This window comes from Enteractinococcus coprophilus, assembly GCF_006716305.1.
Classification (GTDB): Bacteria; Actinomycetota; Actinomycetes; order Actinomycetales; family Micrococcaceae; genus Yaniella; species Yaniella coprophila.
Genome location: NZ_VFOU01000001.1, coordinates 865,073 through 977,729, shown reverse-complemented (window position 1 = coordinate 977,729; position 112,657 = coordinate 865,073). Strand labels below are relative to the sequence as shown.

The following is a 112,657-nucleotide window of genomic DNA, read 5'->3' as shown; positions in this document are numbered from 1 at the left end:
ACCACACCCAGCGGACGGGGTTTGACCATGGCCTTGCCGGGGCGCAGACCGTATGGGATGGAGCGGGGCTGGGGTTCCATCCAGTCGGTCAGGTGCAACATGGCATACGAGATTTCGTCTTTGACGGGAACAAATTCGGTTTGGTCGGTCTGGGCCGCTGATTTGCCAATGTCCTGCCACAGGGCGTCCTGAATGTCCTCGGTATAGTCTTCGAAAACTTCGCGTAGGCCTTTGAGCTGATCCATGCGGAAAGAGCGCGAATGGGTGGCCCGGGTTGCGGCGAAGGCTTTCAGCTCGACTATCCGGGCGGATAACGTGTCGTGGGAGCCAGTGGTCATGTCTCTAACCGTACGATATTTCAAAGCTGAGCTATTAGTGCCATGCGGAAGGGCTCGAGTAGACTTCGCAACATGGCTGCAGCTTCGCGACGCACAAAATTCTGGGTTTGGGGTATTGTGGTGGCACTTTTTGCCGGTGCGGCATGGTTTGCTATCTCGACACTGCGTGCCAGTTTCCAACCCCTGGGCGTCATCACAGACCCCTTCCCCACCGAGACACAGCGGCCAGACGGCTCGGATGCCCCACGCGGGCCGGTGAACTTTCTCGTCTTCGGGGAGGCAGCCGGCGAGCACCAAACTCTGTCGGTGTTCCATCTGGCCGATGGGCGACGTCGGGTAGATATCGTCAATTTTCCCCGCGATTTCACGGCGGTCACGGATATTCAGGACATTGCCGGCACGGTCGGTGAGGTCGAAGCGTTTACGGGTGCGCGCATGGAGCATGTCATGCGGTGGGATTTGGAGTTTCTCACGCAGTTGGAAACCGCTCCGGGTGCGGCCGCCGCGGTATTGACTGACCCGACGGCGCTCAGTGCCGACGACGTCTGGCAGTCGGTCTTACAGGAAACACTGAAAGTGCAGGACGCCGGGCAGCTCAAGACCTTGGCTTCAACGTTGACGTCGTACGTGGATGCCGATGCGCAACTGGATACGGGCCGGATTACCGATTTGGCAAAATCACTGCGCCACGTCTCCCCTGATAATGTGACCTCGTGTGTGCTGCCGGAAGACCTCACCGACCAGCAGCAAAGGACACTGCGTCGCTATTTTGCCACCGGTGTACCTCGGCAGTGCGCCGAATTGTTCTAGGCGGCACCTGCGTGCGCGACAGCCCCGCCACGCCCAAGTGATCGAGCGCTGGCTATTCGGGCAGGGTCAGTAAGTGTTCAATCATCTTGGCGACGCCGTCGTCATCACAGGCCGGAGCAACCACGTCGGCTTGGACAAATAACGCCGGGTTGCCGGATTCCACGGCATAGCCGGTGCCGGCCCAACGCAGCATTTGTTCGTCGTTGCGTTGATCTCCGAAGGCAACGACGTCATTGGCGTGTACGCCAAGGCTGGCGGCATAGTCGGCCAGGGTCGAAGCCTTGTGGATGTCGCCACGGGAGATTTCTAACAGCGCGACCCCGGGCACCGAGTGGGTGACTTGGACGAGCGAACCAAAGTGCGAGCGCACGGCCAGGAGCAGCTCGTCGGGGTCGTGGCCGTTGACCTTGACCATCAGTTTGACGACTTTGGGGTGTTCGGCCAGCCGATCGGTGATCCGGTTTACTTCAATCCAGCGAGATGAGCGCACCGCCACGGTATCGGTCGGTTCTTTGGTGGCGGCCGCCGCCAGGTCGACTTTGCGGGCTGCTGCCCGGGAGGAAGCAGCGATGAATTCGGGTTCCATGATTAACCCGGTCAGCGTTTCGGCACCAAAGATCGCACCCGAAAACAGGCTGCGCAGTTCATTGGTCACATCGGCCACCAGATTGTGGTCCATCGGGTGGGCTTCTAACACCCTGTCGGTGTTCATGTCGTAAATAATCGCGCCGTTGGACACGATGGCCGGCCCCATGGACCCCAGCACGGGGGTCAGCGCCGTCATCCAGCGCATCGGCCGCCCGGTGACAAACGCGACATGAATTCCGGCGTCGATCGCGGCGGCAAAGGCGTCCAGGGTGCGCGGCGAAACGTAGCCGGTGTGGGTTTCGGAGTACGGGATGATGGTCCCGTCCAAGTCGGTGGCAATCAGTTGTGGCCGCACCAGCGGGTGGCCGACGTCGTCGCGCTCCACATCGGCACCGTGGGGCGCCAAAAACTCTGGCATGCAGGGTTCCTTTCCTTATTCCTGAATGGTAGCGCGAATTGGTGCTGCAGGCGGGGTAAATTGGTAAAGTCTTGCTGGCAACGAATACCGCGCATAGAGGAGCCTGCCGTGGCAGCATCATTCCGTAAACGCTTCGGCCTGACCTGGGACATCCACGGTGATGGCAAAACGATTACCCCAGGCCAAGTCGTCAAGCCTGATGAACGGATGGCAGCCCCGCAGACCATCGGCATTGGCCTACAACACGTCATGGCGATGTTTGGGGCAACCGTGCTAGTGCCGGCGCTAACCGGTTTCCCTCCGACGGCGGCACTGTTCTTCTCGGGGATCGGTACCCTGCTGTTTCTGGTGATCACCCAGGGCAAAGTGCCCAGCTACCTCGGCTCCTCGTTCGCGTTCATTGCCCCGCTCACCGCGGCAACGTCGATGCATTCCATGGCCGCAGCCTCCGGTGGGATCCTCGTCACCGGCGTGGCACTGGTCATCATCGGGTTCATCGTCCACCGGGCGGGGACCGGTTGGATTCACGCGGTCATGCCACCGGCCGTGATGGGTACGATTCTCGCGCTGATCGGGCTGAACCTGGCCGGGGCCACCACCGACGGGATGCAAGAAGTACCACTTACTACCTTTGGGACGACGGCGGCCGTGATCATCGCCGCGGTGCTCTTCCGAGGCTTCCTTGGAAGGTTGTCCATTTTGATTGGGATCATCGTCGGCTATCTGCTGGCCCTGGCCCAGGATGAGATTGACTTTCAACCGGTGGCCGACGCCGCCTGGATCGGGCTGCCGGCCTTCCACACGCCCGAGTTCCGCCTCGACGTAATGTTTTTATTCCTGCCGGTCGTGTTCGTACTAGTCGCTGAAAACATCGGCCATGTGCGAACCGTGGGCCTGATGACCCGCACGGATCTTGACCCGCACAACGGCCGAGCCATTATTGCCGACGGCGTCGCCACCATGCTCTCGGGTGCCGGCGGTGGTGTTGGGACGACGACCTATGCCGAGAACATTGGGGTTATGGCCTCATCGCGCATTTATTCAACCGCCGCCTACTGGGTCGCCGGCATTGTCGCGATGTGCCTGGCATTCTTCCCGAAATTTGGTGCACTGATTGCCACCATTCCGATGGGCGTTGCCGCCGGAGCCGGCATCATTCTCTACGGGATGATCGGGATCATGGGTGCCCGCATCTGGGTCAATAACAAGGTCGATTTCTCTAACACCATCAACCTCATGGCCGCCGGGGCCGGCCTGATTATCGCCATCGCCGATCCGGTCATTGAAGTCGGTGGCATGCAGTTCGGCGGCATCGCTCTGGGAACCATTGCGGTGCTGGGGATCTATCACATCATGTGGGCCATCGCTCGCTGGCGCGATACCGAACCGATCGACCGCCAAGACGATGAACCAGCACCCATCGAGCCCGGCCGCCTGGCCTGAGGCAGTCATGACGTCTCAAGCCCAGCAACCCCACATCGATTTTGATCATACGTCGTTCGCCGTCCACGACGCATTGGCCAGCGCACGCCAGCTTCGCCAGGACTTTGGGGCGACACCCATCACCGGTGAATCCCTGGACGCATTCCGATACCTCATGATGTACATCGGATCAGAAGCCCACGGGACGAAAGTTGAATTGATCGAGCCGACCGGAGACGGTTTCCTAAGTCACTACCTGGATAAACGTGGCGAGAGTCCGCATCATCTCACCTTTTCCGTGCAAAATCTTCGCGACGTCGTTGTTGCCGTACGCGAGCATGGCTTCGGCGTCGTCGATGAGCACTACGACCACCCCGCATGGCAGGAAGCGTTTATCCGCCCTGATGCCACACATCGAACCATTATCCAACTGGCCAGTTCCGATCGTCAGTATCTATCAGCGCAGCAGTTACTCACCAGCTATGAGCGTGATGTGCAAGCTATGCCGCATATTCACGGGGCGAGAAACCATGACTGGTGGACGAACATCTGGGAGACTCAGCCGGGCCACACACAGCACATCGGGCCGACGGTATTGAAGTCAGCGGACCTGGAAAAGTCGCACACCCTATTCGGGACTATTTTGCAGGGCCAACCGCGCGAGAGCCAGCGCGGAATGATCTACGCGTGGTCAAGCGGTGCCATCGAGGTCGTGCCAAGTGATAGGCCGGGGATCGTTGGCATCAAAACCAGCGACTCCTCTGGTGAGTTCATCACTCTTGGTCTTACGACGCCGGGCTTGGACAGAGCATAAGTCTCAGCGCTGGCTATCTGCTGGAACGCGGTCGACGGCCCTTGGTCACGCCAATAAAATCTTGAATCATGTCGGAGTCGGCAGCTCTGCGCCAGGCAAGGCCAACTTCCCAGCCGGGGTGGATGTTTGTCGGCAACACGAGGACGTCTTTTTGCCCAAACATGCGCGCCACCGATGCCGGTAGCAGTGTGTAACCGGAACCGGTAGCGACCAGTTGAATGGCCATCCGCTCCCCCGCAGCCACTTCTTCGGGCGCATCCAGCGGATCATCGACTGGCTCGGAGGCGTAGTCGGCCGGGTTCCAGAAGGTTTCGCCTTCCAGATCCTCGGGACCGACGTCACCGTCCTCGTCGGTCCAAGCGGCCAGTAGGTGGTCTTTGGACACCATGATGACCGGGTGCTCTTCGTAGAGCCGCACCAGGTGGATGTCGTCTGGATCCAGACCGTCAGCTGCAACGAGTTCCTGCCAGGTTTGATCGGCTCGCCAACGCAGATAGCCCAGCTGCGGCAGATAACGCGGCGGGTCATGCGGCTGTAAAAATAAGGTCTGAGACTGTTCGTCTTGGGTCACCAGTGTGACGTCGGAGCCGCGCGCTTTGAAGCGGTGGACCCATTTGGAGGGCGTGGCGCCCGGGATAGTGGAAAGAAACAGTGTTTCGACGGCCTGATCGGTCATGGTGTTCACTTTAACGCAAAAACGCCGCCCGGCGATCCGAAACGGATCACCGGGCAGCGCTGAAAGCTAGGGTTTACTCTTCGTCTTTGGTGAAGGAAACGTCCAGGGTGATGCGGACCTTGTCGGACACCAGGAAACCACCGGCTTCAAGAGCAGCGTTCCAGGTCAAGCCGAATTCTTCACGAGAGATTTCGGTTTCGGCTTCGAAGCCTGCGCGGGTTGCACCGAATGCGTCGACGGTCTGGCCACCGAATTCGCCTTTGAATTCAACTTCTTTGGTGACACCGCGAAGGGTCAAGTTGCCGTGCAGTTTGAAGTCTTCACCGTCAAAGTCGGTGACTTTCAGCGATTCGAATTTCAGGACCGGGTGGTTTTCGGCGTCAAAGAAATCGGCAGAGCGCAGGTGCTCGTCGCGGCCTTCGTTGCGGGTGTTGACCGATGCGGTCTGGACTTCAGCGTTGATGACCGAGCCGTTGAGGTTTTCGGTGAACTCAGCGCTACCGGAGAAGTCTTCGAATGTACCGCGAACGCGGGAGATTCCGGCGTGACGAACACTGAACATGGCTTCCGAGTGCGAGGCGTCGAGTGTCCATTTACCTGGGGTCAAAGTAGTCATAAAGTATTCCTCCAAAAAGTTTGGGTTGTGGTCTTGACACAAGCTCTGGTGAAGACCGGCTGTTGCATAGAACGTCTTCCACGAGAAAAGTATTCCAGATTTGAAATACCTTGTCCAACACACCGCCCCACCTGGGCGTCAAACGGGTGGGCTTGTGACGCAAAAAGCCTCAAGTTTCCGCAGAAACTCAAGGGTCTTGGTACGTTAACATTTATGACGATCAACCAACTCTCGGATTCCACACAGGACTACTTGAAGGCCATCTGGCTGGCTGGTGAGTGGTCCGATGAACCGATCACGGCCACCAGTATTGCCCAACGGGTTGGCGTCACTTTATCGACAACCTCGGATGCGTTGCGGCGACTGCGCGAGGCCGGATTGATCGACCATGCACCCTATAGCGCGATCACGCTGACCGACATCGGTCGAGCTCACGCGCTGGATATGGTCCGCCGTCACCGGTTGATCGAAACGTTTTTAGTCCAAGCACTTGGCTATACCTGGGATCAGGTGCACGACGAAGCCGAGGTGTTAGAGCATGCCGTGTCGGATTTTATGATCGACAAGATTGATGAGTACTTGGGCTTTCCGCAGCGGGATCCCCACGGCGATCCAATTCCGTTAGCCGATGGCAGCATGCAGGAATTAACGGCCATCTCCCTGACCAAACTGGGCATGGGTGTGCCGGCGGTGGTCGAACGCATTGCCGATGACGATCCCGCGCTGCTGCAGTACTTTGCCTTCCACGGCGTCGCGCACGGCACCGTGGTGGAACTGACGGCGGGTGCGCCGTTTTCTGACACGGTGACCCTGGTGGCACCTGATGCTCAACTCACGCTGGGACCGGCCGCAGTCGATGCGGTGTGGGTGACCCCGGTGTCGACGTCGTCATAGGCTGATAAGTCAGCACGAGACTACTGGGCGGCACGCGCGTAGGCATTGGCTGCGTCCACAACCTGGTGGTTGTACTCAATGCTTTGGTTATAGGCGTGCACGGCGCGGATCCAATTGGTTTGCTCGGTCAGATCCCCGCCCCTGGCGCACAGTAGGGCAGCAGCACTCAGTGTGGCGTCGTCAATGTGTTGCGGGTCGGCAATCCCATCGCCGTTACCATCGCGCCCGTAGATGGCCCAGGTTTGCGGGATGAATTGCATCGGCCCGACGGCCCGATCCCAGGTGGTGTCGCCGTCGAGTTCGCCGTTGTCACTATCGGGGATGCCTTTGAACTGCTCGCCGTCCAGCGCCGGACCGGTAATGGCCGGGACGGCCACGCCGTCGTCGTTCAGGTGCGAGCCGTAGATGGTGCCGTGGCGGGTTTCGACATACCCGATCGCCGCCAGGGTGTTCCAGCCGATGTTGCAGTTGGGGTGCTCATGTTGGATCGTCAGAGCCGCGGCAGTGTACGCCGACAGGGCGCGCTCCGAGATGCCGGTGGCCGCGGCGGTGTCCTGGATCCAGACCGGGTCTAGGCGCAGGCCGGTGACAACCTCGGCGGGGAGCTGGGGTGCTTCGGCGACCGTGGCATCGCGCAGTGGGTTACCGGTCAGCACCGAGCTGCGGGGCAGCAGTTCGGTGCGCAGGATGGTGGAGGCCGCGAGCACCGGGGTGGCGGCAAGCAACCCCAGCGCGCAACACAGCACCACCGCCCAGGTCAGGGCACGACCGCGGCGCGGTGAGTTATTCACAGATCACAGTTGGCCAGCCCGAGTAGGCCCAGCGCCAGGATTCTTTGATCGGTGAACCATCCGGTGGGGTCTTGGTGCGGTGGACGTCGACGGTGAAACCTTCCCGACCGCCGCGTTCGGCAACACATTGCGAGTCGGAATTGCGGATGGTCGGAGATGCCGTGTGGTTATACGGTTCCGATGTGGTCGTGGAGACGTCGTAGTAGTCCGAGCCCCACAGCCGGGTATGGACCTGATTGTTGGCTAACCACATTTCCACAATGACGGGTGCATCGGTGTCATTTTTCCACCGGACGTTGATCTGGCCTTCCCAGTAGGTGGATTCGCGGCCCTGCGGGTAGCGGTCGAACCAGCGCGAGTGCGGTTTGTGTTCGACGATTTCCATGCCGCCCAAAAAGCCGGCGTTATAGGCCATGGTCGCAATCTGGGATAGCCCGCCGCCGATCGCGTTGGTGGTGACCCCGGATTCGACTACGCCTGAGGAGTGGTAGCCGTTGGCCGCGGTGATCGGGCCCAGGATGGCATCCAGGTTGAACTCTTCACCGGGCATCACCACGGTTCCATTGACCCGGTCAGCACCGATCCGCAGGTTCGCGGTGCGTGGCCCGTCATTGGGCGGGTAGGGGGTCGCATATTCGGCCTCGATGTGGTTGACGTCCCAGGCTTCGGCGTCTTCGGTGGTGACTTCCGGTTTGACCTCGTGTAAGTCCACGGTGATGGACCGGGTCTGCTCCCCGGCCAGGTCAGCCAGGATTTCATCCACGACTTGTTCATCGTCCACGCCGCGGCCGGTGGAACCAGGAACGACTTCCGGACGACCAGAACCCGCGCTCCCGGCCAAGCGCACGGTCGCGTCCTGGTTTGTGGATTCAAAGTCCGCATTATTTTCGGCCAGGGAGTCGGTCAGTGCTTCGCCGTCGAGTATCAACACCGGGCGCACACCTTGCGTATCCTCGGACTCGGTGGCCTCAGACGTCTCGGCCTCCTGAGATGTCTCTTGTCCGTCGGTGGCCGCGGTTTCCTCAGCGGCACCTTCCACCCGGACTTCGGCTGCTGCACCCAGTTGGGCCGGGGTCAGCTCGGTGGTGGCGTCAGCAGCGGTCACCGTGTAATTGTCCTCAACCAGCGGCTGAGCGGTGTCGGCAACGAATTGTTCCCACTGTTCGCCCGAGATCGCAGGATCTTCGACTTCACCGGGCGCGGTCAGTTCGGTTTCCTCGCCCAACCATTCGGCGGCCACCAGCTCGGCCAGCGCTTCGTCGTCCACGGTGAACCCGTCAACCGGCTCGGTATAGTCCAGTTCCGCACCCTCGTAGACCACCGATCCTTCAGTCGGGTCAAAGGTCAGCTGCTCGGCCAGCCCGGCTATCGTCTCCGAGGAGGTTTCCTCGTCCACCGATTTGCTGGCGGGCACATGAGCTTCCCCAAACAGGCGGGCCCACAGTTCCACCGGGTTGAACGTCAGAGCTGTCAGATCATCCAGAGTTGCCTCGACATCGTAGCTATATCCGGATTCGGCGGGAATCAGAGTGGCTTCGTGGTCTTGGACGACGACGGAAATCTCGCGCTGTGCGCGTTCGGCAAAGGCCTCTTCCAACCTGGGAGCAGCATCTTCGGCCGACAGCCCAGACACATCGACTCCTTCTACCGTCAGGGTGGCTGGTAGGGCATCTTGGGTCGCAAATGCGGCGGCCACGTAACCGCCACCAAGCAACACGATCAGAACCACCAGGACCCACGGCCACCGGCGTTTTTTCTTGCGGGCCGTATCTGCTGGCTCGTTGGGACCGGCGGCCGATCCGCCCGCGGCAGCCACCGCGATCGGCGGCATCGTCTCGGTCTGGTCTGGCTGCTGGGTCGCCTCGATGCTGCTTGGCGAATCATAGAACACCGTGGTGTGCGGGACCGCCTCAGCCTGTGCGTCGTCCTCGGATGCATCCGCTGACACGATGTCCGGCGAATCGGCATCTGCGGCCGAACGCTCATCTCCGGACTCTTCCGAAGCAGCGTCGTCGGCAATCTGGTCACCAGATTTCAACGCCGCGATTTGTTGCAGCATGCGGGTTTCGGGATCGACCTCTTCGGTCACAGTCTCGGCTGGCTGAGCGTCCTCGACAGGTTCATCAGCGCCCTCATCCGGTGCAGCGTCCTGGGAAGCTTGTGCATCGGACGCGACGTCGTCAAGGGGCGCGTTGGCGCTCTCGGTGCCCTCGTCGGAAATTTCCGGCAGCGCCCGAGTCTCATCGGTGGTGGTTCGATGGTGTGTGGTGGTCTCGTCACCGCTGTGGTCCGATGGGTCGAGATGCTGTGGTTTATTATCGTCAGCCATATGTTCTACTCATACAATACGGCGGCGGAGTTCACCTCGCGACGCCCCCAAATATATGCAACTGTTATCCGCACGGTTGCGACTCAAAATCTATCCTAAAGTGTGTGACTACTTACAGTATGACGCGTTATTGTGCTCGGCTAGACTTTGGATGCGGTGTCAGCGTCGAAGGTTTCCATCCCACCAGGTTCGCTGCGACACCGTAAAGAAATACAACTCAGGCACGCCTTGATGACCCTCAAAGGACCCCCGCAGCATGACGCAATCCCCTCAGGATCCGGTCGACCTGACCGATCCGGCCATTTCCCCGCACCGACTCCAAGAACTCGCCCAGACCCACCCCGAGGCCTGGGACGATATTTTGGCCCACCCAAATGTGTATCCAGGGTTGGCCGGTTGGATTCGGGATCGTCAAGCAGAACAGGCCGCTCCGGCGGGGGTCACCCAGACGGTTGAACCTGCTGCTTCCAACGATGATGCGACCAAGGTTTTTGCAGCCGTGGAAACTGACGAGGCGGATACCTCAACGCTAGACCCCACCGACGGCGAGGCTGACGGCCCGGAACCGGATCCGGTCAATGATGAGGCCGAAGCAGACCCCGGTGTGACCGAGCCGGGCCACACCGACGACGCGGCCGCTATGGAAGAACCTCGCCAAGCCGAGCACCCGTGGGCAATGCCAGAGCCCACTGGTCCAACCCATGCAGATGAAGCGGCGTCCGCCGAAACGGCGACCCCCGAGCAGTCGCAGGATGCCGCCCAGCAGAGCGCTGCCTCTGAGCAGGCCCAATACGGTGAACCGCTCTGGGGGTGGCCCGGAACCGGCTCGTCGACGGCGTCCCAATCGCAGCAGCAATCCCCGCCGCCCTCGACCGGCTACGGCCAACCACCGTACGGCTACCCACACCAGCCACAGCAACCGCCTTATGGTTACGGCCAACCGACTGGACCGCAACAGCCCTATGGGCAAGCGTTCCAACCGCGTGCACGGCAGCGCACTCCGATCGATCTGAATAGCGCGAAAACTTGGGGCCTGTTCATCACCGGTGGGGCAGCCTTTATGACGCTGTTCGGTTTCTTTTTTGGTCCCAGCGTCGGCGGCATGGCTCGGGCAATGACCTCGCACGTGGCCTCGGGCGGCTGGCTGATCCTCCTACTGTTTTTGGCTACCGTAACCCTGTCGATTCTGCAGTTACTGAAGCCCTCAGCCTGGATGCGCTATTTCTTGATTGCGGTGAGCTTCGGAGCCGCCTTCACCATGATCGGCCGCACTACGGCCGTCCTGGGATTCTTCACCCTGCAACACACCAGTTTTTCCGTGATTTGGATGTTGTTCATGTCGCTGGTGCTGCTGGCCGGGATCATGATCTACACCGCGCCGAAAACCTCCGATGCAAATGATCAGAGCCAGGGGCCGAGCACTCCCCCGGCTCAGCACGCGCCACAGCAATTCGGGTACCAGCAGCCCCCGATGCAGCAGCCACCCTACGGCCAATATCCCGGTACCCCACCCTACGGCGGCTACGGTCAGCAAACAGGCGGCTACCCGTCGGGACCGCAGCAGTAAACGTCAAAGCACAACAAAATGCGCCAGCCAGGTGGAGAATGTATCCATCCTTGGCTGGCGCATTTCGCGTTTAGTGTTTAGCGGCTCGTCGGCCCGTCGGTGCTACGACGACGGTTGCCACCACGACGTCCGGACGATGCGCGTTGACCCGAAGGCTTCTGGTCGCCATGGGAACGGCCACGACGATTCCGCGAACGCTGGCCGGCCCCGCCTCGACCGTGGTCCTCACGGTCAGCTGTACGACGCGGTCGTTGATTGCGTTGCGGCTGTGGAGCCGGGGTCACAAGATCCAACTGACGTTCGAGATCGACAGCGTCCAAGAACTGGCGTGGACCTGGCACTAATTCGTCGAGCAGTTCTCGCGTCGCCCCGTCTTCGTGCAGCGTTGGCGAAATCTTTGCTGCCCGCATCAGTTTGCGAACCTCACCGGTGAGATCCGGCAGGCTCAGCGTGATGACTGTGCCGGCTTGGCCGGCGCGGGCTGTTCGACCTGAACGGTGCAGATACGCCTTATGCTCGGCTGGCGGATCCGCATGAACAACCAGTGACACATCGTCGACGTGAATCCCGCGGGCCGCGATATCGGTGGCCACCAAGGTGCCGGCGGTGCCTTCGTGGAAGGCCTGCAGATTACGGGTGCGAGCATTCTGGGACAGGTTGCCGTGGAGTTCCAGAGCGCTCACGCCGCGTTGCCGAAGCTGCTTTGCGGTGCGTTTGGCACCGTGTTTGGTGCGGGTAAACACAATGGTTCGGCCCTCGGCGGCACACAGGTTGGCCAGGGTGCGAAGCCGGTCATCGGAATCCACGGTGATGACATGGTGATCCATTTTGGCGACCGGCGAGGCCGCCGAATCGGCCTCATGGACGACCGGATTTTTCAGGTAGCGCTTCACGAGGCCATTGACGGCCGCATCGAGGGTCGCGGAGAACAGCATCTTTTGGGCTGTGGCGGGCACCTGATCGAGGATGCGTCGCACCAGAGGTAAGAAGCCCATGTCAGCCATGTGGTCAGCCTCGTCGATGACGAGCACTTCGATCTCTGACAGGTCGGCGTGGCCTTGACCGATCAGATCGAGCAGACGCCCCGGGCAAGCAACCAGCACGTCGACGCCGCGGCGCAGGGCCCTAACCTGGGGGTTCTGTCCGACGCCGCCAAACACGGTGGCGGATTTCAGGCCGGTTGCGGCACCGAGCGGTTCAAACGTCTCGGCAAGTTGCAGCGCCAGTTCCCTGGTGGGCGCCAAGACGAGCGACCGTGGGTGGCGACTCGTTGCGGTGCGACCGTTATTCAATCGGGCCGTGGTCGGCAGCATGAAGGCAATGGATTTGCCCGATCCGGTACGACCGCGACCTAACACGTCGCGCCCGGCCAGCGAGTCTGGCAGGGTTGCGGCTTGGATCGGGGTGGGCGAGGTAATGCTTTGTGCTGCGAGTGCGTCGACCAATTTGCTCGGCACACCGAGTTCGGTGAATCCGTTGGCTGAGCTATTGGTTGCAGAAGAAGGCATGGTGGATGGACCGCCAGTTGTGGCGGCGTATTGAAGAGATGTCAAAAAATGAATCCGTCCGGGTAAATGGAAGACCCGGCCCTGGCACAGGCGGAGCGGCTATACAAAGGCCACTCAACGCGGTACTGGCCGGCACCGGAAAAGAGGTTTACTGTCCGGCTGGCTGTTGGCAGTCTACGCTATCGAACCCCAAATCAGCGATTCGAGGCCCGCACGATAAGCTTTCAGCCACTAGATCCAGCCGATGCCCAGGCCTACACCACTAGCGATGACGCCGCCGACTGCGCCGATGATCACCACCGCCCAGGCGGGGAGTTTGGCATACACAAGTAGCACAAAACAGCCAACCGCGATGATCAAAGGGGCGATCCCGGTGATGCCGGAGGTAATGACCGGATGGACCAGCGCAGCAGCCAGAATGCCGACGACGGCGGCATTTGCCCCTGTCACGCCAGCACGGGCCAGCGAGTTCTGTTGGAGTTGACCCCAAAACGGCAGGACCGCCAGCAGCAGTAACATACCGGGCAGGAAAATCGCGATCAGTGCGACCGCAGCACTGATCCAGGCAGTCGGCCCCGTGCCCATCTCGAACCCTAGGTAGGCTGCAAACGTAAAGAGTGGACCGGGCACAGCTTGAGCTGCGCCATAACCAGCCAAGAACTGGTCCTGAGTCAGTGCTTCCGCCACCGCAGGCTCCCCTTGTAACAGTGGCAGCACGACGTGTCCGCCCCCGAACACGAGGGCCCCGGCACGATAAAACGCATCGGTCAAGCTCACCCACGAGTTTTGCATCACCGCAGCGATGATGGGCAACCCGATCATGAGTGCCGCAAATAGCGCAGCACAGATGACGCCAACACGTTTGGAAACCACTACGGTCAAGGGTGTCGCGCTGGAACCGAGGATATTTCGACACCACACCACCCCGGCCGCGAGACCGAATATGATGGCTGCGATTTGCCCCAAGTTTCCCGGCAAGAACAGGGCGAGCCCTACGGCAACCAGCCCGATGAGCACCCTTCGGACATCCGGGGTGAGAGCTTTGGCCATACCCCATACGGCATGCGCGACGACAGCAACCGCGACGGCCTTCAAGCCGATCATCAGGCCCTGACCAACCACGCCGTGTAAATTTACCGCACCGATGGCAAAAAAGACCAGCAACAGTGCAGATGGCAAGGTGAATGCCATCCAGGCGGCCAGGCCACCCCAATATCCGCCGCGCAGCAGTCCCAGGGCGAAACCGACCTGACTCGATGCGGGACCAGGCAGAAACTGACACAAGGCGACCAGCTGGCCGTAGTGCTGTTCAGTAAGCCATTTGCGACGCCTGACGAGTTCATCGCGAAAATACCCGAGATGCGCTACCGGCCCACCAAAAGAGGTGACGCCAAGTTTGAGGAATGTGCGAAAAACTTCTACCGGGCGTGAACTGGCCAACGGGGTCCTTAGAACAAGTGCGGAATCGGAACTTTCAGACACCACCACCGTAGCAATTTCACCCAGAGAACAATGAAATTTGCCGCGAGCCACTCGTAATGTCATACTCAACTGAACGCTTTGTTCAAATTTGAACTACATGAGTTTTTGATCCTAGGAGATATCCGTGCTGAAAATCGCGATCGTTACCGGTTCCACCCGTCCAGGCCGCATCAACCGTGGCGTCGCTGACTGGCTGCTTGACTACGCTCAGCAGCGCGGCGACGCGGCATACGAAGTAGTCGATATTGCCGAGTACAACCTGCCCGTCCTCGACGAAGTCGCGCCAGGCCAGAACACCAAGGCACACTCTCAAGCGTGGTCTGCCAAGATGGCTGAGTTCGATGGCTACGTGTTTGTCACCGGTGAATATAACCACTCCGTTACCCCGGCTTTGGCTAACGCTTTGACCTACCTGAACACCGAAGTAAATAACAAAGCCGCCGGGATCGTCGGTTACGGCTCGGCCTTCGGCGTCCGCGCCGTTGAACACCTGCGCGGCATCCTGTCGGAATTGCAGATCGCCCACGTACAGAAACAGGGCATGTTCTCCTTATTCACCGACTTCGAAAACTTCTCGGCCTTCAAACCAACCGAACTGCAGGCAGCCTCGGTTGAACCAATGTTTGACCAACTCATCAGCTGGGCTGGGGCAATGCAGTCCGTTCGCGCCGACAGCGTAGCTGTCAACGCATAGCCTTCCAGCGGGTCAGTGACGCCACGTCATGCACAACTGCACCGCTTGATCCACGCATATTGTCAGGTGGGCTCGCTCAGCATTGGGCGGGCCCACCGACGTTTTACCCGAGAATGTCCCTGCGTGCCAGACCGTAGATCGTCAGCGCAATGAACACAGCACACAGGCCCCACAACAACGCCAGGCCTGCCCAGTCAAAACCTTGAGCTAACGGGCTATTACCGTAGGCCCAGTGGTAGGGCGAGAGGTCGTAGAGCCATTGCAAGTCATCGTTTGTGCTGCCGACGGCGTCGAAAAGATAACCAAGCACGGCAACACCGGCACCGGCTGCAATAGCCCACAGCCTGCGCCCACTGAGAGCGCCCACGGCTAACGCTGCAGTACCGGAGAGTAATCCCAAACTCGCCCACGCGATCGTCACCGCCAGCAGATTGGCCGCAGACAGGTCGAGTTCGGATGGGTCATTCAATGCCCAAATCATTAAGTAGACCACCAGTGCCAGCATCAGGAGCTTTGCCAGCAGCGCCGCCAGGCTTTCGGTAGCGTATTGCACACGCCCCACCGCGTGCGCCAGGGTGAGCTCCAACCGACCCGTTTCTTCGGTCCCAGCGATGAAGGCTGCACCCCAGGCGGTGGCAGCAATCGCGATGAGCACATAGCCCAGGAGCCCAAAGAAGGTGGCCTGGGTATAGCCTGCGCCGGTGACAACATCCTCATAACCAAGCACCTCAACCAGTTCGGTTGGTAGGTTATTGATCAATTCGGTCATCTGATCGGAGGCTATTGATGGGTAGAGCGGTAGATATAGTCCCAGGACCGCCGCAATGCCGATGATCCAGCCGAACATGCCGCGCCAGCCATCAAACACGAGTCGAAGAAAAACCCGACCAACAGTAGTTGGTCCGGCTGTCTGGGGGTTTGCGTGCGTCATCGGTCCTACTTCGTTCGGGCGTACAGATCGATGATGGACTCTTCTAGGTCCGGCTCTTCCACGGTCAGATCACGAATTTGGAAGGTTGCCAGCGCTTTGACTACCGGATCCATATCGCCGCGGATTGTTGCGGTCAGTCGGTGGATGCGGTCGTCTGGCGTGGGGTGGATATGCACATCTTCCAGTTGCTCCAAGGCTTGCATGCGTGTGTGCAGAGTGAGCGCATCGGTGTCGGCTATGACCGCGCCGAGTCGGGCCACGCTGGTGAGGCGCAGTGAGGCGACATCGCCGTGTGCGACCAGTCGCCCCTGGGCCAGCACTGCGACGTCGTCGGCGGCATGTTGAATCTCGCTCAAAATATGTGAACTGAGCACGATGGTTTGGCCCACGCTGGAAGCTTCGCGCACCATGGCCAAGAATTCGCGTTGCATCAACGGATCCAGACCACTCGTCGGCTCGTCTAAGATCAACAGCTCGGGTTCATGCATGAAAGCCTGGATGAGCCCAAGTTTTTGTCTATTACCCTTGGATAGATCGCGCACCGGACGCGTCATATCGAGCTCTAACCGCTCGGCGAGCTGGTCGATTTTGTGTTCGGCCACGACTCCGCTCAGCTGGGCTATGTGCTGCAAAAACATTCGCCCAGAAACCCGATCGGTCAGGTTCACATCGCCGGGCAGATAGCCGATGCGTCGGCGCATCGCCGCTCCCGCTCGGCGTGGGGTCTCCCCCAGCACGGATAATTCGCCTGCGGTGGGCCGGATGATGTCGACGAGCATGCGCAAGACAGTGGTTTTACCAGCCCCGTTGGGTCCAATGAGACCAAATACCGACCCGCGTTGCACCTGCAAGCCAATATTTTGGACCGCTACGTGTCGGCCGTAGCGTTTCGTAAGGGCGCGGGTTTCAACAACTGTGACCATCGGAATTCCCTTTCAGTCACCTCAGTGTTGTATCACTGAGATTACCGCAGACGTCTTGTTAACGGCAGGGAGTTCGATGAGAAATCATGAGTCCGTGAAAGCGTACTGTTCGGTGGCAACCGGCTGGCGTCTGGTTCGAATCAGATTGACTGCCATCGAGATAAAGATGACAAAGCCCACGTAGCCCAACAGTGGGTACACGGTGCCGACTAGCTTGGTGAACCCGATGAAACCAAAACCAAAGGCGGCAATACCAATGATGATAGCGGCAATTCGGAAGCTGCGGGTTTCAACGGTGAAAAAGCGTGCAGTGAATGTGTAGAGCGTGGGCACTGCGGTATTGAAGATCATGGCTAACAGCACCACTGCCATGGCCGCCCCGATCCACGGGTGGAGCTCCGTGGCGATGACCAGCATCGGCATATCGGTGCCCACCAGGTCATCAACATTCAAATACAACGCCAGGTTGATCAACAGCGCAATGAAGCCCAGCAGAATCCCGCCGAGGACAACGCCGCGTTTAGCAGCCTGATAATTGCGCTCGGTGGCCCCAATAATCGCCAGGATACTTACCGTGATGGCGACGTTAAAGGACACATGCAAAAAGGCCGACAGCAGCCAGTGTGGCGAGGCAAGCTCCTCTTGCGTTGCAGCTACCGCTTCCAAATCAACTCCGCTGGTGTCCGCTGTGAGGGCTGCATACACCGCAAGGACGATGATCAACCCGAACGCCAGCGGCGTGAGGATGCTGATAACGTTCAGCACGCGGCGCAAGCTGAGCAACAACGCCAGAATCACCAGCAGCGTCATGAGGGCATACCCGGCAACCGGTGGAATCCCGAATTGCTGCTGGAACAGCGAACCGGAGCCGGCGATCATGATGACGCCAACGCCGAAGAGAAAAAACGCCAGCAGAATGTCGACGACGACGCCCAGATATTTGCCGCAAATATGGTAAATGACGCTCTTATGCGACCAGGCTTTGACCCGTTTACCCAGCACGACTAAGTAGTAGCCAAGCACCGGATAGAGAATCATCGTCACCAGGGTGCCGATGATGCCCCACCAGCCGTAGCCGGTGAAAAACTGCAGGATCTCCTGGCCGGATGCATACCCGGCCCCAGTAATGGTGCCGACGTACACTCCGGCAATGCGTAGCGTATCTTTCATATGACGCCCTTGTCACAGATTTGTGGTGGTAGTTACAAGATTCCAACCCTAGCGTCTAATCGCCACCGGGATCCGTACATTATGCAGGACATGTATGCATCATGGCGATCGCGGGTTGTGCACAAAGCTTTTCGTGCCCGCCACTGACTTGGCCATTTCTCCCCTCACTCAGACTTCTTCCCCGAAGGCTCACGCTCACCCCGTGCCGAGACCATTAAGCTTTGAGTGGTTTCGGATGAAGAAATTAGGGCAAGCTGATCATCTTTTCCGAGCACGGATTGACCTAATAGACCACTGTTGAACCTTTGTTAGTCGCATACGCCCTAGTGTTCGGTTCTTAATAAATGTTCTCTCAAGCGAAGTGCACTTATCAACAAATACGACAGAAGTAGCTAAGATCGCAGGCATATGTGAGCTATAACACAGGAGTGCATATGTCTACCGATATATCCGAACGGCTGTCCAGCCTCGCGACCAAGATTATCCAGCAACGGGATTCAATCGAAACTGAAGAAGCCACGAAAAACGCCTTCGTTATGCCGTTCATTTCACTGGTTCTAGGCTATGACGTTTTCAATCCCAACGAAGTGGTCCCAGAATTCACCGCAGATGTGGGGATTAAGAAAGGCGAAAAAATTGACTACGCCATCGTAAAAGACGGTGACGTACAAATTTTGATCGAGTGCAAACATATTGGGGCGCCCCTTGACATCAAGCATGCGTCGCAGCTGTTCCGCTATTTCGCCGTGGCGCACGCTCGTATTGCTGTACTAACAAATGGTGATGAATACCAGTTCTTCACCGACCTAGAAGCACCCAACAAGATGGATGAAAAACCGTTCTTAGAAATTAAGATTTCTGATCTCGACACGGTTCTCATCCCGGAGCTTCGCAAGCTGACAAAAGATGCTTTCGACTTGGACTCCATTATCAGCGCCGCCGAAGAATTAAAGTATGTAGGCCAATTAAAACGAGTTCTAGCCGCACAGTTCGCAACTCCCGACGCCGAGTGGATCCGATTCCTCACCGGACGCGTTTATGAGGGCCCCATAACCCAACGAGTACGCGAACAATTCTCCGTTTTAGTAGAAAAAGCGGGGAAACAATTCCTGAACGACCGCGTCAACGACCGGCTGAAAGCTGCGCTGGGCGGGCAAGCCCCTCAGAGCGACGATCAGTCAGTCTCCTCGCCAGAAGCTAGCGAACATGCTGCCGAGGCAGCAGTTGAAAATATGGATGACGCAGCGGAGGACAACGGTATCGTCACTACGTTAGAAGAAGTCGAAGGATTTCAGATTGTGCGCGCTATTACATGCAGCGAGGTAGCCCCTCAGCGGATCGTTCAACGCGATACTAAAAGCTATTTTGGTGTCTTACTTGACGATAACAATCGTCGCCCCATTGCTAGACTGCGCTTTAATACGTCTCAGAAATACATCGGTTTATTCGACGAAGATAAAAACGAGACACGGTATCCCATCGACACGCTCGATGAGATCTATAACTACGCAGACCAGTTACGAGCCACAGTGCACTACTACGATTAGCACTCAAGAAAGTGTGGGCAGCCGTTAAGGTTTCGTTGATCTGGGATTTAAGCCTGCATTTGCTCCGATGAAAATCCGGCGTCCGACCTCTGGTTTGGCGCGCTAATTGGAGACTTGCGGACAACTCAAACTGGAGCCTTTTATAGTGAAAGAACATTCGGGCCTGGCCCCGTTGTAGCTGTCAAACTTTCGTCATCAGAATCTTCTGCCCCCTGCATTTTCTGTCACCCAGCAATTAAGCTGAATTCATGGAATCACTTACTGTCCAATTGGCTGAAAAAATCACGAACATCGGTGTCAGAAATTCCTACGGAACGCCTATTGAGGTGGACGGTGCCACGATCATTCCGGTCGCGCTCGTCAGCTTCGGTTTCGGTGGCGGAGAAGGAGACACTACCAATGCTGAAAATGCTGGCGATAGCGGAAGCGGCGGCGGGGGTGGCGGAATGTCCGTACCCGTTGGCGCCTATGTCACTCGCAACGGCGCCACTCGATTTGAACCCAACCCAATCGCTCTACTGGCCGTCTGTGTTCCGTTGGTTACTGCCACCGGTTTGGTTGCGGCACGCATGGTGAAGGCACTCAAAAGATAAGCAACTATGGGACGATGCGGTGACCAATCCAGCCATTGTCCTTCCGGGCAAATTGCCAGCGTTGGTGTGGGTCGGCACTGAGGTCTAACCGCTCCAGGTGCCGCAGTTCAAGCCTGATCCAGGCGAACCGTTGATACGCAGTCGACGGGTCGGCCGGAAGATTCTTTGGGTCTTCAAGCGGTTCGCCCGGCACTACCTGTGAAACGTATTGTTGCCGACTATGCGGCGCCAGCCGCTGCCAGGCGTGCCATCGCTCCGCGTCATCCTCGATGACAGTCGCGACTCCTTCAAGGCGCAATTGCACGGAACTTTCCCGGTCATAACACGTTGCTGCGATTCTTGGATTCGCGCGAATTTCAACGACTTTCTCGGACTGGGCATGCGTGGCAAAACCTATGCAGTCCGGCGAGCGCGAAAAGTCACGCAGGATCACAAACCGAGCTCTCGGACCACCATCCCGACCGATAGTCGCGACATTCATGAGCGTGAAACCATTGCCCGGTGAGGTTGCCGCATCGCTCAGGGCGTGCCGGATGGTTTCAAGGAGATCTGCTGCATCCGCCATCGTGTTCACCTAGAATTTCGAACGCGCTGAGTTCATCAGTCTGCCATTAGAACCAGGCTTCTGCCAGCAGCTCGTATGAGCGGTCACGAACAGCTGGGTCATAAGCGTAAGTCACCGTGATGAGCTCATCAGCACCAGTCCGTTCAACGAAGTCGTCCAATTGTGTCTTCACTGTCTGCGGTGAACCCACAGCTTTGATGCGCAGCATCGAATGCTCTGGTGCACCCAGGCCGGTGATCTGGTGTGGCTCCACGGGCGGTTGCAGCAATCGGCGCTGCCCGGTCTGAATATCCTGGAACATTTGCTGGACCACAGTAAACTCGCGTTCAGCTTCAGCATCGGTTTCAGCGACCATCACATTGATGCCTGCCATAACATATGGTTGCTCAATCTGGGCGGTTGGTGCTTCAGTGGTGAACGCTTCCCGGTACACCTGGATGGCTTGTTCCACCTGATCAGGCGCAAAATGCGATGCCACGGAAAAGGGTAGCCCAAGCTGTCCGGCGATCGACGCACCGTTTACGGTCGAGCCCAACACCCAGATGGGAACATTCATGTCGGCAGAAACCGCCGATACGATCGGCACGCTATGCGCGGTGCCAGTCTCGCTAAACCAACCCTGCAGGTCATAAATATGTTGGGCAAATGCTTGAGGTTCGGCAGATGATCTACTTAGGGCCTGTGCGGTCATCATATCGGTGCCAGGCGCTCTCCCTAGCCCAAGATCTATACGCTCGCCGTGCATATTGGCTAACGTGCCGTATTGTTCTGCGACCATCAGAGGTGCATGGTTTGGCAGCATGACACCACCGGAACCGACCCGAATAGTTTCTGTGACGTTTGCAGCCTGGGAAATCAATAGTGCAGTGGAACTCGCGGCGAGATTTGGCGTGTTGTGGTGTTCGGCAAACCACAGGCGCCGATAGCCAAGGTCGTCTGCGAGTGTAGCCGAAGCCATCGAAGCAGCAATCGCATCGCGTGCAGTGGAGCCTTCGGAAATAGAGACAAGATCGAGAATGCTCAGCGGTACAGACAACGTCGATGGTGTCCTTTCGATAGTCTTTGGTGGCCTTACGGCGGCAGAATTGTTGTCTGCAGCCTAGCTGGCGAGTTAGTCCTCCCCAAAGCACCTGGGACTTATCCTGTCATCTCCTGGATCTTGGAACCTAGCTCAGCAGTAACCCGACCGCACAGGCTGCAAGCCCTGCGACGAGAAATACCGCCCGAGCCACAGCAGTACAATCGACTTCTTTGGTTCGGTTCGCCCTCCCTATCGCTGAGAAGAAGAATCCTGCTGGCATCACAATGGCGGAGATCAACACACCGGTCTGGCTGAGCCATCACCAACCGCCAACCAACGATGACGCTTCGGTCAGCATGAGAGGCAGCATTTGTCACAGCGTTGCGCTGAGCATCCTCGCTCATTTAGGATGCTTCACGATGAAGCTGTTTGACCTCAGTCACCCCATTCGGTCTGGCATGCCGGTCTATCCGGGCGACCCTCAGGTGCGGTTCGAATCGGCGCTAACCACCGCTGATAACGGTGTAGAAGTCACCGAGCTTCATCTGGGCACGCACACCGGCACACACTTGGACGCCCCGTCACACGCTGCGCCCGGAGGTCAGACCGTTGATCAATTAGATTTCACGCTCCTCCAAGGGCCCGCAGTAATCCTGCAACTTGCCACCGCAGCAACAGCCGAGCAACTCGTCAGGCTCGAAGATCTCGCGCATATTCCGGATCAGCTGCCGAGCATCGTATGCCTTGCGACCGGTTGGGATCAGCACTTTCATTCCCCGTTGCGCGAGCGTCACCCATATATAGAGGTAGACCTTGCCGAACTCTTCTGGCAGCGTGGCGCCCGCACCTTGGGTGTCGATACGTTGAGTCCCGATCCAACCGTTCACCATGACAGCACCTTCGAAGTGCACCAGTTCTGGCTGAGTCGCGGTGGCATCATCGTCGAGAACCTCCGGAACCTTACCGCCCTTCCCGATCGGGTGCAGATGAGTATGCTGCCACTGCCCTTGGAAGGCCTTGATGGGTCTCCAGTCCGCGCAGTCGCCTGGACACCCTGACCGCAGTGCCTTAACCTCAGGGCGCGAGAGTGCCTTTCACCCCGTTGAGTGCCAGGTCACATGGTGGGATAATGGCTCTATGGCGTCAGTTTCGGGCAATGCTGCGCAGGGGCACGACTCACCAGCGGTCACAATCCGCGACCTTTTTATTCGACGTGGTCGCACGGTGGTCTTTGATGGGCTCAGTCTGCAGATTCCTCGCGGCCAGATCACCGGGCTGCTCGGTCCATCAGGTTGTGGCAAAACCACACTGATGCGTGCCGTCGTTGGAGTGCAAAAAATTCACGGCGGCACCGTCGAGGTCCTCGGCGAACCGGCCGGTGCGCGTGCACTACGCAGTCTCGTCGCCTACGACACCCAGACGGCATCCGTATATGACGATCTCACCGTGCGACAAAATCTGAACTACTTCGCCCGCATCGTTGGCGCCGACCGCGAGGCAACCGAGCGGGTGGCACACGAGGTGGGTATGACATCAAACCTACGTAGTTTAGTGGCGAATCTTAGTGGCGGGCAACGCAGCCGAGTATCCCTTGCAGTGGCCCTGCTTGGTGACCCCGAACTCATCGTCCTTGATGAGCCAACAGTCGGTCTCGATCCGACACTGCGGCAAGAACTCTGGATGCTGTTTCGTAGTCTTGCACAGCGCGGCATCACGGTTTTGGTTACCAGTCACGTCATGGACGAAGCTCTGCACTGTGATCGACTGCTGTTGATGCGCGAAGGAAAAATCATCGCCGACACGACCCCGACCGGCCTGCTGAAGGACACCGGCACCACCAACCCCGATGCTGCATTTCTTGAGCTCATTGCACGCTCCGAACAACGCTTGGAACCAGGTCATGGCAAACATGCCGCGCAGCAGGAGTCATCATGAGTCCGAATCGCACCCTGGCAACCACCGCACGCGTCCTCAAGCAGCTCAGTCACGATCCCCGCTCCATCGTGCTCCTTCTCGTTGCACCCAGCCTGTTGGTCGGGCTCTTCGCCTGGCTCTTTGATACCCAACCCGGAGTCTTCGATCGCTATGGCGGCCCACTGCTGGCCTTATTTCCCTTTATTTTAATGTTTGTGATCACCTCCATCACGACACTGCGGGAACGTCGCTCGGGCACGCTCGAGCGGCTCATGTCGACGACGATGAACAAACCCGACTTCATCATCGGTTACGGTGTAGCCTTCGGGTTCATGGCCACCCTGCAGGCGGTCGTTACCGTGACCTTCGCGGTGGTCCTGTGCGGACTGTCCGTCGAGGGACCAGTGTGGCAGCTCGGCTTGGTCGCTGTCGTCGATGCCATCCTCGGCACCGCCCTGGGACTGTTCGCCAGTGCGTTTGCCCGCACCGAGTTTCAAGCGGTGCAATTTATGCCGCTGTTCGTCTTTCCGCAAATCATCCTGGGCGGCCTGTTCATGCCGCGTGAAGATATGCCAGATGCACTCGAGACAATTTCTGACTGGCTACCGCTGAGCTATGCGATCGATGCGATCAATGCTGTGACCGCTGGCGATAGTGGCGCTGACCTGTTCATACCGCTCGGCGTGGTTGGGGCGTTTGCGCTCGCCGCCCTGGTACTAGCATCGCTTACTCTGCGACGCAAAACGCCCTGATTCACCCAAGTGCCCTACAAAGGCCAGTGTAAAGAGAAAACAAAACAACCCCTGACCGGATTTCTCCATGTCAGAGGTTGTTTGTGTGCTGTGCGCGAGGGGGGACTTGAACCCCCACGTCCGTGAAGACACTGGCACCTGAAGCCAGCGCGTCTACCAATTCCGCCACTCGCGCGAGTGACTTGTTTTTACAGCATCGGCTGTAAGCACGATCTATAGTATAAACACAAGAACCCTGCAAATGCTAATCGACATTCCCCCTGTACCCACATTTCAGGGTTGACTATGCGCTTCGTGTATTGCGCGGTGTGATATGAGAAAATGTAACTGCATGTGACAAATACTCGGCCCCAAACTACTGTGGGATATTTACTGCCGAGTTGCAACGAACACGTTGGAAGGAGTGCCGAGTGGGCATCTTAGATGGTCTAGAGAACCTTCTGGAACGCAGCGTGCGGAAAATCTTCTCGGCCGGCGGTTCCAAGCGCATTAAACCGGTAGAAGTCACCAATGCGATGCGCACCGAAATGGACCATCGCGCCGTCACCATCTCTCAAGAACGCACCCTAGTGCCCAACGTGTACTCCATTGCCTTTTCAGAAGAAGACTTCCCACAGGTCCAACAATGGGGCCGGGCGTTAGCCGAAGAACTCTGCGATGAAGCAATCCGGCACGCCTCGGTTCAAGGGTATTCTCTCTCGGGCCCCGTGCGTGTGACCTTTGTAGCTGATGAGGCGGTCGATCGCGGCGACATGGAGATCACCTCAAGCTCCGAGGCTGCAGAAGATCTCGAGCCTGGTCAGCCCATTACCTACACACCGAATAAACAGGTCAGCTCTCCGGTAGTCCAGCCGCCTGCCGAAATGACCGACCCAGGCGCGCAGGTAGATCGCACCAGTTGGCGACCCGTCGTCGAAATTGAGGGGACCCGCTATGCTATCAACTCGGCGGCAGCCATCATCGGTCGCTCCGCGGATGCCGATATCACGGTGGGTGATCCGGGAATGTCGCGCCGACACTTGGAAATTCGGGTCGCAGGCGATCGCGTGAGTGCTGTAGATCTGGGGTCAACCAATGGGTTTTATGTCAACGGGCAGAAAGCGGGAAACTCGGTAGATTTGCACCACGGTGATATTATTACCGCCGGTCGGACAACCATCACTTTCCGACTCGCCCCAGATACGACGACCCAGCCCCGGAGGTAGCCCGTGAGCGAATTGGCGATAACTGCGCTGCGATTTGGGCTGCTCGCCCTCCTGTGGATTTTTGTGTTCTCTGTGATCACCTCCCAGGGCCGTTCCCTACAGATTGCCCGCCCGGCACGCCTGACCCGCAAGAAAAAAGACGAAACCGCGTCATCGGTCAGCACCGATACTCCCCCACCGCCCACGCGAGCACTGGCCACCCAATTGGCCATTACCGAAGGCCCGCTCGCCGGACGCACGATTCAATTGGGCGGCCAACCCCTGTTGATCGGCCGAGCCCAAGACGCGGGACTTGTACTGGAAGATGATTATGCTTCCGGGCGGCACGCCAGACTCTTCCCGCAGGGCAGTCGCTGGTTCTTAGAAGACCTCGGTTCCACCAACGGCACCTTTGTCCAAGGTAACCAGCTCACCCGCACCATGGCCATTGATCCGGGTGTGCCAGTGCGCATTGGGAAAACCGTGATGGAGCTGAAGGCATAACCATGGCCCTGCAGCTGAACTTCGCCGCGCGCTCTGACGTGGGACGAGTGCGCTCCAAAAACGACGACTCTGCCTATGTGGGCCGCTACCTTGCAGTAGTGGCTGACGGCATGGGCGGGCACGTCGGTGGCGATGTCGCTTCAGCTTCAGTGGTCCTAGACCTGGCTCCCTTGGATCGAAATGATCACCCCGATCCTGACACCATCCTGCCTGATGAAATCCAGTCGGCCAACCTGATCCTCAACGACCTGGTGCACGACAACCCGAAACTCGCCGGGATGGGCACCACGTGCACCGCCGTGCTAGTCGATGATGACGTCCTCCACATGGCCCATATCGGCGATTCGCGCGCCTACCGGATCAAAGACGCCGTCTTCGAACAGCTCTCGGCCGATCACACCTTTGTGCAGCGCCTGATTGATGAAGGCCGCCTCAGCCCCGAGGACGCCGAATCCCATCCGCACAAAAATGTCCTGATGCGCGTGCTGGGCGACGTCGATGCTTCCCCCGAACTAGACGTCACCTCATTTGAAACCGCACCCGGGGAACGCTGGCTGCTGTGCTCTGACGGTCTCAATGCTGTTGTCGACGATGCGACCATTGAGCGCCTATTGCGCGCCGACAAGGCATTAGATGACATTTGCCGTGACCTGGTTGAGGAAACCCTGGCGCGTGGTGCACCCGATAATGTCACGATCGTGGTCTTTGAGACCGTGGCAGCCGAGGTCACCGTCGATGACAACCCCAAAACTGATGAGCTGACTGAATCTGCGCTGCAGGTTTCCAACGCAACCGAGGGCGAGAAAGTTTCCGCCGCGCTCCTGCGCGCCGATCTCGGATCACGCCCGCACCTGCTCGTGGGGGCCGCAGCCCTGGCCACTGACACCGACCAGATCCCAATCGTGACGCGCTCGTCGTCCCAAAAGCGTGCCGCAGCCCTGCTACACGGGGCCTCCGAAGCCGACGCAACCCAGCAACCAACAGAACTCGAGGACGATGCGGTCCCATCCGAGCGGCGCTCTTGGCCGTTGCTGACCATGCTCGGAGTCTTTTTGATTTTATTTGCGACGTCGTTAGCTGTGGGTTTCCTGTGGATTCGCGGCCAATACTATGTGGGAACAACCGATGATCACGTCGCAATCTTCCAGGGTGTTCCGCAATCATTTGGGCCGCTTGAACTGTCTTCGGTTGAAGAGTCGACCGAGATTCCGTTGTCTCGGCTACCGGGATACAGCCGTCAGCGTATTGAAGCCGGGCTACCTGCCCAGGACCTGAACCATGCCCGAGAAATCTTGGTAGATTTGGAAGCTGCGCTGATCCCCGAGGCCCCGCCGGTCTCACCATCCGATCAGCCCGATGATTCCATCCCCTTGGCCGCCAACGGCGTCACCGCATCCGCCTCAATAGCCGGAGCCACCGCCGGCGCAACAGGAGGCAACCCCTAAATGACAAACACGATCGACTCCGTCGAGACCGAGCAGCCGGTCAAAAAACCCCTGCGCATCACCGAAATATTGTTAATGGTGATGGCCGTGGTCATCGGCTCGGGCGCCTACATGCTCTCCGGTCTCGGCATGGATCAGACGCTGGACGCGCAGTACTGGATCCAGCTGGGGGTCATGTTTGCCCTGGCGATTGCCTTCCACATTGTGCTGCGCTTGCGCGCACCCTTTGCCGACCAGTACATCATGCCGTTGGCGTTAACACTCAACGGGCTGGGCCTGGCCATGATCCACCGGCTCGATCTGGTGCCGCCGGGCACCAACTTGGCCAATAACCAACTGTTATGGACCGCCCTGTCGATCATCATTTCGATGGCGATCGTCTGGTTCATCATCGACTACCGGCACATGCGCCGGTTTACCTACGTGTGGTTGCTGGCCTCAGCGATCCTACTGATCTTGCCGTTTCTGCCCTTCATCGGCGTCGAAATCTATGGTGCCCGGATTTGGGTCAACCTGGGCATCGGCTCCTTCCAGCCGGGTGAAGTCGCCAAACTGACCCTGGCCATTTTCTTTGCTTCCTACCTCAGCGCCAACCGTGACCTGATTCTGCTGGCCGGGCGAAAGCTCGGTCCGCTGGCGTTCCCGCGCGTCCAAGACCTCGGCCCGCTGGTCGTCGCTTGGCTGGTCGCCATGGGGGTGCTGGTCTTCCAGCGCGACCTTGGTTCAGCCGTGTTGTTCTTCGGCCTATTCATGGCCATGATTTACCTGGCAACCTCCCGGCTGTCGTGGATCATCTTAGGTCTAGTCGCCGTGGGCGCCGGGGGCGTCATCGCGGTTAACCTATTCCCCCACGTTGAAGCCCGCATTGACGGGTGGCTCAATGCCTTCGACATGGACATGATCTATGCCGAACATGGCTCTCACCAGGTCGTCCAGGGCCTCTTCGGCCTGGCTTCCGGCGGGCTGTTTGGATCCGGGCTAGGTGAAGGCCGCCCGGATCTGGTGTTCGCGGCCAACTCGGATATGATCATTGCCTCGTTCGGCGAAGAACTCGGACTCGTCGGTCTGGCCGCCATCCTGCTGATCTTTTTCATCCTGGTCACTCGCATCATGCGTATCGGCCTGTCAGCCCGCGATGCCTTCGGTAAACTACTGGCCGCCGGGCTGGGCTGTGCCATGGCTATCCAGATGTTCGTCGTTGTCGGTGGTGTCTTGCGTGTCATCCCACTGACCGGCCTGACGACGCCGTTTATGGCCGCCGGCGGGTCCTCCCTGTTAGCAAACTGGATGATTATCGGACTCGTGTTATTAATTTCGCATACTGCCAACCGACCGATGCTCGCTGGCCCCATGGTGAATGCTTCCGGGGCCGGTGGTGGTGCCGCGGTGCCGGGACAACCCCTAGAGGCGGGTGAGCGCTAGTGAATGAATCCATCCGCTACGCCTGGTACGCCGTCGTCGCCGCGTTCTTAGTACTCATTGGCGCTGCCAGCTACATCCAAGTCGTTGCCGCCGATGATCTGCGCACCCACGAGGCCAACTCTCGTGAGCTGTATAAGCAATTCGGTGGCCCACGCGGTCCGATCCTGGTCGGGGGCGAACCGATCGTCGAATCCGTGCCCAGTGATTCCTCAAGCTTTGACTACCAGCGGGTCTATCACGACCCGGAGCTATATTCCGGAATCACCGGCTTCTACTCGTTGGCCTACGGCCAAACCGGGCTGGAACAACGCCTCAACGGTTGGCTGTCGGGTACCGCCGACGACCTATTTATCGAACGCATCCGCCAGACCTTCACCGGGGCGGATAATCCTGGGGCATCGGTCGAGTTGACGATCGACCCGGAAGCCCAACGCGTGGCGTATTCGGCGTTGCCCGAAGGGATGAAGGCCTCTGTGGTGGTGTCGGAACCAGCTACCGGACGGATTTTGGCGATGGCCTCGCGTCCGAACTATGACACCAACCTGCTGGCCGTGCACTCTACGACACAGGCATCCGAAAATATGGAGAAAATCACGGGCAAGGGTGTCTCGCCGTATCAGAACCCACCGACATATAACATTCCGCAACCGGGTTCAACATTCAAACTTATCGATGCAATCGCGATGTTGGAATCCGGAGAATACTCGCCAACCGGCCAGGTCTCAGTGCCCAACGAGTTACCCCTACCGCAGACGAATAATACGATCTCTAACTTCCGCGGGGGTATCTGTGATCGACGCGGTTCTGCTGAACTGAGCTGGATTTTCGCCCAGTCTTGTAACACACCGTTCTCGCAGGCCGCGATGGATCTGGGTCAGGATGCCATCCGTGATGTTGCCGAACGGTTTGGCTTCAACGACAGTTCGATCACCATCCCGCTGTCAGTCAACGCTTCGCACTTCCCGACAGAAGAGATCCCCCAGGCCACCCTGGCACAGTCGGTGCTCGGACAGGTCGACGTCCGCGCTTCTGCCCTGCAAATGAACATGGTCGCTGCTGGCATCGCCAATGATGGCACGGTCATGCACCCGCAGATGGTCGACACGGTGCGCGGACCGGATCTCAACGTCTTAGAGGAACCCCAGCCGGAAGTGTATTCGGAAGCGATCACGCCTGAAATTGCTGACCAGATGACCGAGATGATGCTCGAGGTGGTCCAGTCGGGCACCGCGATGCCGGCCCGGTCATCCATTCCGATTGCGGCCAAGACCGGTACCGCAGATATCGGCACCACCGGCAAGGTGAACTCATGGATCACCGGCTTTGCTCCGGCGGATGATCCCCAGGTGGCCGTAACCCTGGTGTATGAAGAAACGGATTACTCGGTGGGCAGCCAGCTCACCGCGAAGAACCTGAAGAAAATTGTGGAGGCGGTGGTCGAACAGTGAGACCAATATCGGGAATGACGCTGGGTGGCCGATACGAGCTGACTGATCGGATTGCCATCGGCGGCATGGGTGAAGTGTGGAAGGCACGCGACACCGTCCTAGGTCGGATCATCGCCATTAAGATCTTAAAGGAAGAATACACGGGGGATCCTAACTTCCTGCGCCGCTTCCGGGCCGAAGCTCAGCACACCGCCCTGCTGAACCATCCGGGTGTGGCCAATGTCTTTGACTACGGTGAAGAAGAAGGCTCCGGCTATTTGGTCATGGAGCTGGTCCCCGGTGATCCACTCAGCGCCATTCTGGACCGCGAAAAGGTCCTCTCTCCCGATCGCACCCTGTCGATCATTGCCCAGACGGCCCGTGCGCTATCCGCCGCACACGCACAAGGTCTCGTCCACCGCGACGTGAAACCCGGCAACCTGATTATCGACGCGAAAAACCGCGTCAAAGTTACCGACTTCGGGATTGCCCGCCTCGCCGACCAGGTTCCGCTAACCGCCACCGGCCAGGTCATGGGAACCGCGCAGTACCTTGCCCCAGAACAGGCCACCGGCCAGCAGGCCACCGGCGCCTCCGACATCTACTCGCTAGGTATTATCGGCTACGAATGTCTCGCGGGGCACCGACCCTTCACCGGTGAATCCCAGATCGCGATTGCTCTGGCCCAGGTCAACGACGATCCGCCGTCCCTGCCGGATTCGATTCCGGAACCGGTCCGTGCCTTGATCATGTCGATGCTGTCCAAGGAGGCCGAAGATCGTCCGGCCGACGCCGACAAACTGGCCACCGCCGCCGAAGCACTGCGCCGCCAAGATACCCAAGCCGCCGTGAACGCAGTGCCGGGCATGCTACCGTTTATCACCGCCGGTGATTTCGATTCGGATGCGACCCAGCTCATCAGCACCCAGCAGTTCAATAGCGCTCACGACCCCGACGCAACCCAGGTCATGTCGGATGTACCAGCCGAAAGCGTCTCGGATGCCACCACTGCCCTGCCGGTGACACCACATGATGGCATGGCGCTGTCCGCTCAGTCCGACGGGTTGGGCTCCAGCGCGCTCCCGGAAGAGGGCGCCGCCGAATTCGAAGAATACGCTGACCAAGACAAAAAGAAACGCAGTCCGTGGTTCTGGCCCGTCATCGCCGTCGTCATTCTCGCAGCCCTCACCGGAATCGGCCTGTGGGTTGCTTCGTTGGGATCCGATGAGGAACCCCAGCCGGAGCCGACGGAAACTGTTGCGACCGTTGCCATCGACGCCGACGACTACGTAGGTCGCGATATTGATGAGGTCGAAGAAGAACTCGAAGAGCTTGGCTTTACGGTCAACCGTGTGGAGCGCGACGACGAAGAGCCCGCCGGCACCGTGTTGGCCCTGAACCCGACCGGTGAGGTCGAAGAAGGCTCCGAGATTCGCGTGAGCTACTCCAATGGTGAGGGTAGCGCGCCGGAGCCAGCTCCAGAACCCACGCAGCAAGAGCCCCAGCAGCCGGCTCCACAGCCGGAGCCGACACAGCAGCAACCACAGCAACCTGCACCGCAGCCGACCCGCCAACAACCCACACAGCAACCACAACAGCCGCAGCCAGTTACTACGCCACCGGATACCGGAACCGATCAGACCGATCCTGGAAATGGCGACAACACTGACGGCACTGATGATCAAACAGATGAGACAGACACCGGTGGTAATCCAGACGGCACCGGAGATAATGCCCAGAATCCTGGAGGCAACAACGGCGCGCAGCTCAACAATAGGCCTCCGGAACAGTCCAATAACACAAACCCATGAAACGAAAACTCACATGAAACTCCAACACCACCTCCACTGGGCAGCACATCCGCCCGTGACGAGCACGCCGCGGCATAACGCCCGCTAAGGAAAACCGTGTCCCAACAACGCATTATCAATGGTCGTTATGAAGTCGGCGAGCTCATCGGCCGCGGCGGCATGGCCGATGTTTACATCGGTCACGACACCCGCCTGGGCCGGACCGTCGCTATCAAAATGATGCGCCCGGACCTCGCACGCGACCCGCAGTTCCAAACCAGGTTCCGCCGCGAGGCACACTCCTCGGCCGCGCTGAACCACCCGAACATTGTCGCCGTCTTTGATACCGGCGAAGAGGAGCTGCCACCCAACGGTGAACACGCCGGGCTGTCCCTGCCCTACATGGTCATGGAGTACGTCGACGGCGACACCCTGCGCGCCCTGCTGCGCAAAGGCGACGTGACGATTGACCAAGCCGTTGAATGGACCGAAGGTATCCTGGGGGCGGTTGCGTACTCGCACGAAAACCACATTGTCCACCGCGACATCAAACCCGGCAACGTTATGGTCGATGAAACCGGCGCCATCAAGGTCATGGACTTCGGTATCGCCCGAGCCCTCTCCGACTCCTCTGCGACCATGACCCAGACCCAAGCCGTGGTTGGCACCGCCCAGTACCTATCCCCCGAGCAGGCCCGAGGGGAAACCGTCGACTCCCGCTCCGACCTCTACTCAGTTGGGTGTGTTTTGTTCGAGCTCCTGACTGGTCGCCCACCGTTCGTTGGTGACTCCCCCGTGGCCGTTGCCTACCAGCACGTCCGGGAAGAACCGCCGTCGCCCACCAGCCTGAACCCGGATATCACGCCGGCGCTGACATCGGTGTTGACCAAGGCGCTAGCAAAAGATACTGAAGCACGGTTCCAGTCCGGCAAAGAATTCCTCACCGCGTTGCGCTCGGCCCACTACGACGGTATTGGCGTCACCGAAGATGATTCCACCACGGTCATCCCACCGGCCGTAATCCCCGCTGAGGCCGATCCGACCCAGGCGATGTCCTCGATCTCAGCGCAGGACGACTCGATCTTCACCCCGCGTGAAGAGCTCCCCGAGTCCTATGAGATGACCGGCCACATGGACGCCGTCAACGGCCAACGCCCGCGGAAGAAACGCCGCGGCTGGCTGATCGCCCTGCTGGTCATTTTGTTGTTGGGCGGTGGCGCAGCTGCCGGCTGGTACTTCTGGAATGAGGCCGAACAGCGCCGGATCGAAGAAAACCAGGTCGATGTGCCAGATGTTTCCGGCATGCCAGAAACCGAGGCGCAGAACGCCCTGACGACCGCCGGGCTGCGCCCAATCCTAGAATACGACCATAGCGACGACGTCGAGCGCGACCGCGCTATCGGCACCTCGCCGGCTGCCGGGACCGTCATGCAGCGCTACGACGAGATCACCCTGAACATTTCGTTGGGCCCCGACGAAGTCGAGATCCCTGACTCGCTTCGCGGCGCCTCAGAAGCTACCGTGCGCGATACGCTCGAGGAACTTGGGCTCACCGTCTCGGACGTGACCTATGTGAACTCGGCGACGATCCCGCGCGACCGTCTCGTCGACACCAACCCGGCCCTCGGCTCGACCGTAGCCTACGGTTCGACTGTTGCGCTGAAGATCTCCTCCGGCGAGGTCGAAGTTCCCGACGTCCGCGGGATGTCGGAACAGGAAGCCCGCAACATTCTCGAGGGTAATGACCTAGGTCTGAGGGTCACAATAGCTCCCGAGCCTATCGAGACCGACGAATATCGTGAAAACCACGTGGCTCAGCAGTCATTGGAAGGTGGAAAATCAGTAGCTCAAGGCAGCGAAATCTCCCTTACGCTTGCTGTGCCAGTCCCCGAACCAGAACCGGAGCCAGAAGAGTCCTCTCCCTCACCAAGCAGCGATGAAAGTGAAGAAGAGTCTGATTCTCCATCACCGGAAGCGGATGAGGACGGCGAGAACAGCGAAGCCGGAGGCCGTCCAGACTGGGTACCCGGTGATGACCGCGGTCGCGATCGTGACTGGAACCGAGGTCGCGGTTGGGGCAGTGACTAGCCAGTTCTAGACCAACTGAAAAAATCGCCTGCAGTTCCCAAGCTGCAGGCGATTTTTCTTATTCTTTCTCCGCTACCGAAGAAGGCGGGGATGGCGTCTACCCTGCGAGCAGCTCGCGGACCATCGGAATGACTTTGGTACCGTACAGCTGGATCGAGTGCATCATCAGTTCATGCGGCAGGCGACCGTTGCCATACTTCATACCGAAACGGGTCGCGCCCAACGTCTGCACCGTATTGGCGATCTTCCGGGCCACAGTCTCAGGCGACCCCAAGTGCAGCGCACCGTGACGCACTTCTTGCGCAAATTGCTCGGGCGTTGGGGCAGGCCAGCCACGTTCAGCGCCGAGGGCCGCGGTCACGTGATGCCAGTATGGATAGTACTGCTCCATGGCGTCCTCGTCCGTCTCGGCGACATAGCCATGGGAGTGCACGGCGATGCGGCGCGGGTCAAAGCCGTTTTGTTCAATCTGTTTATGGAACAGGTTGGCCAGTGGAGCAAAGCGCTGGGGTGCACCCCCGATGATGGCGAGTTCTAAGCCCATCCCGTATTTGGCAGCACGGACGACGGACTGTGGTGAACCACCCACGGCAACCCAAGTGGGCAGACCGTGTTCATGGGCGGTGGTGGGGAAGATCGAAAAGTTCTCCAGGGCAGCACGGGTGCTCCCGGACCAGGTGACGGGTTCTTCGCGCCGGATTTTGTCGAAGAGTTCGAGTTTTTCTTCGAATAGGATTTCGTAGTCTTGCAGGTCGTAACCGAATAGCGGAAACGATTCGATAAACGAACCCCGCCCCAGCGAGACTTCGGCGCGCCCGGAGGTAATGCCGTCGAGGGTCGCGAAGCGCTGATGGACGCGAACCGGGTCGTCGGAAGACAACACGGTCACAGCAGAGATGAGTTTGATGCGTTCGGTTTGCGCACCAATGCCGGTCAGGACGACGTCGGGTGCCGAGACTGAGTAGTCGGGACGGTGGTGCTCACCGACACCAATGACGTCCACACCGACCTGGTCGGCCAACACCCCCTCGGCCACGACATTGCGCAGCACCTCGGGATGACTCAGCACGCGGGTCCCCTCGAGGTCTTGGGTGATGTCTCCAAACGTGTGGAGCCCAAATTCGACGACGCCGTCATCTAACGAGGTGGCAAGGTGATTGGATGGATTAGGTGTTGGCACAGAATGAGTCATAACAGCTGCAACCTCGCCGAGCCCAAAAACATTCCTTCAAATCTGAAAGACCTGCTGTGAGACTTATTCGACGTCCAGCGTGGCATCAGAGAAGAAACCGAATTCTGCGATCCACGGGTAGACGAACTCCATGAGCACGACCACGACTCCGGCCACTAGGGCGAGCACGAGGAGCCAGCGGAGCCAGGTGGGTCCCGGCAGGAAGTGGAAGAACCAGGCGTACATTTTAGGCCTCCTCGTTCGGGTCGTAACTGCTGACGGCGTCGTGATGTTCTAGGATGCCCATCGCGGCTTGCGGCGCAGGCTCTAGGTCGGCTGCGTAGACGGCGTCGGCGATCTCATCCGGCGGCCCATCGGCCAGCGGGATGAAGTCGACCTGCTCGGCGTGAGTGATCATGCGTTCCAGCACGGTGTAGGGCGGGTGGCAAGTAGTCAAGGTCAACCACTGACCATCGGCCGGGCCACCCGGATCCAGCGGGTTAGGATCCAAGACTTCCACGGCCGAAGGGTCGACGATGTGGACCTGGCGGGTTTCATAAACCCACCAGCCGTTGGCGGTTTGCAGATACATGCGGTCGCCCTCTTGCAATGTATCCATATCCCACAACACCGCGCCGTAGGTTTGGCGGTGGCCGGCCAGCCCGAGATTGCCCTCTTCACCCGGTGCCGAGGAGCTGTCATAGCGGCCGAGGACAGCCGAGTCGATCTCGTCTCCGGTACCGTCCAGGACCGGGACCGAGTAATCGGGACCAAAGCGTGGCACATACAACAGGCCCCAAGCCTCCCCCGGTATGCCCGGGACGGCGGGGTCTGCTCCGTTGCCGTCAAAACCGGTGTAGTGTTCCGAAAACGATTCGGTCATCGTGTCGCGATGGGCCTGGGCTTCGCGGTTGGCTCCGAGGTTGGTCCAGTAGAGCTCCCAGACCACGAACAACAAGACGAAGACACCAGCGGTTATCAACAGCTCGCCCAGGACTCCTAGGAAGGTTAAGCGCGGTGGTCGTTTGCGACGCTTTCGAGGGGTGGAGTGTTGGCGCGCTGCTCGGCGCGTGAGCGGTTGTACACCGGCATCTGACATTCGGCAGATCCTTCAAGTCAAGATACACTGCGGCACGTGTTGGGGACACGTAGAATACTGTCGTTAGTATACGCTCCCCTTTGAACAGGATTCCCATTGGCATCATCGAAGAAGCCCCGTAAGCCTCGCAACCAGCATTCTGAATTGGACGCCGCGCTCATGGCGGTTGACAATCAGCCGGAGCCACTACCAACTTGGTATAAGGCCATCATGTTTGGTCTGTTGATCCTTGGCTTGGTGTGGATCATGGTGTTCTACCTCGCCCCCGGCGGTCAGTGGCCAATCCCGGGTATTGGTGGTTGGAATATCGTGATCGGCTTCGGGCTGGCGATGATTGGGTTCGTTATGATGACCCGTTGGCGGTAAGTTTCCCACACCTATCCCCAAGTTACACACATGTGATTCTCCACATTGTGAATAAACCTGTGGATAACTACCGGGGGTCATTAAACATGCGAGAGTTATCCACAATTTGTGTGGATAACCTGTGGAGACCGTGTGGGAAAACTGTGGTTAACTCAGCAGTTGTCCACAAACTCTAGCGACCGAGCAGGGTCTGCGTGTCGATTAACAGCGAACCAATGAAGGTCAGCGCCACAAGGGCTACTGCGACAACTCCCAGTCCCAGCCATGTGAGACGGTTGGTGCGTTTGCGAAGTTCGGGCGTTGCCCCGGTCTCGAGCTTTTTGTCTGCGAGGACCACCGGCGTGGAGGCCGCGAGGCCGGTGAGGAATCCACCGAGATGGCCCTGCCATGAGATGCCTGCCCCAATAAACGAAAACGCGAAGTTGATGAGGATCAAAATCGTGATGCTGCGGGTGTCAGCCCCCAGCCGTCGTCCGATCATCCACAGGGCAGCGAAGAGTCCGTAGACGGCACCCGAAGCACCCACCACAGCAGAGTTTGGTTCGGCTAAGAATAAGACCGCGACTGCTCCACCGATTGCTGACAGCACGTAGATGGCGACAAACTTGGCGGCGCCCAGAAACTGTTCAATCTGGCGACCGATCAGCCACAGCACCGCCATATTCAACACCAGGTGTAAAGGTGAGCCCATCGAATGCACTAGCGCCGAGGTCAGCATGCGCCAGGGTTGGAAGAGTTGTTGGCCGGTCACCTGGGAGAATTCCACGGCGGCGACTGAAGTATGCAGCGGTGAATATAACAAGAGGTTGGAGACATCCGGGAAGCCCGGGATGAGTTGGCCTGCCCACTGCAGTCCGTACACCAGGGCAGTCAGCCCAATGATGATGTAGGTGGCCAACGGGATCGCATTGCCCCGCCGGTCGGTAAAGCGTGGAGCGCGTTGCTCTCGAGGAATTGAGCGTTGGTGTTCTTTCACGCAGTCAACGCACAGCACGCCGACTGGCGAGGGGCGCTGGCAGTCCGTGCACACCGGACGATTGCAGCGTTGACATCGGATATATGTCACCCGGTCCGGGTGTCTGGGACAGACCGGCTGTTCTGCCGAGGAGTCGTGGTAGGCACCATAGGTCGGACCGGATGACATAGACGAGATAGTCCTTAGAGTTCAGTAATTTCGATGGTCTCGATGATCACATCGTTGACCGGACGATCTTGTGGACCGGTTGGGACGTTGTTCAGGTCGTCGACAATCTTCTGGGAGTCGGCGTCGGTGACTTCACCGAAAATGGTGTGGCGGTTCTGCAGCCACGGGGTGGCAACCGAGGTGATGAAGAACTGGGAACCGTTGGTTCCTGGGCCGGCGTTTGCCATGGCCAGTTTATAGGGTTCGTTGAAGTCTAGTTCTGGGTGGAATTCATCTTCGAACTGGTAGCCCGGTCCGCCGATGCCGCGACCCAGTGGGTCACCGCCCTGAATCATGAAGTCTGAGATGATGCGGTGGAAAATGGTGTCGTCGTACAGTGGGACACCGGACTTCGCCTCACCGGTAGCCGGGTCGGTCCAATCTTTGGTGCCGTTGGCCAGGCCAACGAAGTTTTCCACGGTCTTCGGGGCGTGGTTGCCGAAGAGTTCGACGACGACGTCGCCGCGGTTGGTTTTGATGACAGCTTTATGTGTAGCAATACTCATGAGCGCTATTCTTCCATCAACTGACTGGTTCACCCAGTCTTGAGTCAACGCGAGTTGAAAATGCTACGCGCCCAGCCTAAAGAAATGCCGAATATCGCGGCCAGATCGTGGCAACCGAGGGCGCGAGGGCGTAACCTAGGGGTAGTCAATCCCTATTATGGAGGTAATTTATGTTGGGACGTTCTAAGTCCAAAGCACCAACGCTGGGAGATACCGTGTCTGGCGCCGCAGAGCACGTCCGCGAATGGGCAGAACACATGTGGCAAGATTCCGCTGATCGCGCCGCACCGGTCGTTGACGCTGCTTCACGAAAGTTTGCCGACGCCGCGCATAAAGTCGGCGACGCTGCATCAAACTTCCAACACAAAGTCCAAGATGACTATATTCCCTCTGCTGCCGGGCAGCTGGCACCAGTTGCCGCCGGGAGCGCAAAAGCCATCAAGGCTGCTGAACTGCCAGCGTTCGTCACTGATGCCATCACTCGTGTCACCGGTGACAAGAAGTCCAGTCGCAAACTGCTCAAGGCCGCCGAGCAGTGGGCAAAAGAAGCTGAAAAGCAGCTGAAGAAGCAGTCCAAGAAAAAGAAGCAGAAGAAATCCGGTCGCGGTCTCTTGGTTCTTGGTATCACTGTCGCCGCTGCGGGTGCTACGTACGCCGTTTGGCGTCTCTCCCAGCCGGTCGAAGATCCTTGGACCAACCCAACGCCTCAGCCACTGAGCAATAACTAGCGCATAAAAAATCCTGGTTTGTGCCACGGGGCACAAACCAGGATTTTTCTTGTCAAAATTAGTCTTCGTCTTCTTCCACCACAGCGGCACCGCCGGTGCGCACCCACTCGTCGACTTCGGAAGCCTTGAACTTCCATAAACGGCCGATCTTGTGTGCTGGCATGGAGCGGTCATTGATCCACCCGTAAATCGTGTGCTTCGTAACACCAAGGTGTTCGGCAATGTCGTCGGCAGACATCCAGGCCTCAATCATCGTGGCTCCTCAATTTCAAGCGTGTACGGTCTTATCGTTATCCTAACTCAGCAAGCCCTTAGAGCCTAGACTTTTCCACATACGCGAACCCGTCACAACGGGAGAATTCGCTAACTTGTTCAGTTGAACACCAAAGAACAAGCACTAACACGATATACCTCACATAAGTTCGGCCAAGTTGCTCCGCCGGACACTAGATGTCTGGATATGACCAGCCTAAATCATGTCATCACTAGGGCTACCGTGCGGAATATCATAAGGCCAGGGCTTGCCTGTGAAAGATTCCGACGTGACTCCAATGTCAGTTATGGGTGGCCGGTTGGTAGTCGACCGGACACCATAATACCGCTGAGCTCTTGAGCGCTGGCCCTAGCGAATTTCCACGTGGTCGTAGCAACGAGATTGTTGGACAGCAGAAAACAACAGCGGACTTTGTCAAAGAATCTGGCCGCAAATCCCCAGTCGCTGCCAAACGTATCGAGTGGCAAGGCGGGTGTCCTAAGCTGAAAGTATGCCATATACCACTTTGCTGCAGCAGACCGCCCTACTGTTCGAAGGCGGCGGCATGCGAGCCTCCTATACCTCTGGGATGGTCGTCGCGCTGTTAGAAGAGGACATTCACGCACCTTTCGTGGCGGGCATTTCAGCTGGGGCGTCCAACACCGCGAACTATCTATCCCTCGACGCTCCGCGAGCCCGCGCGTCTTTTACGGATTTCGCCGCCGACCCGGACTTTGGCGACTGGCGGACTTTCCTGCGCGGTAAGGGCCTTTTTCACGCTGAGTATATTTATGAACGCGCTGGCCTGCCTGGCATGCCCCTGGCATATGACTGGAATGCGTTCCAACAGAACCCTGCGGATTTTCGGATCGGTGGTTTTGATATCCACTCCGGTGCCACTGTGTGGTGGGGTCGTAATGACGCGCCCGAGTTACCCGATCTGATGCGGCGCGTCCGTGCGTCGTCGACCATGCCCATTGTGATGCCGCCGGTCAACATTGACGGGCGAACCTATGTCGACGGCGCTCTCGGCACCGACGGCGGAGTACCAATCAGCGTGGCCCAGGGCTTAGGGTATGACCGTTTCCTCGTCGTGCTGACGCGGGAACGTGAATATCGCAAAGAGCCGGAAAAGTTCCCAACATTTTATCGCACCTACTTCCGCAAATATCCGGCTGTCGCCGATGCGCTACTCACTCGCTGGTGGCGATACAACCAAACCCGAGAGAAACTCTTTGAACTTGAGGCCGAAGGCAACGCCTACCTGTTCGTTCCCGAAGTTATGCCGGTGGCCAACGGCGAGCGCAATGTCGCCAAACTCAACGCGGCCCACCGGTGCGGCCTGGAGCAAGCCCGCCGTGAGATGCCGGCGATCAAGGAGTTTTTGGGGCTTTAGTCCGCGGTGGCTTCGTCGCCGGGGTCCCGGGATTCGCGATCTGATGTGACATCCGAAAAGATATGGATGATGTGGCGCAGACTTGCCAGCATCGACCCGTAAACAGGCCATTGGATATGTGGTAATTCATCAGCCCGTGACATGGTGGTCACCAAATCATCAAGGCGCTCGTGTTGGGCTGCGACGTCGCCGTCGGGATCGGCAATGGCCTCCCCTAGCTCGCACGTGATGCGCACCCAGCCTTCGCGGAATTGTTCATCCCAGGAATTGATCGCCCAGGTGGCTTCGCGCATTGTGCGGGTCAAATTGCGTAGATGCGAGATGCCCTCATCGATGTGGCTGAGCACCTGATCGTAGTCGATGTCGTGGTCTTTGTCGTAAAACTTGCGACGCAGCAAGCGCCGCGGGTTCTCCCGCCGGGACTCCCGGGCCAGCTTGACCATCCTCCACGCCGAGTTCAACTCATCGCTCATCGACTCGGTTTCTTCCATCCAGGCATCCGCCCGCTCCATGCCCCAGGTCTCCGAAAATTCTTCGGCCATGTCAACCAAGACCGCACCCATACGCCGGTTAATACTGTCGACGTAACGGGCGGCCTGCCGGTCACGCAGCGGTGGTAGCACGAGCATATTGACCACAATGCCGACACTCACACCCAGCACCAGCTCGATAAACCGGTCGGCAAACATTGGGTCATCGGACGTGAAAATAAAAATTGCGGTTGTGGCAATGGCCACGCCTTCGTCTCGAATCCACGATAGCCGGGCGCCCATGAGCCCAATGAACAGCGCCAGAGCGAATGTCCAGATGTTCACCCCGAGGAAGTGCATAATTACAAATGCCAGCCCCATCCCAACCGCGGTGGAGATCGCGGTTTGTGCACCGCGTGACAGCGAGCGGTGCACGGTCGCGTGCACGGTCAGCAACGCTGTCCACGGGGCCATGAAGGCGACGTCGGTGCCCAACACACCGACGGAAAGGGCCCACGCACTGGTCGCGGCGATGACTGCCTTGACGGCCAACAGCAAATCGCCGGTGGTTTCGGGGTCTTTGAGCAGACGGAGGATCCGGGTGCCCAGGGATTCAGGCCGGTCCTCTAGGTGATCGGCGGTGGCCTCGTCGGTGGATGACTGATCACGCGGATCGGATGACATGACACGGTCCTTTCCTTGACACCGCTAGCGGCAAGATCTGCCACAACTGTAGTCAAAGTGAACCTGCTACTGTAGCCCAAATCTAGTCTGCTGACAGTAGCTGATTGATCCCGGTAATCACGGACAAGACCGCACCGACCATGGCTAGCACAACGACGATGCCGAACACTACCCGGTCGTTGACTTTGCCCAGGGCGCGTTGACCAGCCCACATACCTACGGCGATGCCCACGGCGGCTACTAACCACATCCACCAGGTCAGCTCGGGCAGGGTCGAGCCCATAAACCAAGAGCGTCCGGTCAGGGTGGCGGAGGCTGTCATCACCCAGATGGGTTGCAACGTGGCCGCAAAGGAGGCCACCGGCCAGCGAGACAATACCCCAAAAATTGTGACGGCCGGCCCGCCGATACCGGCCAGGACACTGCCGGCCCCGGCGCCTACTCCGGTGAGCATCTGCGCCCCTCGGTTCGTGATTGGCTCCCCGGAGCCACGCATGAGAAGAGCCACGCTGAGCCCGATGATCACTAAGATCCCGACCAGCAGGTAAATCATGGCACCGTCAATATGGGTGCCCAACCAGGCAGCTGGCACCACTGATAACGCTGCGGGAATACCGATCCAGGCGACTCTGGACCAATCAATGTCCCGCCACATGCTCGGCAGCATAAAGAGCGAGGCAATCACCGCAAGTGCTGTAATGAGCATAATGCCCTGGTGTGTTCCGAGGGCTACGACCGCAAATGGAGCGGTAAGCATGGCAAAGCCCAGCCCGGTGAGCCGCTGCAGAGCGGTAGCGACAAAACTGAGCAGCAAAATGCCAAGAATCACGGTGCGGAAGCTTCCTTGTCAAAACGATAGTGTCGATAAGACTAAAGCACTCCCTACGCACTTGGTGCTAGATAACGCCTGCGAGTAGCGCACTCACCACAGCTGTCCGGCATACGGCCGCGACCACAGCACCAGGGTCACGGTGACGGCTTTGAACCAGGCTTGATTCATGGCCTCCACATCGTCGTCGGCGGTTGCGCCTTCTTCCAGGAACGGGCGGATGGAAAGCGTTACGGGAACCACCAGCGCCAACATATCGGCCATCGGCACGTGCGTGGCCGGGGAATCGACGCCGTCGGTCTGGTTCTTTTTGGTCGTGTGGTGCCGCAGCGCGATTTCTTCCTGATAGGCCAACCAGCGGTCATCAAAGTGCCGCTCACACACATCGAGCACCCATTGTTCAAAACGGCCACGAACCCGCGCCAGATAGTTGGCATCCGGTTCGCCGTCGGGGCCGTGAAAAACTGCAACCAGGTGCGGGGTCGAGCCGATGAAGTCGTACCAGATATCCAGGATCTCAGCTACGCGCGGGGCCAGGATTTCACCTGCCCGACGCAGCGCGGGCACGTCTTCTTCAGCCCACATGACATCGGTCAACAGCTCATCGAGCCGTTGGCGGCTCACGGGAGAAGGTGGCAGCTCTTGGTCGTAGGTGTAGCCGGCGGGATTTGTACTCGTAGTCATCTCAGCCTCCGAAGTCGCAAGATGTGGCGTGACGCACACACCTACCCCCAGGCTAACGAATCTCCTGGCACATGCAACCGGCACTCACAGCGCCAGGACCGTTACTGAGCGCCTGGTTCGCCCGTGGCGGCGAAGGCGTCAAAGAATTTGATGACGGCTGTGCGCTCGTCTGCAGACAGGCTTCCGATCGCATGAAACCGCAATGCATGGTTGTGCCCTACCGACTGCCGCGCAATTGCTTGGGTTTCTTCGGTGACTTGCAGTGCCGTACTGCGACGGTCTTGCGGGTGCGGCAGGCGCTCCACGTGATTGCCGGCCACCAGTCGGTCTACCATTTTTGAGACCGAGGCGGTCGTAATCCCTAGGTGACGTGCGACGTCGCTGGGGGTCGCAAGTGTCCCGTTACGCTGCATGGCAATCATGTACCGCACCGCGCGCATGTCATTCTCGCCCAGTTGCATGTACTGGCGCGACGCGTCGTTGAGTTTACGCTCGACCGTGCGCCACCTGCGCATCGCTTCCATGACCTCAACAATCTGGTCGAGGTCTTCAACCGTGTAATCATCCCGGGAGATGAGCTCTTGGGTCGGGTCCATAACACGCGGGTCCAGCATGGAAAGCTCTCGTGAGCTTCGACCATTAGACGTCGCGGGGGTCTTACGAGTATTGTTAGCCAAGGAAACTATTAGCCGTTCTAACTAAATTATTCAGTCGCTTCGATCGGACAGGGGTGTTCTGTACTGTGCCTTCCATACTACAGTGCACCCCAGCCGCTGACATCCGACCAACCATGTTCACAAGGGGACCCAATGTCTGAGACCAGCCAACACGAACCCATCGACAACCTGCATTCCGAGAACGATCCTGTGCCGTTTGCTTCACCGGCCTCGAACACCGAGGCAGCGTATGTGACCACCCCACAAGATTATGACGCGATCCTGTTAACCGGCTTTGGCGGACCGGAAGGCCAAGAAGACGTCATCCCTTTTCTTCGCAATGTGACCGCCGGGCGCGGCATTCCGGATGAACGGTTAGAAGAAGTCGCTACCCACTACCGGCATTTTGGTGGGGTCAGCCCAATTAATGAACACAACAAACAGCTCCGCGCCTCGATCGAAGCCCAATTACGCGACCGCGGTATCGACCTGCCGGTCTACTGGGGCAACCGCAACTGGGCGCCATATCTAGAAGACACCGTTCAGCAGGCTGCAGATAATGGGCATACTCGCTTGTTGGCCATTGCCACCAGTGCGTATTCTTCGTATTCGAGCTGTCGCCAGTATCGCGAGGATTTCGCCCGCGCCCTGATCGATACCGGCTTGGCCGGCAAAGTCACCATCGATAAGGTCCGACAGTTCTTCGATCACCCCGGGTTTGTCACACCGTTTCGCGAGGGCGTCGAGGCAGCACTTCGTGACTTCTCGGCCCAGGGCTTGGCCCCCGAGGAAGTGCGCGTGTTATTTGCAACGCACTCCATCCCGATGACCGATGCAGCCCGCTCCGGTCCGGAAGAGCTCACCCTGGGTGAAGGCGGAGCGTATGCTGCACAGCACCGTGCGGTGGGCGGAGTCATTATGGAGCAGTTGCGCGCAGCCGTTCCTGCATGGGGCGAGACCCAGTGGGAACTGGTATATCAATCCCGTTCCGGCCCGGCCTCCCAGCCGTGGTTGGAACCGGATGTGTGCGATCGGATCGCTGAGCTGCCCGCCGAGGGCATCAAAGCCGTGGCGATTGTGCCGCTGGGCTTTTTGAGCGATCATATGGAAGTGCTGTGGGATCTCGATGAAGAAGCGATCGAAGCCGCCGAAGATGCTGGCCTACTAGCCACACGGACCCAAACCCCGGGGGTTCATCCTGAGTTTGTAACCGGCCTAGTAGATCTTATCCAGGAACGCGTCGCCGCGGTTCCGGCTGGAGATCGATCTGCGATGACGGATCTTGGTCCGTGGTTTGACGTGTGCCGACCGGGCTGTTGTGAAAACGTGCGCCGCGGATTTAGCCCTGCAGCTGCCGGATTGGTGCCTTAAGCATGCGTCTATGGTCGCTGCATCCCTCGTTATTGGATCGGCAGGGTTTGGTCGCGTGCTGGCGCGAGGCCCTGTTAGCTCAGGCTGTGCTCTTGGGACGCACGCGCGGATATACCGCGCACCCGCAACTGGAGCGGTTCAAATCCCATCCGCAGCCGGAGCTAGCGATCGGCGCATACTTAGCGGGGCTGCACGCCGAAGCCGTGGACCGAGGCTATCGTTTCGATGCCACGCGAATCGTTCACAGTCCTGCTGATACAGATCCGGCCGTCATCCCAGTGACCTTCGGTCAGCTGGGATTTGAACTATCTCATCTGCGAGCCAAGCTCTTTCAGCGCTCGCCAGAGTTCCTGGCCGAGCGTGCAGAAATCCTCGAGGCCACCGAACAGCTCATCCCGGTGCACCCGTTATTTGTACCTGTAGCGGGCACGATCGAATCGTGGGAACGCCCCGGAACACGAACCTCTCCGTGATGAAAAAGGGCAGCGGCGTTACCCCGCCGCTATGACGGGGTAACGCCGCTGTCTTCTCGGCCGCCGTGTACGACGACGTGCCGAAGTAGCACCGCGAACTTAGGGCGATGGCCCTGGCGGAAGTCGTTCTAGAGATGCATCATCGTTGGCATGATTGCCATCGGGTGGTTTCGGGTCGTGTGCTCGTTGGGGTTCTGCACCTGGGATAAGCGGCCCAGCCTTGTTCGTATATCTGTGACCCGTGGGGGTGATGACGTGGAGAGTTGAAGCATCACCTTCGTGGCGCCACCCCCGGTTTTCTTTCGTTTGATTACACGCTGCGCACAGTCCAGAAGCATTCTTCCAGTTCGATGCGCCCACGTCTCGATGCGGGACGATATGATCCGTATCAACGATAGGTGCTTCACAAAATGGGGTACGACACGAGTTGTCTCGAAGCAACACCATCTTGCGGACACCACCGGGAAATCTTCTGGCTTGCGATTCTAAACCGAGGATCTGCTGAGCCTGCGGGTCAGTGAACACGCGCCGGAGGTAAACGCTCAGGTCTGCATCTGCCAACCACCCTCGAGCGACCGGAGCGGGAATGGGGCCGTGACCGACGAGCCACGCCGGGTCAGCTCCCTGAGCCAGCAGAGTCTCCGGAGTCATCGCCAACAAGATTTCGACCTTCACCGCTGGGGCATCGGATTGCCCGGCAATCCGTTGGAGCAGCTCATCGAACATCAGCTGGTCTCGAGTTCGTTTCTTGCCGTCTTTGTCTTGGGTCTTGCCTTTGGCGACTTGGGTTTTAGCCCACTGCCGCAAACTTTGTTCGGCCGCGACAACATCGGCGGTCGGGCCAATCGCAATGAGCTTGGATAGGCCATCACCTGCTGGTTGAGTGGTCACCCTGCGGTGGTCTTTGGCCTTGGCGAATCGATCCGCCGCGGCGCGCGGATTCAAGCGCTGTGCATGTGCTCGAGCCTCATTGGCTAATTCTCGTGGACCAGCGGTCCCATAACGATCTTTCATTGCGGCATCGACTTTGCGCCGCTGTAAGGCTGACAGCTCTGAAGTCTCCTTGGCAACAGCCTGAGCGTGCTCTGCTCGGATGTGCCCGTCAGCCAGTGCGGCTGACGTGTGGCGCATATCTGCGGACAGCGTGTCAGCCAATTCGAGGTGTTGTTTTCCACGCGCCGGTGACACGGACCGGGCCAGTGCGACTTCCCCACCGAGGCCCTTGCCTCGGTGAGCTTTTGGGATGTTGCCGCGGGTTTCGCGTGTTAGGCGCAGTGTTTTCAGTGCGGTAGTGTCCCATAGTTGGACGGATTCCAGCCGCCCGATGAGCCGTTCGGTTTTCCGGATCCGATCGATCGCAGCACTCTCGGTTTGGACCTGCTCAAGTCGAGTTATCTGCCGGTCGATCTCGTCGAGGACTGGGTCGTCTGCGGTGGTTGAAGTCGTCGTCATGCCACCACCCTAAAATGCTGCGACGCCGTCTAGAATTCGCTCGAGACGCTTTGTGGAAAAGGGCCACGAGAGCAAGGGTCGTCCACAAAGCGCGACGGCGGCGCAACACCCAGGTCGATTAGTTTGTTACATACAGCGTCAGCCCGCGGACTTTGTAGCCTTCAATCAGGTCGTCCCAGTTCACGGTCGGTTCACGCATTTTCGTAACCGGCAGTGCCAGTAGCCGGTGCAGCAGGGCGTCAGTTTCGCGCAGCGCCAGGGGTTGTCCCGGGCAGCCGTGAGCACCAAAACCGAAACTCAGCCCGACGTCGTGCACTCCCTGAGCGCGGTCACGTGCGGGGCACAGCGCGAGGGGGCCATCAGGGAACGCATCCGGGTCCGCGTTGGTCTGCCGGATATCCAGATCCACCAGGTCACCGGGTTGCAGGGCATATTCGGTACCGCGATCAACGACGGTGACGTCTGCGGTGACGCGGCGGTAAAGATGCCCCACGGGTGGCTCTAGTCGGATGATCTCCGACAAGATGGCCAGTCGCTCGTCTTCTTCGGCGGCGAGGTAGCGTTGCCGAAGAGCGTCGTCGTCGAGTAAATGCCAGCAGGCCATGGCGATGAATTCGCGGGTCGTGACCATCCCGGCGGTCCCGTAGGTCACGCACTCGACCAGGATGTCAGCCAGATTGTAGTTCTGTTCAATCAGGTGACTGATGACGTCTTCGCGCGGGCGTTTGGTCCGCGAGCGCACGGCGGGCAGGACATCGAAGACGAATAACCCGAACACCGGGCCCAACCCGTTGGCTGCGGCTGCCATCCACTGCCGGTTGGTGCGACCAAGCCGAGGTTTAGAACGGTCCAAGGGTGGTTGGCGGAAGAACTTTTCTAGACGCCGGGCCAGGGCTGGGACCTTGGCGTGCGTGAGACCCACGATGGAGGCGGTGACTTCGACCGTATAGTACAGCGCGACGTCGTCGATGGTGATAGTCCCGGTGCGTTGGGCTTGGGTGATGATTTTGTCGACGACGGTGGTCATCAGGTCGGTGTAGCATTCGGCGACAACTTTGGGTGCGAAGAAACGGGCGACCTTGCGGCGTTGGTCGTCGTGCTGGGGGCCATCAGAGATCAGGATCGGGTGGTTGCGGAAGACTTTGCGCGGGATGTATTCGGCGGTGAACCCGGCCTGGATGGTTTCGTGGCGGGCCAGCAGCACGTCCTTGGCGGCCGTCAGCGAGCCGATGCGCCACATGGTACCGCGTTTAGTCACGCGTCCTTCGGGCTCATCGCCGGGTTTGATCGCCTTGCGCGCGCTGTGGTCTCCCCCGATGGGGCACGATTGGTTCATCGGGCACCTTTCGGCAGCGCGACGTTACGGATCGCCCGACCGAGTGTACTGCGGCGCAACAGTCCGCGCCGCGGGGGCGAGTGCAGGTCGTGCCCGGTGACATGCCAGCCTTCCAGGAGCTCATTGGCGGCCAAAAATCCGGTGGTGGCTGCGCGTTCCATCAGCGCAACGGGCAGGGGCGCCCGGATCCAGTCGCCGGCCAGCTTCAGCCCGGGCACACCGGTGTCGACTGCGGGGTGGTCCTGCCACGGCGAGACATCGGCCAGGCCGCAGTCATCTTCTAACAGGTATTCCTCGGCCACAATCTCCATGCCTTGGGTTTCGGGGAACACCTGGACCATATCGGCCAATAGGGCCGCGCGAATCGCTTGGCCGCGTGCAGAGTCGGGGTCGGCGGGGTCGTCGACGGCGTAGGCGTGCAGCTCCAGTACCGAGCCACCGTAGGTTTGTGTCCACCCTGCGGCGGTGGCCTCGAAGCGTTCAAGCACCGAAATATTATCTAACAATTGGTACCCGCTGGTGCCCAAAAATGCTGGCCGATCCGCGCGAACCGTCTCGGACATCCACAACCGGATCACCGCAAACGCCGGGGCATTGCGACGACGCGCGGCCCGGGCCTGCAGGTCAACCAGCTGCGGGGTGTCGCCGTCCAAGCCTGCAATCAGCTTGCGGCTGGCGCGGGGGTCGGCGGCCAGCACGACGGCGTCATAGCTGGTCTCGGATGCGGTAGTCGTCACCCGCCACCCGGGTGCGGTCTGCTGCAGTGCGTCAACTTGGGTGCCCAAGTGAATCGTGGCACCCCGCTCGTGCAGGTAGTCACCCAGCGGATCCCACAGGCTGGTGTTGAAGTCATCGACCGGCACATCAAAGAGTAACCCTTCTGCCGAGCCGGTGAAATACGTGTGGAACATCGTGACCAGCTCGCGGGCGGCAAAGTCGTGCGGGTCGGCAAAAAATGACCGGGCAAAGACTTCGAGGGCCAGGTGGCGGGCGCCGTCAGGAAAGCGTAGCCGGTCCAGAAATGCGGCAGCAGATTCGCCGTCGTACCGACTCAGACTCTCGGGGAATTGTAGGTCGATGAGTTCGAAGGCGCTAGGCAAATTGACCTCGGCCAGGCCAGTGATCGGGAACGTGGGGCTGCCCAGCACGAACGCGGCGAGGTTCAGCGGTGGCGTGCGCGGAATGTGTTCGAAGGAATCGGTCAGGCCGGTGTCGGTTTGCAGCGGGTAATCGGCCACGGGCTGCAGCCGATCGAGCGCCGGATCGGTACGGCGCAGCAGGGCGCGCAGGTTGTAGTACTGCCGGAAGAATGCGTGGAACCCGCGGCTCATGTTGCGCCCGTCGTCCAGCGGCCAGGAGCGTACGCGCCCGCCCAGCTGAGGTGCGGACTCGTAAAGGGTGACTTCGACGCCGCGTTCGGCCAAGGCCGTGGCCGCGGCGAGCCCGGCAATCCCGCCACCGATCACGGCCACCGAGCGGGCAGACTCAACGCGATCATGGCCGCGGTGAGCGGGGATGCGTTCGGCATGTGGGTCGCGCGGCGCATTCGGTGCCGCGTGATTTCGGAAACGGCTCATTGGCTTCGTCCTTGGTTCAGGGCAACATAGGTGTGCAGGACTTTCCGGTGCCATCCGCGTGCCGAGGTGACCGTGGCGCGTTCAAAACCTGCCCGCGCCAGGCGTGTCAGAACCGTTCGGGTCGCATCGTTGCGCATCACGGAGCGCCAGAGATACGTAAACAGACTGGCTTGTGCGCCGGTCGCCGCGGCCAGTGGAATGATGATCCCAAAGCACACCAGCGTCCATTTGGTCTGAGCCCATTGCGATTCGACCACCGAATAATCTTGCAGCACCAATGGGGTGCCGGGTTTCATGAGTGCCCGGATGCTTTCTAGAGCCACGGTGCGCTCGGCCTCAGGTACGTTGCGCAACAGGTACGCGGCAAAGACCCCGTCAGGTGCTGTGGCGAGTTCCGGTGCCGGGTTCTCCGGCAGCTGTTCGACGCGATCCAGCACAAAGGCGGTCCCGTCGGGCCAAGGTTTCGCGCGGGCGGCCGCCAGCATCCCGGCTGAGGCATCGACTCCCACAATCCGGGCGTTCGGCAAAGTTTTCAACAGGGCTTGGGTGCTCAGTCCGGTCCCGCACCCCAGGTCCCAGATGACCGGACGTCGGCCGGGCGGAACATCCAGCAGTTCGGCGAGTTTGCGCGTCGCGCTGCGCAGCTCGCGACGGTATCCGGGGTTGAGTTTCGTCAGCAGATCGTAACGGCGTGCGGACGTGGTGAATGCTTCAGCCAGTAACATCGACGGCGACCTCCTGAATCCTGCGAGCCCGCCGGTTCTTCAGCGCTTGCCACACCATGATCGTGAGCGTGAGCATCGCCCAGCCAAAGCCGAAGTCTTCTATTGGGATATCCCACGGGAAGCGGATGCCCAGCATCATATCCGGGTTGTAGATGACAATCGGGTTCGACAGTTTCGTCAGCCACCCGTCCACCAGAATTTGGAAGCTCAAACAGATCCCTAAGGCAATCCAGTAGGCGAGTTTACGGAAAACGCCACTGCGCACCACAAACAGTTCCAGTACGACGACGGCGATCATGCCCAGTACGGTCAGCACGGTATATTCAGGCAGCATCGGTATGGCTCCCTTCGCGGCGTTTGCGCTTGAAGAAGTTCAACACCGTGGCCACACCTTCGTAGCTGAGTAGCGCGCACAACGGGATGACGATGAAGAACACGATTTCTTCTAACGGGATGATGCCCAGTTGGATACCGGTGATGAACTCTGGGTTATACGTCCAGTGGTTGCGCGCGATGCCCAGCAGGTCCCAGGCACCGAAGGCGACGACCACCACGAGGATCGTGGGCAGCATCAGCGGTAGACGGCGATACACTCGCGCCCGCAACAAAAATTCCAGAGGCAACGTGATTGCCACGCAGGCAGCCATGAGTATGAGGTACTCGTATTGAGCCAAGAACGGTGGTCCTTTCTTATTGGGTGTGCGCTACCGGCGTTGTGCTGGGCTGCAGCGGGGTGGGCAGCGGGGCGGTCGTGGTGTCGTCACGCAGTCGTTTGACGATGTTTTCTGCCGAGATCAAACACATCGGCAGCCCCACACCCGGCACCGTGGTTGCGCCGGCAAAATACAGTCCGGCCAGCTGTTTGGAGGCATTCGATCCACGGAAAAATGCGGACTGCTCCAGCGTGTGGGCAAGCCCCAGCGCGTTGCCCTGCCAGGCATTGAACATGTCTTGGAAATCGCCGGTTGCCATCGTATGTTTCACGACGACGCGTTCGGCCAGGTCGGGCACGCCGATGCGTTGGGCAATCATTTCCAACGCCTGGTCGACGATCGCAGTGGTCTCTGGGTCTTCGCTGTGGTTCAGGCTGCCCAGAATCCCGTTATGCATCGGCGGCACCGGTACCAACACGAAAAGGTTTTCATACCCTTCAGGGGCCACACTCGGATCCGTTGCCGAGGCACGACTGACATATAAGGACTTCGAGAACGCGCTGCGCTCCGGACGGTCGGACGGCGGAAACACGGCGGCAAAATCTGGATCCCAGTCGGCGCTGAAAAATAACGAGTGGTGGGCCAATTCTGGCAGTTGCCCCTCGATTCCCAAATAGACCAGCACACAGCTCATCCCGGGGTTGGCACGCTGCCAGTACTTCGGGCGTGCCGAGCGGCCATCCCACACCAATTGGGTTTCGGTGTGATGTCGGTCAGCACAGGAGATGACAACATCGGCCAGCAATCGATGCTCACCGCTCACATTGCGATATGTCACACCCGCAACCCGGCGTCGTCGTTGGGAGCCGGTGTGGTGAATACGCTCCACCTCGGTCTCAGTGTGAATCTGGACCCCGGCGTCCACCGCCAAACGGTGCAGCGAGTCTACGAATGTCCCGAACCCACCCATCGGGTAGGCCACACCTTCGACCAGGGTGGTGTAGTTCATGATGCCGTAAAACGCCGGAGTAATGTTCGGTGCCGAGGATAAAAACACCGCCGCGTAGGTCAGCAGTTGTCGCAGGCGCACATCGTTGAACTGGGTGGCCACATCCGCTTCAATGGTTTGGGTGAGCTTTTGGGCCAAACGTTTCAACCGGCGCATGATCTCTGGGCTGGCAAGACCACGCAGTTCGGTGAAGTTCGTGTAGAGGAACTGTTGGATGGCCAGACCATAGTCGGTACCCATTTCGGCCAAATAGTTTTCAACAGCCTGCCCAGCCCCGGGTTCGAACTGTTCAAATAAGGCCATAATATTGTCCACCCCGGTTGTGACATCCAGCGGCGGGAAGCCTTCGGTAAACATTCGAAAGGCCGGGTCGTTCAGTGGCACCAGGTCGAGTTCGTCGTCAACGGTCGTGCCCATGAGTTCGTAGAAGTGTTCAAACGCGCCGGGCATGAGCCACCAGGAGGGTCCCATGTCCCAGCGGAAACCTTGATCTTCTAAGACGCCGGCCCGACCGCCGATCCGGGGTTCTTTTTCCAAGACGGTGACGTCGTAGCCATCACGAGCTAATAGTCCTGCGGTGGCCAGGCCTGCGACGCCTGCCCCGATCACAATGGCGCTGGGCATGGGGTGGTCATGTGTGGTCATGAATTATTTCTTCTTGAGCAACGTTGTGGACACGGTTTGGGCGGCAATGGCCAGTTTGCGAGTATTGTTGACCCGCACCCGGCTAGACATCAACTCACATGCTGGGCGTTTATCGAGGGTCTCGGTGAGTTCACGAAAGAGCCGGTGAGCCATTTCTACGCCGATGCGGGCGCGGGGATCAAGTTTTCGTATCCCGGGTTTTGCCGCGTCCAGGTCGGCGCGAATATCGCCCACCAGCTGGCGTTTCTGGTCTTCGCCTAAATCCTGCGGGTCGACCCCCGGAAAGTAGGATCGCCCCAGATACTCGTAGTCGGTGGCGAGATCGCGTAAGAAATTCACCTTCTGAAAGGCCGCACCGAGCCGCCGGGCTGAGGTCACTAACAGCTCGTCGTCGCTTGCATCCGTGCCGGGCATATTGCGAAACACGGCCAGACACATTAGCCCCACGACTTCGGCTGACCCATAGATATAGTCCTCCAGACTGGTCGCGGTGTGCTCATGACGGTAGAGATCAGCGCGCATGGACCGAAAGAACGGTCGGGTCAACTCGGTGGTGATCCCGTGTTTTCGTGCCGTGACGGCAAACGCGTGGACCACCAGATTAGTGCTGTATCCGGTGGTCATCGCCGCCTCGGTTTGGGTTTCTAAGCGGTCTAATTCCTCGGCGGTGGCGTGCAAATCCAGGCCGGCTTCTTGTGCAACGCCGTCGACAATTTCATCGGCCAGGCGCACCAGCGCATACAGGTTGCCAATGTCGCGTTTGGCTGCCTTCCCCAAAAACCGGCAGGCGAGTCCAAAAGACGTCGAGTAGTGGCTGATGATTTTGCCGGAGCTGGAGACTGCTGCGGTGGTATAACGGTGCAGTGCGGTGGGGTGTTTCATTAGTGGTTCCTCTGCAGCAGATCATGAATGAGGTGCCGGAAGGTGGTGCGCACTTCTGCCCGAACCGGTAGCCCGGCCAGCTGCTCGCGGGCTTGTTCGCAGCATTCATCGGCTAGTTGCCGCGCCTGGGTTTCGATGTCGTGGGTGACAAACAGCGCGCGCATGGCATCGTTACTCACCGTGCCGTCGCGCCAGCCCTGAACTACGGGGGCTGCGGTGTCGATGCTCTCGGTGAGTGCAATCAGCACGGTCATTTTGCCTTCGCGTAAATCCGAGTCATTGGGTTTACCGGTTTGTGCTGCATCACCAAAGGTGCCCAGTACGTCGTCGATGATTTGATAAGAACTGCCTAACAGGTTGGCAAAGCGACTCAGTTGGGCGACGACGTCGTTGCTCGCCCCGGCTAACAGGGCGCCTGCGACCAGGGGTGCTTCAAAAGAGTAGGCTGCGGTTTTCAGGCGGTGCATACCCAACACGTCATCCAGGCTCGCCGATTTCAGGTGGGCGGAAAACAGCACATCGTCTAATTCACCGGCTGCCGAATGCTGAATCGCAGTGTGAAACACCTCCACGATGCGTTCGCCGGCTGCCAGTTGATTGCATGCGTTCGCCAGTACCTGGATTGCTGTGGCGATCAGCGCATCTCCGGCCAATAAGGCTGCGGCATGGCCGATGTGTTCAGCAGCAGCCTGAGCCTTTCCCTGGGCCAAAGCCGCATCACGATAATGCGCCGATACCGTGGGCTGACCCCGGCGAATGAAATCCTGATCGATGATGTCGTCGTGAATAACCAGTGCGGTATGCAGCAACTCGAAGGCGCACCCGACCTCGATGCAGCGCGCATCCGCGTCGGTACTGACCACCTGATAACCCAGCTTCACTAACATCGGCCTGGTCCGTTTGCCGCCCCGCATGGCTCCGGCGACACGACGCCACAGTTCCGCCATATTCGGAGTGGCAGCCTCTTGGATTTGGGCATCCAGCAGTTGGGTGAGGCGTTGATCGATCGCCGCCGCAAATATTTTATCGGATTCGGCTTCCGGGGTCAGTTGGGCCTGGATGCTCATGGCTCCTCCTGATCAAATAGTAGATGGCGACGGCGAACGAAAACCAGAGGCCATAGGCCGCAAACCAGTACCCGCAGTGACTGACATTACTAGCCTGGCTAACTATACTAGCAGTTGACCACAGGATGACACCCCACAGATTGGACAGCCCCCATGGAGCAGAAAGCAAACTCTAGGTTCATGCCGATACTCACGGTGCTCGCCGTGGTGGTTGCCATCGGGCTATCGTTCATCGGCAGCGGCGCAGTGGGTGGCACCCCCATCAACGAAGCTGCCGACGGCGCGCTCTCCGCCGATGCCACACCCTTTGCGCCCGCCGGTCCTGCTTTTAGTATCTGGAGTGTCATCTACGCCGGGCTCTTCGGATACGCGATCTATCAGCTCCTGCCTGCCCAACGCGCCGGCTCTCGCCATGCCGCACGCCATGCTCAACTGCGCCCCTGGGCCGCACTATCGGCATTGCTCAACGCGGCCTGGATCGGAGTTGTGCAGGCAGATAGCGTCGGCGGCAGTGTGTTGGTGATCGTTGTCCTGTTGCTGGTGTTGATTCGGATTCTGATGATTCTGCGCAAAACCCGCACGCACACGAAAACCGATGCCTTGCTCACCGACGGCACCTTCGGGCTTTACCTGGGCTGGGTCGCTGTCGCAACGACGGCGAATATCGCCGCTTGGGTGTCCACCTTTGGGGTCGACAAATTCACCGGCTGGGAATGGGCTGCGGTGGCTATTATCGCCGTCGTAATGCTCATCGGGCTGGGCCTGGCCGTGTATTCACGCGGACGCATCGCCCCCGCGCTGGCCATTTCCTGGGGTGTGACGTGGCTGGCGATTGCTCGGATGGAAGGCCAGTACGAATCCCCCATCATCGTCTGGGCGGCATTCATTGCCGCGGCCGTCGTCCTGGTGGCGACCGTCATCATTCGCCTGACGACCGAGCGGAAATCTGCTCGGACCTCTTGGTAAAGCCATGACATCTGTCATGGTCAATTCATGATGCATGGCTGTTCCGCTGCGGGGATCGGTGCGGAAGACTTAAGGCATGAATATTTCAGCTCCTCCCCCAGCCATTGCCATCGATGCGGTGACCAAACGCTTTGGCGACCTGACGGCTGTCAAAAATGTCAGCCTGACGATCCACCAGGGCGAAGTTGTTGCCCTGCTTGGCCCGAACGGGGCCGGCAAGACCACCCTGTTAGACATGGTGCTCGGGTTCAGCGAACCGAATCGAGGCGCCATCCGAGTTTTCGATAGGGCGCCGAAACGTGCGGCGAGTGAGGGCGATATCGGAGCCGTCTTGCAAGATGGCGGTCTTCTCGACGACCTCACCGTGGGCGAGACTATCAAGATGATCGCTGCCTGCCACCACCGCCACCTGCCCATCCATGAGGTCATGCAACGTGCCGACGTCACGGGTTTCGCGACCCGCAAGGTCAAGAAATGTTCGGGAGGCCAGAAGCAACGCCTACGGTTCGCACTAGCGCTCCTCACCAATCCACACCTGCTGATCCTCGATGAACCAACCGCAGGTCTAGATGCCACCGCGCGCAAAGACTTCTGGGCAACAATGCACGCTGAGGCCAAGCGCGGTCGCACCATCGTCTTTGCTACGCATTATCTACGTGAGGCGGATGACTACGCCGACCGGGTCGTGCTCATGCGTCAAGGACAAGTTATCGCCGATGGCAGCGTGGATGACATGACCGCTGATTTGCAGCGCACCCTGACTGCCCAGTGGATCAGCGACGTCGACCCTGTGGCTTGGGCTGTCAGCGTAGGTGTATCCCGCGATCAGATCACATACGACCACCAGCTGCAACGCCTGCAGATCACGACCCCAGATACTGATCGCATCGCCGGACACCTGTTGTCGGCAGGACTCATCAGACAGCTGACCATTGTCCAACCCGGTGTCGAAGAAGCGTTCTTTACAATGACGCAAGATTCCCAGGAGGTTACGCCATGACGACAGCAACTACTACCCCCAGAAAGTCACAGGCAGAAATCCTATTGCGATTCGTAGGCTGGGAATTCTGGCGCAACTTCCGCATGCTCGATGCCACGTTTTTTGTGCTCGTCTTACCGGCGGCTATGTATCTGATGTTCGGTGTGGCCATGGATCAAGGAGAGATGCCCGCGGGCCTTGGGAATGTCTCGGCCTATGTCATGACTTCAATGGCCGTCTACGGTGCAGTCATCGCCACGACCGCGATGTCCGGTTCGGCAGCAGTAGAGCGATCCATGGGCTGGGGGCGACAATTGAATATGACCGGTCTGGCCGATGCCTACTACATCCTGGGCAAGATGCTCATGGCCCTGTTGATGGCGGTCAGCCCGGTGCTTATCGTCTACCTCGTCGGAGCCTTTACCGGAGCGCAATTCGATTCCTTCTTCCATTGGATCTCCTCGGCGGCCCTATGCGTCGCCGTTGGCATCCCGTTCTCGCTCTACGGGCTGGCCTTCGCCCTGCTCTTCCGTTCCGAAACAGCCGTCAGTGCCGCCTCCGGGTTCTTGGTCATCTTTGGTTTCTTCGGCAATCTATTCATCCCGCTGGGTGGCGTAATGTTAGACATCGCTAGGTTCACGCCCCTGTACGGGCCAGCGATGTTAGCTCGCTGGCCTCAAACCGAGGGGATCCTCATCCCGATGCAAGCAGGAGCGGAAGTACAGTTTGAATCCATGTGGGTATTATTAGCCAATATCGGCGGTTGGACGGCGATCTTCGCCATGATGTGCGTACTTGGTGCTCGACGGAGAACAACCCGATAATCACCATGAACGTTGCCTCAAGAATCCTCCCCACCGGTCAACCCGGGCACCTACCGGAACCACCGGAAACACCACCAGAGCGCAGGGCCATCATTTTCACCGCCGGCATTTGGCTGGTGTTTTTGGTGTGGACGGTATTCGGATTCCTCGAATCCACTGCACCGGTCCTTGTCCAAATTGCAGGCTGGTCGGCACTGGTTGCTTTCCCGATCGTGTATCTGTCGAGTTTTCTGCATCCCGAACCGCTAACCGGGGTCTCCCGCCACGTCAACACCCTGTTATATTCCGTTGTGTTGATCGGACTGGGTGTCATCATGGCCCAAGTAACTCCGACGGCGATTATCAATATCGTGCCGTATTTGATGGCCACCTGGATTTTCAACCACCGATTAGTTACCGGCATCATCGCTGTGGTGGTCTTTTTCTTTGCCGCGGTGGCCGTGGTTGCATTGGCCAATTTCGCTGACTATCCCAATTGGTTCCTCGCCTCGGTCGGCTCTCCGGCCATCATCATGGTGTTCGTTCGCATCAGCATCGAGCTTGGTGCACGCCAGCAACAACACTCTGAACGATTAGCTTTAGCCACCCAGCGCGAAGATCTGGCCTCAACCGTGCACGACGTCCTGGGCCATTCCCTGACCACCATCACCGTGAAAGTCCAGCTCGCCCAACGGTTACTCGACACTAACCTGGAGGCCGCAAAAGCCGAACTCGCCGACATCGAGTCCCTAGCCCGCAGATCACTCTCCGAAGTCCGATCCGCAGTCACCGACCTCCAACATCCTGATTTAGCGGAACAACTGAACCAGGCGGAAAAAGCACTTACTGCAGCTGGTTTGACTTTCAACCGCCCCGAGGCTCTCCCCCGACTCACCCTCGTGCAACAACAGGTCTTCGCTTGGGTTATCCGCGAGGCGGTGACCAACGTGATCCGTCATGCCCAAGCCGCCATGTGCACCATCACGGTCACCCCATCCCAGGCGCATATGATCCTGCGTATTGACGACGACGGCGTTGGGATCGCCGAACAGAACCCGACCAATCATCACGGCCTAGCCGGGCTGCTGCGCCGTGTTCGCGCTGCGGGCGGTAGCCTGGAGCTGAGTCGTTTGAGTCCCGGAACTCGTGTTGAGGTGACGTTATGACCATCCGCATCCTGCTGGCCGATGATCAGCATCTGATTCGCGCGGGGTTAGCCGCACTGCTGAATCTCGAAGACGATCTCGACGTCGTACACCAACTCCCCGACTGCACCGGGGTTCTTGAGGCAATCCGCGAGCACGCCATTGATGTGGCGGTCTTAGATATCGAAATGCCGGACGTCGACGGGATTACCGCTACCGGTCAGCTCACCGAAGCCTTTGGCGACGACGTTGCGGTGCTCATTCTGACGACGTTCGGCCGTGCCGGATATTTACAGCGGGCCATGGCGGCTGGGGCTTGCGGGTTCATGGTCAAAGACGCCCCGGCCGAACAGCTCGCTGAGGCTATTCGCACGGTGCACGCAGGTGGTCGCGCAGTGGATCCGGTATTGGCCGCCGAAGCACTGAGCGCTGGATCAAATCCGCTGACCGACCGCGAGCGCGATGTGTTGCGCGAAGCCCTCGATGGTGCCTCGGTCAAACACATTGCAGCCCGACTCCATCTTTCAGCCGGGACGGTGCGCAATCACCTATCATCGGCAATTGGTAAGACGCAGACGTCGAATCGGGCCGAGGCCGCGCGGATGGCGCAGCAAAACGGCTGGCTCTAACGTTTCGTTAAGCTTTCTTACGCAGGTGGAAGATTCCCCAGGACAGCAGGCCGCAGTTGCGTCACGAACCTCAAGCGTCAGATTCGACAGCAAGATTTACGATGTTATGGTGAAGAAGCGCCAACATGTCTCTCCCGAGCGCGCGGTGCCAAGCGTCGGGATCAAGCTGTAAAGGGAGGTGTCCTTCACGATGGACGACGGTTTATGTTCTAGTACCGTGCTGGACGCCACCCATTTTGCTCACCTAGTTGTCGCGTCACGTGAGTAATCAGGATGCGGTCCGTTGAGACCGCCACCCATGTGTAGTGCTCCAGCAATCCATATTTCGGGAATCTTCCCGCGACGCGTTAACGAAAGTGATTGTTGTGGCTATTACCCAATCCCAAGACATCCAGGAGCTCATCAGCTCGATCACGGACGCCCTCCATAAAGAGCATCTCACGACGGTCGCCCGGCAGATCAACCTGCTGAAACCGGCCCAACTTCTCAAAATATTTGAACGGCTCAGCCACCAGCGCAGAGCCATCGTCTACCGGTTGTTGGATAAGGACCTGGCGCTGCGTGTTTTCGAAGGACTTTCACCAGTTTTACAAAGTGACCTGGTGCATGCCCTTCAAGAACACGACACCACGGACCTTTTTAACGAGCTCGCTCCGGACGATCGCGTCTGGTTGCTCGACGAACTTCCCGCTACGGTAGCGTCACGTTTGTTGCGCGGTCTTGATGACGACGAGCGCGAAGAAACATCTACTTTATTGGGCTATCCGGCAGATTCTATTGGCCGCCGGATGAGTCCGCAGTTTGTGACATTGCGACCTTGGCATACCGCGGCTGAAGGACTCGATCGAGTTCAACGACGTTTAGACACCGTAGAAAGTGTCTACTATCTGCCCGTGATCGATTCGGGTCGGCGAGTTGTGGGCGCCGTGAGTTTGCGACAACTTTTGGGCGCCGACGACGCCCAACTCGTGGAAACCTTGATGGAGCCAACCATGACAGCAGAGGTTTCCGAAGACGAAGAGGTGGTGGCCCGACGCACCGCACGGCGTGGGCAGTTTGCAGTATCAATTGTGGACCATGAGGAACGCCTGGTTGGGGTTTTCACCCTTGACGATGCCGTGCGGATTCTCGAGTTTGAAGAATCCGAAGATGTGTCCCGCCAAGGTGGTGTTGAACCACTTCGTCGACCGTATCTGTCCACTCCGGTCTCGCGCCTTGTCCGTAGCCGTTTTACCTGGCTTTTGGTCTTGGCTATCGGTGCCACCCTGACCGTGCAAGTCATGGCGGTATTTGAAGAGACGCTCGAGGCAGTCAGCGTGTTGGCATTATTTGTGCCGTTACTCATTGGCATTGGCGGCAATACCGGCAACCAGGCGGCCACCACAGTGACTCGTGCGCTGGCCTTGGATGATATTCAGCCTCGCGATATTCTCCGAGTATTCACCCGCGAATTACGCACCGGGTTCATGCTGGGGGTCGCGTTGGGAGCACTCGGGTTTTTGATTGCGTGGGCTTTCTTCGCGCTAAATGTCGGTGTGGTCATTGGGCTCACGCTGTTGGCGATCTGCACCGTAGCTGCCTGTGTCGGTGGTGTCATGCCCACGATTGCTAGCGCAATTAGAGTCGACCCCGCAGTGTTTTCCAACCCTTTTATCTCGACATTCGTGGATGCAACGGGCCTCATCATTTACTTTGTGATTGCCCGCGCGATTCTGCAAATCTAATCGCTGTCTACCGCATAAATCGGGTGGACACTTTCCATAAAACATCGAGAACAGTTGCTATCACCGTGATCCGGGCGCAAAGCATTCATAAACTTGCCGTCATCTTGTTACTTATCAGCATCGGAAGTCAGCCGGCGAGAGTCCTTGTCACCAACAACAGCTAACACCACAAACTGGGTTGCCATCAAAGCACCCAGCACACCGAACATGCCCAGCGTGGCCCCAGCAAGGACATCATGAGGATAGTGATGTCCCGCTATGACACGAGCAATCCCTTCAACCATGGCCAGCGGGTAGACCAGATACGCTAACCTCGGCACCGCGAAGGCCAGCCCCGCTGCCAAACCAAAAGCGATCACCGTGTGATTCGAAGGGTACGAGAAATTACCGATTAGCGGACACTCAGTTGCCACTTCTATGTGGTGGCAAGGCCTGATTCGTTCGTACCTGTTCTTCAGCAACAGGTTCATCATGTACATCACCACTGCGAAGGTACCGCCGACGCTCATCTGTCCCAAGAGGAAACGATTTTTGACTGCCCAAGCACGCACCATGACGCCCACAAAGAGGATCATCAGGACCAACATGATGATTGTGGACGCCAAGACCCCGGTCGGCGTCAGCTCGTCAGTGACAACCCAAAGAAAGGTGTTCATGCTCCAGGCCGGTGTTTCGTGGAGCAATGTGATGACTATCCCAGCCACGATCCACATGACCAGTGCCCAAAATAGCTTCGACAGATGGCTCACAGTGTCTCACATTCTGATAAATCCTAGTGAAACCGCTCAACCTTACCCTGTTAACACGTGGCGCGATGTTCCATTTCCATCTCTTCGGCGCTGAGGACGCTTTCGAGTTAGTTCTGACTGGCCCATCATGACGCTGCCGTCGCCACCCTTATCTGCCAGGGTTGGATGTACTCAGCGGCCTAGAAGAGCGCACCGCCGCCGGTAGCTCCGGGGGCCTTGCCGGCATAGACTCCCCAAGTCATGTGTTCAGGTGCTTGATGCTGCCAGAACTAGAGCAGCCGATAATCCCCGGCTTTGGCAATCGCAGCTTCCAGGTCGGCCCGGTCGATCGGTTCGGTGGTCTTGTGTTTAAGGATCATCCGAGTGTCTTTGCCCTCTTCCACCTCGAACGAGATACCGCCAACCCGTGGTACCTGATACACCTGACCTTTGATGATTCGAGTTGCCTCATTCGATAAGGTGCCTTCAAGGACATAGATGGTGCTGGCAATCATTGATCCTCCCGGTGTTAGATCCGTCCGTTGAAGGCTTGCATGGCTGAATCTTCGCGGGTTCCACCGCGTCCGTCGCCAATATGTGCATAGTCTTCAACCCACTGGATTTTGCGGACCCATTTAACCATCTTGTACCCGTGGTTGGATTCCACCCGTAGCCGAAGGGGTGCGCCCAGATGGTCTTCTAGCGGCTCGCCGTTGCGTTCATAGGCCAGAATCGTGCCCTCTTCGTAGATATCGGCCAACGGTATGACGGCGTAGAACGGTTCACGCGGCCGGTTGTCGTACATCACCTGTGCCAGGCCGTGCGATTCGATCATCACATACTTCGCGTTATCCGGTCGCGGACCTAACAGCTCCAATACATCTTGAAGTCGTACACCGGCCCATTTCGACGTCGCCGTCCAACCTTGCATACACGAATGCGTGGCAATGTATTCGTGTTTTGGCATGGCTTTGAGGTCTTGCAGGCTCAGCTGGAGGGTTTTGTCGTCCAGTTCTCCGCCAATCTCTAAACGCCAATCGGCCCAGGTGTTTTCCCGGTGTGCCAGCCATTCGGGTGATTCATCTTCGGTGGGTGGCAGCCCGTTGGTCCAGTGGAATTCCGAGATGTCTTTCTCGGTTAGCCCATTACGTGTTGCCAGGCGCGGGCGCATCCGGTTCAAAAAGATTTTACGAGCCGGTTCGGTGACGGCGACCAGGAAACGTTGTGTGCGCGGGCGGTTCGCCAAACTCCAGTAACTCAGCCCAATCAGTAACCCAATGACGACGACGATCGTGCCCAATGCCACGGTGAATGCTTGAGCATGATATTCCGGCTCGTTGGCTTCCACGCCCAGCATCATGCGCGGCAGGTTGTATTCCGGGTGCACTAAAAACACCAGGCCCACATGCATCACCATGAAGACTACGAAGGCTGCATGGCAGATGAAATGTATCGAGCGTGAACCCTGGGGCCCGCCAAAGAGTTTTACATACCAGCCATACCTCGCCCGGATGGCCGGTGCCATGGCCAATCCGGTGGCAATCATCAAGGGTGCCAGGATAAACACCACGCCGGTGTAGGTCAGCATCTGTAGGGCATCGTAGGGTTGGAAATGCTCGATTGAGGGCACGCCGAAGCCGGCGTAAATTTTCATGGATTCCCAGGCCTGTGGGAACACATCCCACGACGTTGGAATAATCCGGCTCCACAGCCCGGTGGCAAACAGCATGATCACATAGACCAGGCCGTTGAGCACCCAGAAGATGACACCCAGGCCGTGCCAGTGCCGGCCCAGGCCAATATTTTCTTTACCAGGCAGTGCCAGCAGCGGCGACATGGAGCGTTCATCCATTAACGAGGTGTAGACGCCCTCTTCTTGCGGAAGTTTGCGGCGGGTGAAGCGTAACCATTCGGTGCCGGGCTTGCAGTCGTTTCGCCACCATAGTCTGGGCAGCGAGGCTAAGATTTCCCATCCGCTGCGGATGAGTATGCCCAGCAGAACAAAATTCAGTAGGTGTGTGGCGCGTAGCCAGAACGGAAAATCAGCTTCCACAACGGGATCCTTCCGGGGCTCGTTTGGGTCGTCAGGCCCTGTTAACGCAGCGTAGCAATCCCCCAGTCAGCCGACAATAGACGAGCTTGCTTGGGCGATGACGTAGGCATGCGGGCTTATAAGGCTTTGGTGTTGGGCGATGACCTCTAAACCGGCTGCCGCCAGGGCTTGGGTTATATCAGCAAGCGGCCAGCGGTAGGCGGTTGCCACCGGGTGGTCAAAGGGCTCCAGTCGCGCCCCGGTAAAGAAGGACAACAGCAGCGTGCCGTCATCTGTCAGGGCGTTGCGTAGGGTCGCTACAGACGACTGGAGTTCTTCGGGGCCCATGTGGATGACCGAATACCAGGCCAGTATGCCTGCCCAGCGCTGTGAGGCGCCGGTCAGATCAGCAATCGAGCCGACCCAAAAGCGCGCTGCGGGGTGTGTCTGGCGGGCCAGCGTGACCAGGCGTTGCGCTGGTTCCAGCCCGGTCACGTCATAGCCCAAGTGAGTCAGATGCCCGGTCCAGCGCCCGGTACCGGCACCCACATCCAGGATCGAGCCGTGCACGGTTTTGGCCCACGGTTCGATGATCAATCGGTCGGGGTCATCCGGGGAGACCGTTGTGCCCAGGATGTCCTCGACCGGCATGCTGGGCGATCCGTAAGCGTCTGCGATATCGTCCATGGACAACCCACCTCTCTGTGCTCAGGTATTGCTTAGGGTTCGATGACGACTTTGCCGGCAGCGTGGCCGTCTTCTACGGTCGCAATGGCCTGGTGGGCCTCGTCCAGGCTGAAGCGTTGGACAACATGAGGATCCACCAGGCCGTATTCGGCGACTTCGGTGATTTTTTCCAGCCCTTCCTTGGTGCGCTGCACGCCGGCACCGCCAAGTTGTTGCGCGGTGTCGGGGTCGGCGGTGGAAATGATCAATGCGGGGTCTTTAGCCACGGGAGCGATGTCGCGCAGTGGCTGGCCGCCGACCAGATCAATCACCAGGTCGGCGCCGTCGGGAGCTATCTCACGGACCCGCTCGGCCACATCAGCACCGGATTCCACAAAGGTCGCACCGGTAGCTTCCACCAACTGTTGCTTGGCTGCACTGGCCACACCGATCACGTTGAACTGGTGCACCTTACCAATTTGGGCGGCCATCAGGCCCACTCCTCCACCAGCGCCGAGGATGACCATGGTTTGTCCAGGTTCTAATTCGATCTGATGGGTGACGTCATAAGCCGTGGCTCCTGCTACGGGCAGCGTGGCTGCAACGGCAAAGCTGAGCTCCTCGGGTTTTGCGACCGTCTGCTTAGCATTGAGCACGGTATGTTGGGCAAACGTGCCGTGGCCCTTTGCGGCTTGCCCGAGGACAGCATCACCGACCGTAAATCCTTCGACATCGTCACCGACGGCGACCACAATCCCGGAGGCTTCCCGCCCCATGGGTGCGGGCAGTTTCCAGTGATCACCCATCTGGCCGGCGCGGATTTTCCAGTCCGCCGGGTTCACGCCCGCGGCTTTGACTTCAATAGCAACCTGCGACGGCCCCGGTGCGGGCAGTTCGCGATCAAGCAGTTGCTGTGTATCGGGGCCGCCAAATGCGGTGAATACCAGTGTTTTGGTCATGATGTGTCCTCTGTGATGCGACGTTATGCTTGGGCCTGCGGTGGGGTGTCTTCCCCAGATGCTTCGGCTGCGTCGGCTTCTTCTTTGGTTGCATATTCGGCGTCGGCGGCATGCTCCGGTGGAGCATAAATGGTGTACAGCACCAGCGGTTCATCGCCGGTATTGCGGAAGTTGTGCTGCGCGCCAGCCGGCACCGCGCACTGGTCTCCAGCCTCAATGGGGTGGGTTTCGCCGTTCAGATCGGCTTCACCGGTGCCCGAAATGAAAGTCAAAATCTGATCGGTGTGCTCGTGGACTTCGTCACCGATCTCGCCGCCGACGGGAACGGTCATGATCACGATCTGAGCGTGGTCACCGGTCCAGAGAGTTTTGCGGAAGTGCGGATTTTCTTTAGCGATATCGGCGATCGTGAAATGTTCGATGTTGCCTTCGATGGAAAAATGTTTCTGAGTCATAACTCCTCCTTGAGTCGTTGAATGTGGACTTAGGCCTTGACCTCTTGATGCTGTTGGGCTTGTGCCGCTGGGCTGCGCTCGGTCTTGGACATGGCGGTTGCGTATTTGTCGTTGCGCATCAGGCGCATCGCATTGAGAATCACAACCAGCACGGAGCCTTCGTGGACTAACATGCCCACCGACATCGTGACCCCTCCGGCAAACACTCCGATCAGCAGTGCCACCACGGTGGCCAGGGCGATGAAAATGTTCTGGCGCATCACGGATACGGTGCGCTTGGCGAGGCTGACCGATTCGGGCAGCTTCATGAGGTTGTCCCCCATCAGCGCGATGTCGGCAGTTTCAACCGCCACGGCTGAGCCAGCGGCTCCCATGGCCACACCAATATCTGCGGTGGCTAGGGCCGGGGCGTCGTTGACGCCGTCACCCACCATGGCAACCGTGTGACCGTCGCGCTGCATCGCAGCGACCGCGTCGAGTTTGTCTTCGGGGAGCAGCGATGCGTGGATTTCATCGATGCCAGTGGCTTTGCCAATGGCTTCGGCGACCAGTCGGGTATCACCGGTGAGCATCACGACTTTTTCCACGCCGGCATCATGCAGGCTGGCGACCATGTTCGCGGCATCAGCACGGATCTGGTCGGCGACGCCGATAACGCCGATAACGTTGTCGTCAACGGCCACAATCATCGGGGTCTTACCTTGGGCAGCAAGGTTCTTGGCCGTTGCGTCGGCTCCGGCCGTGTCGGTGACCCCGTATTGCTCAAGCAGCGGGGCGTTACCGATCAGCACACGTTGGTTACCCACGGCGGTAGCAATGCCCTTACCGGCCACGGGGGTGACCTTGCCGGGTAGCCCAGTCGGCCCAACACCCCGTTCCCGTGCGGAATCCAAGATGGGTCGAGCCAGCGGGTGTTCGGATCCGGCTTCGGCGGCTGCGGCCCAGCGCAACACCTCGCTGTCAGTCATGGTGTCATCGAGCACAACAACGTCGGTCAGCTCCGGACGACCCTCGGTCAGGGTGCCGGTCTTATCGACGGCCACAGCAGAAATCTTGGCTGAGGTTTCCAAGTATTCGCCACCTTTAATCAGGATTCCGTTGCGAGCGGCTCGCCCAATCCCGGCCACGATGGCCACGGGAATGGAAATAACCAGCGCTCCTGGGCACCCGATGACTAGCAAGGTCAGCGCCAAGACGACGTCTTGGGTGATCAATCCGGCCAGCAGGGCCAGAATGAACACCGCAGGGGTATACCAGGTCGAAAACCGGTCGATAAAGGCCTGGGTGCGGGCTTTGGCATCTTGGGCTTCTTCAACACGGTGAATAATCCGCGCCAAGGTCGTATCGGCACCCACTCCGGTGGCCAGTACTTGGAGGAATCCGCTGCGCGAGATGGTCCCGGCGAACACGGAGTCACCCTTGGTCTTTTCCACCGGCATTGATTCACCGGTAATGGAGGCTTCATCTAATCCCGCGTTGCCGGCGACGACTTGGCCGTCGACAGGGACTTTCGCCCCGTTTTTGACTAACACGATCTCGCCCATCCGTACCTGGTGGGCTGGGATTTCGTGTTGTTCACCATCGCGCATGACGACGGCGCTGTCTGGGGCAACCGCTACCAACTCAGCCAGCGCGGAGCGGGTCTTATTCATCGTGGCCGCTTCCAGTGCGTGACCCACAGAGAATAAGAAGGTAACGGCGGCAGCTTCCCAGAAGTTACCAATGATCACCGCTCCGATCGCCGCAACTGAAACCAGGAGGTCAATACTGATCATCTTGGTACTCAAGGCTCGGATTGCGCTGAGCACAATGCCGTAGCCGGCCACCACGGCAGCGGCCAGCATCAGCAAATTGGCGAGCGTAAAGGCATGACCGGAGCCGTGGGCGTGTTCACCGGCATCGACCCACCACTGTGGGGTCAGGGTCGTGTTCCAGGTGCCACCTGCGAGGTGCTCCACGGCAAAGGATGCCACGATGAGCACGCCCGATATCACGGGGACAGCCCAGTTGCCGTACCACCATTTTCGTATCCAGTTCATTGTGGATCCCTCCTCGGCCGGTTCTAAAATGCGGAGGGGCTGGCTGTGTAGCCGGCCTTGGCCACAGCGTCCACAAGATCGTCAACCGAAGCTTTGGACTCGTCGTGGTCAACTTCGATTCGTGCCGTGGCGAAGTGCACCTTCACCGCATCGACGCCATCGAGACGGCCCACGCGCTTTTCAATCTTTTTGACACAGGATGGGCACGAAAAGCCTTCGGCGCGTAAGATTGTGTGGGTCATAGTCTTGTCAGTCATGGTGTGCTCCTCACGTTGAAAACGGTCGAGATAAATCCCTGATCTTTTCAGGTTCAGTTTTCACCGTACCGATGTACACCGCATCCTGCCTTGACGTTGGTCAAGTGCGTCCAGAGTCTACGAAACATCACGTCGGTGCAGCACACTCTTGCTGATACCTCCAGACGCCGCAAGGATTCACTTGCGAACCCTTAAACACCTCAAGTAGAAAATTGGAATTACCCGATCCGTCTCGGAACCGTTGAGAAACCCACGCTATTTTCGTCGCAGGTCAGCATCTGCTGAAGTCGGGTGCTACTTGGCGGCGAGGTTGTCGTTAATGCGTTCTAAGTCCGGATCGATCTCGCCGGTGAAATTATCAGGCAGTAATTGTGCGGTATACGTGCCCGCGACTGATTCTGATTGAACCCAGACCCCGCGTACAGCGAAGTCCTCTGAGGATGCGCAGCTTGATGTTACGGCCCAGTCATTCGGGGAATTTGCTGGTGGTTCGACATCGAGCAGCACACACCAATTGTCGTCGCGATCACGAGCTGCGAACACACTGAAACCTTCGCCCTCGCCCACATAGGTCATGTTTTCCAGCTCGATATGATCAGATTCTGCCACGTGAACCTGGACGTCCTTCTGGACCTGTTCATCATTCATGATCGATAATTTTGGCTCTTCACCGCCCGAACACCCGACCAGAAACAGCCCGATAAAAGCCATAGTCGATAAGAACCGTTGTTTCTTCATGTGCCCAAGTCTGAGTTGTGTCTCGCGAGGAAACAAGGCACCATCGAGGCTTGGGTCCTGAAACCGCAAAACGAATCTGCAAGTCACAACTGACAATCGACCCGCTTGCAGAATCACCAAGGACCACACGAGATGGTCTTGAAGGTTGCCACGATCCATGTCACGGTGGACAGACTCTACGTCTCGACTCGCACACCTCGAGGAAGGAACGGCCACGACCCATGAACACGACTCCTCGGACATCTCCCAAGCACATCCTGTGGTGGGGCATTGGACTCCTCATCTTAGGCGTGCTCTCACAGGTGCTCTCCACCAGTTTGAGTATCCAAGCGTCAATGGTGTCTGACCCGATAGGGAATCCTTTTTACTACTGGGTGTTCTCTCCAGTGTTAATAATTATTCAGAACGCAGCGTTTCCCTTAGGAGCTGCGTTCATCGGGGCCTCAGTTGTGATCCGATACCTCCAGCAATCCCAACCGACCCTGAGTCAGCAGCCAGAACAACGGTGAAAGGGGCCGGTGATGGCACATTGCTTGATTCGTAGACGCTTCGCCCTCGTCATGGGAGCAGGGCTCCTGCTCACGGCCTGTTCGCAATCAACCGTCAGTCAAAGCCAGGCAATTTTAGACGGCGACCACTCGGTCTCACCTTGCGTGAACTAGTCGCGTATGGATCTTCAAACACCTCAGAAACCATGGCCACCACTCGAAAACAAGCGATGGGCCCAAATCGGTGCAAGTATATGCTTCGCGGTCAGCGCGCTATGCATCCTGGTGTATTTTGTAACGTCACCCACGCAAGGGTGGGGGCCGTCGATCCTTCTGATCTATGGCCCGTTACTGCTCAGCGTCTCGGGCATCATCTTCGGCATCATCGTCCAACGCTGGTATCCCATTGTGCTCAACGCTCTACCACCGTTGGTGTTTCCTGCGATCATCTTCTTTGGAACACTCATACTTGGTCCATAAGGGTTTCCTCACACTCCCCAACTTTCAAATCCAACTCATATTCTTAAAGACCCCGCTAATCTCAGTTCGCGCTTATCTCTTGAGATCCGCTCAATAATGCCACCGCGGAAGGCCTGTGGCGACTATACTTTCCGCATGCCCATCTCTGCTCGCACTGCTTCTTCATCGCTTCGAATACTGTTCAAAGGTATCGTCGGTGCAGTGCTGGCCATCGTGCTGTTAGCCGGTTGTGTGACCAATGAGGAACAAGGCAACCCTGAAGGGTGGCAGGAAATCGTCCCGGCTGAGAATCCCGAGCTTGCCGCACTGGTGCCCGAAGACATTGCGGCCAAAGGGTACCTCAGCATGGGCACCAACCCGCCCTTTGCGCCGTTCGAGTTCAAAAATTCGCAGGGCGACATTATCGGCCTGGAAATCGATCTGGCACGCGCATTGGCCGGTGTACTGGGGCTCGAGCTGCGCACGGTAGAACAGGATTTCGCAATGATCCTGCCCGCAGTCTCCGCCGGGACCCTGGATTTTGGTGGGTCGGGATTCACAGACACCGAAGAGCGGCGTAAAAACTATGATTTCGTCAACACCCTGAACGCCGGTGTCCGCTGGGCCCAACGGGCCGACCGCGAGGATACCATCGATCCGGATCATGCCTGCGGCCTGACGGTCGCCGTGCAACGCACTACGGTTTCAGAAACTGACGACGTGCGCCCTAAATCGGAAGAGTGCGTTGCGGCCGGCAAACCGGCCATCGAGGTGCTGTCTTACGATACCTCCGATACTGCCGCCACCGCACTAGTGCTGGGTCGCGCCGATGCATTCTCGGCCGACTCTCCGGTGTTGTCCTGGGCGGTGGAACGCTCCGATGGCCGCATGGTTGAAGTCGGCGAAATGTTCCAGGCCGCACCTTATGGTTTTGCGGTACCAAAAGACTCCGAGCTGGGAGACGCCCTGGCTGCCGCCATGGAGCAGCTCATTGCCGATGGCACGTATGAAGAACTGCTCGCCCAGTGGAACATCACCGAGGGCTTATTAGATCACGCACAAATTAATGGCCAACCGTTAGTCGAGGGCTAAGAAAGAACCGCTATGTCTCAGAATCCTCCGTCCGTACACGAACCGGGTCAGCCCATCAAGGCTCATCCGGTCCGCCACCCCGGCCGCTGGATTGCCGCCGCCGTGGTGGTCGCTCTGGCCACGCTGTTTGTGCTCAGTGCTGTCAGTAATGAAAACTATGGCTGGGATGTCTACCGGCAGTACCTGTTCGATACTCGCATTGCCACAGCAGCACTACACACGCTGGCGTTGACCGTGTTATCGATGCTGATCGGTGTGATCCTGGGTGCCGTCCTGGCGATCATGCGCATGTCGCCCAACCCGGTGTTGCGCGCCGTGGCGTGGGTCTACCTGTGGATTTTCCGCGGCACACCGGTGTATGTGCAATTGGTGTTCTGGGGGCTGATGGGGTCGCTCTACCAGACACTGGACCTGGGCTTTACCGAAGTTGATTTGCAAGGGCTGTTGAGCAATATGTTCTTGCTGGCGGTGATTGGCCTGGCGTTGAACGAGGCCGCCTATATGGCCGAGATTGTGCGCACGGGGATTCAAGCGGTCCCGGTTGGCCAACTGGAGGCCTCCCAGGCGTTGGGGATGAGTTGGTGGTTGACCATGCGCCGCACGGTACTCCCACAGGCGATGAAGATCATTATCCCGCCAACCGGCAACGAAGTGATCTCGATGCTCAAGACGACGTCGTTGGTTGTGGCCGTGCCATATTCGCTGGAACTTTACGGCCGGTCGATGGATATTGCCAACGCGCTCTTCGACCCCGTGCCAATGTTGTTGGTTGCCGCCACCTGGTATCTGGCGGTGACCTCGGTGTTGATGGTCGGGCAGCATTACCTGGAGAAATACTACGATCGCGGGGTCACCCGCGAACTGACTCCCAAACAGTTGGCAGCGTTGACCGATGCTGAAGGAAGCGCCGGAGGCAATGTGACCGTGGTGGATGAGAAGGGGAACCGATGAGCCAACCAGCAACTACTGTCCCGATGATTGACGCTCAACAGGTGCATAAATCCTTCGGCCAAGTCGAAGTACTCAAAGGCATCGACCTGACAGTCCACCCCGGTGAGGTGGCGTGTCTGATCGGGCCATCTGGTTCGGGCAAGTCCACGATGCTGCGCTGTGTGAACCACCTGGAGAAAATCACGGCGGGACGTATCTACGTCGACGGCGAGCTCATCGGCTATCGCGAAAAGAACGGCGAGCTGTATGAGATCTCGGCCAAGGAGGCCGCCCGACAGCGCGCCGAAATTGGCATGGTGTTTCAACAGTTCAACTTATTTCCTCACCGCACGGCCTTAGAGAACATTATCGAAGCTCCGGTGCAGGTCAACGGCGAGTCTGTCGCCTCGGCGACCCAGCGCGCCCGCGAACTGCTCGCCTCGGTGGGCCTGGCTGGCAAAGAGCAGAATTATCCTTCCCAGTTGTCGGGTGGTCAGCAACAGCGTGTGGCCATTGCCCGGGCCGTGGCGATGCGGCCAAAGCTCATGCTGTTTGATGAACCGACCTCCGCGCTGGATCCCGAACTGGTCGGCGACGTTCTGCGGGTCATGAAGCAGCTGGCCGACGACGGGATGACCATGTTGGTGGTGACCCACGAAATGGGCTTCGCCCGGGAAGTTGCCGATACGGTGGCGTTTATGGATGGCGGCGTTGTGGTGGAGGCCGGTCCGCCATCACAGGTACTGGATAATCCGCAGCAGGAGCGGACCCAAAGCTTCTTGTCCTCGATCCTGTAACACGGCGTGATGTCACGACGACGTCGGTCCCTCGCGGTGAGGAACCGACGACGTGATTGAAAGATCGCGTTAGCCTGCGGTGGCTTTGCGAATGAGCAGGTAGTTCACTGCACCTAACAGGATGACGGCGAGGAAGCCCCAACCAGCCAGAGTGAATGCGTTCTGGTTGGTGAGCCACTGGCCGATGTTGGGCCACCAGTCGTTGAGGGTGATGACCACGACGGTGCCAAGGATCGCGACGATGACGCCGATGATCACGGTCCAGAGGATCGGGATGGTCACCCGGCGGTACAGGATGGCCCAGAAGAAGCCAAAGCACATGAAAAACAGTACGATGACCGCGGCAAACATGCCGATCCCGAAGCCTCCTCCGAGGTTTTCGAAGGATGGCGGACCGAACACGTAAATGTGGCGTCCGAAGCCTTCCGTAACTCGTTCGATGTAGTAGGCCAGCATGGTGGCGACACCGTAACCGGCGGCAACCACCACAAAGGCTAGGTAGGTGCCGATGACATACACGCGGCGGCTATAGCTCAGCGCTAGCGAGAACGGGAAGGTATGCGACGCTGTATAGGCGGCCATAAACGCTAAGTACCAGATGGTCGCTTGGGCTGCACCCGTGGAGAAGATCGGGTCCTCGGCGGGGATGCGGTCCGGCATCTGTGAATCAATGAAGAAGCCGATCCCTATTCCAAGCACCCATGCCAGGGCGAAAATAAACATCGGCAGCCAGATGAACGAGTACCGAACTGCGAACTGCAGGCGGAAGACCGCTGGCACCCGGGCGAAACTTGACCGATGTGGAAGCGTTGGTTGTGGTGTTGTGGTAGTCATCAGAAACCCTCCGATGCGGTATTGGTCTGCCCGTTTTTGCGGGTCAGGTGCACGATGAGTTGTTGTAGGGAGACGGGGATGAGGTCAAGATCGAGCTCATTGACCAGGCATCGTTCTGTGGCATTGAGTTTGCCCAGCACGGTTACCCGAGCGATCCGTCCGAGATCTTCCCGGTCTAGGACCTCGCGGGCCCCGACCACTTGTGCAACTGAGTCGGCGCGCCCGACCACGGTTACTGCGCGCTCGGCGAGTTCCTCTGCGGATTCATCCACCATGATCTTGCCCTGGTCAATCACCACGACATGTTCTAACAGGTGGGAGATCTCATCGATCAGGTGTGAGGAGACGACGACGGTTCGCGGATGCTCCGAGTAGTCTTGCAGCAGCCGATCGTAGAACAACTGGCGGGCCACCGCGTCGAGACCCATGTACGGTTCATCAAAAACCGTCAGCGGTGCCCGAGAGGCTAACCCAATGATCACTCCGACGGCAGATTTTTGTCCGCGTGACATCTTCTTGATCGTGGTTTTCTTCGGGACTCGGAATTCTTCGATCAGCTGTTGGGCGAAGCCTTCATCCCAGTTTTCAAAGGCTTCCCGCGCGGCACGGAACGCGTGCTTTGCTAGGGCATCTTCGGGATAGCGTTGTTCTTCTCGCACGAAACAAATATTTGGCAGGATTTGTTCGTTTTCGTGGGGCACTTGCCCGAAGACTCGCACCGAGCCAGACGTGGGCCAGTCTTGTGCCGTCATCACCGACATCAGTGTGGTTTTGCCAGCACCATTGCGACCGAGCAGGCCGTGAATCTTGTCTTTTTCAAAATTCAGGGTGACATCATCCAGGGCAATGGTGTCTTTGAAACGGCGAGTCAGGCCTTGTGCTTCGATTGCCCTGACACTGGTATCCGTAGTCGGGGTTGTCATGGTTTCTCCTAGGTTAGGAAGCATCGCGGTCGCGAATCATCGCGAGAACCGCTTCGGTTTCGAGTCCAATTGCCCGTGCTTCGGTCAGCAGGGGGTCAACGTAGCGCTGCGCGAACTGCTCGACTCTTTCATTGCGAACGATCTGTTGTGCACCCGGGGCAACGAAGGTCCCAAGGCCGCGTCGTTTGGTGAGGATACCTCGATCCACCAGGAGGTTGAGGCCCTTGCCGGCGGTGGCCGGATTCACGCGGTGAAATGCTGCGAGTTCATTGGTTGATGGGGCTTGTTCATCCTCTGCCAACGAACCGTCGAGAATCGATGCTTCGATGTGTTCTGCAATCTGAATGAACAGTGGACGACCATCATCCATGGGACTCACCTTCCACGTGTGTGAAACAGCTTCGCGAGTTCACTACTTCGCTGGTTCATTAGTCTACTAACTAACCCAGGTACGTGCAATCCCTTTTCACGGATCTTTTCAGCCAACCCACACGCCCGTGTGACTGCACCCCACATTGTCGACCACAAAACAGCGGCGCGACGGCGGCCTGCGGCGGTAGAAATCTCTGTCGCTCACGCACTGTTTCTTTCCAAGAAATGGGCGCAGTACAGTGACAACTATCAACAATGACCGCAGCTACGACACGAAAGGATTTGCGTGATGACTGAAGTTGATCCCGAAAACTATCACGATGACGATGAGCTGGACCTTGAAGAGCCGCTAGACGGCCGGGACGGCCAACCGCCTGAAGAAGGCTCCTCGGATGACCCCGAAACACTCGAGAAACACGACCCACTCCGCAAGCACGACCCGATCCTGGTGCAAACAGACAACGAATCGACCATCATCGGCGAAGCAGCTGAGCCCACCGAAGATGAATTCATTGACGAAGAGCACTTTATCGTGGACGACGCGGAACTGGATGAAGACTTGGACGGGCCTCAGTAACCACTCTACCCCTACGGTCGCTGCGCTCCTGGCAAGCATTCCCGGACTTCAATCCAGGTATCAAGTTGTCCGGCCAGGGTTGCGGCGACCTCCAGAGCCCGGTCGCGGTGTGCGACTCTAATCCCCCAGACCCTGGCCGAGGGCTTGCCGCCTTCATTGTAGAAACCATGGCGAACTTCCGCTCCTGGCCCCACGATGACAGCATGCGATTCCGGGTCGAGCACTTCGACCCAGTCAAGCTCGGATCGTTCAAAAAGCTCGTCCTCGAATCGGGCAAGAAAAGCAACCACCTCTTCACGCCATGCGGGACTACGATCTCGTAACTCTGACTCACGAATGTGCCATGACAATATGTAGCGCATCTTGAATTCCTCACACTGGTCCCGCCTAGAGCGATAAACCGCTCGACGCAGCGGGTAACTCTTATGCTCCCACCGCACGGGCGCAGTGTCGACCTGCTTTTTCAAGACATAAACAATCCCTGCATAGCGTGGCGTTTGCGGGCGAAGCAATACTTTGTATGTCAACAATTTGGCATGGCATGTTTAGACATTGATGCGTTAAGATGAGGTTGAGTTACAAAACGTAACGACCTGGCAGTTGTGCATGTCAGCGGCCCCCATGAGATTGGAAGGGTGCGCGCTCCACGGCGACCTACCCTTCACCAAAGGATTCTCATTATGCCTAGCAATTCCGAATTCGCCGGCACCTGGGATATTGACCCAGCCCATACTCGTATCGGTTTTTCTGCGCGCCACGCGATGGTCACCAAGGTCCGTGGAGCCTTCAACGAGGTGTCCGGTTATGCAATCCTCGATCCGGAGAACCCTTCGGCTTCCGAAATTGAAGTCCGGGTACAACTGGCCAGTATCGATACCCGAAATCAACAGCGCGATGAGCACTTACGTAGCGCTGACTTCTTCGACGTCGAGCACCATCCCGAGATGATCTTCCATGCCACAGGTATCGATGAGATCGAAGAAAACAACTACGTCGTCGTTGGTGAACTCACCATTCGTGGCGTCAGCCGTCCATTAACGATTCCGCTGCAACTCGTAGGGCTTGAGCGCGACCAAACCGGTGCGCTGCGCGCGGGCTTGGAAGGGACGCGTCGCATTGACCGGCGGGAATGGGGCGTCGAATGGAATACTCGCTTGGACTCTGGCGGAATGTTAGTCAGTGAGAAGATCACGCTGGAATTTGAGCTCTCGCTCATCAAACGCGAAGGCTAGCCGCACGCAGCGGTAGGGTTTCAAAGCTTACAATTGGTGCTGGAGCACTGACGGTTCATGCGCAGCTATATCAGCAGATTCGATCTGAAACGTTGAATGATGAATCGCCACATCAAAGTGCTCGCTGACGCATTTCTGTACTTCTCTGAGTTGTTGTGCAACGTGCCCGCTGGTGAAGCATTTATCCTTGACGACAATATGCGCGGTCAGCACCGGCAAGCCAGTGGCCACGGTCGAAGCATGCAGATCGTGCACATCGAGCACATGGTCTAGTTCCATAATGTGGCGCCGAACCTCAGCGAGGTCGAGGCCTTTTGGCGTGAACTCCATCAGCACGCTCAGCGTTTCTCGCATCAGTAGATAGGCTCGCGGCACGATCAGTGCCACGATAAATAAGCTGGCGATCGCATCCGCCTGGAGAAAGCCCGTGGTCGCCATGACGATTGCTGCGACAATGACGCCGAGCGAGCCTAGAGCGTCGTTGAACACTTCGAGAAACGCCGCGCGCATGTTAAAGTTCGCGCCGCGGCTGGAGGCTAACACTGCCAGCGCAACGACATTCGCTGCGAGGCCGAGCACACCGAAGACCAGCAATTCTATGGCCGGGACTTCTGGCGGATTGACGAGCCGTCGAATACCTTCGATCGCGGCATACACCCCAATGACCAACAGCAGGGTTGCCTGTCCCAGCGCGGCAATGACCTCAATGCGACGAAATCCCCAGGTCCGTTTCGCAGTCGGAGGTTTGAGCATCAAGGTGGCAGCAATGAGCGCTACAAGTAAGCCAGAAGCATCGGTCAGCGCGTGGAAAGTATCGGTCAGCAGCGCCAAGCTGCCGGTCACAATTGTTCCCACAAGTTGGACCAGCACGATGAATGCTGTGATACCAAATGCGATCCACAGTTTCTTGCGGAAATCCGGTGACTGTCCGGTTTCCTCTACCGATGGCCCGTGATGGTGATGACCTGCACCCATGCTTAGTTCTTCTCCAAAACCAACGTCTCTCCCCCACCACGCAAGTGCTGGCATAGCTGAGCACTCTTGCCGGTGGCTTCCAATATGGTTTCTGCGGCGGTGATCAAGGGTTTCAACAATTCGGGGTCGGCAAGCGCATACCAGGTGGCCCTGCCCTGTGGGCGGGAGACGATGAGGCCGCATTCAACCAAGAAGCTGAGATGCTTACTCACCGTGGATTGCGCAAGATCCATGTGCTCGACCAGGTCGCGCACGCGATGCTCACCCGAAGCGAGATGTTGCAGAATCGCTAATCGTGTGGGCTCGGCAAACGCTTGAAAGAGATGCGCGTACGCCTCGGTTGCCACGTCGTCGAGACCGCCCTGATTCATCGTCACACAGCGATATTAGCACTCTAGGACGATGAAAGTACAGCTTCTTCGTTAGCGGGGAAGATCCGCCGTCTGCCGCAGCAGTTTTGCTGGATTGTGCCACAACACCTTGCGCATCCACTCATCGCCCAGCCCCCAGTTGTGCAGCGCTTCGATCTGGTGACTGTAGCTATATGGGATGGTCGGGAAGTCAGTACCTAAGACCACCTTGTCGGCCAGGTCCGCCATGGTCTCGCAGTAGTTTTCCGGGATCGGCTCGAACACACGTTGGGCATAGTCCGTGCCGACCATCGTGGTATCTAGGTACACGTTCGGTGCTTGTTTTGCCAAGGTGGCAAACTCGTCGTACTCCGGCATGCCCATGTGCGCGATGACCAGAACCAGCTCCGGGTGCCGGTCGACCAGCTCGAAGATTGGTCCCGGCCCAGTGAATTCACCACCGTGTGGCCCAGAACCGCAGTGGATGACCACGGGCGCTTGAGCTTTGGCGATCGTTTCCCACGCCGACGTTAACAAGGGGTCCAGGACCGAGAATGCCCCGACTTGCACGTGCACTTTGAAAATTCGTGCCCCGTCGTCCAGCACTTGTTCAACCATCTCGTTCACGCCCGGCTCAGGAAAGAAGGTGGCCGAGTGGATCGCGTCATCGTAGGTGCCAGCAAACTGTTTGGAGTAGTCATTGAGGAACTCAGCCATCCCGGGTCGGTGCGCATAATTTAGGGTGCTGAACGCCTTGACCCCCAGATCTCGCAGGATCTGCACCCGTTGTGCCTCGGGGTGGCGGTAGGCAATGGGCCAGGCAGGTTCTCCCATATCGGGGAGCCGATCGAAGAAGCCCCAGACTTTTTGTTGCACGCGATCAGGCATGAAGTGCACGTGTAGGTCGATGACGCCTTCGAGACCTAAGGCATCAAGGTATTGAGGCAGGTGTCCGTCGTCCAGCTGGACCACTCGAGGCTCCTTTGACCGGGGATTTTGGGTCGTGTTCTTGTCCTCACTCTACAAACTCTGTGGGCATCAGGAGAACAGAAGACCGGTTCAGACACGGCTCTCAACGGCCCCTTCGGTAGCACGCATCAATGATGCACAGCGCATCGAAAAGTCAGGTAGTAGTCTTTCCGCCAGGTCTGACCGGCGTCCTCCGAGGCCTCCCAGCGGCCCGCAATCTCGTTATCGTGCACGTCGGCGAGAAAGCGTTAATGCAAGTCCGGGTCGTCTCGCCACAGCTTCCACGTCGAGCCGTCGAATGTCATGTTGAATACAGGCGAAACCATGCCTCGGACAGCGTCATTTGCCAATGACCGACCAGCACACCAAAGTTTTCAAGAAACGTATTACGCATCGACAGCTCTCCATCCCCCTGCGCTGATGCTCTGTAGATGCAAACGTCGCCTGTCACGGCATCCGGTGAGTTCGGTGGCACGATCCTAACAGGGGACCGCCTCGCGACTAGCAGCCTGCGAAAGTTGCGGTGCCGCGATCTCACCGGCCAGAATCGTTTTAGCTTACGCGGGTGTTCGCCACGTAAACATCGCAGGAGGCATTGACTGTCACAGAGCGGGCAATGCTGCCGAGGATCCGGGCTGGGCCCTGGACGCGTTTATTGCCCACCACGATGAGTCGTGCCTCAAGTTTTTCGGCCTCATCGACCAGCACATCGGCTGGGTTGCCGTGCGCGACGGTGGTGGTAATCGTCAGATCTGGGAACTCATTGCGCAGGTCATCAGCGGTTTGGGAGACGGTGCGCTCAGCATCCTCGACGAGGTTGATGATAACTTTCTCAACACCATCTGCTAGGGTGCGGCGCTCCCCTGGGCCGTACGCGGAGACCACGTGCAAGGACGCCCCAAAAGCTTGCGCGGTTTCTGCAGCCGTGCGCGCAGCAGATGCTGCTGTTTCGCTACCATCAGCACCGGTCACAATAACGTTTGCCATAATTCTCCTGATCGTTCTGCTCAACATACCCAAGACAGCCCCTCGGGGCTCGCGTTTTATCGTATCGGAACACGACGTGAACGGCTGTGTGCCCACGTTCTTTGACCAGACAGCGTAGCCTGGAAGATGTTCCCACAGGTTCTGAGCTTTTGAAGGATAGGTATGCCGCATATTGCCGTCAGCATGTACCCGGGCCGCGACGACGAGACCAAACGCGAGATTGCCGAAAAAATGCAGCAGTTCTACGTCGAGACCTTTGGTGTAGACCAAGAAGCCGTATCAGTATCGATCGTCGAAATCCCGGGCGAAGAATTTAGCGACGCGATTCAACAACGCTATCGTCCCGAGGAACTCTACATTTCGTCTCGGGCCATCCCCGCCGCCGAGTAAGCTCCGACGACGTCGTTAACGATCATCCGGCGGCGTTCCTTGACGGCGCTGCCGGAGATACCGGACCCATGGGCGACCAAACCCGAACAGCAACCACAAAAACAACACGCTCAGGCCGGCAATCACGACGGCGCTCAGCCAAGCTTGTACCGCAGACCAGCCGGTAGCCTGGAGCGCACCAAGCGCAAGATCCACCGCCAACCAGCCTAGAAACAGCAGGCAGGCCGCTAGGGGCAAAAGGATCTTCCAGGCACCCTGCATATCGACGACGTCATTCGCTACTTTTCTCATAGTCTGTTTATACTGCACGACCTGATGATGCGGACGTCGAGAGACGTTATTTCGCGTGGACGGTGAGCAGTTCATCCCAGTGGGTCGTGTAGCGCGGCGACATCATCTCGCGGCGCATTTGCCACGCAGGGCCCTCACGAAGACCGCCCCGACCCAGACCGATCGCGCTGCTGCCGTGCTCACTTCGGACCTGTTCTAAGAGTGCTCCAAGCTGCTTGGACTCTTGCTCGGACGCGAAGTCATCCAGCATCTGTTGACTCCCCACCGGGCGAAGTTCGGTGACCGTGATGCCGGCTTTGGCATACCGGGTACCGGGGATAATTTTCGACAGCAGGTGCTTGGCGGCTTTGGTGAGCACCACCGGATCCGACGTATACGACGACAATGACACGGTGGCCGAGGGCTGATGCGATTGTTCTTCGTTGAAGGAACTGGTCATCGCCCACGCAGTAACCACTTTCGCCTCGGCATGCTGCTTGTGCAAACGTGTCGCCGCGCGTTGCGCATAGATCGCCATGACCTGTTCCATGCGCTCCCGGTCCGTGATCGGCTCCGAGAAGCTGCGCGAAAATAACAGCTGGTCTTTCATTTCGCGCTCTTGTTCCATTGGAATGCACGGGATCCCGCGCAACTCGAGCAGCGTGCGCATCTGCACGATCGAAAACTTCTCACGGATCCGAAACTCATCGGCGTCCCGAAAATCCTTGATACTCATGATGCCCCGGGCATTGAGGCGTTTGACCATGCGCCGACCAATTCCCCACACCTCGCCCACCGGCAACTGCTCCAGCAGACCTTCACGGGTGGCTTCGGGCACGCGGTCCCAGACGCAGACTCCGGCAAGCTCTGGGACTTTCTTCGCGGCCTGATTCGCCAGCTTGGCTAACGTTTTTGTCTTCGCTATGCCCACGCACACGGGCAGACCGGTCAGCCGCCAGATCTCGCGCTTGATGTTCTCCCCCGCTGTCCGAACCTGTGCCAGCGTCCCGCGCAACCCAATGAACGCCTCATCAATGGAATACACCTCTGTCCAGGCCGTCATCCGCGACAAAATGCCCATCACGCGCGCTGACATGTCACCGTAGAGCTCATAATTACTCGACCGCGCAACGAGCCCCATCCGTTCAGCACTCGCTGCGAGTTTGAACCACGGATACCCCATCGGAATACCTAACTCCTTGGCTTCATTGCTCAGTGACACACAGCAGCCATCATTATTCGACAACACGACGACGGGCCGGTCAATCAGACTGGGATCAAAAACGCGTTCGGCCGAGACGTAGAAGGCGTTGACATCGACTAATCCAATGTAGTCATCCTTGGAGTTCATGTGAGCCGCCACTAGCAACCCCTTCGATAGTGTTCCGACGCCAGTGGAGCTGACCTTAGTACGGCCAGACATCCACTCCCCGATGAAGTAAAGCTAGTCTAAGCAGAAAAATACAACCAACAAAAACGGAACGTCCAAGTACCCGCCGAATCTACATGCGTCAGATACGGTCGTTTTTGACACACTCATCCCGGCGCTTCGCCTTTTTAATTAAGTACCAATGAAATCCAGGGTGCCGGTTTGGTGATTTTGTCGCAAAACTCAGTGTCAGTTTCTATGTGTCGAAATTATCCGTGTTTGATGAGTATTGCTACAGTAGAGGTCATGGCACATGCTTTGGGGTACGCCCGGGTCTCGACTGGCGACCAAGATGCACGATTACAACATGACGCATTAACCGCAGCGGGGTGTTATCGGATTTTTACCGATACCGCCTCCGGCGCACTCCAGTCGCGCCCGGAACTCGACAAACTCCTCGATCAGTTGCGCCCCGGCGACACCCTGGTGGTGTGGCGACTCGACCGACTCGGCCGTTCGATTCGCCACCTCATCGATCAACTCTCCGAACTCCAAGACCGCGGTATCGAGTTCCGATCCTTGCAAGAAAACATCGACACCTCCTCCCCAGGGGGCCGACTCGTGTTCCACATCTTCGCATCCCTGGCGGAATTTGAACGCGACCTCATCCGAGAACGCACCAACGCCGGACTGGCCGCTGCCCGGGCCCGCGGCAGAACCGGTGGCCGGCCACCACGACTCACCCCACACCAGGTCACCACCGCGAAAAAACTCTATGACCAACAAGACATGACCGTCGCCCAAATCGGCGAAGTCCTAGGCGTCAGCCGCTCCACGATCTATCGAGCACTCAAACGCGACCCGGGCTTCACACCCGCCCAGCGCCAACGCACCATAAAGCCGCAACAGTAAAGCGACCTACGAAGCTCACCTGAAACATGGCCTATCTGACCAGGGAGCCCTAGGACAGCTTTTCGGTTTGAAATTAACTCTAGGGGTGTGGACACCCCAGTCTCTTGCTTCCAACAGCGCTGTCGACCACACTCACTGGTGATTTGGGATGGCAACACGCCGTGTTGAAAATTTCTTTTTCTGTGGATATCACGGTGCATGAGGTAGCTGTGGAGATGTGCGTAACTTTTCGAACGTCACGGATAAACCCTGATATAGCGCGGAAGCATCAATAAGGGGCGCTTGTGGAATTTCAGCGATGAGGTTGTGGAGAACCCTGTAAGTCGACACCAAACTCGGTAGCACAACATCTAGTTGTGTCTTGCATTCCTAAACCCTAGATGTAGTATTTTAAGTGGGGCCAGGGCGTTCTTGGTCCTGAAGATCGGAGGGCTATTGGTTTCGCAAGAAGAGTGGCACACGGCAAGAGCCGACACGTGTTTGCATCATGTGGTCGTATTCATGGCGTTCATCTCGGGGCCAGAGCTAATCCGGTCACACCAAGTTTCGAATTCTGAAGAATAACACATAAAAATCGCCCGCATCGCGCCAACGATGCGGGCTTATAAATGAGGAGGCTAGTGCACTCCACCATAAATAACTGGGATGGTAAGAGTGTACCAAGATAAGTCGGCACTGTGTTGACTTGTCACTGGCCTACCTCATCGAGATTAAGGAAATCCTGATGAGCACGGTAACAGATACTTTAAATGAGGTTAGCGCACAGATCGACGCTGATCCGCTAGCTTTGGCGGAAGCACGCACACGGCTCAACCTCGTACTTGAGATTGCGGCCTCCTATGACGGGCAGCTAGCCACTTATAGAAGTGGATCGCTAGCAGCGCACACGATGATAGATCCGGTGTCGGATGGTGATGGTGGGCTGATCTTGGATCGGCGTTCTCACCCGGATCTGGGACCCGAAGGTAGAGGTGAGACCCCCCTTCAGATTGTTGAAGAACTCCGCAGCTACATGGCCCCTGTTATTCGAAAGACATATCCAAAAGCTAGGGTCACCACCTCGAAACGTGGCCCGATGGTACATTTCGGGCAACCAATCAACGGCCAAAACCCTACGGTGGATCTTGTCGTTGCGCTTACCCGCAAAGAGGATCCAGGGTTATGGATCCCAAACCTCAACACGCGTACCTGGGACGCCTCGGATCCTCAACGCCATGTGGTGCTGCTTGCTTCTGGAACGGATTCGCAGAAACGTCTTCGGCGACGAGTAATCCGCTTAGCTAAAGCGTGGAATAACCAATACACGGACCCGGGGGTGTCATCGTTCCTGTTGTCGGTGTGGGCCTATGAATTCATCCGACCCGGGATGGGCGTTGCAGCAGGACTGCATGCATTATTTGAAGGAGCAGCTACGCGCCTTGAGTCCAGCACCTCCACCCCGGATCCAGCCGGCGTCTCGCCAGATTTGAAGCCAGAGCTGCCTATCAAACAAGTCCGTCCCAGATTACGTACTGCTGCGGATACACTCCATGAAGCGATTTCTAGCACCGACGATCAGGACACCGTCAGAGCCGCTCTGGCGAGGCTTTACCCGAAGTACATTTCGTTCCCGGAACAGGCATCTTTAGCAGATGCCGTCGCGCTGCTCAGTGCGCGAAAACCAACCACAACGGCTCAATTAGGCCTCACGACCACACCGGCCGTCATTCCTCCGACGCGGTCTTATGGGGACAAGCTATGAGTTTCCGGAAGGGTTATCAGCAGCCACCCTGGTTCGCCCCACCTGCGCAACGCATTCGCTTCCTACATGAGATCCAACAAAACGATCCTCAAGCCGAAGTCATACGGCCTCGCCGTAAATACAAAGGGGGCTTCGCAATCAAGACAGCACTGACCCCCACGGGCCTCCCGGCTCGAGAGATTGAGGTGCATTTTTCGTTGGGAACCCCTAATGTCCCACACATCTTTAGCGATGGCCCGACAGATTCGCCGCACCGTTACAGTGATTCAAGTCTATGTATTTGGTACCCGTATGACCCCAAAGAAGCACGCTGGCGACCTATTGATGGACCAGCTGCTCTCCTAGGCCACATTGCGGCGCACCTCATTAAAGAACAGTGGTATCGGCAAACGGGTGAATGGCCAGGAGAACAAATCCATCATGCATAGGCAGCTATTCTTTCTTGAAGCAGATTCCACGATTTCGGAATCGAGCCCCAGTGGTTTAGAAATCCTTCTAACTAGCGCCCTCGTCGTTGCGATCGTAACCGGCCTATTCAATTGGTTCTTGGCGTTTCGTCGAAGTCGAGAAGAAGAGCGTACACGAAAACGCGAACTCTATGCACAAGCGTTTGCAACCTACACCGAGTATAAGGAATACCCATATGTGATTCGACGGCGAAACCACGAAAAGCCAGCCGAAGAACGCATAAGAATTTCTGAACAAATTCGCCAAACCCAAGAAAGGCTGAACTTCTTTCTCGCCTGGACGCAGGTCGAATCCAACCCGATTGGGAATGCTTATGCTGATTTAGTGTCAGAAGCAAGACGCAGAGCAGGAACAGCCATGAAAGCTGCCTGGGAAGACCCTCCCATAACAGAGGATGCCCATATGTCGATCCCTCGGTCCCTAGTTGATCTCAATGGATTACAAGCATACGAAGTCAAATACTTCAAAGCTATCCAGGATCACCTCAAGTGACCCCAACGCCAGATATGTACCCCCGGTCACGTGGACTGGTCAGCTACTAACCTCACCCTCGAAGACAACTAACTCGCTCAGCAAGACGCCTGTAGTACCCGAGCTGCATTAAACCGTCGACTGGAGTCTAAAGCCCTCGTGGAAAGAATGTATAACCAACCAAAATAAACCTGCTTCGACAGCATACTCTCGTCGGGCCATGAGGTGTGTAAAAGGGTATACCCTCTTTGACAGTACTCAACTGTTGTCGTGGTGGAAATTCTTTAGGGGTGAGCATCGATCTACTCCACTTCTCGTAAAACCCAGAAGAACTATTCAGTCACTGCTGTATAGTTCAGCGCATGCTGACGAATGATGCACGTATTGATGTGATGAACCGCTTGGGTCGAGCCATGGCTGACCCCACGCGGTCCCGCATCCTGTTGACCCTGTTGCGTGGGCCAGAGTATCCGGCGGTACTCGCCCAGAACCTTGAGCTGACGCGGTCGAACGTGTCAAACCATCTGGCCTGTCTGCGGGACTGTGGGATTGTGGTGGCGCACCACCAGGGACGCCAGACGCGCTATGAGATCGCCGACCCACACCTGACTCGGGCACTGACGGCGCTGGTGAACACGACCCTGGCCGTCGATGAGGCCGCACCGTGCATCGACCCGGCCTGCACTGTGGGGGACTGTAGTGACGTTGCGGAGGTGAGTGCGTGATCCTGTCCTCCATTGCGCAAGCAGTTGGGCTGTTCATCGCCACCAATATCGACGACATCATTATCTTGTCGTTGTTCTTCGGCCGAGGCCAAGGACAACCCGGCACCACCCGCCGTATCCTGCTGGGACAATATCTCGGATTCCTCGGCATTCTCGGGGCTGCCGTGCTTGCGGCCCTGGGCGCCCAAGCGCTGCTACCTGACCAAGTGCTGCCTTATTTTGGCCTGATCCCACTGGGGCTAGGCCTATGGGCAACATGGCAGGCGTGGCGCAATCGCGACGACGACGATGACGACGCAGCACAGCTGGAAGGCAAGCGAGTCTCGGTCTGGACCGTGGCCGCGGTGACCTTCGCCAATGGTGGCGACAATATCGGGGTCTATGTGCCAGTGTTCGTCAGTGTTAGCTGGAGCACAATCCTGGCCTACTGCATCGTCTTCTTACTCCTCGTCGCCGTCCTGGTGTTTGTGGCTCGATGGATTACGTCCAGGAAACCTATCGCCGAAGCCCTGGAACGGTGGGAACACATTCTGTTTCCAGCAGTCCTCATTGGGCTGGGCGTTGTGATCCTCATCAGCGGCGGAGCCTTCGGTCTCTAAGCCACAGCGGTTGAACAGTTCTTGCAGTCATCAGCTCTGGCGGTCAGAGGTTGGTGCAGATGGCCTCGGCGTGGCACGTGGCGGGGTCCGCTGCGCGGCTGGTGTGGTGCAGGGCAGTGACGGTCTGGCGTAATTGGATGAGGTCAGCGATCTGCTGGTCGAGCTCGGTCAGACGGTTGGCCAGCAGCGCGTCGACGTGGGCGCAAGGCGGCTGGCCGGTATCGCGCATCCGCAGAATCTCACCGATGTGGGCCAGGGACAGTCCCGCGCGTTGGCCTCGACGGATGAAATCGAGTCGCCAGAGCATCGCTTCGGGGTAGTCTCGGTAGCCGTTCGGGGCCCGATCCGGGGGTGGCAGCAGCCCGATGGCTTCGTAATAGCGCAGCGTTTTGGTGGTGGTGTCGGCAGCGTCTGCCAATTCGCCAATCCTCATTGAACTCAAGGCTCCTTTATGATCGTCGGACTTGACCTTCCAGTGTACTGGAAGGTTCATACTGGGTGCAGACCAAAGAAAGAGGCAAACAGATGGTACAAGGTTTCGACGTTGATCTGGTGGTGGTGGGCTCCGGTGGCGCTGGCATGGCGGCAGCCATTACAGCCCGGCGGGCCGGCAAAGAGGTGTTGGTGATCGAGCGGGACACCCTCGGTGGCACCTGCGTGAACATCGGATGCGTCCCGTCCAAAACGCTGTTGGCCGCGGCCGGCACCCGGCAAGCCGCCCTGACCAACCCGTTCCCCGGGGTCCCCACCTCCGCCGCGGGCGTGGATCTGGGGTCGCTGGTCGGACAAAAAGACCAGCTAATCACCCGGCTGCGAGACACCAAATACGCTGAGGTCGCGGCCGCGCATGGGTTCCAGATCCGCACCGGGGAGGCCTCCTTTGTTGATCCCGACACCCTGGTGGTGGATGGGACCCCGGTGACAGCCGGTTCGATTGTGCTGGCCACCGGCGCGGTGCCAGCCTTACCACAGGACGTGACCGGGTTGGACGAGGTGGACTATCTGACCTCGACCACGGCCATGGCACTGACCGAGCTGCCCGAGTCCATGATTATTATCGGCGGCGGCTACGTCGGCATCGAACAAGCCCAGCTTTTTGCCGACTTGGGCACCCGGGTGACGATCATCGGCCGGATCGCCCCCACCGCCGAGCCAGAAATGACCGCCATCCTCCGACAAACCCTGACCCTCGATGGGATTACGGTGCTCGAAGAGCACGCCACCGGGGTGACCCAGGAGCATGACCAGATCCAGGTGGCCACCGCCTCGGGACGCAGCCTGTGTGCTGAGCGCCTGCTGGTGGCCACCGGCCGCCGCCCGTCCACCGAGCATCTCAACCTGCCCGCCGCAGGTATCACCACCGACCAGGAGGGATTCATCCTCGTCGATGACCACCAGCGCACCACCAATGCGCGGGTCTTTGCTGCCGGTGACGTTACGGCGGCCCCGCAATATGTCTACGTCGCCGCGGCCACCGGCAAAGCTGCCGCGGCCAATGCCCTGCGCACCGATCCGCAAGTGCCGGCCACGAAAGTCGATTACACCGGCCTACCTGCCGTGATCTTCTCGCGCCCCCAACTGGCCACGGCCGGACTGACCGAAGCCGCGGCCCGGAGAGCCGGGTACCGGTGTCACTCCCGGGTGCTGAGCTTCCAAGACCTGCCGCGCGCCTTAGTCAATCACGACACTTGCGGGGCGCTGAAGATGGTCGCCGAAACAGGAACCGACAAAATCCTGGGCATCAGCGCTATCGGCGATCACGCAGCAGAGCTCCTGCTCCCGGCAACTTATGCGATCACCGCGGGGATGACCACCCGCCACCTCGCCGACACCTGGGCACCCTATCTGACCACCTCCGAAGCACTGCGCCTGGTGGCAGGCACCTTCCATGACGAGCTGCCCACGTCTTGTTGTGCCTGACCCTTTGTTATTCGGGGGTGTGGGGCAGGAAACTCAGTTGCTGGGCGTGGAAGGCGAAATGTTTCGTGGGGTAGGCGTAGAGGTCGGCCACGGTCATCACCGGCCGAAAAAATGGATCCCACCGGGTGGGAAACGCCATCTGCAGCCCCAAGGAGGCGTGGGACTCGGTTTCCAGGTTGGCGGCCAGCGTGGTCGTGACCCGACGCAACTTCCGGGCCATCCGGTGACGATTGTACACGCGCGATGCCGCCCAAGACCCCCAGTAATTGACCCAATCAAAGGGCTTGGTCCCGGCATCGAGCAACCCAGCAAAGGCATTCCCCACGGACGGTGGCAACCGACCGAAACACTTGACGAGGGGCAGCAGGCGTCGGGTCACCATGTAACCGAACACCATGTGAAACAACAATTCTTCGTTGGTCCAGCGCGTACCGGCGCTTCGGCTACGCAACTCGGCGTCACCAGCCAGCGCGAGGAAGGTTTCCAGATCGCCACAGGCGTGCAGATATCCAACGGTGATCTCAGCACGGTCTATCACGGTGACCTTCTTCGGTCCGGAGCGGGGTCTTGCTCGCCTTGTCCTTTTATTATGGACTGCATTTCAACCTGTCTTGGCAGCATAGTTGCGCACACGTACGCAGCATCTAATCGGGCATACCTGGTTAGACGTTTTCACGTTTGGCGTTTGGTGTTGGCAAGCGCTATTCGAAGTTGCAGCTTCGAATACCCCTCTATGTCTCTGACTGGTATTCCAATAGGGTAGGGGGTATGGGACATACTTCGCGTGCTATATATCGTCAGTCCAGAGTTCGTACTCAAGAGCCGGCCAGCGTGCCGTGGCATGCTGCAGACGCCGAGGACTTGGTAGTGGTCGACTCTACGTGGGGTGAACTGCAACCACTGCACTGCGCCCCAAACGTGGTGACTGTTGGGGAGCTGGAGTTGATCGAAGCGGTCAACAATGGAGCTGTCCTTGTTGATAGTCGCTTACCGGATTCCCGGGCGGGGGTGACCATCCCTGGGGCGATCAATATCCCCCACGACCAGATCTTAGACTCCAAAGATCGACTTGATCCGTCGCGGCTGACCGTGTTGTTTTGTAATGGCCCGCAGTGTCCGCAGTCCCCACAAGCGATTCGAGCGTTACTGGAGGTCGGCTATCCGGCTGCAGGGCTGGCGTACTATCGGGGTGGTATGCATGACTGGGTGACGTTAGCGATGCCCGTAGTATCTGTTGGTCAAGCCCATGAGAGGTAATCGCTGGGTTGGGTTGCGGTGGCTTTGGGCAGTTGTGGGTGGCAGTATACAGAATGGAGATAGGACATGATGGATGGTTATGGTTCGATGATGGGCTGGGGGTGGATGTGGCTGTTTTGGGCGCTGCTGGTGATTGGTGTGGTGCTCTTAGTGGTCCTGACTATCCGGTTGGTGCGTGGTGGCACCTCCGGGCCAAGTGGTGACCCTCAGAGGTATAGCCACAGCCCTGAATCGTTGACTGCCCGGCAGATCCTTGACCAGCGGTATGCTCGCGGCGAGATCGATACTGACGAATATACAGCACGACTGCGCACCCTTGACGAGGGCCGTTAATGCAGCCGATGACTCGTCGTCAGGTACTGCTGTTGGGTGGTGCGGGCACAGCAGCCATCGCTGCCGGGGCGGCCGGGGTGTGGTGGACACAAGCCACACGCCAAGGTGTCAGCGGTGGTGCTGATTTTGAGCAACCACCGGTATTGGAAAGCGCCAACGGCTCCCTGGATGTGGAGCTGACCGCAGCCCCATATACGGCACGTATCGCAGGCCAAGAGGCTTTTGTGTTGGGGTATAACGGCTCGTTGCCAGGTCCCACGCTGGTGGTGGCGCCTGGTGATCAGATCAACCTGACCCTGACCAACCACTTAGCGGCGCCAACAAATCTTCATGTCCACGGGTTGCATGTCTCACCGCAAGACAACAGCGACAATGTCTTCGTCGCGGTGGACCCGGGTGAGGCCTTTGCCTACCACTACCAGTTGCCAGCCGATCACCCACCGGGGGTGTATTGGTATCACCCACATCATCATGGCAATGTAGCAGACCAGCTCTTTGCCGGACTCTATGGAGCCATCATCGTCCAAGACCCAGATCCTGTGGTCGTCACACGGGAACGGGTGCTGGTGATCTCGGACATTTCTTTGACTGCAGATGGTTCCGTAGCTGGGGCTGACCCCATGGATACGATGATGGGCCGAGAGGGCAACCTGGTGATGGTCAATGGTCAGGTGAATCCTACGTTGCAGGCCCGGCCGCACCAGCGGGAACGATGGAGGATCATTAATGCGTGCACCTCCCGCTACCTGCACCTTGAACTGGACGACCAGCAGCTGGAGTTACTGGGCATCGACGCTGGTAGATACCCGGAACCTGCCACAGTGGACGAGGTTGTCTTAACCCCGGGCAACCGGGCCGATGTGATCGTGACCGCATCGGCTGGGACCTCGATATTACGTGCTGTTGCAGTGGACCGGGGTGGTATGGGCATGATGGGCGGCACTGGCTTTGGTTTAGCTTCGCCAGGCCAGGCTGAGGTTCCGTTAGCTACCTTTGAGGTCAGTGGCACCCCAGTCCAGGCGCTGGATGGAGTTGGCCAACCGTCTGCACCGCGGGATTTACGCTCCGAGACTGTCACGGCCAAACGTGAGCTGACCTTTGGCATGACCATGGGTATGGGTGGCGGTATGGGCATGCGCCACAACACCGCTGCATCCCAGTCGCCCGGTGGTTCTGGCATGATGGACTTTACGATCAACGGTGCGGTCTTTGACCCTGCCCGGGTGGATATCACCGCCGGTGCCGGGACCATCGAGGAATGGACGCTGCAAAACACCAGCCCAATGGATCACCCGGTGCATCTCCACGTCTGGCCCATGCAACTAATCGAAACCCAGGGTACGGCTGTGCAGGAGCCTGCATGGCAGGATGTGGTCAATGTGCCAGCCAACAGCAGCGTCAAGATGCGTATCGCCTTCGATACCTTTGTCGGCAAAACCGTCTACCACTGCCACATCCTGGATCACGAGGATCTGGGCATGATGGGCATCATCGAAGTCCGCTAGGACAAAACCAACCCGCAGCATCGATGCGGGGAACCACAAGACTGAAAAACCCTACCGAAAGAAGTCCCAACCATGACGTATACCCACACCATGACCGTTGACTTATCCTATGACGAGGCTGTTGCTAGGACTCGAAAAGCCCTGGCTGCACAAGGATTCGGTGTCTTAACCGAAATCGATATCCCCGCAACATTTGAGACCAAGCTTGGTCCCGAAGCGGCAGCAGACATCGGAGACTACATCATTTTAGGAGCCTGCAATCCCACACTGGCCCAGCAAGCGCTAACTGCTGACCCAGCCATGGGAGCATTACTGCCCTGTAACGTCGTCATCAGACGAGCACCAGAAGCAAAGGTCACCACCATCCAGGCCCTTGACCCACAGACCATGGTCCAGCTGAGCAATACACCGGCGGTCACCGAAGTCGCCAAGGATGCAGAGCAACGCCTCCAAGCCGCCCTGACAGCACTGAAAACCCTCTAAAGCGTCTTGCGGTGGCCCGTCGAAGGCTGTGGCAACACTCCACCGGTGCACGGACACCTCACGTTGTCTGATCGATATTATTCGGCTGGTTGGAGTTCACTTTCGACTACCCATTTGTGGTTGGTCAGCTCCGTGCCATCGATGGTCGCATCCACCATGTACACGGTTTCTTGTGTGGAGGCCTCGATGGTGGCGTCAGCACCGTCCATGGCCTCCATATGATCAGCTGCCAAGACCACTTCAGTGCCCTCTGCTAATGGTGGGGTGCCTGGGTCGGCTAATTCTTCATGGATCACCCATGTGTGATCCACCACCGGCTCGGATCCATCAGTGGGGGTATATGTTACCGAGTAGGTGGCCGTATCAAATGCCCCAGAAATGGTGGCTGCACTGCCTTGCATCCCCGGCATGTGATCCGCAGTAAGTTCTACCGTGGTACCTACTGGGTAGGTAGGATCTTCTGCCTCGGCAAGATCCTCGGGTGCGGGACCACCATCAGGATTATGCGCATGTTCCTCAGTTTGCGTGGCGGTGGGCTGGTCCTCAGTTGCGTCTTGTTCTGTATCGGTGGCACAGCCTGCCAAGAACAGTGCCCCAACAGCTGCTACAGCACTGATTCGGGTGGCTACAGTCGTGCGTTTCATGCATCCTCCGGTCATCTCAGCCCCTCCGCTTAGAATCTATAACCACTATCAAAACCCTGAACTTGAGCACTGTGCGCTTGTTCTTCCCAGATAAAGAGGCCTTATTCAGGTATACCTGAGTTGACACATTTCCTTCTAAAGATACGGATGAAATTTGTCTTACTCATCTAGGACATCTATGACTAATGCGGCTTGCAAGAAACCCTGAGTTTGGTTACCCCAAGTCGTGCAGGGAAAAAAATTTATGCTCGATCTTGGAAACGACCTCAAGTCGCAGAAATACTAGAGCGTGCTCTATTGATCTCGACAGGGCATCTGCAAAAAGTGACTGCAGCACAAAGTCGGTGAATTAATTGCCTTAGTTGCTGTGAGGGGTTGTAGCGCAAGCAATACGCCAATTGAAACTGATATAGGCCGCTAAACGAAGTTAACAGTCACAATGCTCGGGGTACAAATTTGCCCCCGACGCATAGTATCGTCGGGGGCAAATCTAGTTAAAGAGCTTTATAGCGCTCTTGTAGCTTAGTAGCGTCCGTATCCGAGCACGTTGTTATACTGGGAGTAAGTGTCGAGGCTGTTCACGGACAGACCTGCGCTTGGGTTGCGGGCGTGGGCAATCTGGCCGTTCCCGACATAAACGGCCACGTGGGACACTCCGCCGTTGCCGTAGAACACGAGGTCACCTGACCGCAGCTGGTCCTTGGAGATTTTCTGTGCAGAGGCATACTGTGCTGCTGAGGTCCTCGGGATACTCTTACCATCTTGACTCAAGGCTTTCTGGGTGAAGCTGGAGCAGTCCCACTGGTTACCTTCGCCATTAGCACCCAGACGGTAGCTTGCGCTTGAGCTGCTGGCAGTGCTGATGGCCCACGAAGCGCCCGAGGTTGAGGGGGCAGACTTGCTTGCGGTCTGTGTGGCTGCGCTGCTCTTCGCTGGGGAGTTAGAAGTCGTGGAGGTGCTAGCGGGGGAGTTTGACCGGGAGGAACTCGTCGAGATGCTAGCGGAGGGGTTTGATCCAGAGGAACTCGTCGAAGCGTTTGAGCTAGCAGAACTTGAGCCGCCAGGAATGGTTAGCTGATCACCGGGGTAGATCAAGGTCGAGGTTAACCCGTTTTCGCTCATCAACGCTGAGACGGAGGTGCCGTGCTGGGCAGCGATTTCGGATAGGGTGTCCCCGGATACAACTGTGTAAGTTTTAGTGGAAGCGGATTCAGAAGAGCTGGAGCTACCCGAGAACGACAGCCGCTGACCCGGATAGATGAGGCTTGAAGACAGCCCGTTTGACTGCATAAGGGTTGACACGGTGACATTGTCGTGCTGGGCGGCGATTTCGGACAGAGTGTCTCCGCGTTCCACGGTGTAATCGGCATGAGCTGGCGCAATTCCGGCTACGCTGACGCCCGCGAAAGTCGCGAAACTGGCCATTCCAACTTTCATGGATCGCATGTGACGACCGCGACGGTGACGCTTCTCGGCTTCGATGCGTTCACGGCGAGTTGTGTAAGTCATAATTGTGCGTATCTCTCAGAAGATCGAGGTATAAGGGGGACCCTCTGATTCACTCAAGAACGAGCCCCTTAGTCGTTATGGAAACGTTATATAGCGTGACACTATCGTTATCAAAACGCAACCCAGGGTGACTATTTTCGCGCCTGCGCGCGAGGAGCCGAGTGGTTACTTCGCTGCAATTACGGTGAAGTAACGACTTGCTCATAAAATCCTGAATTTAACCTTAGAGATACCTGACCGTCCATAATTGCTTCTAAAAGTATACGGGGGCACTCTAGAAGAGGAGGCTCACCCTCTGTCGGCGGTGTTGACATCCATGATCAAAACCACGCCTAGACCATCCTAAGCGTCGCCACTGGTGTGGTGATAGATACCTTCCCCTGTCACCGCTGGCAGCATCCGAGCCCTCGCCTAGGCGGCCCGACGTACCATTACCACTTACCAATGCGGCCCCCTGTGGGGTCTCGAAGGTGTTCCAGACCACCCGAGAAACCTTCGAAAACACGCCAAACAGCGTTGCGCCTCACCATGAGTTAAGAACAATCTGCGTCGCCGATGTGACATGACCCGACTTGCCACACAGCGCCGAGGACGTCTGGTGATTCATCCAAAAGGGGACGGGATGGAGCCCCTGGAAGATAACACCCTTCATTGTCGCCATACCCACGGGCGAGTAGGGTCGCTGGTAGGGCAGAAGCCCTATGATCGCTTGAGAAGCTACCGAACCGAAGGAGCCGATCATGACGCATATTACGTCGATGCTGGAAACCCATCCCAATGACACCAGTGGCTTGGATGTGCAGAAGCTAGCCGCGTGTATTGAGGCGTGTTTTCAGTGCGCTCAGACGTGCACTGCCTGCGCGGATGCCTGCCTGGGCGAGGAAATGGTCACCGAGCTGCGCAACTGCATTCGCCTCAACCTCGACTGTGCCGATGTGTGCACCGCCACCGGTCACCTGTTGAGTCGGCGTACCGGCAGTAATCTGGCCACCGTGAAGGCCGCGTTAGAAGCATGCCGCATCGCGTGTGCTGCATGTGCCGCTGAGTGTGAACAACACGCCGAAATGCATGAACATTGTCGCGTGTGCGCTGAGGCCTGTCGACGCTGTGAACAGGCCTGCGCAGACCTGCTGGCAGTCATCGGCTAAGCCACCAGACCCAGCAATGCCAGAGGACCAGTCGAAACACCTCTTCGACTGGTCCTTTGGCATGCTTGCTACTATCTCACACCGGTCGGCCATCGCTGACGATGGGCGCAGCCATCTGCTGGGGTGTGGGCTGGTGGGGTCTTAGTTGCCGGGTTGGATTTCGCTTTCCACGACCCATTTGTGATTAGTCATCTCCATGCCGTCCATTGCGAAATCAACCATGTAGACGGTTTCGTCGGTGGAGCGATCAATGGTGGCCTCGGCACCCTTCATGCCCGGCATGTGATCGGCGTCTAAGACGACGTCGCTGCCGGCTTCAAGCGGCGCTTCGCCGGGGTTTTCGAGTTCTTCATGCACGACCCATTTGTGATCGGTCACCGGCTCGCCCCCATCGGTCGGGGTGTAGCTGACGGAGTAGGTGGTGGTATCAAAGGCGCCGGAGATGGTGGCCTCGGCACCGTCCATGCCGGGCATGTGGTCGGCCTGCAAGATGACCTCTTCGCCTACCTGATACCTGGGGTTCTCGGCTTCTTGGATGCCTGCTGGTGGTGGGCCGCCGTCTGGGTCGTGATCGTGGGCTTGTGCATCAGAAGTGGAGGTATCGGTTTGCGTCTGGTCTTGGGTGGGGGTGGATTCTGGGGCGGTCTCGTCGTCACCGGTTCCGGCACAACTGGTCAGGGCCAAGGCCCCCACTGCTGCGCCGAGAGTAAGTCGAGTCATCAGAGTCAGTTTGTTCATCAGTGCTCCTATCGTAAGAACGCATCTCTGGACGGTTCCGCTCCGGCAAAGATCTCACGGCACAAAGGTCATTTCACACTGTGAGCCCTCCCTGTGGCCATCCTGGAATGGCAGGATGCCAAGGAAACTATTCATTGAAATATACCCTATAGGGGTATAGAGTATCGAGGCAAGCATGTCGGAAAAGGAGCACAGGAATGCACACTAGTGAATTTGTCGTCCAGGGAATGAGCTGCGGTGGGTGCGAGACCTCGGTTCGCGAGGCCGTCTCACAGCTTCCCGAAGTGACCGACGTCCAGGTCAGTGCCCAATCGGGTCGATTGGCCGTCACCGGTCAGCAGCCGGTTGATGATGCTGCCGTGCTAGCCGCGGTCGATGCGGCGGGTTACCGTGCGTCGAGTGTCTAGCGTGAAACCACCACCCAACCCAACGACCTGATGAGCCCACAGGCCCTCACGAGGCGCTACACGCTCGATTGATATCGCCCGGATCTTCGGGCACGGCAACATTTCATGATCACCTCCACGGAAAGGAATCCGGCATGGTTGCACGCGACCACCACGGACACCACCACCCCAACGGCCATACGGCTCACGACCAGCCCCAGTCTGCTAAGGCCACCGCCACCCACACGGATCATCACGCAAGCCACGAAACTGCCATGGGGCACGGTGGGCATGAGCATCATGAACATGCCTCGGGCGGGCACGGCCAGGAGGGCCAACACCATGCCGGCCACGAAGCACACGGTGGACATGCCGGTCACGGCCACGGGGACCACGGAGACCATGTCGGACAGTTCCGGCGGTTGTTTTGGATCATGTTGGTCCTGGGCATCCCGGTGGTGGCGTTCAATCCGATGTTCGCCCACCTGCTGGGCTATCAACTGCCTGAGGCCGCGTGGGTCTGGTGGGTATCGCCCATTCTGGGCACGATCATCTATTTCTGGGGCGGCCAGCCCTTCTTGACGGGCGCCGTCTCCGAGATCCGGGCCCGACAGCCGGGCATGATGCTGCTTATCGGGTTAGCCATTACGGTGGCCTTTCTTGCCTCCTGGGGCGCGACCTTAGGCATCCTGGATCACGAGCTGAACTTCTGGTGGGAATTGGCCCTACTGGTGGTCATTATGTTGTTAGGCCACTGGATTGAGATGCGATCCCTGGCCCAAACCACCTCCGCCTTAGACTCCCTGGCCGCCTTGCTGCCGGATGAAGCCGAGAAGATCGACGGCGACGAGGTGGTGACGGTCACTCCGGCTGAGCTGGTCGTCGGAGATGTCGTCATTGTCCGGCCAGGTGCTGCGGTCCCGGCTGATGGCCAGATCGTCGATGGTAGTGCCTCCATGGATGAATCCATGGTCACCGGAGAATCCAAAACCGTCCGACGCGGGCAGGACGACCACGTCGTGGCCGGCACCGTGGCCACAGATTCCGGCCTGCGGGTCGAAGTCACCGCCATTGGAGATGACACCGCGCTGGCGGGGATCCAGAAACTCGTCGCCGATGCCCAAGCCTCCTCGTCCAAAGCCCAACGCATCGCTGATCGGGCGGCGGGCTGGTTGTTCTGGTTCGCCCTCGGGGCCGCAGTGCTGACCGCGCTGGTGTGGTCCATGCTGGGGGTGCCCGACGCCGCCGTAGTACGCACCATTACGGTGCTGGTCATTGCCTGTCCTCACGCCTTGGGGCTGGCCATTCCGTTGGTGGTCTCCATTGCCACCGAACGCGCCGCCCGTGGCGGGGTATTGATCAAAGACCGCCTGGCGCTAGAATCGATGCGCACCGTGGATTCGGTACTGTTCGATAAAACCGGCACCCTGACCAAAGGCGAGCCCACCGTCACCGGGATCCACCCCGTGGGCGATCGCACCGAAGATGACGTGTTAGCGTTGGCTGCTGCTGCCGAAACCGACAGCGAGCACCCCTTAGCCACCGCGATTGTTGGCGCTGCCCGCACCCGCGAACTCGACGTGCCTGCTGCCACCGAGTTCTCCTCCTCACCCGCCGTGGGTGTCAAAGCCACCGTTAACGGCACGGTCATCGAAGTCGGCGGCCCCTACCTGTTAGACCACCATGGCCAAGCAGAGGCACCCATCGCCCGGCAATGGCGCGACGAAGGCGCCATCATTCTCCACGTCCTAGCCGATCGACAGGTCATCGGCGCGCTGCGCCTCGCCGATGAAATCCGACCCGAATCCCGCGACACCGTGGACGCCTTGCATGCCCATGGGGTCCAAGTCGTGATGATCACCGGCGACGCCCAAGCCGTGGCCGAAACGGTCGCTACCGAGTTAGGCATTGACCGGGTCTTTGCCGGGGTCCGTCCCGAAGATAAAGCCGCCAAAGTCGCCGAACTGCAAGCCGAGGGCCGCAAAGTGGCCATGGTCGGTGATGGCGTCAACGACGCCCCGGCCTTAGCCCAGGCCGATGTCGGGATTGCCATTGGTGCTGGCACCGATGTGGCCATCGGCTCGGCCGGGGTCATCCTGGCCTCCTCGGATCCACGCTCGGTACTATCCGTATTTGAACTCTCCCAGGCCAGCTACCGGAAAATGAAACAAAACCTGTGGTGGGCTGCTGGGTATAATATCGCGGCCGTCCCCCTGGCCGCCGGGGTGCTCGCCCCCATCGGGTTTGTGCTCCCCATGAGCGTGGGGGCGATTTTGATGTCGGCCTCCACCGTGGTGGTCGCCCTCAATGCCCAGCTGTTGCGCCGCTTGGATCTCACCCCGGCCGCCAGTGCGGCTAGGTCTCTGGATCGGGCACCCGAAACCTTGGACGCCTAACATGAGACACTGCTGTGACAACACCGGTGCAACCCGAAAGTAGACCCATGACCAACACCCCGCATTCCGAATCCGCTGACCACGGCTATATCAGTGACAAAGACCGCTACCTGGCCCGATTGAAACGCATCGAAGGCCAAGCCCGCGGCATTCATCGCATGATCAATGAAGAGACCTACTGCATTGATATCCTCACCCAAATCAGCTCCATCACCTCAGCCCTGAACAACGTCGCGCTGAGCCTACTCGATGACCATGTGCGCCACTGCGTCGTCCGTGCAGCTCAAACCGACGGGCCAGCAGCCGAAGAAAAACTCACCGAAGCCGCCGACGCCATCGCCCGCCTCGTCCGCTCCTAAAAACCACCACGGCCAGACGTTCAACCTCCTGCGCCCACTGCCCAAGTGGACCAGATCGATAAGTAAAAGCAGGTCAGCAGGCTACTGACCTGCTCCCAACCTGAGCTGGACCGGGGTCTCGACCCCAGGGCGCTGCGTGGAAGACACCTTGAGCACAACGGACACGTCCTCAACGCCCCGACGGTACCCTGAGGGGGTAGTCCTATCTTGGACGCTACGTCAGATACTTCAGTCGTGGAAAGGCTCCATTCATGACAGGAACACCACTACGGCGCCGCATCACCGGCTTGATTGCCGTTGCGATACTGGGGGCCAGTGTGGTCTCATGCGCCGGACAAGACCAAGACGCCACAAACGCCCCTCAGACCGATATGGATGGTGTCGCAGTGACAGCCGGAGCCAATCAACCCGCAGAAGTCAACGAGGTGGACCTGCACTTTGTGGCGATGATGACACCACATCATCAACAAGCCGTGGACATGAGTGAGATCATCCTGACCGCCGAGGGCACCAGCGCAGCCACCGCGGACTTAGCCGACCGGATCAAAGTCGGCCAACAAGAAGAAATCGACAGCATGGTCGGCTGGGCTGAGCAATGGGACCAACACGACCTGATGGCACATCATGCCCCCCACATCGCCAATGGCATGATCACCCCAGAACAGCTGGACCAACTGGAAACACTTGCGGGCGAGGAAGCAGACACCCGATTTCTCCAGCTGATGCATTTCCACCACCAAGGGGCCATTGCCATGACCCACGACCAAATCGACAACGGCGGCTACCAACCTCTAGTGGACCTAGCCCAACAAATGATCGACATCCAAACCGCTGAGATGCACGAGATCGAACAACTCCTGGACGCCAAAGGTGAAAGCCTTCTGACTGAGTAACCAGCACGCTGCATCCAAGGCCACCACACGGGTATACCCGCGTTTACATACCTGAACCTAGTTCATAGGGTCAACGTATCGATTCTTGTCCCTTGGATACGAGGGCAGCGTCTATTAGTTATTGTGGCTTTTGCCCCTGAGACTCTTGGGGAGAATCTTTTTCTTCTGTGCGGCTAGTAGGTAGGGGTAAGAGTCGGAACCCATCGTGGCTTTTTTCGTTTGCTAGAGGTCTGATAAACACTCTTTGTGCAAACTCTTTCCGCAAGGGTGCTGCCTCTTCTTCGTTCATTTGACTCAAGAACGGGTGAATAGCATTCAGATCCAGCTGCGTACGCTTCGCGTCTCGTTCTTCTTTACGGTGCGCACCAGCTTCGCTGCCCATATATCCCGCGACGGCTAACAGTACGAGCGTCACACTGGATTTCCAGATCGTCTGCGAAACTGTCATAGCCTCGATGTTGCCTACGCCTTGGACAAGCACCCATAAACCAGCCAAAGCTACTACAACAGCACAGATGCTCCACACCAGCGCAGCTATACCTTCTGCCTTGGCCCGAGCACCGTAGTCAGTCGAGATCGTTCCTTTCGCGGTGGATTCCACTAATCGGCTTGCTTGGTCCTCGTATTCGGTGAGCTGATCGACTATCGCCTTAGCTTGCTCCTGGATTCGCTGGCGTTGCTCAGACGATTGTTCCTCGACTTCCTGCCGCAGTTCCGCATGTTTTTCGTCTGCGGCTGCAACCTGAGCCGACGATTTTTCTGAGAAATCATTCAGGGCTTTATCAAGCCGGGTTTTCTGCGTCTCAATGGTTTCTTTGACATCATCTACCTTTGTTTGGAGGTCTGACAACTGCTGCGCTAACTCTTCTTGACGCTTCTTAAAGTCCTGTTCTACCTGTTCTTTCTTCTCATCAACTTGACGTTCATATTCTTCAAGCAGCGCATCAGCTTCATCGTTCTTATCTCTTAAGTAATCAGCAGTTGAGGAAAGAATGCTCACGAAATTTTGTACTGACTGTTCATACTGGCCTAGCCCTGCATCAGTGTGGAAGTTAACCGGCAGGGCAAGAAGTATCGTAGCCATCTCTTGGGAATACTCTGACAACTGCTGCACAACCTCAGTTTCATCCTCCAAACCGGTGACGACCGCTTGGGAGATTCCTTTGGCTGTTTCAGTAAGTTGGTTGAGCTTTTCCTCGGCAACAAAAATAGGTGGAACGCCTTTCAGCGTTTCCGCAACAGTAATACTGCGAAGAATCTCAAATGCCGGAGGAACTTCTGTCCCTATAACGTTCTTAGCTAGACCTTCAAGCTGTAGTCTGGCGTTGTCTAACGCATCCCATACCGGGTGCTGACTGATCCCTTCGCTGTGCATTTTCCAACTTTCTCTTGAGCCCTAGGCTGACGTGTCTCACCACCAGAGTAGGATACTCGCAAGATTCACGCGGCTTTCGCCGTCAGTAGCTCACCCCAGCGGGTGGTGTAGTGGTGCATTTGGGTAGCAACACGAGAAATAACGGACAGACCGCAAAATGAAGCTGCGAAAAGCCGCCCCACGAAGTTAACAGGCACAGGTTTGGCATTATGAGTAGAGCCGAATCTCGTCCTGCAGTGAATCTCCGAAATATATTCGATCTGGGCGTAGCGCGCCCCCGATGCCAAATACACGCCAGCCTCGCTCAGTCTCGAATACAAGCGTCAAGAACTGCACGTCCCTTAGCTCAATTCCTGTTCCGTCTCCTTGTACTTGACGACCTTCAAGGGTCGTATCACCCGAGAGTTTGATCCGGGCGATTCGTGGCGCAGGATAATCGATCATTGAGGTAGGGCGATAACCACTCACCTCTTGTTGCAGCTCAGCCCAATTCACTTCGGCCCAATCTTCTGCTGCGCTTTCTGCAAGCACCGGCTGCATGTGCTCAAATGTTGGTTCATTCTGCTCTAGCCCTTCAAGGAATATTTCCGTGATAAACATTGGGTTGAGCACAGTGTCATCACCGCGCACTCTCTCGTCCATCGTCGCGCTATCGTCACTCCAACGTGACTTCTTTCGTGAGACATTCTCCAAAGTGCCGTCTGGAAGGCGTCGCCAGCGTCGCCCTTTCGGGTCGTTAAATGCCAAGCTGACGGTAGGGTGCCATGAATCGGTATGCGCAAGAAGCGGTACGGAGATATCAAACACCAATTCCCGCCTAGGCGGGATCACGCTGATTGGAGAGGGTGCCGAAAGCGGCCCCAGCGGCACTTGTCCGTTACCGATATAGACATTAGGCGTGGCACTAAAAACGGGTTCATTGGATTCGTTAGCCAGATGCATTTTGATCGTACGTTCATAAGACGATCCATCACTACGCGGTTCGTAGTCATCTGTGATCCATGCACTGACTACACGTGCCGTCGCTGCTTTATTTTGACGCCAAGCATCAAAAGAAAGATAGAGCGCAACGACAGTCGCCCCAACAGTCCCAAACGCCGTCAATGCAGCCCATAGATGCCAGTCTTCTTCCGCATCACCAAGAAATTCAAGGAATGCCTGGAAACTCCATGTCTGTGGCCACGGAATGAAGAACGACAGCACTACTAAGCCTGTAAGAAGTACGACACCGATGACAATTTTTACCCAGTTCTGCAATCTTCAAGTCCTAAGTCTGTGTTGCGATCCTCTTGCTACTAGCTGTTGAGGGATCGTGCGTAGAGCTGGAATAGACGTTCAAGAATGATTTTCTCGTCGCATCCGGGAGTCAGTTCATAGGCTTGTTCCACGGCCGCATCGAGGGCATGGTGCGCTGTAGTGAGTTCTGAATACAACCAGTCATGGTCCGGGTCGTACATTTGTGCGATTGTGGCGTCTGCGTACAGCTCTCGTGCGTCAAGGACAGCTTGAGCACGTTCTGCGATTTCACATTCCTGGTCTGTGGTGATCTGTGGCCAGACGAAGTTGTTGTAGACAATTCCTGCGGAGTAGCGGAAGTCCGATTTCAGGCGTCCGGCGACGGTGCGCATCCAGGCATTGTGTGCCCGAGAGTGCAGGATCCCAAAATGATACAGGCTCGCATCAGGAACTAAGAACACCAGGTCACTACAAAAGGCGTCCGGTCCCACCATGCCAATGGGGATATATTGACGTCTTTCGGAAGATACTTTCGGCATGAGCAAAGAGTCTCCATCACTGATGACTTCGGTCCCAAAATGCTGGGGACGTTCTGCGGCCTTCTTTGTTTGGACACGTTTTGAAGCCAGTCGATAATCCCTGACGGCTTGTACACGTTTCATCACTTCGGGCATAGCAGTGAGTTCTGCCGATGTGGCTTCACCTAGCCACATAACCCAGCGCTCAATGCCTCGAATAAATTCTTGCGACCCGTACCAACGGTGGAAGAACTTTTCTGCCGCAGGTTCCAGAGTTAGAAATTCGTCTTTTTCCTCGGGCGTGAACAGATAATTCCCATTATCAATGGGTTGTGATCCGATACCCATTTTGGGGATGTCGCTGAGCGGTGTGCTGCGATTCCACACGAACACATCGGGGGCGTCTTTAAGGTAGGCGTTGATGCGTTCGGGGTGGGACACCTCGGGTTCCCCATCAATATTTGGGTAGTGGAAGAGCGTCTTTTTGCCGCCAAGTTTGGAAAAGCCGACAATCACGCAGTAGACGGCGGCGGGGTCGGTGCTTTCGTTAGCCCAGCGGAAGGTATCGTGGGCAAAGTCAATGCGAATGTCGTGTTCGTACAGAGGGTGCCAGATGTTGGCAACTTGCGCGCCTTGGCAGATCGAGTTGGTCGAGACAAACGCTGCCCGGATTTTGTGGTCGTCCATGTAGGTGACAGCTTTGGCGTACCAGGCAGCAACATAGTCAATATCGCCCAAGTTACGGGTCGCTCCAATGGCGGCAAAGGCTGCTTTGGCTTCGGCTTTTTGTGCTGCGGATTGGTTTCGTGCGCCAAGGAACGGTGGGTTGCCAATAATGTAGTCACAGTCCTCAGGTGGAAGAACTTCTGACCAGTCCGTTTGGAGCGCGTTGCCTTGGAGGATGCGACTGCCTTCACTCAATGGCAGGGACTCGATGGTGCGGGTCACGATCATTTCGGTTTCGAGGTTGGCTTGCAGTTCGGCTATCCATAAGGCAGTGCCAGCCACCGAGACGGCGAAGTCATTAATTTCTAACCCAAAGAACTGATTGAGCGAGACTTTAATCGGGCTAATATCCAGATCATCGAACGCCACGGAGGTCTGGCCGTGGGACAGTTCGGAGATGACTTTGTTTTCCAACCGACGCAATGACAGATAGGTTTCGGTCAGGAAGTTGCCCGAGCCGCACGCGGGGTCAAAAAATTTCAGGCTGGCGAGTTTGTCTTGGTAGCGGCGCAGGTTGTTCCGACGCTTGATTGCTCCGACACCTGGTTCTTGGATAATGCCTTCCAATTCTTGGGTGAGGTCATCCAAAAATGCGGGATCAATGACCCGGTGAATATTCTCGGGGCTGGTGTAATGCATGCCCCCGGCATGGCGGGTTTCCGGGTTCAGGGTGGACTCAAAAACACCACCAAAAATCGTAGGCGAAATCGTTGACCAGTCGGTGCCAGCGGAGACTTCATGCAGCAACAAATCCACAATCTCGTCGGTGAACTGCGGAATATCCACTTCATGATCCGAAAAGAGTCCCCCGTTGACGTAGGGGAATGCTTTCAGGTGATCGCTAGCGTAAGGGTCCCGGTCGGCTGGTGCAGTATCCAGATACAAAAACAATTCACGGAGTGCCACCCGAACCTGACGGGCAGGTAAGCCGTTGAGGTAGTTATAAAACGCGCCGCGTTCAAACACGCCAGCATCTTCGGCAAACAAGCAGAACACCAGGCGCACACACAGCACGTTGAGACTGTGCTGGGCTTCGGGTGAGTCCGGGTCGATGTACTGGTCGCGCAACAGGTCATAGAGCTGGCCGATCAGATAGCCAGCATTAACCGAGACAGTCTTTTCGCGTTGGCGACGATCTGCTTTTGGGTCGACTAAGAAATCTAAGAGATGGAGCTGCTGGGGCAGCTCCTCAAGGGTAAACGCGACATAGTTGTGTTCGGGGTAGGGTTCCTCGGCGAGATCGTGGAGTCTGAACTCATAGAAGTTTGAAACGATGATGGTGTCGGGGCGCTGCACATTGGGTTGCGCATCGGCATACCGCTTCGCCTGCTGGAACGGGGTGACCGGCTCATTCTGGCGTAGCTCTGGTTTATCAAGATCCACGCCCAGCGATTTTTGTTCGATGAACGTCTTGGCGTCCACCACGATCGCGTCGATATACCCGCGCGAGACCGTGGATTGTTCGAACATCACGTTAGTTGTAGCGTCGTCCATCCCCAGGACATTCGTCAGGAGATCTAGCCAGAATTTATGCGTATCGCCCTTTTCGTAGCCAAGACCCTTCCACCGCTGCACAAATTCCCGGGCCGCAGCTACCCGTTGCGCCTGACTGACTTTGACCATGCGCTTAGTATCCCATATGACACTAGAGGCACTGACTGTGTGCCTGAGAACGTTTCTACTATCTACGCGGCTTTGACGGTCAGCAGTTCGCCCCAATGGGTGGTGTAGCGCGGGGACATCATATTGCGGCGCATCTGCCATGCGGGGCCGTCTCGCAGTCCGGCTCGGCCCAGGTCGATAGCGGCGGGGCCGTGTTCGTGCTTGATTTGTTCCAGCAGTGGCCCGATGTGTTTGGCTTCGTGGGCTGAGACAAATTCCTTGAACATCGGCTGCGCTCCGACCAGGCGCAGCTCAGTCACTACGATCCCGGCCCGCGCGTAGCGGGTGCCGGGCCGGATCTTCGGCAGTAGCTTCCTGGCAGCTTTCGTCAGCACCACCGGATCAGTACTATACCCCGGCAGGGCAACGGTCGCGGCAGGCTGGTGAGATTGATCTTCGTTGAATGCGCTGGTCATCGCCCACGCTGTGAGTACCTTGGCTTCGCGGTCGTGGCGGTGCAGTCGCGTGGAGGCCATTTGTGCATAGATGCTCAGCACCTGTTCCATGCCGTCTCGGGTCGTGACGGGTTCGGCAAAGCTACGCGAGTAGATCAGCTGGTCTTTGATTTCACGTTCTTCTTCCAACGGGATACACGGTGTCTCGCGCAGCTCCAACAGGGTACGCATCTGCACAATCGAAAATTTCTCACGGATATGTACTGGGTCGGCGTCTCGAAAGTCGGCCACCGTAAAAATGCCCATCGCGTTGAGGTGTTTGGTCACGCGGGGGCCGATCCCCCAGACCTCGATCACTGGCAGGCGGCGCAGCACGTGTTCGCGGGTCGTTTCGGGTACGCGGTCCCAGACACACACTCCCCCCAAGCGCATCGACTTTTTTGGCCGCTTCGTTGGCCAGCTTCGCTAACGTCTTCGTCTTCGCGATGCCAACGCACACCGGCAGACCGGTCAGCTTCAAGACGGTATCTTTGATCTGCTGGCCCACGGCGTGCAGCTCGTCTAAGGTGCCACGCAAGCCTAAAAACGCTTCATCAATGGAATACACCTCGATCCAGGCCGAGAACCGGGCCAGGATCGCCATGACGCGGGACGACATTTCACCATACAGCTCATAGTTGCTCGACCGGGCGACTAAGTTGTGCTGGGCGGCGGTGGCTTCGAGTTTGAGCCAGGGATACCCCATCGGAATGCCCAGGGCCTTTGCTTCGGCAGACCGGGCCACCACACACCCGTCATTATTCGACAGTACGACCACCGGCCGGTGGTGCAAGCTGGGGTCGAAGACTCGTTCGCAGGACACGTACATCGCGTTGACATCGACTAACGCGATGTAGTCCTGGGACTGTCTACAGTTGATGCAGACACGTGGTGGCGACACCCCAGATCAACAGATCCGATAGTTCGGCTACGGCAACATCGGGATACTCGGAATTTTCGGCCTGCAGGACGACGCCGTGGGGCGTGATACAGAGACGTTTGACGGTCATCTCACCGTCGACAATTGCCACAACGACGTGCCCGTCGCGGGGTTCAATGCCCCGGTCGACGATGAGTTTATCGCCGTCGTAAATGCCAGCATCTTGCATCGAATCACCCGAGACTCGGACGATGAAAGTGGACAGTTCATCGCGGACGAGCATCTGGGTCAGATCAATTTTAGTATCTGAGTAGTCTTGCGACGGTGACGGGAAACCGGCTGGCACATGGCCGACGCCGGCAGAAATCATGCGAGGCTCGGCAGATCCCGGTGCGTAGGAATACACCCCTTCAACTTTCATCCCAAGTCTCCCCTCGCTCGGTTATCAGTCTAATCAGTTTGAGGAGCTCTACGACCGCTAGTTGATGTAGGACATGGGTGGCTGGACGAGTGCATTGAGCCGTTCGAGTTCTTCCGGGTGGTCATCATAGAACGCTCGATGGCTGCGGTGTACTTTGGCCGCAAATGTGTTGCGGAAGCCCTGTGCAGTTTCGTCCCAGTCTGGATCATCAATGCTCACCCCTTGGAGCTCAAAGCGTCGGTACTGCAGCTCTTCAAGCAACCGGATATACGCCAGCGAATAATCGAAGCGGTTATAGTCCAAATTCACCAGAGTCTTACCCGAATATAGCTTGAACCGGTGCACACCCGTATCCAGCCGGTCGAGCTGATCAAACCGTACTTCCCGATAGAACAGTTTCCCAAACCGCGTCCAGATCTTGTCTCGATCCACCCCGAATCGCCGGAACAGTCCGTGAGCTATGAATAAATACCCCATAAAGGTGGCCACGCCCGGCATGATGATCGAAAAAATATCATCGGTCTGACCTTCCACGTAATCCCTGATCGGAAAGTACATGGTGGGGGTCAGGACCAGGCTCATGAGTAGCCCGATGGGGAGCAAAATCTTCGCCTGTGAAAATACTCGCGGCTCCTCAGGATGCCGACTCATCTTCCGCAACTTCCGCTGCACCGAGCCACTGGCCGCCCCGGCAGCAAACCCAGCACCACGCCCAAACTGTTGTGGTTCAACCATTTTATTGCTTTCCATTTCCGAGATACGCACATAGAGGCCCTGCCCGGGTGATGCCAGTTCGCACGGGCTGGACCTACTTTCGTCGATGTTGGCACAGGTGCTCGTGCCTAGGCGACGACTACTACATCAACGCTCCCCAAACTCACAAGTCGACTCATCACTATGACAATCGTCCATGCGATCTACAGACAAGTTAAAACCAGGCCACAAGACTACTCGACTTTGATGTAGCCGGATGTTTCAAGCCCTGCAGCGGTTTCTTCAAGGCTATAAAATTCTGCATCCTCGGTAGTGTCTAGTTCATCCATGCCAGGTAACTTCACAACGTCCGCAGGATCCATGGCGGCATAGTTAGCAATGATTTCTTCGGTTATATGAGTTTCACCGTAGTCAATAGTGTGCTCGTACTCGTCTATGGCATTGAGCTCTGCGATCCGTGGATCTAAAACCTCTTGGGCCTCTTCCGGGCCCGCAAATCCGAAGGCTTCGTAGGTTGTCACATAGACGCCGTGTTGTTGGAGGATCTTGTCTCCGACGTGCGTGAATGTCGCGGTCTCCTCACTATCGTGAGTTTTGCGCTCATAGACCGTTTCACTCGTTTCCTGCCCCACAGTTTCAGTGGTGTCTTGCTCTAAGGTTTCGACAGCTTCGGGCTGGGCTGTCTCGCCGGCTTCCTGATCTCCGCACGCAACCAGACTCAGCGCAGCAGCAAATGCTAAGGCACTCCAGGCCATCGGTTTTTTGGTTTTCATCCGTACCTCTTTCCGTGCAGTGGCTTCGACGCCATCCTGTCATCACCGCGCCTGGCAGCAGATATTATGGAGTAGAGATTTCATTGCAGGTCAGCGACGAGACAACACGTCTACCAGCATCCGAATAATGACGAGCGCGAGGAAGACCGCGAATACGATATTGGCAATCTCCGGGCTCAGGGCGTGTGCGGTCCACACGCCCACCGGGGTCGCCAGCGCAGCGGCGCCGCCAATCACCATCGCAGCGGGCGGATCAACATTTTTACGTCGAAGATTTGCGACAGTGCCCGACATGCCGGTCGCGATCACCACGAGCAATGATGTGCCTTTCGCGATGAGGTCACTGGCACCGAAAAGGACCACGAGTAATGGCACAATGACCACTCCCCCGCCAATTCCTAACAACCCTGACATCACGCCGGTGAATAACCCGAGGGCGACCAGCCCGGCGCCGAGCAACCAATCGACTTCAATGACGGCGTCGCGCGAGGGGATGATCACGAACAGGGAGGCGACCACAAGCAGCATGAACACGATGAAGCCCCATCGCACGGCCCGCTGTGGCAGCACCGTCAGTAACCACGAGCCGATCGGCGCGCCAACAATTGATCCGGCGGAGAGCAGCAGCGCCATCAGCAGGTTGACATTTCCCTCGAGTGCATAACTGATAACGCCGACCACCGCCGGCAAGACCACTGCCAATAGTGAGGTGCCCGCAGCGATGCGGGTGTAGTAACTAAAGAGGTAAACCAGTGCGGGCAGGATAATGATTCCGCCGCCGATGCCGAACAGGCCCGATGAGACTCCAACGGCCAGCCCAAGCAGGAGCAGACCAAACCAGTTGCGTTTTTCCGGGGTGGTTAATGCCGTCACGGCCCCTCCACTCGCTTTGACTTTTCTATCCGCACTGAGAGTAGCACCCTCTGCTCATAGGTTTTACCTATGATGACGATCGGAACAATTCGTTTTACTTTTCTTGGAAATTAACGGAAAGTGAAGGGAGATATACCACATGACGTAGATCACGCGCTTTTTGAAGGAGTTGTGAGTGCAACACGGAATGGATTTTGCACCTAGGATTGTCACGCTCGGGACAGCAGGCGGACCACGCTGGTGGTCATCGCGCACCGGACAGCATCGCCATGGGATTGCGACCGCCGTCGTCATTGCTGATCAGTATTACCTGGTGGACGCGGGTTTAGGTGTTGGGCGTCAACTGGAACGCGCTGACTTGTCGTTCGACAACATGCGGGCAATGTTCATTACCCATCTGCACTCAGATCACACGGTGGACATTCCCAGCCTGCTGACCATGGGCCTATACGCTCGCGACATCGAAACCAACGGACCGATCAAGATTTTTGGCCCTGGCGACCGCGGCATGCTGCCACCGGTTTCCGAACGTGCGAAAGTTGCCCCGCAGCCGGTGTGCCCCGATAATCCGACGCCGGGGATCTACGACATGGTGCATTCGATCGTGCAGGCGTATGCAACGGATCTCAACGACCGGATTCTGGATGCCCTGCGACCCTCACCGCTGGATTGCTTCACGGTGCAGGACATCGAAATTCCCGAAAACATCGGGTATCACCCCAATGACAATCCGACGCCGGCGGGCATGGCGCCATTTGAGGTCTACCGCGACGAACTAGTCACCGTCACCGCGATTCTGGTCGAGCACCCGCCGGTTGCCCCGGCATTTGCCTTCCGCTTCGATACCGTGGCTGGTTCCGTGACGATCTCCGGCGATACCACTGCCACCGACAACCTGGTGACCCTGGCAACCGGCACGGATCTGTTGCTGCACGAAGCCATCGATTTTGACTGGGTCGAACGTGCTTATGGTGGTGGCAAGACGCAGACCGATCAGGCCTCGATTGATCATCACCGCAAGTCCCACACCTCCCCGGAACAGGCCATCGAACTTGCCAAACGCGCCGGTGCTGCCCGATTGGCGCTGCATCACCTGGTCCCGGGCAATACCCCAGCCGAACGCTGGGAAGCCCTGGGAGAAACTTTCGCCGGGGAATTCTTTATTCCACACGATCTTGATTCCATCTCATTTGCCCGCCAGGAAGCAGTTCTGGCAGCGTCCCATACTAAAGTAGGTGTCTAAATGACCAAGACGCTCAATACCCAGGAGGTCTCTACGGAAGACCTGTCCGAATCCCTGAACACCACGGAGATGCGACGGATCCTATCGTCGAGCTTCTTAGGCTCGATGATCGAGTTCTACGACTTCATCCTGTTCGCCACCGCGGCATCCGTCGTGTTCAGCCAGGTCTTCTTCGTTGACCTGGATCCGGGTCTTGGCCTGTTCCTATCCTTCACCATTCTGGCGGTCGGCTACGTGGCTCGACCGCTCGGTGGCATCCTATTTGGCCATTTCGGCGACAAAATTGGCCGCAAAGGGGTGCTCGTCACCTCAATGATGCTCATGGGCGGAACCACCGTCGCCATCGGCCTGCTGCCACCAACCGCTATGATCGGTGTTGCCGCACCGGTCCTGCTGACCGTGTTCCGCGTCATCCAAGGCCTGGCCGTGGGTGGCGAATGGGGTGGCGCCATGCTCATCGCCTTAGAACACGCTCCGAAAAAACGCCGCGGCTTTGCCGCAAGCTTCGCCAACATGGGTGGCCCGGCCGGTGCGGTCCTAGCGACTATCGTCATGAGTATCTTCACCATGCTGCCGGACGAACAATTCCTGAGCTGGGGTTGGCGCATTCCGTTCCTGCTCTCAGCAGTGCTGGTCCTCATCGGGCTGGTCATTCGCATGAAAGTCCACGAATCCCCGATCTTCCAGAAACTCCAGGACGAAGCCGACGAACGCAAAGTCCCGCTGTTAGAAGTCATCTCCAA

At 58.0% G+C, this 112,657-nt stretch carries 120 protein-coding genes and 1 tRNA gene (2 of these 121 cut by a window edge); 55 read left to right on the top strand and 66 right to left on the bottom strand.

Annotated elements, in window-relative coordinates; translation table 11 throughout:
- On the bottom strand, window positions 1-338 hold the start of the coding sequence (locus FB556_RS04530) for an aldehyde dehydrogenase family protein (protein ID WP_170200360.1). It extends 1,084 nt beyond the left edge of the window; only the first 338 of its 1,422 coding nucleotides appear in the window; the start codon lies at window positions 336-338; the stop codon falls past the left edge of the window.
- 72 nt (window positions 339-410) lie between these two features.
- Between FB556_RS04530 and FB556_RS13405 the strand changes: the two genes are divergently transcribed.
- Window positions 411-1,148, top strand: coding sequence for a hypothetical protein (locus FB556_RS13405; protein ID WP_170200359.1), 738 nt, complete (start codon window positions 411-413; stop codon window positions 1,146-1,148).
- A 52-nt stretch (window positions 1,149-1,200) separates the two neighbouring features.
- On the opposite strand, the gene FB556_RS04520 is transcribed toward FB556_RS13405, so the two are convergent.
- Window positions 1,201-2,154, bottom strand: coding sequence for an HAD-IIB family hydrolase (locus FB556_RS04520; protein ID WP_141865101.1), 954 nt, complete (start codon window positions 2,152-2,154; stop codon window positions 1,201-1,203).
- Between the two features lie 108 nt (window positions 2,155-2,262).
- Here FB556_RS04520 and FB556_RS04515 point away from each other — a divergent pair, with 108 nt between their 5' ends.
- Window positions 2,263-3,597, top strand: a complete 1,335-nt coding sequence (locus tag FB556_RS04515; protein WP_246057194.1) for a uracil-xanthine permease family protein — start codon at window positions 2,263-2,265, stop codon at window positions 3,595-3,597.
- 7 nt (window positions 3,598-3,604) lie between these two features.
- Window positions 3,605-4,390, top strand: coding sequence for a VOC family protein (locus FB556_RS04510; protein ID WP_170200358.1), 786 nt, complete (start codon window positions 3,605-3,607; stop codon window positions 4,388-4,390).
- 13 nt (window positions 4,391-4,403) lie between these two features.
- On the opposite strand, the gene FB556_RS04505 is transcribed toward FB556_RS04510, so the two are convergent.
- Both FB556_RS04505 and FB556_RS04500 read right to left on the bottom strand, forming a co-directional pair.
- Entirely contained in the window at window positions 4,404-5,066 is a 663-nt protein-coding gene (locus tag FB556_RS04505; RefSeq protein WP_141865097.1) for a LysR substrate-binding domain-containing protein, read from the bottom strand.
- Window positions 5,067-5,139: 73 nt separating this feature from the next.
- On the bottom strand, window positions 5,140-5,682 hold the full coding sequence (locus tag FB556_RS04500; RefSeq protein ID WP_141865095.1) for a YceI family protein: 543 nt from the start codon (window positions 5,680-5,682) through the stop codon (window positions 5,140-5,142).
- A 213-nt stretch (window positions 5,683-5,895) separates the two neighbouring features.
- Here FB556_RS04500 and FB556_RS04495 point away from each other — a divergent pair, with 213 nt between their 5' ends.
- Complete coding sequence (locus tag FB556_RS04495) at window positions 5,896-6,576, top strand: metal-dependent transcriptional regulator (RefSeq protein ID WP_141865093.1); 681 nt, start codon at window positions 5,896-5,898, stop codon at window positions 6,574-6,576.
- Between the two features lie 20 nt (window positions 6,577-6,596).
- Here the strand turns inward: FB556_RS04495 and FB556_RS04490 are convergent, their stop codons facing one another.
- Together FB556_RS04490 and FB556_RS04485 are read right to left on the bottom strand one after the other, a co-directional pair.
- The gene (locus FB556_RS04490; RefSeq protein WP_246057193.1) at window positions 6,597-7,367 is read right to left on the bottom strand and encodes a lytic transglycosylase domain-containing protein; all 771 of its coding nucleotides are present in this window, start codon (window positions 7,365-7,367) and stop codon (window positions 6,597-6,599) included.
- Complete coding sequence (locus FB556_RS04485) at window positions 7,360-9,696, bottom strand: VanW family protein (RefSeq protein WP_141865091.1); 2,337 nt, start codon at window positions 9,694-9,696, stop codon at window positions 7,360-7,362. The genes FB556_RS04490 and FB556_RS04485 overlap by 8 nt, the downstream gene beginning before the upstream one ends.
- Window positions 9,697-9,952: 256 nt before the next feature.
- On the opposite strand from FB556_RS04485, the gene FB556_RS13400 reads away from it, so the two are divergent.
- Complete coding sequence (locus FB556_RS13400) at window positions 9,953-11,263, top strand: variant leucine-rich repeat-containing protein (protein WP_170200300.1); 1,311 nt, start codon at window positions 9,953-9,955, stop codon at window positions 11,261-11,263.
- Between the two features lie 77 nt (window positions 11,264-11,340).
- Here the strand turns inward: FB556_RS13400 and FB556_RS04475 are convergent, their stop codons facing one another.
- Both FB556_RS04475 and chrA read right to left on the bottom strand, forming a co-directional pair.
- Window positions 11,341-12,771, bottom strand: coding sequence for a DEAD/DEAH box helicase (locus FB556_RS04475; RefSeq protein ID WP_141865364.1), 1,431 nt, complete (start codon window positions 12,769-12,771; stop codon window positions 11,341-11,343).
- A gap of 231 nt (window positions 12,772-13,002) precedes the next feature.
- Window positions 13,003-14,211: a chromate efflux transporter gene (gene chrA, locus FB556_RS04470; RefSeq protein WP_246057192.1), complete on the bottom strand. Its 1,209-nt coding sequence runs from the start codon at window positions 14,209-14,211 to the stop codon at window positions 13,003-13,005.
- Window positions 14,212-14,377: 166 nt separating this feature from the next.
- On the opposite strand from chrA, the gene FB556_RS04465 reads away from it, so the two are divergent.
- Complete coding sequence (locus tag FB556_RS04465) at window positions 14,378-14,947, top strand: NADPH-dependent FMN reductase (protein ID WP_141865087.1); 570 nt, start codon at window positions 14,378-14,380, stop codon at window positions 14,945-14,947.
- A 103-nt stretch (window positions 14,948-15,050) separates the two neighbouring features.
- Here the strand turns inward: FB556_RS04465 and FB556_RS04460 are convergent, their stop codons facing one another.
- The 3 genes from FB556_RS04460 to FB556_RS04450 all read right to left on the bottom strand — a co-directional run bounded on the left by FB556_RS04460 (window position 15,051) and on the right by FB556_RS04450 (window position 17,971).
- On the bottom strand, window positions 15,051-15,878 hold the full coding sequence (locus FB556_RS04460; protein WP_141865085.1) for an ABC transporter permease subunit: 828 nt from the start codon (window positions 15,876-15,878) through the stop codon (window positions 15,051-15,053).
- 5 nt (window positions 15,879-15,883) lie between these two features.
- Window positions 15,884-16,801: an ABC transporter ATP-binding protein gene (locus tag FB556_RS04455; protein WP_141865083.1), complete on the bottom strand. Its 918-nt coding sequence runs from the start codon at window positions 16,799-16,801 to the stop codon at window positions 15,884-15,886.
- A gap of 84 nt (window positions 16,802-16,885) precedes the next feature.
- Window positions 16,886-17,971 (bottom strand): YkvI family membrane protein, encoded by a 1,086-nt coding sequence (locus FB556_RS04450; RefSeq protein WP_141865081.1) that lies wholly within the window; start codon window positions 17,969-17,971, stop codon window positions 16,886-16,888.
- Window positions 17,972-18,405: 434 nt separating this feature from the next.
- On the opposite strand from FB556_RS04450, the gene FB556_RS04445 reads away from it, so the two are divergent.
- Entirely contained in the window at window positions 18,406-19,518 is a 1,113-nt protein-coding gene (locus tag FB556_RS04445; protein ID WP_141865079.1) for a type I restriction endonuclease, read from the top strand.
- Between the two features lie 248 nt (window positions 19,519-19,766).
- Window positions 19,767-20,111 (top strand): GerW family sporulation protein, encoded by a 345-nt coding sequence (locus FB556_RS04440; RefSeq protein WP_141865077.1) that lies wholly within the window; start codon window positions 19,767-19,769, stop codon window positions 20,109-20,111.
- Between the two features lie 4 nt (window positions 20,112-20,115).
- On the opposite strand, the gene FB556_RS04435 is transcribed toward FB556_RS04440, so the two are convergent.
- Window positions 20,116-20,676: a pyridoxamine 5'-phosphate oxidase family protein gene (locus tag FB556_RS04435; protein ID WP_141865075.1), complete on the bottom strand. Its 561-nt coding sequence runs from the start codon at window positions 20,674-20,676 to the stop codon at window positions 20,116-20,118.
- Between the two features lie 46 nt (window positions 20,677-20,722).
- Window positions 20,723-21,712: an LLM class flavin-dependent oxidoreductase gene (locus FB556_RS04430; RefSeq protein ID WP_141865073.1), complete on the bottom strand. Its 990-nt coding sequence runs from the start codon at window positions 21,710-21,712 to the stop codon at window positions 20,723-20,725.
- A 404-nt stretch (window positions 21,713-22,116) separates the two neighbouring features.
- Here FB556_RS04430 and FB556_RS04425 point away from each other — a divergent pair, with 404 nt between their 5' ends.
- The 3 genes from FB556_RS04425 to FB556_RS04415 all read left to right on the top strand — a co-directional run bounded on the left by FB556_RS04425 (window position 22,117) and on the right by FB556_RS04415 (window position 24,363).
- Window positions 22,117-22,755, top strand: a complete 639-nt coding sequence (locus FB556_RS04425; RefSeq protein ID WP_246057191.1) for a cyclase family protein — start codon at window positions 22,117-22,119, stop codon at window positions 22,753-22,755.
- 79 nt (window positions 22,756-22,834) lie between these two features.
- Window positions 22,835-23,632 (top strand): ABC transporter ATP-binding protein, encoded by a 798-nt coding sequence (locus FB556_RS04420; RefSeq protein ID WP_141865072.1) that lies wholly within the window; start codon window positions 22,835-22,837, stop codon window positions 23,630-23,632.
- Window positions 23,629-24,363, top strand: coding sequence for an ABC transporter permease (locus FB556_RS04415; RefSeq protein ID WP_141865070.1), 735 nt, complete (start codon window positions 23,629-23,631; stop codon window positions 24,361-24,363). The genes FB556_RS04420 and FB556_RS04415 overlap by 4 nt, the downstream gene beginning before the upstream one ends.
- Window positions 24,364-24,454: 91 nt before the next feature.
- Here FB556_RS04415 and FB556_RS04410 read toward each other — a convergent pair.
- Window positions 24,455-24,538, bottom strand: a tRNA-Leu gene (locus FB556_RS04410).
- Window positions 24,539-24,773: 235 nt separating this feature from the next.
- Here FB556_RS04410 and FB556_RS04405 point away from each other — a divergent pair.
- The 7 genes from FB556_RS04405 (at window position 24,774) to pknB (ending at window position 34,223) form a co-directional block, all read left to right on the top strand.
- Entirely contained in the window at window positions 24,774-25,568 is a 795-nt protein-coding gene (locus tag FB556_RS04405; RefSeq protein ID WP_141865068.1) for an FHA domain-containing protein, read from the top strand.
- A gap of 3 nt (window positions 25,569-25,571) precedes the next feature.
- The gene (locus FB556_RS04400; RefSeq protein ID WP_141865066.1) at window positions 25,572-26,051 is read left to right on the top strand and encodes an FHA domain-containing protein FhaB/FipA; all 480 of its coding nucleotides are present in this window, start codon (window positions 25,572-25,574) and stop codon (window positions 26,049-26,051) included.
- Between the two features lie 2 nt (window positions 26,052-26,053).
- Window positions 26,054-27,496 (top strand): PP2C family protein-serine/threonine phosphatase, encoded by a 1,443-nt coding sequence (locus tag FB556_RS04395; protein ID WP_141865064.1) that lies wholly within the window; start codon window positions 26,054-26,056, stop codon window positions 27,494-27,496.
- Window positions 27,497-28,918, top strand: coding sequence for an FtsW/RodA/SpoVE family cell cycle protein (locus FB556_RS04390; RefSeq protein ID WP_141865062.1), 1,422 nt, complete (start codon window positions 27,497-27,499; stop codon window positions 28,916-28,918).
- Window positions 28,918-30,366 carry a penicillin-binding transpeptidase domain-containing protein gene (locus tag FB556_RS04385; RefSeq protein ID WP_141865060.1) on the top strand — a complete coding sequence of 483 codons (1,449 nt, stop codon included), beginning with the start codon at window positions 28,918-28,920 and terminating at the stop codon, window positions 30,364-30,366. The genes FB556_RS04390 and FB556_RS04385 overlap by 1 nt, the downstream gene beginning before the upstream one ends.
- Window positions 30,363-32,156 (top strand): protein kinase domain-containing protein, encoded by a 1,794-nt coding sequence (locus FB556_RS04380; RefSeq protein ID WP_141865058.1) that lies wholly within the window; start codon window positions 30,363-30,365, stop codon window positions 32,154-32,156. Before FB556_RS04385 ends, FB556_RS04380 begins: the two co-directional genes overlap by 4 nt.
- Before the next feature lie 96 nt (window positions 32,157-32,252).
- Window positions 32,253-34,223, top strand: coding sequence for a Stk1 family PASTA domain-containing Ser/Thr kinase (gene pknB / locus FB556_RS04375; RefSeq protein WP_141865056.1), 1,971 nt, complete (start codon window positions 32,253-32,255; stop codon window positions 34,221-34,223).
- Between the two features lie 97 nt (window positions 34,224-34,320).
- Here pknB and FB556_RS04370 read toward each other — a convergent pair whose 3' ends face one another.
- The 3 genes from FB556_RS04370 to FB556_RS04365 all read right to left on the bottom strand — a co-directional run bounded on the left by FB556_RS04370 (window position 34,321) and on the right by FB556_RS04365 (window position 36,493).
- Window positions 34,321-35,415, bottom strand: coding sequence for an LLM class flavin-dependent oxidoreductase (locus FB556_RS04370; RefSeq protein ID WP_141865054.1), 1,095 nt, complete (start codon window positions 35,413-35,415; stop codon window positions 34,321-34,323).
- Between the two features lie 63 nt (window positions 35,416-35,478).
- Entirely contained in the window at window positions 35,479-35,640 is a 162-nt protein-coding gene (locus FB556_RS13395; protein WP_170200357.1) for a hypothetical protein, read from the bottom strand.
- Window position 35,641: 1 nt separating this feature from the next.
- The gene (locus FB556_RS04365; RefSeq protein WP_141865052.1) at window positions 35,642-36,493 is read right to left on the bottom strand and encodes a class E sortase; all 852 of its coding nucleotides are present in this window, start codon (window positions 36,491-36,493) and stop codon (window positions 35,642-35,644) included.
- Window positions 36,494-36,589: 96 nt separating this feature from the next.
- On the opposite strand from FB556_RS04365, the gene FB556_RS04360 reads away from it, so the two are divergent.
- Window positions 36,590-36,859 (top strand): cell division protein CrgA, encoded by a 270-nt coding sequence (locus FB556_RS04360; protein ID WP_141865050.1) that lies wholly within the window; start codon window positions 36,590-36,592, stop codon window positions 36,857-36,859.
- 172 nt (window positions 36,860-37,031) lie between these two features.
- Here the strand turns inward: FB556_RS04360 and FB556_RS04355 are convergent, their stop codons facing one another.
- Window positions 37,032-37,835 (bottom strand): rhomboid family intramembrane serine protease, encoded by an 804-nt coding sequence (locus FB556_RS04355; RefSeq protein WP_170200356.1) that lies wholly within the window; start codon window positions 37,833-37,835, stop codon window positions 37,032-37,034.
- 182 nt (window positions 37,836-38,017) lie between these two features.
- On the bottom strand, window positions 38,018-38,548 hold the full coding sequence (locus FB556_RS04350) for a peptidylprolyl isomerase (protein WP_141865046.1): 531 nt from the start codon (window positions 38,546-38,548) through the stop codon (window positions 38,018-38,020).
- Between the two features lie 170 nt (window positions 38,549-38,718).
- On the opposite strand from FB556_RS04350, the gene FB556_RS04345 reads away from it, so the two are divergent.
- Window positions 38,719-39,276, top strand: a complete 558-nt coding sequence (locus FB556_RS04345) for a hypothetical protein (RefSeq protein ID WP_141865044.1) — start codon at window positions 38,719-38,721, stop codon at window positions 39,274-39,276.
- A gap of 58 nt (window positions 39,277-39,334) precedes the next feature.
- Here FB556_RS04345 and FB556_RS04340 read toward each other — a convergent pair whose 3' ends face one another.
- On the bottom strand, window positions 39,335-39,529 hold the full coding sequence (locus FB556_RS04340; protein ID WP_141865042.1) for a helix-turn-helix domain-containing protein: 195 nt from the start codon (window positions 39,527-39,529) through the stop codon (window positions 39,335-39,337).
- 511 nt (window positions 39,530-40,040) lie between these two features.
- Here FB556_RS04340 and FB556_RS04335 point away from each other — a divergent pair.
- The gene (locus FB556_RS04335; RefSeq protein ID WP_141865041.1) at window positions 40,041-40,925 is read left to right on the top strand and encodes a patatin-like phospholipase family protein; all 885 of its coding nucleotides are present in this window, start codon (window positions 40,041-40,043) and stop codon (window positions 40,923-40,925) included.
- Here the strand turns inward: FB556_RS04335 and FB556_RS04330 are convergent.
- The 4 genes from FB556_RS04330 to FB556_RS04315 all read right to left on the bottom strand — a co-directional run bounded on the left by FB556_RS04330 (window position 40,922) and on the right by FB556_RS04315 (window position 44,206).
- Window positions 40,922-42,079: an FUSC family protein gene (locus FB556_RS04330; protein ID WP_141865039.1), complete on the bottom strand. Its 1,158-nt coding sequence runs from the start codon at window positions 42,077-42,079 to the stop codon at window positions 40,922-40,924. The genes FB556_RS04335 and FB556_RS04330 overlap by 4 nt on opposite strands.
- Window positions 42,080-42,161: 82 nt before the next feature.
- Window positions 42,162-42,908 carry a sulfite exporter TauE/SafE family protein gene (locus tag FB556_RS04325; RefSeq protein ID WP_141865037.1) on the bottom strand — a complete coding sequence of 249 codons (747 nt, stop codon included), beginning with the start codon at window positions 42,906-42,908 and terminating at the stop codon, window positions 42,162-42,164.
- A 93-nt stretch (window positions 42,909-43,001) separates the two neighbouring features.
- Window positions 43,002-43,592, bottom strand: coding sequence for a protoglobin domain-containing protein (locus FB556_RS04320; RefSeq protein WP_141865036.1), 591 nt, complete (start codon window positions 43,590-43,592; stop codon window positions 43,002-43,004).
- Between the two features lie 101 nt (window positions 43,593-43,693).
- Entirely contained in the window at window positions 43,694-44,206 is a 513-nt protein-coding gene (locus tag FB556_RS04315) for a MarR family winged helix-turn-helix transcriptional regulator (protein WP_141865034.1), read from the bottom strand.
- A gap of 195 nt (window positions 44,207-44,401) precedes the next feature.
- Here FB556_RS04315 and FB556_RS04310 point away from each other — a divergent pair, with 195 nt between their 5' ends.
- Window positions 44,402-45,619 (top strand): ferrochelatase, encoded by a 1,218-nt coding sequence (locus FB556_RS04310; protein WP_141865031.1) that lies wholly within the window; start codon window positions 44,402-44,404, stop codon window positions 45,617-45,619.
- Window positions 45,620-45,621: 2 nt separating this feature from the next.
- On the top strand, window positions 45,622-46,092 hold the full coding sequence (locus FB556_RS04305) for a pyrimidine dimer DNA glycosylase/endonuclease V (RefSeq protein ID WP_141865029.1): 471 nt from the start codon (window positions 45,622-45,624) through the stop codon (window positions 46,090-46,092).
- A gap of 99 nt (window positions 46,093-46,191) precedes the next feature.
- Here the strand turns inward: FB556_RS04305 and FB556_RS04300 are convergent, their stop codons facing one another.
- From FB556_RS04300 to FB556_RS04260, 9 genes are all read right to left on the bottom strand, one after another.
- The gene (locus tag FB556_RS04300; protein WP_141865027.1) at window positions 46,192-47,544 is read right to left on the bottom strand and encodes an HNH endonuclease; all 1,353 of its coding nucleotides are present in this window, start codon (window positions 47,542-47,544) and stop codon (window positions 46,192-46,194) included.
- Between the two features lie 118 nt (window positions 47,545-47,662).
- The gene (locus FB556_RS04295; RefSeq protein ID WP_246057190.1) at window positions 47,663-48,880 is read right to left on the bottom strand and encodes a cytochrome P450; all 1,218 of its coding nucleotides are present in this window, start codon (window positions 48,878-48,880) and stop codon (window positions 47,663-47,665) included.
- Window positions 48,877-50,457 carry an FAD-dependent oxidoreductase gene (locus FB556_RS04290; RefSeq protein WP_141865025.1) on the bottom strand — a complete coding sequence of 527 codons (1,581 nt, stop codon included), beginning with the start codon at window positions 50,455-50,457 and terminating at the stop codon, window positions 48,877-48,879. The genes FB556_RS04295 and FB556_RS04290 overlap by 4 nt, the downstream gene beginning before the upstream one ends.
- The gene (locus FB556_RS04285; RefSeq protein ID WP_141865023.1) at window positions 50,454-51,182 is read right to left on the bottom strand and encodes a methyltransferase; all 729 of its coding nucleotides are present in this window, start codon (window positions 51,180-51,182) and stop codon (window positions 50,454-50,456) included. Before FB556_RS04285 ends, FB556_RS04290 begins: the two co-directional genes overlap by 4 nt.
- Window positions 51,169-51,516 carry a lycopene cyclase domain-containing protein gene (locus FB556_RS04280; protein ID WP_141865021.1) on the bottom strand — a complete coding sequence of 116 codons (348 nt, stop codon included), beginning with the start codon at window positions 51,514-51,516 and terminating at the stop codon, window positions 51,169-51,171. Before FB556_RS04280 ends, FB556_RS04285 begins: the two co-directional genes overlap by 14 nt.
- Window positions 51,506-51,856 (bottom strand): lycopene cyclase domain-containing protein, encoded by a 351-nt coding sequence (locus FB556_RS04275; RefSeq protein ID WP_141865019.1) that lies wholly within the window; start codon window positions 51,854-51,856, stop codon window positions 51,506-51,508. Before FB556_RS04275 ends, FB556_RS04280 begins: the two co-directional genes overlap by 11 nt.
- Before the next feature lie 16 nt (window positions 51,857-51,872).
- Entirely contained in the window at window positions 51,873-53,489 is a 1,617-nt protein-coding gene (gene crtI, locus FB556_RS04270) for a phytoene desaturase family protein (RefSeq protein WP_141865017.1), read from the bottom strand.
- Window positions 53,490-53,492: 3 nt separating this feature from the next.
- Window positions 53,493-54,371, bottom strand: a complete 879-nt coding sequence (locus FB556_RS04265) for a phytoene/squalene synthase family protein (RefSeq protein ID WP_141865015.1) — start codon at window positions 54,369-54,371, stop codon at window positions 53,493-53,495.
- A complete protein-coding gene (locus tag FB556_RS04260) occupies window positions 54,371-55,438 on the bottom strand; it encodes a polyprenyl synthetase family protein (protein WP_141865013.1) in 1,068 nt (355 codons plus the stop codon). Before FB556_RS04260 ends, FB556_RS04265 begins: the two co-directional genes overlap by 1 nt.
- Window positions 55,439-55,618: 180 nt before the next feature.
- Between FB556_RS04260 and FB556_RS04255 the strand changes: the two genes are divergently transcribed.
- The 6 genes from FB556_RS04255 to mgtE all read left to right on the top strand — a co-directional run bounded on the left by FB556_RS04255 (window position 55,619) and on the right by mgtE (window position 61,684).
- Window positions 55,619-56,404, top strand: a complete 786-nt coding sequence (locus FB556_RS04255; RefSeq protein ID WP_141865011.1) for a tryptophan-rich sensory protein — start codon at window positions 55,619-55,621, stop codon at window positions 56,402-56,404.
- 76 nt (window positions 56,405-56,480) lie between these two features.
- Window positions 56,481-57,404, top strand: a complete 924-nt coding sequence (locus tag FB556_RS04250; RefSeq protein WP_141865009.1) for an ABC transporter ATP-binding protein — start codon at window positions 56,481-56,483, stop codon at window positions 57,402-57,404.
- On the top strand, window positions 57,401-58,207 hold the full coding sequence (locus FB556_RS04245) for an ABC transporter permease (protein ID WP_246057189.1): 807 nt from the start codon (window positions 57,401-57,403) through the stop codon (window positions 58,205-58,207). The genes FB556_RS04250 and FB556_RS04245 overlap by 4 nt, the downstream gene beginning before the upstream one ends.
- Before the next feature lie 5 nt (window positions 58,208-58,212).
- A complete protein-coding gene (locus tag FB556_RS04240) occupies window positions 58,213-59,352 on the top strand; it encodes a sensor histidine kinase (protein ID WP_141865007.1) in 1,140 nt (379 codons plus the stop codon).
- The gene (locus FB556_RS04235) at window positions 59,349-59,960 is read left to right on the top strand and encodes a response regulator transcription factor (protein ID WP_141865005.1); all 612 of its coding nucleotides are present in this window, start codon (window positions 59,349-59,351) and stop codon (window positions 59,958-59,960) included. The genes FB556_RS04240 and FB556_RS04235 overlap by 4 nt, the downstream gene beginning before the upstream one ends.
- Before the next feature lie 365 nt (window positions 59,961-60,325).
- Window positions 60,326-61,684, top strand: coding sequence for a magnesium transporter (mgtE, locus tag FB556_RS04230; protein WP_211343970.1), 1,359 nt, complete (start codon window positions 60,326-60,328; stop codon window positions 61,682-61,684).
- A gap of 107 nt (window positions 61,685-61,791) precedes the next feature.
- Here mgtE and FB556_RS04225 read toward each other — a convergent pair whose 3' ends face one another.
- The 9 genes from FB556_RS04225 to FB556_RS04185 all read right to left on the bottom strand — a co-directional run bounded on the left by FB556_RS04225 (window position 61,792) and on the right by FB556_RS04185 (window position 69,558).
- Entirely contained in the window at window positions 61,792-62,433 is a 642-nt protein-coding gene (locus tag FB556_RS04225) for a phosphatase PAP2 family protein (RefSeq protein ID WP_141865003.1), read from the bottom strand.
- Window positions 62,434-62,702: 269 nt separating this feature from the next.
- Complete coding sequence (locus tag FB556_RS04220) at window positions 62,703-62,927, bottom strand: hypothetical protein (protein WP_043058070.1); 225 nt, start codon at window positions 62,925-62,927, stop codon at window positions 62,703-62,705.
- Between the two features lie 14 nt (window positions 62,928-62,941).
- The gene (locus tag FB556_RS04215) at window positions 62,942-64,465 is read right to left on the bottom strand and encodes a molybdopterin-dependent oxidoreductase (protein ID WP_141865001.1); all 1,524 of its coding nucleotides are present in this window, start codon (window positions 64,463-64,465) and stop codon (window positions 62,942-62,944) included.
- Between the two features lie 66 nt (window positions 64,466-64,531).
- Window positions 64,532-65,131, bottom strand: a complete 600-nt coding sequence (locus FB556_RS04210; RefSeq protein WP_141864999.1) for a class I SAM-dependent DNA methyltransferase — start codon at window positions 65,129-65,131, stop codon at window positions 64,532-64,534.
- 32 nt (window positions 65,132-65,163) lie between these two features.
- Window positions 65,164-66,069 carry an NADP-dependent oxidoreductase gene (locus FB556_RS04205; RefSeq protein ID WP_141864997.1) on the bottom strand — a complete coding sequence of 302 codons (906 nt, stop codon included), beginning with the start codon at window positions 66,067-66,069 and terminating at the stop codon, window positions 65,164-65,166.
- 23 nt (window positions 66,070-66,092) lie between these two features.
- The gene (locus FB556_RS04200) at window positions 66,093-66,524 is read right to left on the bottom strand and encodes a cupin domain-containing protein (protein ID WP_141864994.1); all 432 of its coding nucleotides are present in this window, start codon (window positions 66,522-66,524) and stop codon (window positions 66,093-66,095) included.
- A gap of 29 nt (window positions 66,525-66,553) precedes the next feature.
- Complete coding sequence (locus FB556_RS04195; protein ID WP_141864992.1) at window positions 66,554-68,563, bottom strand: heavy metal translocating P-type ATPase; 2,010 nt, start codon at window positions 68,561-68,563, stop codon at window positions 66,554-66,556.
- Between the two features lie 23 nt (window positions 68,564-68,586).
- On the bottom strand, window positions 68,587-68,820 hold the full coding sequence (locus FB556_RS04190; RefSeq protein ID WP_141864990.1) for a heavy-metal-associated domain-containing protein: 234 nt from the start codon (window positions 68,818-68,820) through the stop codon (window positions 68,587-68,589).
- Between the two features lie 294 nt (window positions 68,821-69,114).
- Window positions 69,115-69,558 carry a hypothetical protein gene (locus FB556_RS04185; protein ID WP_141864988.1) on the bottom strand — a complete coding sequence of 148 codons (444 nt, stop codon included), beginning with the start codon at window positions 69,556-69,558 and terminating at the stop codon, window positions 69,115-69,117.
- Between the two features lie 221 nt (window positions 69,559-69,779).
- On the opposite strand from FB556_RS04185, the gene FB556_RS04180 reads away from it, so the two are divergent.
- The 5 genes from FB556_RS04180 (at window position 69,780) to FB556_RS04160 (ending at window position 73,324) form a co-directional block, all read left to right on the top strand.
- Window positions 69,780-70,067, top strand: a complete 288-nt coding sequence (locus tag FB556_RS04180) for a hypothetical protein (RefSeq protein ID WP_141864986.1) — start codon at window positions 69,780-69,782, stop codon at window positions 70,065-70,067.
- A gap of 264 nt (window positions 70,068-70,331) precedes the next feature.
- Window positions 70,332-70,526: a hypothetical protein gene (locus tag FB556_RS04175; RefSeq protein ID WP_141864984.1), complete on the top strand. Its 195-nt coding sequence runs from the start codon at window positions 70,332-70,334 to the stop codon at window positions 70,524-70,526.
- 135 nt (window positions 70,527-70,661) lie between these two features.
- On the top strand, window positions 70,662-71,597 hold the full coding sequence (locus FB556_RS04170) for an ABC transporter substrate-binding protein (protein ID WP_141864982.1): 936 nt from the start codon (window positions 70,662-70,664) through the stop codon (window positions 71,595-71,597).
- A 12-nt stretch (window positions 71,598-71,609) separates the two neighbouring features.
- Window positions 71,610-72,548, top strand: coding sequence for an amino acid ABC transporter permease (locus tag FB556_RS04165; RefSeq protein WP_141864980.1), 939 nt, complete (start codon window positions 71,610-71,612; stop codon window positions 72,546-72,548).
- Window positions 72,545-73,324, top strand: a complete 780-nt coding sequence (locus FB556_RS04160; protein ID WP_141864978.1) for an amino acid ABC transporter ATP-binding protein — start codon at window positions 72,545-72,547, stop codon at window positions 73,322-73,324. Before FB556_RS04165 ends, FB556_RS04160 begins: the two co-directional genes overlap by 4 nt.
- Before the next feature lie 69 nt (window positions 73,325-73,393).
- Here the strand turns inward: FB556_RS04160 and FB556_RS04155 are convergent, their stop codons facing one another.
- Genes FB556_RS04155 through FB556_RS04145 form a run of 3 tightly spaced genes read right to left on the bottom strand, consistent with a single transcriptional unit; the run spans window position 73,394 to window position 75,451 of the window.
- On the bottom strand, window positions 73,394-74,158 hold the full coding sequence (locus FB556_RS04155; RefSeq protein WP_141864976.1) for a hypothetical protein: 765 nt from the start codon (window positions 74,156-74,158) through the stop codon (window positions 73,394-73,396).
- Window positions 74,158-75,081 (bottom strand): ABC transporter ATP-binding protein, encoded by a 924-nt coding sequence (locus tag FB556_RS04150; RefSeq protein WP_141864975.1) that lies wholly within the window; start codon window positions 75,079-75,081, stop codon window positions 74,158-74,160. Before FB556_RS04150 ends, FB556_RS04155 begins: the two co-directional genes overlap by 1 nt.
- A 13-nt stretch (window positions 75,082-75,094) precedes the next feature.
- Complete coding sequence (locus FB556_RS04145; RefSeq protein ID WP_141864973.1) at window positions 75,095-75,451, bottom strand: GntR family transcriptional regulator; 357 nt, start codon at window positions 75,449-75,451, stop codon at window positions 75,095-75,097.
- A 291-nt stretch (window positions 75,452-75,742) separates the two neighbouring features.
- Here FB556_RS04145 and FB556_RS04140 point away from each other — a divergent pair, with 291 nt between their 5' ends.
- Window positions 75,743-76,030, top strand: a complete 288-nt coding sequence (locus FB556_RS04140) for a hypothetical protein (RefSeq protein WP_141864971.1) — start codon at window positions 75,743-75,745, stop codon at window positions 76,028-76,030.
- Between the two features lie 11 nt (window positions 76,031-76,041).
- Here the strand turns inward: FB556_RS04140 and FB556_RS04135 are convergent, their stop codons facing one another.
- A complete protein-coding gene (locus tag FB556_RS04135) occupies window positions 76,042-76,392 on the bottom strand; it encodes a hypothetical protein (RefSeq protein WP_141864969.1) in 351 nt (116 codons plus the stop codon).
- Window positions 76,393-76,710: 318 nt separating this feature from the next.
- On the opposite strand from FB556_RS04135, the gene FB556_RS04130 reads away from it, so the two are divergent.
- On the top strand, window positions 76,711-77,262 hold the full coding sequence (locus tag FB556_RS04130) for a YceI family protein (RefSeq protein WP_141864967.1): 552 nt from the start codon (window positions 76,711-76,713) through the stop codon (window positions 77,260-77,262).
- A 27-nt stretch (window positions 77,263-77,289) separates the two neighbouring features.
- On the opposite strand, the gene FB556_RS04125 is transcribed toward FB556_RS04130, so the two are convergent.
- The 4 genes from FB556_RS04125 to FB556_RS04110 all read right to left on the bottom strand — a co-directional run bounded on the left by FB556_RS04125 (window position 77,290) and on the right by FB556_RS04110 (window position 80,543).
- Window positions 77,290-78,237 (bottom strand): cation diffusion facilitator family transporter, encoded by a 948-nt coding sequence (locus FB556_RS04125; RefSeq protein ID WP_141864965.1) that lies wholly within the window; start codon window positions 78,235-78,237, stop codon window positions 77,290-77,292.
- A gap of 2 nt (window positions 78,238-78,239) precedes the next feature.
- Window positions 78,240-78,608, bottom strand: a complete 369-nt coding sequence (locus tag FB556_RS04120; RefSeq protein WP_141865356.1) for an ArsR/SmtB family transcription factor — start codon at window positions 78,606-78,608, stop codon at window positions 78,240-78,242.
- Window positions 78,609-78,659: 51 nt separating this feature from the next.
- On the bottom strand, window positions 78,660-79,559 hold the full coding sequence (locus tag FB556_RS04115; RefSeq protein WP_246057188.1) for an amidohydrolase family protein: 900 nt from the start codon (window positions 79,557-79,559) through the stop codon (window positions 78,660-78,662).
- A 549-nt stretch (window positions 79,560-80,108) separates the two neighbouring features.
- The gene (locus FB556_RS04110; protein WP_170200354.1) at window positions 80,109-80,543 is read right to left on the bottom strand and encodes a universal stress protein; all 435 of its coding nucleotides are present in this window, start codon (window positions 80,541-80,543) and stop codon (window positions 80,109-80,111) included.
- Between the two features lie 162 nt (window positions 80,544-80,705).
- Between FB556_RS04110 and FB556_RS04105 the strand changes: the two genes are divergently transcribed.
- Complete coding sequence (locus FB556_RS04105; protein ID WP_141864962.1) at window positions 80,706-80,933, top strand: tautomerase family protein; 228 nt, start codon at window positions 80,706-80,708, stop codon at window positions 80,931-80,933.
- Window positions 80,934-80,948: 15 nt separating this feature from the next.
- Here FB556_RS04105 and FB556_RS04100 read toward each other — a convergent pair whose 3' ends face one another.
- Together FB556_RS04100 and FB556_RS04095 are read right to left on the bottom strand one after the other, a co-directional pair.
- The gene (locus FB556_RS04100) at window positions 80,949-81,224 is read right to left on the bottom strand and encodes a hypothetical protein (protein ID WP_141864960.1); all 276 of its coding nucleotides are present in this window, start codon (window positions 81,222-81,224) and stop codon (window positions 80,949-80,951) included.
- Window positions 81,225-81,270: 46 nt separating this feature from the next.
- Window positions 81,271-82,554, bottom strand: a complete 1,284-nt coding sequence (locus FB556_RS04095) for a Y-family DNA polymerase (protein ID WP_141865351.1) — start codon at window positions 82,552-82,554, stop codon at window positions 81,271-81,273.
- A gap of 324 nt (window positions 82,555-82,878) precedes the next feature.
- Between FB556_RS04095 and FB556_RS04090 the strand changes: the two genes are divergently transcribed.
- The 6 genes from FB556_RS04090 to FB556_RS04070 all read left to right on the top strand — a co-directional run bounded on the left by FB556_RS04090 (window position 82,879) and on the right by FB556_RS04070 (window position 87,488).
- Window positions 82,879-83,484, top strand: coding sequence for a recombinase family protein (locus tag FB556_RS04090; protein WP_141864958.1), 606 nt, complete (start codon window positions 82,879-82,881; stop codon window positions 83,482-83,484).
- Window positions 83,485-84,208: 724 nt separating this feature from the next.
- The gene (locus FB556_RS04085) at window positions 84,209-85,225 is read left to right on the top strand and encodes a hypothetical protein (RefSeq protein WP_141864956.1); all 1,017 of its coding nucleotides are present in this window, start codon (window positions 84,209-84,211) and stop codon (window positions 85,223-85,225) included.
- Window positions 85,222-85,653, top strand: a complete 432-nt coding sequence (locus FB556_RS13915) for a type II CBASS E2 protein (protein WP_484068180.1) — start codon at window positions 85,222-85,224, stop codon at window positions 85,651-85,653. Before FB556_RS04085 ends, FB556_RS13915 begins: the two co-directional genes overlap by 4 nt.
- On the top strand, window positions 85,646-86,185 hold the full coding sequence (locus tag FB556_RS04080) for a hypothetical protein (RefSeq protein ID WP_141864955.1): 540 nt from the start codon (window positions 85,646-85,648) through the stop codon (window positions 86,183-86,185). The genes FB556_RS13915 and FB556_RS04080 overlap by 8 nt, the downstream gene beginning before the upstream one ends.
- 341 nt (window positions 86,186-86,526) lie before the next feature.
- Window positions 86,527-86,889, top strand: a complete 363-nt coding sequence (gene cmtR, locus FB556_RS04075; RefSeq protein ID WP_141864953.1) for a Cd(II)/Pb(II)-sensing metalloregulatory transcriptional regulator CmtR — start codon at window positions 86,527-86,529, stop codon at window positions 86,887-86,889.
- The gene (locus FB556_RS04070) at window positions 86,886-87,488 is read left to right on the top strand and encodes a cadmium resistance transporter (RefSeq protein WP_141864951.1); all 603 of its coding nucleotides are present in this window, start codon (window positions 86,886-86,888) and stop codon (window positions 87,486-87,488) included. Before cmtR ends, FB556_RS04070 begins: the two co-directional genes overlap by 4 nt.
- Before the next feature lie 43 nt (window positions 87,489-87,531).
- Here FB556_RS04070 and FB556_RS04065 read toward each other — a convergent pair whose 3' ends face one another.
- Window positions 87,532-87,921, bottom strand: coding sequence for a heavy metal-responsive transcriptional regulator (locus FB556_RS04065; RefSeq protein ID WP_043057152.1), 390 nt, complete (start codon window positions 87,919-87,921; stop codon window positions 87,532-87,534).
- A gap of 92 nt (window positions 87,922-88,013) precedes the next feature.
- On the opposite strand from FB556_RS04065, the gene merA reads away from it, so the two are divergent.
- Window positions 88,014-89,408, top strand: coding sequence for a mercury(II) reductase (gene merA / locus FB556_RS04060; RefSeq protein WP_110098748.1), 1,395 nt, complete (start codon window positions 88,014-88,016; stop codon window positions 89,406-89,408).
- Between the two features lie 7 nt (window positions 89,409-89,415).
- Here the strand turns inward: merA and FB556_RS04055 are convergent, their stop codons facing one another.
- Window positions 89,416-89,946: a DinB family protein gene (locus FB556_RS04055; protein ID WP_043057151.1), complete on the bottom strand. Its 531-nt coding sequence runs from the start codon at window positions 89,944-89,946 to the stop codon at window positions 89,416-89,418.
- A 230-nt stretch (window positions 89,947-90,176) separates the two neighbouring features.
- Between FB556_RS04055 and FB556_RS04050 the strand changes: the two genes are divergently transcribed.
- The 4 genes from FB556_RS04050 to FB556_RS04035 all read left to right on the top strand — a co-directional run bounded on the left by FB556_RS04050 (window position 90,177) and on the right by FB556_RS04035 (window position 92,986).
- A complete protein-coding gene (locus FB556_RS04050) occupies window positions 90,177-90,665 on the top strand; it encodes a rhodanese-like domain-containing protein (protein ID WP_052504728.1) in 489 nt (162 codons plus the stop codon).
- Window positions 90,666-90,731: 66 nt separating this feature from the next.
- On the top strand, window positions 90,732-90,998 hold the full coding sequence (locus tag FB556_RS04045) for an SHOCT domain-containing protein (protein ID WP_043057149.1): 267 nt from the start codon (window positions 90,732-90,734) through the stop codon (window positions 90,996-90,998).
- On the top strand, window positions 90,998-92,503 hold the full coding sequence (locus tag FB556_RS04040; RefSeq protein ID WP_141864949.1) for a multicopper oxidase family protein: 1,506 nt from the start codon (window positions 90,998-91,000) through the stop codon (window positions 92,501-92,503). Before FB556_RS04045 ends, FB556_RS04040 begins: the two co-directional genes overlap by 1 nt.
- A 72-nt stretch (window positions 92,504-92,575) precedes the next feature.
- Window positions 92,576-92,986, top strand: a complete 411-nt coding sequence (locus FB556_RS04035; protein WP_141864948.1) for a DUF302 domain-containing protein — start codon at window positions 92,576-92,578, stop codon at window positions 92,984-92,986.
- A 77-nt stretch (window positions 92,987-93,063) separates the two neighbouring features.
- Here the strand turns inward: FB556_RS04035 and FB556_RS04030 are convergent, their stop codons facing one another.
- Together FB556_RS04030 and FB556_RS04025 are read right to left on the bottom strand one after the other, a co-directional pair.
- Window positions 93,064-93,630, bottom strand: a complete 567-nt coding sequence (locus tag FB556_RS04030) for a YdhK family protein (RefSeq protein WP_043057146.1) — start codon at window positions 93,628-93,630, stop codon at window positions 93,064-93,066.
- Between the two features lie 522 nt (window positions 93,631-94,152).
- Complete coding sequence (locus FB556_RS04025; RefSeq protein WP_141864945.1) at window positions 94,153-95,139, bottom strand: C40 family peptidase; 987 nt, start codon at window positions 95,137-95,139, stop codon at window positions 94,153-94,155.
- Between the two features lie 740 nt (window positions 95,140-95,879).
- Between FB556_RS04025 and FB556_RS04020 the strand changes: the two genes are divergently transcribed.
- Window positions 95,880-96,287: a four-helix bundle copper-binding protein gene (locus FB556_RS04020; RefSeq protein ID WP_141864943.1), complete on the top strand. Its 408-nt coding sequence runs from the start codon at window positions 95,880-95,882 to the stop codon at window positions 96,285-96,287.
- 141 nt (window positions 96,288-96,428) lie between these two features.
- On the opposite strand, the gene FB556_RS04015 is transcribed toward FB556_RS04020, so the two are convergent.
- Window positions 96,429-97,025, bottom strand: a complete 597-nt coding sequence (locus FB556_RS04015; protein WP_141864941.1) for a YdhK family protein — start codon at window positions 97,023-97,025, stop codon at window positions 96,429-96,431.
- A 197-nt stretch (window positions 97,026-97,222) separates the two neighbouring features.
- Here FB556_RS04015 and FB556_RS04010 point away from each other — a divergent pair, with 197 nt between their 5' ends.
- The 4 genes from FB556_RS04010 to FB556_RS03995 all read left to right on the top strand — a co-directional run bounded on the left by FB556_RS04010 (window position 97,223) and on the right by FB556_RS03995 (window position 101,059).
- Window positions 97,223-97,432 carry a heavy-metal-associated domain-containing protein gene (locus tag FB556_RS04010; RefSeq protein WP_110123102.1) on the top strand — a complete coding sequence of 70 codons (210 nt, stop codon included), beginning with the start codon at window positions 97,223-97,225 and terminating at the stop codon, window positions 97,430-97,432.
- Between the two features lie 134 nt (window positions 97,433-97,566).
- Window positions 97,567-99,807, top strand: coding sequence for a heavy metal translocating P-type ATPase (locus FB556_RS04005; RefSeq protein WP_141864939.1), 2,241 nt, complete (start codon window positions 97,567-97,569; stop codon window positions 99,805-99,807).
- Between the two features lie 47 nt (window positions 99,808-99,854).
- On the top strand, window positions 99,855-100,166 hold the full coding sequence (locus tag FB556_RS04000) for a metal-sensitive transcriptional regulator (RefSeq protein WP_141864937.1): 312 nt from the start codon (window positions 99,855-99,857) through the stop codon (window positions 100,164-100,166).
- 251 nt (window positions 100,167-100,417) lie between these two features.
- Window positions 100,418-101,059: a DUF305 domain-containing protein gene (locus tag FB556_RS03995; RefSeq protein WP_141864935.1), complete on the top strand. Its 642-nt coding sequence runs from the start codon at window positions 100,418-100,420 to the stop codon at window positions 101,057-101,059.
- Window positions 101,060-101,177: 118 nt separating this feature from the next.
- On the opposite strand, the gene FB556_RS03990 is transcribed toward FB556_RS03995, so the two are convergent.
- The 9 genes from FB556_RS03990 to FB556_RS03955 form a co-directional block, all read right to left on the bottom strand.
- Window positions 101,178-102,434: a hypothetical protein gene (locus FB556_RS03990; RefSeq protein ID WP_141864933.1), complete on the bottom strand. Its 1,257-nt coding sequence runs from the start codon at window positions 102,432-102,434 to the stop codon at window positions 101,178-101,180.
- 207 nt (window positions 102,435-102,641) lie between these two features.
- Window positions 102,642-103,691 (bottom strand): hypothetical protein, encoded by a 1,050-nt coding sequence (locus tag FB556_RS03985; protein WP_141864931.1) that lies wholly within the window; start codon window positions 103,689-103,691, stop codon window positions 102,642-102,644.
- A gap of 38 nt (window positions 103,692-103,729) precedes the next feature.
- Window positions 103,730-106,537 carry a class I SAM-dependent DNA methyltransferase gene (locus FB556_RS03980; RefSeq protein WP_141864929.1) on the bottom strand — a complete coding sequence of 936 codons (2,808 nt, stop codon included), beginning with the start codon at window positions 106,535-106,537 and terminating at the stop codon, window positions 103,730-103,732.
- Window positions 106,538-106,599: 62 nt separating this feature from the next.
- Entirely contained in the window at window positions 106,600-107,298 is a 699-nt protein-coding gene (locus tag FB556_RS13805; protein ID WP_342774653.1) for a DinB/UmuC family translesion DNA polymerase, read from the bottom strand.
- Window positions 107,222-107,911, bottom strand: a complete 690-nt coding sequence (locus tag FB556_RS13800) for a Y-family DNA polymerase (protein ID WP_342774652.1) — start codon at window positions 107,909-107,911, stop codon at window positions 107,222-107,224. Before FB556_RS13800 ends, FB556_RS13805 begins: the two co-directional genes overlap by 77 nt.
- Window positions 107,880-108,311, bottom strand: a complete 432-nt coding sequence (locus FB556_RS03970; protein WP_379984688.1) for a LexA family protein — start codon at window positions 108,309-108,311, stop codon at window positions 107,880-107,882. The genes FB556_RS13800 and FB556_RS03970 overlap by 32 nt, the downstream gene beginning before the upstream one ends.
- 57 nt (window positions 108,312-108,368) lie before the next feature.
- Window positions 108,369-109,046 (bottom strand): hypothetical protein, encoded by a 678-nt coding sequence (locus tag FB556_RS03965; RefSeq protein WP_141864927.1) that lies wholly within the window; start codon window positions 109,044-109,046, stop codon window positions 108,369-108,371.
- Window positions 109,047-109,258: 212 nt separating this feature from the next.
- The gene (locus FB556_RS03960) at window positions 109,259-109,798 is read right to left on the bottom strand and encodes a DUF1307 domain-containing protein (protein ID WP_141864925.1); all 540 of its coding nucleotides are present in this window, start codon (window positions 109,796-109,798) and stop codon (window positions 109,259-109,261) included.
- Window positions 109,799-109,888: 90 nt separating this feature from the next.
- A complete protein-coding gene (locus FB556_RS03955) occupies window positions 109,889-110,671 on the bottom strand; it encodes a sulfite exporter TauE/SafE family protein (protein WP_141864923.1) in 783 nt (260 codons plus the stop codon).
- A gap of 175 nt (window positions 110,672-110,846) precedes the next feature.
- On the opposite strand from FB556_RS03955, the gene FB556_RS03950 reads away from it, so the two are divergent.
- Entirely contained in the window at window positions 110,847-111,914 is a 1,068-nt protein-coding gene (locus FB556_RS03950) for an MBL fold metallo-hydrolase (RefSeq protein ID WP_246057187.1), read from the top strand.
- Window positions 111,915-112,657, top strand: the 5' portion of a protein-coding gene (locus tag FB556_RS03945) for an MFS transporter (protein ID WP_141864921.1). 595 nt of this gene lie beyond the right edge of the window; 743 of the gene's 1,338 nt are visible here — the first part of the coding sequence; it begins with the start codon at window positions 111,915-111,917; its stop codon lies off the right edge, out of view.

Coding starts and splice junctions, on each gene's coding strand:
- FB556_RS04495 (WP_141865093.1), top strand. CDS start 5,896: ATGACGATCAACCAACTCTCGGATTCCACACAGGACTACTTGAAGGCC.
- FB556_RS04415 (WP_141865070.1), top strand. CDS start 23,629: ATGAGTCCGAATCGCACCCTGGCAACCACCGCACGCGTCCTCAAGCAG.
- FB556_RS13400 (WP_170200300.1), top strand. CDS start 9,953: ATGACGCAATCCCCTCAGGATCCGGTCGACCTGACCGATCCGGCCATT.
- FB556_RS04005 (WP_141864939.1), top strand. CDS start 97,567: ATGGTTGCACGCGACCACCACGGACACCACCACCCCAACGGCCATACG.
- FB556_RS04220 (WP_043058070.1), bottom strand. CDS start 62,927: ATGATTGCCAGCACCATCTATGTCCTTGAAGGCACCTTATCGAATGAG.
- FB556_RS04200 (WP_141864994.1), bottom strand. CDS start 66,524: ATGACTCAGAAACATTTTTCCATCGAAGGCAACATCGAACATTTCACG.
- FB556_RS04165 (WP_141864980.1), top strand. CDS start 71,610: ATGTCTCAGAATCCTCCGTCCGTACACGAACCGGGTCAGCCCATCAAG.
- crtI (WP_141865017.1), bottom strand. CDS start 53,489: ATGACCACACATGACCACCCCATGCCCAGCGCCATTGTGATCGGGGCA.
- FB556_RS04135 (WP_141864969.1), bottom strand. CDS start 76,392: ATGCGCTACATATTGTCATGGCACATTCGTGAGTCAGAGTTACGAGAT.
- FB556_RS04120 (WP_141865356.1), bottom strand. CDS start 78,608: ATGAATCAGGGCGGTCTCGACGACGTGGCAACCGAGGCGTACGCGCAT.
- FB556_RS03960 (WP_141864925.1), bottom strand. CDS start 109,798: ATGAAAACCAAAAAACCGATGGCCTGGAGTGCCTTAGCATTTGCTGCT.
- FB556_RS04295 (WP_246057190.1), bottom strand. CDS start 48,880: ATGAACCAATCGTGCCCCATCGGGGGAGACCACAGCGCGCGCAAGGCG.
- FB556_RS04190 (WP_141864990.1), bottom strand. CDS start 68,820: ATGACTGACAAGACTATGACCCACACAATCTTACGCGCCGAAGGCTTT.
- FB556_RS04245 (WP_246057189.1), top strand. CDS start 57,401: ATGACGACAGCAACTACTACCCCCAGAAAGTCACAGGCAGAAATCCTA.
- FB556_RS04110 (WP_170200354.1), bottom strand. CDS start 80,543: ATGGCAAACGTTATTGTGACCGGTGCTGATGGTAGCGAAACAGCAGCA.
- FB556_RS04520 (WP_141865101.1), bottom strand. CDS start 2,154: ATGCCAGAGTTTTTGGCGCCCCACGGTGCCGATGTGGAGCGCGACGAC.
- FB556_RS04185 (WP_141864988.1), bottom strand. CDS start 69,558: ATGAAGAAACAACGGTTCTTATCGACTATGGCTTTTATCGGGCTGTTT.
- FB556_RS04445 (WP_141865079.1), top strand. CDS start 18,406: ATGTCTACCGATATATCCGAACGGCTGTCCAGCCTCGCGACCAAGATT.
- FB556_RS04170 (WP_141864982.1), top strand. CDS start 70,662: ATGCCCATCTCTGCTCGCACTGCTTCTTCATCGCTTCGAATACTGTTC.
- FB556_RS04460 (WP_141865085.1), bottom strand. CDS start 15,878: ATGACGCACGCAAACCCCCAGACAGCCGGACCAACTACTGTTGGTCGG.
- FB556_RS04235 (WP_141865005.1), top strand. CDS start 59,349: ATGACCATCCGCATCCTGCTGGCCGATGATCAGCATCTGATTCGCGCG.
- FB556_RS13395 (WP_170200357.1), bottom strand. CDS start 35,640: ATGTACGCCTGGTTCTTCCACTTCCTGCCGGGACCCACCTGGCTCCGC.
- FB556_RS04370 (WP_141865054.1), bottom strand. CDS start 35,415: ATGACTCATTCTGTGCCAACACCTAATCCATCCAATCACCTTGCCACC.
- FB556_RS04505 (WP_141865097.1), bottom strand. CDS start 5,066: ATGACCGATCAGGCCGTCGAAACACTGTTTCTTTCCACTATCCCGGGC.
- FB556_RS04040 (WP_141864949.1), top strand. CDS start 90,998: ATGCAGCCGATGACTCGTCGTCAGGTACTGCTGTTGGGTGGTGCGGGC.
- FB556_RS04010 (WP_110123102.1), top strand. CDS start 97,223: ATGCACACTAGTGAATTTGTCGTCCAGGGAATGAGCTGCGGTGGGTGC.
- FB556_RS04475 (WP_141865364.1), bottom strand. CDS start 12,771: ATGCCTTCTTCTGCAACCAATAGCTCAGCCAACGGATTCACCGAACTC.
- FB556_RS04250 (WP_141865009.1), top strand. CDS start 56,481: ATGAATATTTCAGCTCCTCCCCCAGCCATTGCCATCGATGCGGTGACC.
- FB556_RS04125 (WP_141864965.1), bottom strand. CDS start 78,237: ATGGGTGCAGGTCATCACCATCACGGGCCATCGGTAGAGGAAACCGGA.
- FB556_RS04155 (WP_141864976.1), bottom strand. CDS start 74,158: ATGACTACCACAACACCACAACCAACGCTTCCACATCGGTCAAGTTTC.
- FB556_RS13405 (WP_170200359.1), top strand. CDS start 411: ATGGCTGCAGCTTCGCGACGCACAAAATTCTGGGTTTGGGGTATTGTG.
- FB556_RS03965 (WP_141864927.1), bottom strand. CDS start 109,046: ATGGTTGAACCACAACAGTTTGGGCGTGGTGCTGGGTTTGCTGCCGGG.
- FB556_RS04435 (WP_141865075.1), bottom strand. CDS start 20,676: ATGGCGGATGCAGCAGATCTCCTTGAAACCATCCGGCACGCCCTGAGC.
- FB556_RS04100 (WP_141864960.1), bottom strand. CDS start 81,224: ATGAGAAAAGTAGCGAATGACGTCGTCGATATGCAGGGTGCCTGGAAG.
- FB556_RS04020 (WP_141864943.1), top strand. CDS start 95,880: ATGACGCATATTACGTCGATGCTGGAAACCCATCCCAATGACACCAGT.
- FB556_RS04050 (WP_052504728.1), top strand. CDS start 90,177: ATGGGACATACTTCGCGTGCTATATATCGTCAGTCCAGAGTTCGTACT.
- cmtR (WP_141864953.1), top strand. CDS start 86,527: ATGCTGACGAATGATGCACGTATTGATGTGATGAACCGCTTGGGTCGA.
- FB556_RS03990 (WP_141864933.1), bottom strand. CDS start 102,434: ATGCACAGCGAAGGGATCAGTCAGCACCCGGTATGGGATGCGTTAGAC.
- FB556_RS04310 (WP_141865031.1), top strand. CDS start 44,402: ATGTCTGAGACCAGCCAACACGAACCCATCGACAACCTGCATTCCGAG.
- FB556_RS04280 (WP_141865021.1), bottom strand. CDS start 51,516: ATGCTGCCTGAATATACCGTGCTGACCGTACTGGGCATGATCGCCGTC.
- FB556_RS04485 (WP_141865091.1), bottom strand. CDS start 9,696: ATGGCTGACGATAATAAACCACAGCATCTCGACCCATCGGACCACAGC.
- FB556_RS04140 (WP_141864971.1), top strand. CDS start 75,743: ATGACTGAAGTTGATCCCGAAAACTATCACGATGACGATGAGCTGGAC.
- FB556_RS04105 (WP_141864962.1), top strand. CDS start 80,706: ATGCCGCATATTGCCGTCAGCATGTACCCGGGCCGCGACGACGAGACC.
- FB556_RS04335 (WP_141865041.1), top strand. CDS start 40,041: ATGCCATATACCACTTTGCTGCAGCAGACCGCCCTACTGTTCGAAGGC.
- FB556_RS04305 (WP_141865029.1), top strand. CDS start 45,622: ATGCGTCTATGGTCGCTGCATCCCTCGTTATTGGATCGGCAGGGTTTG.
- FB556_RS04085 (WP_141864956.1), top strand. CDS start 84,209: ATGAGCACGGTAACAGATACTTTAAATGAGGTTAGCGCACAGATCGAC.
- FB556_RS04395 (WP_141865064.1), top strand. CDS start 26,054: ATGGCCCTGCAGCTGAACTTCGCCGCGCGCTCTGACGTGGGACGAGTG.
- FB556_RS04455 (WP_141865083.1), bottom strand. CDS start 16,801: ATGGTCACAGTTGTTGAAACCCGCGCCCTTACGAAACGCTACGGCCGA.
- FB556_RS04425 (WP_246057191.1), top strand. CDS start 22,117: ATGAAGCTGTTTGACCTCAGTCACCCCATTCGGTCTGGCATGCCGGTC.
- FB556_RS03995 (WP_141864935.1), top strand. CDS start 100,418: ATGACAGGAACACCACTACGGCGCCGCATCACCGGCTTGATTGCCGTT.
- FB556_RS04150 (WP_141864975.1), bottom strand. CDS start 75,081: ATGACAACCCCGACTACGGATACCAGTGTCAGGGCAATCGAAGCACAA.
- FB556_RS03970 (WP_379984688.1), bottom strand. CDS start 108,311: ATGAAAGTTGAAGGGGTGTATTCCTACGCACCGGGATCTGCCGAGCCT.
- FB556_RS04130 (WP_141864967.1), top strand. CDS start 76,711: ATGCCTAGCAATTCCGAATTCGCCGGCACCTGGGATATTGACCCAGCC.
- FB556_RS04285 (WP_141865023.1), bottom strand. CDS start 51,182: ATGTTACTGGCTGAAGCATTCACCACGTCCGCACGCCGTTACGATCTG.
- FB556_RS04290 (WP_141865025.1), bottom strand. CDS start 50,457: ATGAGCCGTTTCCGAAATCACGCGGCACCGAATGCGCCGCGCGACCCA.
- FB556_RS04015 (WP_141864941.1), bottom strand. CDS start 97,025: ATGAACAAACTGACTCTGATGACTCGACTTACTCTCGGCGCAGCAGTG.
- FB556_RS04000 (WP_141864937.1), top strand. CDS start 99,855: ATGACCAACACCCCGCATTCCGAATCCGCTGACCACGGCTATATCAGT.
- FB556_RS04065 (WP_043057152.1), bottom strand. CDS start 87,921: ATGAGGATTGGCGAATTGGCAGACGCTGCCGACACCACCACCAAAACG.
- FB556_RS04095 (WP_141865351.1), bottom strand. CDS start 82,554: ATGAACTCCAAGGATGACTACATTGGATTAGTCGATGTCAACGCCTTC.
- FB556_RS04300 (WP_141865027.1), bottom strand. CDS start 47,544: ATGACGACGACTTCAACCACCGCAGACGACCCAGTCCTCGACGAGATC.
- FB556_RS04340 (WP_141865042.1), bottom strand. CDS start 39,529: ATGATTGAGGCCTGGATGTCTGCCGACGACATTGCCGAACACCTTGGT.
- FB556_RS04450 (WP_141865081.1), bottom strand. CDS start 17,971: ATGAAAGATACGCTACGCATTGCCGGAGTGTACGTCGGCACCATTACT.
- FB556_RS04145 (WP_141864973.1), bottom strand. CDS start 75,451: ATGGATGATGGTCGTCCACTGTTCATTCAGATTGCAGAACACATCGAA.
- FB556_RS04500 (WP_141865095.1), bottom strand. CDS start 5,682: ATGACTACTTTGACCCCAGGTAAATGGACACTCGACGCCTCGCACTCG.
- FB556_RS04090 (WP_141864958.1), top strand. CDS start 82,879: ATGGCACATGCTTTGGGGTACGCCCGGGTCTCGACTGGCGACCAAGAT.
- FB556_RS04080 (WP_141864955.1), top strand. CDS start 85,646: ATGCATAGGCAGCTATTCTTTCTTGAAGCAGATTCCACGATTTCGGAA.
- FB556_RS04330 (WP_141865039.1), bottom strand. CDS start 42,079: ATGTCATCCGATCCGCGTGATCAGTCATCCACCGACGAGGCCACCGCC.
- FB556_RS04160 (WP_141864978.1), top strand. CDS start 72,545: ATGAGCCAACCAGCAACTACTGTCCCGATGATTGACGCTCAACAGGTG.
- FB556_RS04180 (WP_141864986.1), top strand. CDS start 69,780: ATGAACACGACTCCTCGGACATCTCCCAAGCACATCCTGTGGTGGGGC.
- FB556_RS04350 (WP_141865046.1), bottom strand. CDS start 38,548: ATGAGTATTGCTACACATAAAGCTGTCATCAAAACCAACCGCGGCGAC.
- FB556_RS04260 (WP_141865013.1), bottom strand. CDS start 55,438: ATGAGCATCCAGGCCCAACTGACCCCGGAAGCCGAATCCGATAAAATA.
- FB556_RS04365 (WP_141865052.1), bottom strand. CDS start 36,493: ATGTCAGATGCCGGTGTACAACCGCTCACGCGCCGAGCAGCGCGCCAA.
- FB556_RS04240 (WP_141865007.1), top strand. CDS start 58,213: ATGAACGTTGCCTCAAGAATCCTCCCCACCGGTCAACCCGGGCACCTA.
- FB556_RS04210 (WP_141864999.1), bottom strand. CDS start 65,131: ATGGACGATATCGCAGACGCTTACGGATCGCCCAGCATGCCGGTCGAG.
- FB556_RS04255 (WP_141865011.1), top strand. CDS start 55,619: ATGCCGATACTCACGGTGCTCGCCGTGGTGGTTGCCATCGGGCTATCG.
- FB556_RS04315 (WP_141865034.1), bottom strand. CDS start 44,206: ATGCTGGACCCGCGTGTTATGGACCCGACCCAAGAGCTCATCTCCCGG.
- FB556_RS13915 (WP_484068180.1), top strand. CDS start 85,222: ATGAGTTTCCGGAAGGGTTATCAGCAGCCACCCTGGTTCGCCCCACCT.
- FB556_RS04420 (WP_141865072.1), top strand. CDS start 22,835: ATGGCGTCAGTTTCGGGCAATGCTGCGCAGGGGCACGACTCACCAGCG.
- merA (WP_110098748.1), top strand. CDS start 88,014: ATGGTACAAGGTTTCGACGTTGATCTGGTGGTGGTGGGCTCCGGTGGC.
- FB556_RS04265 (WP_141865015.1), bottom strand. CDS start 54,371: ATGAAACACCCCACCGCACTGCACCGTTATACCACCGCAGCAGTCTCC.
- FB556_RS04205 (WP_141864997.1), bottom strand. CDS start 66,069: ATGACCAAAACACTGGTATTCACCGCATTTGGCGGCCCCGATACACAG.
- FB556_RS04510 (WP_170200358.1), top strand. CDS start 3,605: ATGACGTCTCAAGCCCAGCAACCCCACATCGATTTTGATCATACGTCG.
- FB556_RS04030 (WP_043057146.1), bottom strand. CDS start 93,630: ATGAAACGCACGACTGTAGCCACCCGAATCAGTGCTGTAGCAGCTGTT.
- FB556_RS04035 (WP_141864948.1), top strand. CDS start 92,576: ATGACGTATACCCACACCATGACCGTTGACTTATCCTATGACGAGGCT.
- FB556_RS04195 (WP_141864992.1), bottom strand. CDS start 68,563: ATGAACTGGATACGAAAATGGTGGTACGGCAACTGGGCTGTCCCCGTG.
- FB556_RS04390 (WP_141865062.1), top strand. CDS start 27,497: ATGACAAACACGATCGACTCCGTCGAGACCGAGCAGCCGGTCAAAAAA.
- FB556_RS04345 (WP_141865044.1), top strand. CDS start 38,719: ATGTTGGGACGTTCTAAGTCCAAAGCACCAACGCTGGGAGATACCGTG.
- FB556_RS04025 (WP_141864945.1), bottom strand. CDS start 95,139: ATGACTTACACAACTCGCCGTGAACGCATCGAAGCCGAGAAGCGTCAC.
- FB556_RS04440 (WP_141865077.1), top strand. CDS start 19,767: ATGGAATCACTTACTGTCCAATTGGCTGAAAAAATCACGAACATCGGT.
- FB556_RS03980 (WP_141864929.1), bottom strand. CDS start 106,537: ATGGTCAAAGTCAGTCAGGCGCAACGGGTAGCTGCGGCCCGGGAATTT.
- FB556_RS04320 (WP_141865036.1), bottom strand. CDS start 43,592: ATGACTACGAGTACAAATCCCGCCGGCTACACCTACGACCAAGAGCTG.
- FB556_RS04045 (WP_043057149.1), top strand. CDS start 90,732: ATGATGGATGGTTATGGTTCGATGATGGGCTGGGGGTGGATGTGGCTG.